This is a genomic window from Myxococcus sp. CA040A (assembly GCF_013336725.1).
Taxonomy (GTDB): Bacteria; Myxococcota; Myxococcia; order Myxococcales; family Myxococcaceae; genus Myxococcus; species Myxococcus llanfairpwllgwyngyllgogerychwyrndrobwllllantysiliogogogochensis.
In genome coordinates this window covers 56,619-171,961 of sequence record NZ_JABUMR010000002.1, presented here as the reverse complement: position 1 = coordinate 171,961, position 115,343 = coordinate 56,619, and the positions used below count along the sequence as shown (strand labels likewise).

Annotated in this window: 93 protein-coding genes and 1 tRNA gene (2 of these 94 cut by a window edge); 27 read left to right on the top strand and 67 right to left on the bottom strand. The window is 68.9% G+C overall.

Going from position 1 to position 115,343, the window contains the following annotated elements; translation table 11 throughout:
• Nucleotides 1-232 carry the final stretch of a hypothetical protein gene (locus HUA75_RS07835; protein ID WP_141644992.1) on the top strand. The gene continues 773 nt to the left of window position 1, outside the view, so 232 of the gene's 1,005 nt are visible here — the last part of the coding sequence; its start codon lies beyond the left edge, outside the window; the stop codon is at nt 230-232.
• A 17-nt stretch (nt 233-249) separates the two neighbouring features.
• Complete coding sequence (locus tag HUA75_RS07830; protein ID WP_174485989.1) at nt 250-1,788, top strand: gliding motility protein; 1,539 nt, start codon at nt 250-252, stop codon at nt 1,786-1,788.
• Nucleotides 1,789-1,812: 24 nt separating this feature from the next.
• Here the strand turns inward: HUA75_RS07830 and HUA75_RS07825 are convergent, their stop codons facing one another.
• Both HUA75_RS07825 and HUA75_RS07820 read right to left on the bottom strand, forming a co-directional pair.
• Nucleotides 1,813-2,694, bottom strand: a complete 882-nt coding sequence (locus HUA75_RS07825; RefSeq protein ID WP_174455791.1) for an NAD(P)-dependent oxidoreductase — start codon at nt 2,692-2,694, stop codon at nt 1,813-1,815.
• A gap of 129 nt (nt 2,695-2,823) precedes the next feature.
• The gene (locus HUA75_RS07820; protein WP_254627455.1) at nt 2,824-4,917 is read right to left on the bottom strand and encodes a methyl-accepting chemotaxis protein; all 2,094 of its coding nucleotides are present in this window, start codon (nt 4,915-4,917) and stop codon (nt 2,824-2,826) included.
• Nucleotides 4,918-5,491: 574 nt separating this feature from the next.
• Here HUA75_RS07820 and HUA75_RS07810 point away from each other — a divergent pair.
• Nucleotides 5,492-13,771, top strand: coding sequence for an Ig-like domain-containing protein (locus HUA75_RS07810; protein WP_254627454.1), 8,280 nt, complete (start codon nt 5,492-5,494; stop codon nt 13,769-13,771).
• A gap of 49 nt (nt 13,772-13,820) precedes the next feature.
• On the opposite strand, the gene HUA75_RS07805 is transcribed toward HUA75_RS07810, so the two are convergent.
• Nucleotides 13,821-14,243, bottom strand: a complete 423-nt coding sequence (locus HUA75_RS07805; RefSeq protein WP_174485988.1) for a helix-turn-helix domain-containing protein — start codon at nt 14,241-14,243, stop codon at nt 13,821-13,823.
• 122 nt (nt 14,244-14,365) lie between these two features.
• On the opposite strand from HUA75_RS07805, the gene HUA75_RS07800 reads away from it, so the two are divergent.
• From HUA75_RS07800 to HUA75_RS07785, 4 genes are all read left to right on the top strand, one after another.
• Nucleotides 14,366-15,142 carry an SDR family NAD(P)-dependent oxidoreductase gene (locus HUA75_RS07800; protein WP_174485987.1) on the top strand — a complete coding sequence of 259 codons (777 nt, stop codon included), beginning with the start codon at nt 14,366-14,368 and terminating at the stop codon, nt 15,140-15,142.
• A 165-nt stretch (nt 15,143-15,307) separates the two neighbouring features.
• The gene (locus tag HUA75_RS07795) at nt 15,308-16,600 is read left to right on the top strand and encodes a general secretion pathway protein GspE (protein WP_174485986.1); all 1,293 of its coding nucleotides are present in this window, start codon (nt 15,308-15,310) and stop codon (nt 16,598-16,600) included.
• A gap of 215 nt (nt 16,601-16,815) precedes the next feature.
• Nucleotides 16,816-17,571, top strand: a complete 756-nt coding sequence (locus HUA75_RS07790) for a hypothetical protein (protein ID WP_174455796.1) — start codon at nt 16,816-16,818, stop codon at nt 17,569-17,571.
• 257 nt (nt 17,572-17,828) lie between these two features.
• Nucleotides 17,829-18,452 (top strand): LysM domain-containing protein, encoded by a 624-nt coding sequence (locus HUA75_RS07785; protein ID WP_174455797.1) that lies wholly within the window; start codon nt 17,829-17,831, stop codon nt 18,450-18,452.
• A gap of 75 nt (nt 18,453-18,527) precedes the next feature.
• Here the strand turns inward: HUA75_RS07785 and HUA75_RS07780 are convergent, their stop codons facing one another.
• From HUA75_RS07780 to HUA75_RS07770, 4 genes are all read right to left on the bottom strand, one after another.
• Entirely contained in the window at nt 18,528-19,127 is a 600-nt protein-coding gene (locus HUA75_RS07780) for a class I SAM-dependent methyltransferase (protein WP_174485985.1), read from the bottom strand.
• Nucleotides 19,111-20,463: a cytochrome P450 gene (locus HUA75_RS07775; RefSeq protein WP_141643709.1), complete on the bottom strand. Its 1,353-nt coding sequence runs from the start codon at nt 20,461-20,463 to the stop codon at nt 19,111-19,113. Before HUA75_RS07775 ends, HUA75_RS07780 begins: the two co-directional genes overlap by 17 nt.
• Nucleotides 20,464-20,582: 119 nt before the next feature.
• Nucleotides 20,583-20,666 carry a cittilin family RiPP precursor gene (locus HUA75_RS47865; RefSeq protein WP_371745755.1) on the bottom strand — a complete coding sequence of 28 codons (84 nt, stop codon included), beginning with the start codon at nt 20,664-20,666 and terminating at the stop codon, nt 20,583-20,585.
• 198 nt (nt 20,667-20,864) lie between these two features.
• Nucleotides 20,865-21,461, bottom strand: coding sequence for a TetR/AcrR family transcriptional regulator (locus HUA75_RS07770; RefSeq protein WP_174485984.1), 597 nt, complete (start codon nt 21,459-21,461; stop codon nt 20,865-20,867).
• A 91-nt stretch (nt 21,462-21,552) separates the two neighbouring features.
• Here HUA75_RS07770 and HUA75_RS07765 point away from each other — a divergent pair, with 91 nt between their 5' ends.
• Nucleotides 21,553-21,942, top strand: a complete 390-nt coding sequence (locus HUA75_RS07765; protein WP_174478389.1) for a DUF1304 domain-containing protein — start codon at nt 21,553-21,555, stop codon at nt 21,940-21,942.
• 100 nt (nt 21,943-22,042) lie between these two features.
• Here the strand turns inward: HUA75_RS07765 and HUA75_RS07760 are convergent, their stop codons facing one another.
• Complete coding sequence (locus HUA75_RS07760) at nt 22,043-22,936, bottom strand: hypothetical protein (protein ID WP_174485983.1); 894 nt, start codon at nt 22,934-22,936, stop codon at nt 22,043-22,045.
• A gap of 41 nt (nt 22,937-22,977) precedes the next feature.
• Entirely contained in the window at nt 22,978-23,859 is an 882-nt protein-coding gene (locus tag HUA75_RS07755) for a hypothetical protein (RefSeq protein WP_141643713.1), read from the bottom strand.
• A 255-nt stretch (nt 23,860-24,114) separates the two neighbouring features.
• Here HUA75_RS07755 and HUA75_RS07750 point away from each other — a divergent pair, with 255 nt between their 5' ends.
• Complete coding sequence (locus tag HUA75_RS07750; RefSeq protein ID WP_174485982.1) at nt 24,115-24,852, top strand: class I SAM-dependent methyltransferase; 738 nt, start codon at nt 24,115-24,117, stop codon at nt 24,850-24,852.
• A 77-nt stretch (nt 24,853-24,929) separates the two neighbouring features.
• On the top strand, nt 24,930-25,454 hold the full coding sequence (locus HUA75_RS07745) for a hypothetical protein (protein ID WP_174485981.1): 525 nt from the start codon (nt 24,930-24,932) through the stop codon (nt 25,452-25,454).
• A 177-nt stretch (nt 25,455-25,631) separates the two neighbouring features.
• On the opposite strand, the gene HUA75_RS07740 is transcribed toward HUA75_RS07745, so the two are convergent.
• Complete coding sequence (locus HUA75_RS07740) at nt 25,632-26,174, bottom strand: hypothetical protein (RefSeq protein WP_141643716.1); 543 nt, start codon at nt 26,172-26,174, stop codon at nt 25,632-25,634.
• A 244-nt stretch (nt 26,175-26,418) separates the two neighbouring features.
• A complete protein-coding gene (locus tag HUA75_RS07735; RefSeq protein WP_174467105.1) occupies nt 26,419-26,679 on the bottom strand; it encodes a hypothetical protein in 261 nt (86 codons plus the stop codon).
• A gap of 226 nt (nt 26,680-26,905) precedes the next feature.
• On the opposite strand from HUA75_RS07735, the gene HUA75_RS07730 reads away from it, so the two are divergent.
• Nucleotides 26,906-27,649 (top strand): serine protease, encoded by a 744-nt coding sequence (locus tag HUA75_RS07730; protein ID WP_254627453.1) that lies wholly within the window; start codon nt 26,906-26,908, stop codon nt 27,647-27,649.
• Nucleotides 27,650-27,769: 120 nt separating this feature from the next.
• Nucleotides 27,770-29,374 (top strand): LVIVD repeat-containing protein, encoded by a 1,605-nt coding sequence (locus HUA75_RS07725; protein ID WP_174485977.1) that lies wholly within the window; start codon nt 27,770-27,772, stop codon nt 29,372-29,374.
• 58 nt (nt 29,375-29,432) lie between these two features.
• Here HUA75_RS07725 and HUA75_RS07720 read toward each other — a convergent pair whose 3' ends face one another.
• Entirely contained in the window at nt 29,433-30,338 is a 906-nt protein-coding gene (locus HUA75_RS07720) for an NADP-dependent oxidoreductase (protein WP_174463469.1), read from the bottom strand.
• Nucleotides 30,339-30,493: 155 nt separating this feature from the next.
• A complete protein-coding gene (gspC, locus tag HUA75_RS07715) occupies nt 30,494-31,363 on the bottom strand; it encodes a type II secretion system protein GspC (RefSeq protein WP_174485976.1) in 870 nt (289 codons plus the stop codon).
• Between the two features lie 214 nt (nt 31,364-31,577).
• Between gspC and HUA75_RS07710 the strand changes: the two genes are divergently transcribed.
• Complete coding sequence (locus HUA75_RS07710; RefSeq protein ID WP_174485975.1) at nt 31,578-32,429, top strand: hypothetical protein; 852 nt, start codon at nt 31,578-31,580, stop codon at nt 32,427-32,429.
• A 39-nt stretch (nt 32,430-32,468) separates the two neighbouring features.
• On the opposite strand, the gene HUA75_RS07705 is transcribed toward HUA75_RS07710, so the two are convergent.
• From HUA75_RS07705 to tgt, 6 genes are all read right to left on the bottom strand, one after another.
• Nucleotides 32,469-33,332, bottom strand: coding sequence for an alpha/beta fold hydrolase (locus tag HUA75_RS07705; RefSeq protein ID WP_141643723.1), 864 nt, complete (start codon nt 33,330-33,332; stop codon nt 32,469-32,471).
• A 132-nt stretch (nt 33,333-33,464) separates the two neighbouring features.
• Complete coding sequence (locus HUA75_RS07700) at nt 33,465-33,992, bottom strand: hypothetical protein (protein ID WP_141643724.1); 528 nt, start codon at nt 33,990-33,992, stop codon at nt 33,465-33,467.
• Between the two features lie 218 nt (nt 33,993-34,210).
• Complete coding sequence (locus HUA75_RS07695) at nt 34,211-34,738, bottom strand: hypothetical protein (RefSeq protein ID WP_174485974.1); 528 nt, start codon at nt 34,736-34,738, stop codon at nt 34,211-34,213.
• Between the two features lie 163 nt (nt 34,739-34,901).
• A complete protein-coding gene (locus HUA75_RS07690) occupies nt 34,902-35,429 on the bottom strand; it encodes a hypothetical protein (protein ID WP_141643726.1) in 528 nt (175 codons plus the stop codon).
• Nucleotides 35,430-35,597: 168 nt separating this feature from the next.
• Nucleotides 35,598-36,443, bottom strand: a complete 846-nt coding sequence (locus HUA75_RS07685) for an MnmC family methyltransferase (protein ID WP_174485973.1) — start codon at nt 36,441-36,443, stop codon at nt 35,598-35,600.
• Nucleotides 36,440-37,609 (bottom strand): tRNA guanosine(34) transglycosylase Tgt, encoded by a 1,170-nt coding sequence (tgt, locus tag HUA75_RS07680; protein WP_141643728.1) that lies wholly within the window; start codon nt 37,607-37,609, stop codon nt 36,440-36,442. The genes HUA75_RS07685 and tgt overlap by 4 nt, the downstream gene beginning before the upstream one ends.
• A 212-nt stretch (nt 37,610-37,821) precedes the next feature.
• On the opposite strand from tgt, the gene HUA75_RS07675 reads away from it, so the two are divergent.
• The gene (locus HUA75_RS07675; protein ID WP_141643735.1) at nt 37,822-39,420 is read left to right on the top strand and encodes an ABC-F family ATP-binding cassette domain-containing protein; all 1,599 of its coding nucleotides are present in this window, start codon (nt 37,822-37,824) and stop codon (nt 39,418-39,420) included.
• A 21-nt stretch (nt 39,421-39,441) separates the two neighbouring features.
• Here the strand turns inward: HUA75_RS07675 and HUA75_RS07670 are convergent, their stop codons facing one another.
• From HUA75_RS07670 to HUA75_RS07655, 4 genes are all read right to left on the bottom strand, one after another.
• Entirely contained in the window at nt 39,442-39,900 is a 459-nt protein-coding gene (locus tag HUA75_RS07670; RefSeq protein ID WP_217440687.1) for an Rrf2 family transcriptional regulator, read from the bottom strand.
• Between the two features lie 113 nt (nt 39,901-40,013).
• Entirely contained in the window at nt 40,014-43,292 is a 3,279-nt protein-coding gene (locus HUA75_RS07665; RefSeq protein ID WP_254627452.1) for a chitobiase/beta-hexosaminidase C-terminal domain-containing protein, read from the bottom strand.
• Nucleotides 43,293-43,474: 182 nt separating this feature from the next.
• On the bottom strand, nt 43,475-47,428 hold the full coding sequence (locus HUA75_RS07660) for a chitobiase/beta-hexosaminidase C-terminal domain-containing protein (RefSeq protein ID WP_174485971.1): 3,954 nt from the start codon (nt 47,426-47,428) through the stop codon (nt 43,475-43,477).
• Nucleotides 47,429-47,877: 449 nt separating this feature from the next.
• Complete coding sequence (locus HUA75_RS07655) at nt 47,878-48,951, bottom strand: YihY/virulence factor BrkB family protein (protein WP_174467253.1); 1,074 nt, start codon at nt 48,949-48,951, stop codon at nt 47,878-47,880.
• Nucleotides 48,952-49,162: 211 nt separating this feature from the next.
• Between HUA75_RS07655 and HUA75_RS07650 the strand changes: the two genes are divergently transcribed.
• Genes HUA75_RS07650 through HUA75_RS07640 form a run of 3 tightly spaced genes read left to right on the top strand, consistent with a single transcriptional unit; the run spans nt 49,163 to nt 53,598 of the window.
• Nucleotides 49,163-50,722 carry a PEGA domain-containing protein gene (locus HUA75_RS07650; RefSeq protein ID WP_141643732.1) on the top strand — a complete coding sequence of 520 codons (1,560 nt, stop codon included), beginning with the start codon at nt 49,163-49,165 and terminating at the stop codon, nt 50,720-50,722.
• Nucleotides 50,712-51,710, top strand: coding sequence for a tetratricopeptide repeat protein (locus HUA75_RS07645; protein ID WP_174485970.1), 999 nt, complete (start codon nt 50,712-50,714; stop codon nt 51,708-51,710). The genes HUA75_RS07650 and HUA75_RS07645 overlap by 11 nt, the downstream gene beginning before the upstream one ends.
• A gap of 34 nt (nt 51,711-51,744) precedes the next feature.
• A complete protein-coding gene (locus HUA75_RS07640; RefSeq protein ID WP_174485969.1) occupies nt 51,745-53,598 on the top strand; it encodes a serine/threonine-protein kinase in 1,854 nt (617 codons plus the stop codon).
• 104 nt (nt 53,599-53,702) lie between these two features.
• Here the strand turns inward: HUA75_RS07640 and HUA75_RS07635 are convergent, their stop codons facing one another.
• Both HUA75_RS07635 and HUA75_RS07630 read right to left on the bottom strand, forming a co-directional pair.
• Complete coding sequence (locus HUA75_RS07635) at nt 53,703-54,032, bottom strand: hypothetical protein (RefSeq protein WP_141646881.1); 330 nt, start codon at nt 54,030-54,032, stop codon at nt 53,703-53,705.
• A gap of 134 nt (nt 54,033-54,166) precedes the next feature.
• A complete protein-coding gene (locus HUA75_RS07630; protein WP_141646891.1) occupies nt 54,167-55,192 on the bottom strand; it encodes an LLM class flavin-dependent oxidoreductase in 1,026 nt (341 codons plus the stop codon).
• 189 nt (nt 55,193-55,381) lie between these two features.
• Between HUA75_RS07630 and HUA75_RS07625 the strand changes: the two genes are divergently transcribed.
• Together HUA75_RS07625 and HUA75_RS07620 are read left to right on the top strand one after the other, a co-directional pair.
• Nucleotides 55,382-56,164, top strand: coding sequence for an AAC(3) family N-acetyltransferase (locus tag HUA75_RS07625; protein WP_174485968.1), 783 nt, complete (start codon nt 55,382-55,384; stop codon nt 56,162-56,164).
• A 187-nt stretch (nt 56,165-56,351) separates the two neighbouring features.
• Nucleotides 56,352-58,034, top strand: coding sequence for a hypothetical protein (locus tag HUA75_RS07620; protein ID WP_217445988.1), 1,683 nt, complete (start codon nt 56,352-56,354; stop codon nt 58,032-58,034).
• A 47-nt stretch (nt 58,035-58,081) separates the two neighbouring features.
• On the opposite strand, the gene HUA75_RS07615 is transcribed toward HUA75_RS07620, so the two are convergent.
• Nucleotides 58,082-58,411 carry a helix-turn-helix transcriptional regulator gene (locus tag HUA75_RS07615; protein WP_141646883.1) on the bottom strand — a complete coding sequence of 110 codons (330 nt, stop codon included), beginning with the start codon at nt 58,409-58,411 and terminating at the stop codon, nt 58,082-58,084.
• Between the two features lie 51 nt (nt 58,412-58,462).
• Here HUA75_RS07615 and HUA75_RS07610 point away from each other — a divergent pair, with 51 nt between their 5' ends.
• On the top strand, nt 58,463-58,903 hold the full coding sequence (locus HUA75_RS07610) for an SRPBCC domain-containing protein (RefSeq protein WP_174485967.1): 441 nt from the start codon (nt 58,463-58,465) through the stop codon (nt 58,901-58,903).
• Nucleotides 58,904-58,933: 30 nt separating this feature from the next.
• On the opposite strand, the gene rfbC is transcribed toward HUA75_RS07610, so the two are convergent.
• From rfbC to rfbB, 4 genes are read right to left on the bottom strand one after another with little or no spacing between them, the layout of a single operon-like run.
• Complete coding sequence (rfbC, locus tag HUA75_RS07605) at nt 58,934-59,479, bottom strand: dTDP-4-dehydrorhamnose 3,5-epimerase (RefSeq protein WP_174485966.1); 546 nt, start codon at nt 59,477-59,479, stop codon at nt 58,934-58,936.
• Nucleotides 59,476-60,357: a glucose-1-phosphate thymidylyltransferase RfbA gene (gene rfbA, locus HUA75_RS07600; RefSeq protein WP_141646886.1), complete on the bottom strand. Its 882-nt coding sequence runs from the start codon at nt 60,355-60,357 to the stop codon at nt 59,476-59,478. Before rfbA ends, rfbC begins: the two co-directional genes overlap by 4 nt.
• Before the next feature lie 15 nt (nt 60,358-60,372).
• Nucleotides 60,373-61,275 (bottom strand): SDR family oxidoreductase, encoded by a 903-nt coding sequence (locus HUA75_RS07595; RefSeq protein WP_141646887.1) that lies wholly within the window; start codon nt 61,273-61,275, stop codon nt 60,373-60,375.
• A gap of 1 nt (nt 61,276) precedes the next feature.
• Nucleotides 61,277-62,302 carry a dTDP-glucose 4,6-dehydratase gene (rfbB, locus tag HUA75_RS07590; RefSeq protein WP_174485965.1) on the bottom strand — a complete coding sequence of 342 codons (1,026 nt, stop codon included), beginning with the start codon at nt 62,300-62,302 and terminating at the stop codon, nt 61,277-61,279.
• A 119-nt stretch (nt 62,303-62,421) separates the two neighbouring features.
• On the opposite strand from rfbB, the gene HUA75_RS07585 reads away from it, so the two are divergent.
• From HUA75_RS07585 to HUA75_RS07575, 3 genes are read left to right on the top strand one after another with little or no spacing between them, the layout of a single operon-like run.
• Nucleotides 62,422-64,065, top strand: coding sequence for a glycosyltransferase (locus HUA75_RS07585; RefSeq protein WP_246137604.1), 1,644 nt, complete (start codon nt 62,422-62,424; stop codon nt 64,063-64,065).
• Nucleotides 64,055-64,822: a hypothetical protein gene (locus HUA75_RS46515; protein WP_246137605.1), complete on the top strand. Its 768-nt coding sequence runs from the start codon at nt 64,055-64,057 to the stop codon at nt 64,820-64,822. The genes HUA75_RS07585 and HUA75_RS46515 overlap by 11 nt, the downstream gene beginning before the upstream one ends.
• 20 nt (nt 64,823-64,842) lie before the next feature.
• Nucleotides 64,843-67,035, top strand: coding sequence for a glycosyltransferase (locus tag HUA75_RS07575; protein WP_246137606.1), 2,193 nt, complete (start codon nt 64,843-64,845; stop codon nt 67,033-67,035).
• Nucleotides 67,036-67,114: 79 nt separating this feature from the next.
• Here HUA75_RS07575 and HUA75_RS07570 read toward each other — a convergent pair whose 3' ends face one another.
• The 9 genes from HUA75_RS07570 to HUA75_RS07530 all read right to left on the bottom strand — a co-directional run bounded on the left by HUA75_RS07570 (nt 67,115) and on the right by HUA75_RS07530 (nt 80,980).
• Complete coding sequence (locus HUA75_RS07570; protein WP_174485964.1) at nt 67,115-69,406, bottom strand: glycosyltransferase; 2,292 nt, start codon at nt 69,404-69,406, stop codon at nt 67,115-67,117.
• The gene (locus HUA75_RS07565) at nt 69,403-71,424 is read right to left on the bottom strand and encodes a methyltransferase domain-containing protein (RefSeq protein ID WP_174485963.1); all 2,022 of its coding nucleotides are present in this window, start codon (nt 71,422-71,424) and stop codon (nt 69,403-69,405) included. The genes HUA75_RS07570 and HUA75_RS07565 overlap by 4 nt, the downstream gene beginning before the upstream one ends.
• A 224-nt stretch (nt 71,425-71,648) precedes the next feature.
• Complete coding sequence (locus HUA75_RS07560; protein WP_371746073.1) at nt 71,649-75,464, bottom strand: glycosyltransferase; 3,816 nt, start codon at nt 75,462-75,464, stop codon at nt 71,649-71,651.
• 75 nt (nt 75,465-75,539) lie between these two features.
• Nucleotides 75,540-76,832 carry an ABC transporter ATP-binding protein gene (locus tag HUA75_RS07555; RefSeq protein WP_141648700.1) on the bottom strand — a complete coding sequence of 431 codons (1,293 nt, stop codon included), beginning with the start codon at nt 76,830-76,832 and terminating at the stop codon, nt 75,540-75,542.
• Between the two features lie 9 nt (nt 76,833-76,841).
• The gene (locus HUA75_RS07550) at nt 76,842-77,624 is read right to left on the bottom strand and encodes an ABC transporter permease (RefSeq protein ID WP_141648699.1); all 783 of its coding nucleotides are present in this window, start codon (nt 77,622-77,624) and stop codon (nt 76,842-76,844) included.
• A gap of 258 nt (nt 77,625-77,882) precedes the next feature.
• A tRNA-Gly gene (locus HUA75_RS07545) sits at nt 77,883-77,957 on the bottom strand.
• Between the two features lie 89 nt (nt 77,958-78,046).
• A complete protein-coding gene (gene pgsA / locus HUA75_RS07540; protein WP_141648698.1) occupies nt 78,047-78,736 on the bottom strand; it encodes a CDP-diacylglycerol--glycerol-3-phosphate 3-phosphatidyltransferase in 690 nt (229 codons plus the stop codon).
• An 11-nt stretch (nt 78,737-78,747) separates the two neighbouring features.
• A complete protein-coding gene (locus HUA75_RS07535) occupies nt 78,748-80,334 on the bottom strand; it encodes a tetratricopeptide repeat protein (protein ID WP_174485962.1) in 1,587 nt (528 codons plus the stop codon).
• On the bottom strand, nt 80,291-80,980 hold the full coding sequence (locus HUA75_RS07530; protein WP_174485961.1) for a lytic transglycosylase domain-containing protein: 690 nt from the start codon (nt 80,978-80,980) through the stop codon (nt 80,291-80,293). Before HUA75_RS07530 ends, HUA75_RS07535 begins: the two co-directional genes overlap by 44 nt.
• Before the next feature lie 87 nt (nt 80,981-81,067).
• On the opposite strand from HUA75_RS07530, the gene nadB reads away from it, so the two are divergent.
• Genes nadB through HUA75_RS07515 form a run of 3 tightly spaced genes read left to right on the top strand, consistent with a single transcriptional unit; the run spans nt 81,068 to nt 83,983 of the window.
• Nucleotides 81,068-82,657 carry an L-aspartate oxidase gene (nadB, locus tag HUA75_RS07525; RefSeq protein WP_174455831.1) on the top strand — a complete coding sequence of 530 codons (1,590 nt, stop codon included), beginning with the start codon at nt 81,068-81,070 and terminating at the stop codon, nt 82,655-82,657.
• Between the two features lie 5 nt (nt 82,658-82,662).
• A complete protein-coding gene (locus HUA75_RS07520) occupies nt 82,663-83,388 on the top strand; it encodes a rhomboid family intramembrane serine protease (RefSeq protein WP_174478364.1) in 726 nt (241 codons plus the stop codon).
• 1 nt (nt 83,389) lies between these two features.
• Entirely contained in the window at nt 83,390-83,983 is a 594-nt protein-coding gene (locus HUA75_RS07515) for a TIGR00730 family Rossman fold protein (RefSeq protein WP_174485960.1), read from the top strand.
• Between the two features lie 18 nt (nt 83,984-84,001).
• Here HUA75_RS07515 and HUA75_RS07510 read toward each other — a convergent pair whose 3' ends face one another.
• From HUA75_RS07510 to HUA75_RS07470, 9 genes are all read right to left on the bottom strand, one after another.
• Nucleotides 84,002-84,631, bottom strand: a complete 630-nt coding sequence (locus tag HUA75_RS07510) for a hypothetical protein (protein WP_141648693.1) — start codon at nt 84,629-84,631, stop codon at nt 84,002-84,004.
• Nucleotides 84,628-85,194: an orotate phosphoribosyltransferase gene (gene pyrE, locus HUA75_RS07505; protein ID WP_141648692.1), complete on the bottom strand. Its 567-nt coding sequence runs from the start codon at nt 85,192-85,194 to the stop codon at nt 84,628-84,630. Before pyrE ends, HUA75_RS07510 begins: the two co-directional genes overlap by 4 nt.
• Nucleotides 85,194-86,378 (bottom strand): ParB N-terminal domain-containing protein, encoded by a 1,185-nt coding sequence (locus HUA75_RS07500; protein ID WP_246137808.1) that lies wholly within the window; start codon nt 86,376-86,378, stop codon nt 85,194-85,196. The genes pyrE and HUA75_RS07500 overlap by 1 nt, the downstream gene beginning before the upstream one ends.
• Nucleotides 86,379-86,439: 61 nt before the next feature.
• On the bottom strand, nt 86,440-87,132 hold the full coding sequence (bacP, locus tag HUA75_RS07495; RefSeq protein ID WP_174485959.1) for a bactofilin BacP: 693 nt from the start codon (nt 87,130-87,132) through the stop codon (nt 86,440-86,442).
• A gap of 3 nt (nt 87,133-87,135) precedes the next feature.
• The gene (locus HUA75_RS07490) at nt 87,136-87,459 is read right to left on the bottom strand and encodes a polymer-forming cytoskeletal protein (RefSeq protein ID WP_002636698.1); all 324 of its coding nucleotides are present in this window, start codon (nt 87,457-87,459) and stop codon (nt 87,136-87,138) included.
• 59 nt (nt 87,460-87,518) lie between these two features.
• On the bottom strand, nt 87,519-87,860 hold the full coding sequence (bacN, locus tag HUA75_RS07485) for a bactofilin BacN (RefSeq protein ID WP_141648417.1): 342 nt from the start codon (nt 87,858-87,860) through the stop codon (nt 87,519-87,521).
• A gap of 55 nt (nt 87,861-87,915) precedes the next feature.
• The gene (locus tag HUA75_RS07480; RefSeq protein WP_174485958.1) at nt 87,916-88,755 is read right to left on the bottom strand and encodes an alpha/beta hydrolase; all 840 of its coding nucleotides are present in this window, start codon (nt 88,753-88,755) and stop codon (nt 87,916-87,918) included.
• A 12-nt stretch (nt 88,756-88,767) separates the two neighbouring features.
• The gene (locus HUA75_RS07475) at nt 88,768-90,645 is read right to left on the bottom strand and encodes a tetratricopeptide repeat protein (RefSeq protein WP_174485957.1); all 1,878 of its coding nucleotides are present in this window, start codon (nt 90,643-90,645) and stop codon (nt 88,768-88,770) included.
• Between the two features lie 43 nt (nt 90,646-90,688).
• On the bottom strand, nt 90,689-93,190 hold the full coding sequence (locus HUA75_RS07470; protein WP_141648420.1) for an ATP-binding protein: 2,502 nt from the start codon (nt 93,188-93,190) through the stop codon (nt 90,689-90,691).
• Nucleotides 93,191-93,759: 569 nt separating this feature from the next.
• Here HUA75_RS07470 and HUA75_RS07465 point away from each other — a divergent pair.
• Nucleotides 93,760-95,367, top strand: a complete 1,608-nt coding sequence (locus tag HUA75_RS07465; protein ID WP_174485956.1) for a hypothetical protein — start codon at nt 93,760-93,762, stop codon at nt 95,365-95,367.
• A gap of 60 nt (nt 95,368-95,427) precedes the next feature.
• On the opposite strand, the gene HUA75_RS07460 is transcribed toward HUA75_RS07465, so the two are convergent.
• The 19 genes from HUA75_RS07460 to HUA75_RS07370 form a co-directional block, all read right to left on the bottom strand.
• The gene (locus HUA75_RS07460; RefSeq protein WP_141648422.1) at nt 95,428-96,168 is read right to left on the bottom strand and encodes a TlyA family RNA methyltransferase; all 741 of its coding nucleotides are present in this window, start codon (nt 96,166-96,168) and stop codon (nt 95,428-95,430) included.
• On the bottom strand, nt 96,165-97,919 hold the full coding sequence (locus tag HUA75_RS07455; RefSeq protein WP_174485955.1) for a 1-deoxy-D-xylulose-5-phosphate synthase: 1,755 nt from the start codon (nt 97,917-97,919) through the stop codon (nt 96,165-96,167). Before HUA75_RS07455 ends, HUA75_RS07460 begins: the two co-directional genes overlap by 4 nt.
• Nucleotides 97,919-98,812: a polyprenyl synthetase family protein gene (locus HUA75_RS07450; RefSeq protein ID WP_174485954.1), complete on the bottom strand. Its 894-nt coding sequence runs from the start codon at nt 98,810-98,812 to the stop codon at nt 97,919-97,921. The genes HUA75_RS07455 and HUA75_RS07450 overlap by 1 nt, the downstream gene beginning before the upstream one ends.
• Nucleotides 98,813-98,841: 29 nt before the next feature.
• Complete coding sequence (locus tag HUA75_RS07445) at nt 98,842-99,222, bottom strand: PleD family two-component system response regulator (protein ID WP_141648425.1); 381 nt, start codon at nt 99,220-99,222, stop codon at nt 98,842-98,844.
• Nucleotides 99,223-99,246: 24 nt separating this feature from the next.
• Nucleotides 99,247-99,591, bottom strand: a complete 345-nt coding sequence (gene xseB / locus HUA75_RS07440; protein ID WP_174455842.1) for an exodeoxyribonuclease VII small subunit — start codon at nt 99,589-99,591, stop codon at nt 99,247-99,249.
• A 48-nt stretch (nt 99,592-99,639) separates the two neighbouring features.
• The gene (gene xseA / locus HUA75_RS07435; protein ID WP_174485953.1) at nt 99,640-101,376 is read right to left on the bottom strand and encodes an exodeoxyribonuclease VII large subunit; all 1,737 of its coding nucleotides are present in this window, start codon (nt 101,374-101,376) and stop codon (nt 99,640-99,642) included.
• Nucleotides 101,373-103,121: an FHA domain-containing protein gene (locus HUA75_RS07430; protein WP_141647163.1), complete on the bottom strand. Its 1,749-nt coding sequence runs from the start codon at nt 103,119-103,121 to the stop codon at nt 101,373-101,375. The genes xseA and HUA75_RS07430 overlap by 4 nt, the downstream gene beginning before the upstream one ends.
• 36 nt (nt 103,122-103,157) lie before the next feature.
• Entirely contained in the window at nt 103,158-105,137 is a 1,980-nt protein-coding gene (locus HUA75_RS46510) for an FHA domain-containing protein (protein WP_371746072.1), read from the bottom strand.
• Nucleotides 105,118-106,008 carry a type II secretion system F family protein gene (locus tag HUA75_RS07420; protein WP_141647164.1) on the bottom strand — a complete coding sequence of 297 codons (891 nt, stop codon included), beginning with the start codon at nt 106,006-106,008 and terminating at the stop codon, nt 105,118-105,120. Before HUA75_RS07420 ends, HUA75_RS46510 begins: the two co-directional genes overlap by 20 nt.
• 10 nt (nt 106,009-106,018) lie before the next feature.
• Nucleotides 106,019-106,864, bottom strand: coding sequence for a type II secretion system F family protein (locus HUA75_RS07415; RefSeq protein ID WP_141647165.1), 846 nt, complete (start codon nt 106,862-106,864; stop codon nt 106,019-106,021).
• A 39-nt stretch (nt 106,865-106,903) separates the two neighbouring features.
• A complete protein-coding gene (cpaB, locus tag HUA75_RS07410) occupies nt 106,904-107,719 on the bottom strand; it encodes a Flp pilus assembly protein CpaB (RefSeq protein WP_141647166.1) in 816 nt (271 codons plus the stop codon).
• Nucleotides 107,720-107,907: 188 nt separating this feature from the next.
• Nucleotides 107,908-108,642 carry a hypothetical protein gene (locus HUA75_RS07405; protein WP_174485952.1) on the bottom strand — a complete coding sequence of 245 codons (735 nt, stop codon included), beginning with the start codon at nt 108,640-108,642 and terminating at the stop codon, nt 107,908-107,910.
• 126 nt (nt 108,643-108,768) lie between these two features.
• The gene (locus HUA75_RS07400; RefSeq protein ID WP_174485951.1) at nt 108,769-109,539 is read right to left on the bottom strand and encodes a hypothetical protein; all 771 of its coding nucleotides are present in this window, start codon (nt 109,537-109,539) and stop codon (nt 108,769-108,771) included.
• On the bottom strand, nt 109,536-109,760 hold the full coding sequence (locus HUA75_RS07395) for a hypothetical protein (protein ID WP_141647169.1): 225 nt from the start codon (nt 109,758-109,760) through the stop codon (nt 109,536-109,538). Before HUA75_RS07395 ends, HUA75_RS07400 begins: the two co-directional genes overlap by 4 nt.
• On the bottom strand, nt 109,757-110,578 hold the full coding sequence (locus HUA75_RS07390; RefSeq protein WP_174455846.1) for a hypothetical protein: 822 nt from the start codon (nt 110,576-110,578) through the stop codon (nt 109,757-109,759). Before HUA75_RS07390 ends, HUA75_RS07395 begins: the two co-directional genes overlap by 4 nt.
• Complete coding sequence (locus tag HUA75_RS07385; RefSeq protein ID WP_246137630.1) at nt 110,575-111,363, bottom strand: hypothetical protein; 789 nt, start codon at nt 111,361-111,363, stop codon at nt 110,575-110,577. The genes HUA75_RS07390 and HUA75_RS07385 overlap by 4 nt, the downstream gene beginning before the upstream one ends.
• On the bottom strand, nt 111,353-112,519 hold the full coding sequence (locus tag HUA75_RS07380; RefSeq protein ID WP_254614710.1) for a TadE/TadG family type IV pilus assembly protein: 1,167 nt from the start codon (nt 112,517-112,519) through the stop codon (nt 111,353-111,355). Before HUA75_RS07380 ends, HUA75_RS07385 begins: the two co-directional genes overlap by 11 nt.
• A gap of 20 nt (nt 112,520-112,539) precedes the next feature.
• Entirely contained in the window at nt 112,540-114,597 is a 2,058-nt protein-coding gene (locus HUA75_RS07375; protein ID WP_174485950.1) for a TadE/TadG family type IV pilus assembly protein, read from the bottom strand.
• Nucleotides 114,598-114,612: 15 nt separating this feature from the next.
• Nucleotides 114,613-115,343, bottom strand: partial view of a TadE/TadG family type IV pilus assembly protein gene (locus HUA75_RS07370; protein WP_141647173.1) — the 3' portion only. Its footprint extends 256 nt past the window's final position; 731 of the gene's 987 nt are visible here — the last part of the coding sequence; its start codon lies off the right edge, out of view; the stop codon is at nt 114,613-114,615.

Sequence of the window (115,343 nt, the reverse complement as noted above, 5' to 3'; positions counted from 1 at the left end):
ACCTCAAGCCATCACTCCCCCCGGGCAGAACAACGCCGAGCGGCTCTGCGGAAACTTCCTCGTGGTCGTCCCGGAGCAGGAAAAGGACGCGAGCCAGCTGGTGGAGGACGGCTTTGCCTGGCTGCTCACCGAGGCCTCCTGGAAGGCCGTGAAGCGGGCCCTGACCGAAGGCGGGGCGCTCGCGCTTCTGGACTCGGCGGGCAGCAAGCGCTTGCGCATCGAGTGGGCGTAGAGCACCTTCGCCCGAACATGAAGCCCACGCCCGGAGACATTCTCGCCGTCTACAACCCTCGGCTGGACGCCTACACCGCCGTCCAGGTGACCGCCCTGAAGGCGGAGGGGAAGAGCGAGCTGGCCGCCGTGCTGGCCTTGGACTGGGTGGGCCCCGCCCTCCCCGACGCCGCGGCCGTGGCGACCATGGCGCCCGCCAACTTCAACTTCTTCTTCTGGAAGGACCACCGCGTCCACGTCTGGGTGTCCGCCGAGGTTCCTCGTGGCTACACGCTCGTGGGTCACCGGCCGCCCCTCGTCGTCGAGGACGTCAAGAGCTACAGCGGCTGGCCCTCCGGCAGCGCCACCTACAGTCAGCGGCGCTGGGAAGCCATCCCCCAGGCCGAGCGCGACCTCTTCAAGCAGATGGACGCCAACCGCGACAAGAGCGTGGTGCTCAAGCTGGGCGACCGCGAGGTGCTCCGCTCGACGCAGCGGCTCGACACGGACAGGCTCGCCGCCGCCCCCAATCTCGCGGTGTTCGAGGTGCTGCCCATCCTGACGTCCGTCAACGCCGACGCCCCCATCCCCGGGCTGTTCGACTTCATCCGCCGCCGCCCGTTCGTCTATGAGTCGGACGTGCGGGCCCACGGGGAGCGCGTCGTCGACCTGCGTGGCGCCAATCTGACGCGACTCACCCTGGAGGTGACGGGCGTCCACGAGCTCCACCTCAACGAAGGACTGGAGCACCTGTCCCTGATGGGACAGGCCAGCCCGGAGTTGAAGATTCACGCGGAAGCCGATGGCCGCTGGCTGACGCTGTCCGTGAACAACCCGGCCATGGCCTGGTCCGGACTGGACGCACTGGACAGCCTGCATGTGCACGCCGCACAGGAGGTGGATGTCTCCGGCGTCGTGAGGCGCTTTCCGAAGCTGACGGAGCTGAGAATCTGGGGGGCCCCTGGCTACCTGAGGAACACCTCCGCGCTGGCGGCGCTGCCTGAGCTGCGCATGCTGACGTTGAGCGACATGTTTGGAATCACGCCCGACGAGTTCCCCGGTCCGGAGCGCTTCCCGCATCTGGGGATGCTCTGGCTGACGAGCATTCCCGCCGAACTCGCCGCCGAGGTGAAGAAGGCATACAAGGCCGCGGCTCGGGAGGGCCTGGACCTGTCCGTGCGTCAGCCGCGCAAGGCCGAATGGCTGGCGGATAACCTGGACAACCCGTTCCGCATCTGGGACGGGGCCGACACCATCAGCCCGACCCAGGCCAAGAAGGCCGCGACGCTGTATCGACAGGCCCGGTCGGCCGCGCTCAAGGCCGCGTCCGAGGAGACCCGCGCCGCCGCCCTGGTCTCCGCGCTGACGCCCATCGTCACGACCTATACCGAGGGCTTCAACAAGATGGATGCTCGCAAGACCTTCATCTACACCGAGGAGCGTGAGCACATCTACGTCGCGCTGATGGGCATCTTCGACGCGGTGGACGAGAAGCTCCGGTCCAAGGGCGGGGCATCCGCCGAGCCCCTGAATCGAGAGGCGCTGGTCTCGGTGCTGGATTCGATTCGCGACTTCTAGCGTGTCGCCGCGCTCAAGCCGCGTTCAGTCCTTTCCCAGGGTACGGAACACGGCGGGCAGCTCCTGGGCGCCCAGCCCCGCGCCGACGGCCCGCCGGTAGTTCTCGAGCAACTCCCTGGGGAAGCGCGTGCTGATGCGCGCGTCCTGGCTCAGCCGGACGATGTGCTCGATGGCCGCGACATGGGTGTTGAGGCTGCACTGCTCACCCGTGAAGTCGTCGCGCGCGACCATGTCTTGCGCGGCATCGGCGGTGACGGAGATCAACCCCAGGAAGGAGTTCTTCTGCGCGAAGAATGCCTTCGGGTCGAGTCCCTCGGCCTTGCACATCGCCGCCGCGTGGAGGACCGCCAGGGAGCCTCCGTAGTAGGCCTCGAGAATCGCGCAGTCGAGCGTCGCCGCGGAGCCAATCTTCTCGTCGACGTAGACGGAGTTCTTCGCCACCGCCTGGAGCGTCCCGAGGTGCCGGTCGAAGACCGCGCGCGACCCGGCGTAGAAGACCGTGGCGTAGTCGGTGGCCACGAAGGCGGGATAGGCGAGGATGGCCGCATCCAGGTAGTCCACGCCGTGGGCCGTCGCCCACTCCAGCGCGTTCCGTGCGTCCGCGGGCGAGCCACTGGTGAGCTGGACGAGCGTCGTCCCGGCGAGCGCCGCCACCACGTCCTTCGAGGAGAACACCTCCGAGAAGGCGGCGTAGTTCGACAGCGAGACGACCACGAGGTCGCGCCCCGTGATGGCCTCGCGCAGCTCCTCGAACGCGAGGGTGCCACCGCCCACGGCCTGGGCCTTGCTCGGCGTCCTGTTCCAGACCGCGACCTCGTGCCCCACCGCCGCGAAAGCCCGCGCGAGTGCACTTCCCATGAGCCCGCTGCCAATCACCGCGATCTTCGACGAACGGCCGGATGTCATCTTCAGTCTCCTGATGCTGCGCTCGAATGCCGCGCCCGGAATCGGGGCCTGAAGATGAGACCACAGCTTCGGGAGGAATCGACCCTGGATGTTTTTGTCCGCCTCCGGGGAGCGCCGTCCGTGCGGGCCTCAGTCCGCCAGCGAGCCTGACTGGAGGGTGCTCGCCGCCGAGTTCGTCATCCGCTCCGCCAGCGTTTGCACCGAGCGCGCCACGTTGCGCGTCTCCTCCACGACGCGAAGCGTCTGCTGCATCTCCTGGGAGAGGTCCTGGATGGCCACGGCAATCTGGGACGTGCCCGCCTCCTGCTGCGACACCGCCGCGGAGATCTGCCGCACGCTGCCGCTGGTGTCGCCGATGATGCCCGCGAGCTTCTGAAGCTGCGTGCCCGACACGCGCACCGCATCCAGGCCCACCCTTACGCGCTGCTCGCCCTGCTCGCTGAGCTTCGCGGCCTCGCGCATGCTGGTGCTCACGCCCTCGAGCACCTCGCGAATGCGCTGGGTGGCGACAACGGACTGGTCCGCCAGGCTGCGCACCTCCCGCGACACGACGGCGAATCCCTTGCCATGCTCCCCGCTGCGCGCCGCTTCAATCGCCGCGTTGACGGCCAGCATGTTGGACTGGTCCGCCAGTCCCTTGACGGTGTCGACGATGCCGGAAATCTCCCGGGTCCGCGAATCCAGCGCGAGCATGCGCGCGGCCATTCCCGACACCTCCAGACGAATGGCTTCCAGGTTCGTCAGCGTCTTCTCGATGGCCGCACCGCCCTCGCGGCCCGCCTCCTCCGCGACCACGATGGAGTGGGTCAGCGCTCGCGTCTTCTCCGACGTGACGAGCGAGCCCTGACGGATTTCCTGCACCGTCTGGTCCAGCTCCTTGAGCGCCGTGGCCTGCCGGTCGATTCCCACCGTCTGCGCCTCGCTCGACGTGCGCAGCTGCTGCACCACCGACGCCAGCTCTCCGGCGCCGCGCCCCATGTCCCTGGCGAGCATCTGTACGTCCAGGCGCCGGGCCTCCAACTGGCGCGTATGCGATTCCAGCGAGCGCACCACCCGCAGGGAGCGCCGCGCGACGATTCCCACCAGCGACGCGGTGAGCGCCAGGAAGCCCCAGTGGACGAACGAGCCCTCCAGCTTCACCCAGCCCAGCAGCGGCAGCATGCCGAGCACGAGAATGGCGGCGAGCACGCCCAGGCCGACGCCGAAGATGCGTGCATCGACATTGCCGCGATACGCGGCGACGACCGCGACAATGACATACGCCAGCAGGCAGGGGATGGAGTAGAGCATCACCAACTGGAACAGCCAGCTCGCGACGCCCAGGTCCACCAGCACCACCGCGGTATTGAGGGCCGCGAGCACGGTCAGGCACCACACCAGCCCCCGGAACCAGCGCAGCCGGCCCTCCAGGATGCCATCCAGGATGAACCAGCCCAGTCCCGGCAGCACACAGTAGGCCGCCGTGAGGGTGATCTGCCCCATCACCCGGTCCACGTCCCAGGCCAGGGGCAGCACGCCGCTCATGCCCGCCAGCAACACGCCCGAGCTTCCGGCGAAGACGGCCAGCGACAGCAGCACGCGCCGCTGCCCGCCCATCAACGCCATGCCCAGGGCGACCAGCGCGACGGCCACCAGCAACACCCCCGTCACGAGGGACGCCTGGCCCTGCCGCAGCACCTGCGCCAGCAGCGCCGGGTGGGAGCCCACTTGCGCCCGCAAAGTCACGCCGATGGCCGGAGTGCTGCTCTGGATGCGGAGCAGCATTCGCGAGCCCTGGACCGAGGACGGCAGGGGAATCAGCTTCCCCAGAATGCCCTGCCTCACCTCGGTGCCCGACGGGTTCACCGTCCCGCTCGAGTAGACGCGCCGGCCCCCGACGTAGACCTCGAAGGCGTTGGACACGGAGCCCAGCAGCAGCGCGGGCTCACCCCACCCACCCTCCGGGATGGGAATGCTCACCCACAGGAGCGTGTGTCTCCCCCGCCCCGGCGGCGTCCCCAGCGCCTGCATGGGCCGCCACGCGCTCGAATCGGCTTCACGCGCCCAGACGGGCACACCCTCCGGCCCCAGCGGTGAGTCTCCCCAGCGGTAGAGCCATCCCTCCCGCAGGTCGTCCACCCCGCCCTCGCGCACCTGCGCCTGGACGTCGGAGCCCCACACAGCCAACACGAGCAGCACACGCGCCAGGCGCGACAGCCACCTCCCATCAAAACGCCCCTTCATGAAAGGAAGCCCTCGCGGCGAGACATGAAACATCGATGACGAGCGCTGCGAGACATGAGACCGGGCCATGAAGGCACCGATGCTCATGTGTCGACGACACCTCCGCAAACGGGTCTCTCTCACCCCGCCCGCCTGCTCCACACGCGTGCATCACCAGCGCTGCCTCCGAGCACGCATCCACTCCGCGTGACGACGCGATGCAGTGCCGACAGCGCCATGAATCAGCAATCCCAGACTTCCGCTCTCCGAGCCCGCGCACCGGCTCACAACGCCCGCTGTCCGGATTCCAGAAACTGGATCCAGCCCTCGGACAACCGTGACAGCGGACCGTTTCAGATAGCTTCAAATCCAGACAACCGCGCGGTGAATCCGTTGTTTCGCACTGGCACCCTCGTTGCTCTTCCGCGAGGCCGTGACAGAGCGAGCGACATCCCCCCACGAGCATTCTCCCCGGCGTGAAACATCTGGCTGGGATTCCAAGCCACCCGGCGAATTCTCGGTTTTTGCCGCACCGCTCCTGACGGATTCGACCTCCCTTCGCGCGCCGCTCCTCCCCGCCCGCCCTGGTGCTCCCATGTCCTCAACGTCTCCTCGCCGGGCCAGCAGTCGCGCCATCTTGCGTCTGCAGTGGCTGCTCCCCCTGTTGTGGATGGTGTCCTCGAGTCAGGGCGCGGCGGCCCCCATCCTGCGCCACACGGCGAACCAGCGCGGCGACCTCCTGATGGTGGGCAACACGCTCGCCCACGACTGCGCCTCCGGTGTGCCGGCGCCGCTGGTGGGGACGGTGGGGAGCTGCGGGTCGAACACCTCGGATGACGCGGTGGACGTCTACTGGACCCTCCAATCAGGCGTGGCAACCGCGAACACCTCCGTGAGCCCCACCAATGCCCGGAGCCGCGCCGCGCTCAGCATCCCCACCGGCGCCATCGTGACGTATGCGCGGCTGTACTGGGCCGCGCACCTGTCCACCACCACGTCGCAGCGAACCCCGGACACCACCGCGGAGTTCAGCCGCCCCGGGGTCTTCACGCAGCAGCTGACGGCGGACGTCGCGCACAGCTACGCCCCGAGCAATCGCTACATCTACGAGTCCTCCGCGGACGTCACCAGCCTGGTCGCCGCCCACGGCACGGGCGTCTACGAGGTGAGCGGCGTGGACGCCGTGCCGCTCGCCAACCTCAACAGCATGGACCCGTTCAGCGCGTGGGCGCTGGTGGTCTTCTACCGGCACCCCGACTCGCCCATTCGCAACCTGGCGCTCTTCGATGGCATCGATTACGTCAGCAGCGGCAACCCCCAGACGGTGACGCTGTCGGGCTTCACCGTCCCGACGTCCGGCTTCGATGCCAAGCTGGGCGTGCTGGCCTTCGAGGGTGACGCCACGCGCACGGGCGACCAGTTCCTCGTCAATGGCGTGAGCATCTCCGACGCCGCCAACCCCGCGAACAACTTCTTCAACGGCACGCGCTCCGTGCTCGGCACGCCCTCCACGCATGCCAATGACCTGCCCCGCCCGACGGGCGCGCAGGCGAGCATGTCGGGGGTGGACATGGACGTGGTGGACATCACCCACCGCGTGACAGGGGGCGCCACGTCCATGTCGCTCACCGCCACGTCCACAGGTGACTCGTACATCCTCGGCGCGTTCGCGACGTCCATCGCCACGCTCCGGCCGGACTTCACCAACACCTACAAGACCGCGACGGCGGTGAACCCGCGCGCGGATGGCTCGCTGCGCGGAGGCGACGTCATCGAATACAACATCGTCACCACCAACACGGGCGACGACGTCAGCATCGAGACCGTCTTCACGGACCCGCTGCCCGCCCAGCTCACCTTCCAGCCGGGCTCGCTGCGGATTGTCTCCGGCCCCAACGCGGGCGTGCTGACGGACGCCCCGGGCGACGACGTGGGTGAGGTCAGCGCGGCGGGCGTCATCACGGTCCGGCTCGGCACCGGCGCGACGGCCACGCTGGGGGGCACCCTGCAGCTTCAACAGAGCACCACCGTCCGCTTCCGCGCCGTGGTGAAGGCCTCTGCCTCCGGAGTCATCGCCAACCAGGCCACCCTCACCGCCGCGGGCGAGCGAGGCGCTCCCGCCAGCTCCGCCACCAGCTCCCCCTCGTCGAACACCACCGGTCCGACGACCATCACCGTGTCCGTCCCGGATGCGCCCGTGGTGACGGCCCCGGCGAATGGAAGCACCGTGGCGACGAGCACGCCCGTCTTCTCCGGTACGGCCGAGCCGGGCAGCACCGTCAGCGTGGAGGTCGACGGCGTCGTCGTCTGCACCGCCCCCGCCCATGCGAGCACGGGCGCCTGGTCCTGCACCAGCATCGCGCTCCCCGAGGGCGCCCACACCGCCACGGTGACGGCCAGCGACCCGGCAGGCAACGTCAGTCCGCCCACCCAGGTGGACTTCACCATCGACACCCTCGCCCCTGACACGAGCATCGTCACCGGGCCCACGGGCGCGGTGGCCTCCAACAGCGCGACCTTCACCTTCGCCTCCAACGAGAGCCCCATCACCTACGCGTGCAGCCTGGATGGCGCGGCCTTCGCGCCTTGTGCCTCGCCGGCGACCTTCGGTTCCCTGTCCCAGGGCAATCACACCCTGGCGGTGCGCGCCGTGGACGCGGTGGGCAACATGGACCCGACGCCGGCCACCCGCGCGTGGAGCGTGGACACCGTCGCGCCGGACACCACCATCGTCAGCGGCCCGTCCGGACTGACGAACTCCGCCAGCGCCACGTTCACCTTCGGCTCCAACGAGGCGTCGGTGACGTACCAGTGCGCGCTCGACGGCGCGACCTTCGCGTCCTGCCCGAGCCCCGCGACGTTCGCCGGCCTGTCACAAGGCAGCCACACCTTGCTGGTGCGTGCGGTGGACGGTGCGAGCAACGCGGACTCCTCACCCGCCAGCCGGACGTGGACCGTGGACACGGTGGCGCCGGACACCACCATCGTCAGCGGACCGTCCGGTGCAACGAACTCCGCCAGCGCCACCTTTGCATTCAGCTCCACCGAAGGCTCCGTTGCCTACGAGTGCAGCCTCGACGGGGCGACCTTCACCTCCTGCTCGACGCCCGCGACGTACAACACCCTCTCCCAGGGCAATCACACGCTGGCGGTTCGCGCTCGCGACACAGCGGGCAACGTGGACCCGACGCCGGCCACGCGCTCGTGGAGCGTGGACACGGTGGCGCCGGACACCCTCATCGTCACCGGTCCGTCGGGGACGACGAACTCCATCAGCGCGACGTTCACCTTCACGTCCAGCGAGACGCCGGTGACGTTCGAGTGCGCCCTCGATGGCGCGAGCTTCACCGACTGCTCGACGCCCGCGACCTACGACACCCTCTCCCAGGGCAGCCACACCCTGGCGGTGCGCGCCCGTGACGCCACGGGCAACCTCGACTCCACTCCCGCGACCCGGACCTGGACGGTGGACACGGTAGCTCCGGAGACGTCCTTCACCAGCACCCCGCCGTCCTCTTCCAATTCGGCGATGGCTTCCTTCGACTTCACCTCCAACGAGAGCAGCGTGGCGTTCGAGTGTCGGCTGGATGGTGAGGTGCTGTTCACTCCCTGCACCAACCCGCAGGCCTTCCCGGCACTGGCGCAAGGCAGTCACACGCTGCAGGTCCGCGCGGTGGACTCCGCGGGCAACGTGGACCCGACGCCCGCGACGTACACGTGGACCATCGACACGTCCGCGCCGGACACCACCCTCTCTGGCGGCCCCACGGGGACGACGGCGGCGACCAGTGCGACGTTCTCCCTCGCCTCCACCGAAAGCCCGGCGAGGTTCGAGTGCTCGCTCGATGGTGCGACCTTCGTCTCCTGCACGAGCCCCGTGACACACACGGACCTCGTGGATGGCGCTCACACCTTCGCGGTGCGCGCGGTGGATGCCGCCGGCAACATGGACCCGACGCCGGCCACCCGCACGTGGACGGTGGACACCACGCCCCCCGAGACATCCTTCACCAGCACCCCGGCGCCCGTGGCCAGCTCCGCGACGGCCACCTTCGGCTTCAGCTCCAATGAGGCGCAGGTGACCTATGAGTGCTCGCTCGACGGCGCGACCTTCGCCACCTGCGCCACCCCACAGCCCTTCCCCGGGCTCCAGGACGGCCCTCACACCCTGGCGGTCCGCGCCCGCGACGCCGTGGGCAACGTGGATGCGTCGCCCGCGACGTATGCGTGGAGCATCGACACGTCCGCTCCGGACACCACCATCGTCACCGGCCCGTCCGCGCTGACGAACAGCGCCGAAGCGACGTTCTCGTTCGATGCCTCGGAGTCAGGCGTGACGTACGAGTGCTCGCTCGACAGTGCGACCTTCGCCACCTGCGCGAACCCCGCGAGCTTCGGGTCCCTGACAGACGGAAGCCACACCCTGGCGGTCCGCGCTCGCGACGGCGCGGGCAACACGGACGCGACGCCCGCCACCCGGACCTGGACGGTGGACACCACGCCGCCCGACACCACCCTGACGAGCCAGCCAGCCTCCATCACCAACACCACCTCCGCCACGTTCGGCTTCGGAAGTGACACGGACCCGGTGACCTACGAATGCGCGCTGGACGGGCCGGCGTTCACCGCCTGCGCTCATCCCGAGACGTTCCAGGGACTGGCCCAGGGCAGCCACACGCTGGCCGTGCGCGCTCGTGATGCGGCCGGCAATGTGGACCCGACGCCCGCGACCTATGCGTGGACGGTGGACACCACCGCGCCGGATGCGCCCGCAATCGATGTGCCCGCCAATGGTGTCGTGGTGCCCACGCGGCAGCCCGCCATCTCCGGCACCGCACAGCCGGGAACCCTGGTGACGGTGACGGTGGATGGCTCCGTGCTGGGCACGGCTCCCGTGAACGCGCAGGGCGAATGGACCTTCACCCCGGCCACCCCGCTGGGCCAGGGACCGCACACCGCGACGGCCACGGCCACGGACGCCGCGGGCAACGAGAGCGATGCCAGCGCGCCCACGAGCTTCACCGTGGACACCGAGGCGCCGGAGGCCCCCGTCATCAACGCACCCGCCAGCGGCGCCACCATCGCCACCGCGACGCCCGTATTCGAAGGCACCGCCGAGCCCTTCGCCCAGGTCACGGTGGTGGTGGACGGCGACGTGGTGGGCACCGTGACGGCGGACATCGACGGCCACTGGAGCCTCCCCAGCCCGGACCCCCTGGCGGAAGGCCCTCACACCGTGGAGGCCACCGCGACAGACTCCGCGGGCAACACCAGCGAGGACACGTCACACGACTTCGCCATCGACCTGTCCGCGCCGGAGACCTTCATCGACTCCGGTCCGCTGGCCTTCACTCGCGAGACGTCCGCCGCTTTCGTGCTGCGCATGGAGAACGGCGGCATCCGCTTCGAGTGCGGCCTGGACGGCGCGGCCTTCACGGACTGCACCAGCCCGGTGGCGTTCAGCGGACTGGCGGAAGGAAGCCACACCCTGGCGGTGCGCGCGGTCAACGGCCTGGGGACCGCCGACGCTACGCCCGCGACCTACGCATGGACGGTGGACCAGACGGCGCCCGTGTCGCCCACCGTCGTCTCGCCCGCGAGCGGCACCGTGGTGGGCACCGCGACGCCGACCCTCGTGGGCACGGGTGAGCCCAACAGCCACGTCTACCTGGAGGTGGGGACCGCCACGTATGGCCCCATCCCCGTGAATGGAGCCGGCGACTGGACCTTCGCCCTTCCGGTGGAGCAGCCCGAAGGCCCCGTCACCGTCTCCGCCACCGGCGTGGACGCCGCGGGCAACAGCTCCGGTGCGACGTCCCATGGGTTCTTCATCGACCTGACGGGGCCCGAGACGTTCATCGACTCCGGTCCAGCGCGGCTCACGCGCGAGACGTCGGCCTCATTCGAGCTGCGCTCCGAGGGTGGCGCGGTGGGCTATCAGTGCAGCCTGGACGGTGCCGCCTTCGCGACGTGTGACTCTCCGCTGGAGCAGACCGGCCTCGTGGATGGCGACCACTTGGTGCTCGTGCGCGCCGTGGACGCCGTGGGCAACGTGGACCCGACGCCGGCCGAGTACGCCTGGCGAGTGGACACGACGGAGCCGGACACCCTCGTCACCTCGGGCCCCGCGCTCCTCACCGACGAGTCCTCGGCGACGTTCGAGTTCGCCTCCAGCGAGCCCGACTCCACTTTCGATTGCAGCGTGGACGGCGCGACCTATGCGGCGTGCACCAGCCCGGTCACCTTCGAGGGCTTCACGGAAGGCGAGCACACGCTGGCGGTCCGCGCAGTGGACGCGGCGGGAAATGTCGACGGCTCGCCCGCCTCGCACACGTGGACGGTGGACCTGACGCCTCCGAATGCCCCGGTCATCACCGCGCCTGCCCCGAGCGCCGTTCTCGCGGATGGCACCGTGACGCTCACCGGCTCAGCCGTCGGCGCGGAGACGGTGCTCGTGACGGTGGGAAGCACGACCCACGGCCCCATCCCCGTGGACGCAAGTGGCCACTGGACCTTCACGCTCCCCTTCACGCTGGCGGATGACACGTACACCGCCGTCGTCACGGCGACGGATGCCGCGGGCAACACCAGCGCCGCGACGAGCGTCACCTTCACGGTGGACACCACGGCGCCGGACACCGCCATCGACAGCGGCCCGGAGGCCCTGACGAACGAAGTGCTCGCTGCCTTCGTCTTCTCGTCGAACGAGGCCTCGGTGACCTATGAGTGCAGCCTGGACAGCGCGGCCTTCGCGCCGTGCACTGTCCAGAATGAGGCCGGCCCCCTCGCGGACGGCGCGCACACGCTGGCGGTCCGCGCGGTGGATGCGGCGGGCAATCGGGACGCTTCGCCGGCCACACACACGTGGACGGTGGACACCGAGGCTCCTGCGGTCGCCATCACCTTCCCTGCCCAGGGCGCGGTGCTGGACACCGCGGCGGTGACGTACTCCGGCACGGCGGAGGCAGGCAGCACGGTGACGGTAGTGGCGGACGGCATCACCCTCGACTCCTTCGTCGTGGGCAGCTCGGGAGTGTGGACGCTCCCGGGTGGCTCGCCGCTCGCCGACGGCACGCACACGGTCTCCGTCACGGCGACGGACGCCGCGGGCAACACCAGCACCGTGGTGACGCACACGTTCAACGTGGACGCGCAGCCGCCAGAGACAAGCTTCACCCAGACGCCTCCCGCGCTGACACGCCAGGAAGCGGCCACGTTCGGATTCGGCTCGGATGAGCCCGCGGTGACGTACGAGTGCAGCCTGGACGGCGCGACCTTCGCGGCCTGCACGAACCCGGTGGAACTGCTCGGCCTGACCGACGGCGAGCACACGCTGAAGGTCCGGGCCCGGGACGATGATGACAACGTGGACCCGACGCCGGCGTCCTTCACGTGGACGGTGGACACCCTGGCGCCAGACACCTTCATCGCGAGCGGCCCTCCACTCACGGAGGCCCCTGCCCTGGCGGTGTTCGACCTCGACTCCAACGAGGCGGCCGTCACCTACGAGTGTGGCCTGGACGGAGCGGCCTACTTGCCATGCACGGACCCGGTCCGCTTCACCGACCTGGCGCTGGGGGCGCACACGCTGAACGTGCGCGCCGTGGACGCGGCGGGCAACGTGGACGACACGCCGGCCACCTACGCATGGGTGGTCACCGCCGACTCGGATGGCGACGGACTGACGGACGCGGAGGAGCTCGTGCTGGGCACCGACCCGAACGACGCGGACACGGACAGCGACGGCCTGCCAGACGGCATCGAGGTGAAGGTCGCTGGGACGGACCCGCTCGACGACGACACGGATGATGACGGCCTGCTGGATGGCAACGAGGACGCCAACCGCGACGGCGTCGTCGACGCGGGCGAGACGGACCCGAAGAAGACGGACACCGACGGCGACCTGCTCGCGGACGGCCTGGAGCTGGGCCTCACCGAGCCCCAGGGCACTGGCACCGACCTGACGCGCTTCACGCCGGACGCGGACCCGACGACGGTGACGGACCCGCTCAACCCCGACACGGATGGCGGCAGCGTGCGCGATGGCTTCGAGGACGCCAACCACAACGGCCGGGTCGACTCGCGCGAGACGAATCCCCTGCGGCCCGAGGACGACCTCGACTCCGACCTTGACGGCATCGACGACGCGACGGAAATCGCGCGGAGCCTGGACCCTCGCAACGCGGACACCGACTCCGACGGCGTGCCGGATGGCCTGGATGGACTCGCCGACACGGATGGTGATGGCGTCATCGACGCGCTGGACCCGGACAGCGACAACGACGGGCTCATGGACGGCACGGAGATGGGCGTGACGCTGGAGAGCGCGCCGGCGGACACGGACCGTGACTCACCCCACTTCCGTCCCGACACGGACCCGAGCACCATCACCGACCCGAAGACCCCGGACACGGACGGTGACGGGTTGAGTGACGGCGAAGAGGATGCCGACCACAACGGCCGCGTCGATGCCACGGAGACGGACCCGAACATCCCCGACACGGATGGGGACGGCCTGAGCGACGGCGTGGAGGTGAAGGGCAGCAACCCCACCGACCCGCTCAACGCCGACACGGATGGCGACGGATTGGTGGACGGCGTGGAGGATGCCAACCACGACGGCGTCTTCGGCAACGGCGAGACGGACCCGAACAACGCGGACACCGACCTTGGTGGGGCCAGCGACGGCGAGGAAGTCTCCGGCGGCTCGAACCCACTGGACGGCAACGATGACTTCCTCATCGCGGGCCGTGGCTGCAGCACGGGCGGCACGGGCACCTTCGCTCCGCTGGCGCTGCTGCTCCTCGCGCTGCCGTTGCTGAGCCGGCTTCACCGCGCCGGCGGGCGGCGCACCCAGGACGCCCAGGCCCGCTGAGCATCACCCTGGCGCTGACGGATGACCTGCTCGACACGTATCGAGCAGGTCATCCGCGGAGGCGCGGCCGCTCATCCCCACTCGGGCGAGCGGGTGTGCCCGCCTTGCGCGCGCGGCTGGTCGTGGGTGGCACCGGCTCGTCGAGGGCGCGGAGTTCGTCAGCATGGAGACGGCCCCAGTCACAGAGCGCCCCCACTATCGGCCGCAGGCTGAGCCCGAGCGCGGTGGCCGAATAGACGACACGCGGTGGCACCTCGGCGAACACCTCGCGGCGAACGACCCCGTGCGCCTCCATCTCCCGGAGCTGCTGCACCAGGACCTTCTGACTCACGCCAGGAATCACGCGCCGGAGCTCGGAGAGCCGCTGGGGTCCCTCGAAGAGGAAGTACAGGACGAAGACCTTCCAGCGGCCCCCAATCACCTTCAGCGCGCGCTCCGCGGGCACGAGCGGGAGCTCCTTCATGATGGGCATGGTTACCTCTGGGTTCCTATGGAACGAAGACGTCCGTAGAGGGTGAAAAGGTCTGTAGTCGCCAGGAGGGAGCGTATGGACAATCCGTGCCAGAAATCACGCGACTCCTGAAAGGAATCTCCATGTCCGTTGGCACGAAGCGCTCCACCGCTCCCATTGCCCTCATCACCGGAGGAAGCCGAGGCCTCGGCCGAAGCACGGCGCTGGCCCTCGCGGACCGGGGAATGGATGTCATCGTCACCTACCGGACAGGCCACGACGAGGCGAACGACGTCGTCACCGCCATCCGCGCCAAGGGACGCAACGCCGTCGCGCTTCATCTCGACGTCGGCAAGACGGGGACCTTCGAGGCGTTCACCGCCGAAGTCCGCGAGGCGCTGAAGCAGACATGGTCTCGCGAGCGCTTCGACGCCCTCGTCAACAACGCCGGCATCGGCGGCTACTCGCCGTTCATCGAGACGTCCGAGGCCACCTTCGACGAGCTCGTCGCGGTGCACTTCAAGGGGCCGTTCTTCCTGACGCAGAAGCTGCTGCCGCTGATCTCCGACGGCGGGCGCATCGTCAACATGTCGACGGGACTCGCGCGCTACGTGTACCCCGGCTTCTCGACCTACGCCGCGGTCAAGGGGGCCATCGAGGTGCTCACCCGAGCGCTCGCGGTGGAGCTGGGCGCGCGCCGCATCACGGTGAACGTCGTGGCGCCTGGCGGAATCGCCACGGACTTCGGAGGTGGCGTCATGCGCGACCCCGAACTCCAGAAGACGGTCGCGGCCGAGACTCCACTCGGGCGCGTCGGCGAACCCGAAGACATCGCGGGCGTCATCGCGATGCTGCTCGCACCCGAAACCGGGTGGATGACCGGCCAGCGCGTCGAGGTCACCGGCGGATATCGGCTCTAGTCCGCGAACCGGCCTCCGCCTCCATAAGCACACGGAAACACGGAGGGGCGCGCGTGAAGCTGAAGGGTGAGTCACGATTCACTTGCCCCTCACCTTTCCGTCCGTCTATCGCGTCCAGGAACGCGGCAGTGGACGGGGAGGCGGGACACGGCCTTGAATCAGCGCATGACGCGGAGATTCGGGGAGCGGCTGGTGCTGGAAGGCGTGCTGACGCCGGAGCTGCTGTCCCGGGCGCTCGCCCATCAGCAGGAGACGGGTCAGAAGCTGGGTGAGTGCCTGGTCCGGCTGGGCGTGGACGAAACGCCGGTGCTGCGACTGCTGGCACGGGAGCTCCAGACACGCTTCGTCTCCACGGAGAAGCTGGCCCAGGCGAAGCTCGGCCCCGCGCTGCTGGAGCGGGTTCCAGTGCGACTGGCGGAGGGCTTCGACTTCATGCCGCTGCGGCTGGACCCGGGGGTGCTCTGCGTGGCGATCGCGGAGCCCCAGCGGCAGCGCGCGCTGGACGAGATTGCTCGCACGGTGGGCGTCACCCAGGTGCTGCCCTTCGTCGCGATTCGCAGGTCCATCCGCGCGGCCATCCGCAAGCACTACTACGCGGTCGCGGACGCCTTCGAGCACCCGCCGGAAGATGACGCCTGTCCCCATTGCGGCGCGCCGACGCTCCCCAAGGACTTCCAGTGTCCGCGCTGCGAGCTGCTGCTGGTGCGCCACGTCGAGGACCTGCCTCCTCGCGACAACGTGTCGCTGGTGCGAGCCCTGCTGACACAGCCCGAGCGGAGCGGAACCGCCGGGACGCCCCAGGCCCCCCAGGCGGAGGCCACGCGCACCTCGTCGTTCGATGCACCCACGGGAGGAGCCAATGCACGGCCGTTCATCGTGGGAGGGCTGAAGGTCGCGAACCTGAGGCTCAGTCCCTTCGAGGCGTACGTGCTGTCGCTGGTGGACGGCCACACCTCCCTGGCGGACCTGTCGCTCATCACCCAGCTCGCGGAGGTGGAGCTGCGCGCGCTCTTCGCGTCACTGGAGGAACGCGGAGTCACCCGGCTCTACGAGATACCGCCCCCGACGTCGCGAGCAACCTCCGCCCGGGAGACCCCGTCGGAGGCAGTGGCCGCACCACCTCCGCCGCCAGTGACTCGAGAGCCAGCGCCTCGCGCGGAGGACGCGAACGAGGATGTGCTCCAGCGCGTCATCCGGATGGAACAGGAAGGCCGGTGGGCCGAGGCCGTCGAGCTGCTGGAGCGGGGCATCGGACTGCTGCCATCACCCGCGCCGCTCTACAACCGGCTGGGGATGATCGTCCTGAACCACCACCGCGACTACGAGCGCGCCACAGCCCTGTTCCAGAAGGCATCGGACCTGGCGCCGGAGAACAATCTCTACACGATGAACCTGTACTCGGTGATGTGCCTTCTGGCCGATGCCACCAACGCCGGCCAGAAGAAGGCGCGACGCTGAGGGACCTGGAGCGAACGAGTTCAGCGGGTCGGGAGTACTGCCGGGCCACCAGCGCTGTGTGGGTGGGGTGGCAACCTGGTACCCGCCGAGCCTGATAGTGGGAATCGGATAGGGATTGAACACACCATTCGAGGATGGCTCGGGTAGGGCGCAACCCGACATGTCACAGAAATGTTCGGATAACATTCAAATCGGGCGTGTTATCTTCCACGGCCATGCACATCCCACTCCGACTGTCATCCCTCCTCCTCGCCGCATCTCTCGCTGCTGGCTGTCTGGGCCCCGAGACGGACACTGAGAACCTCGAGAGCCTCGAGCAACAGGCCACGGATCCCACGTTCCGCGTCTACAACGTCGTCGAGGCCATGCGTCCGGCCGGCAACTACGACGGCGTCGCCGGCAACGAGTGCATCGCGCTCCTGAACCCCGAGCACCGCCTCCGCAAGATCATCCTCGTCGTACCCGCCGGCGCCGGCGGCTCCTGCGCGCTCAGCGCATACACCGCGGGTACGGCCCTCAGCTTCACCTGGGGTGATACGTCCGTCTACCAGGGCTCGGCCGGCATCGCCGCCATCCGCGCCGCGCTCTCCGACACGAATGGCGCCGTGCACCGTCTCACGGGCACGCTCACCTCCGAGGCCGCGACCCTCGCCAACCTGCAGACCTTCCTCACGCTGAGCGACACCCAGCAGGCCACCCAGCTCGGCACCGCCACCTCCGTGGACGTCCACTCCCTCTATGACTTCGAGGGCCAGGAAGAGGTCTACGCCGAGGCCGCCTACCAGTCCGTCCGCGTCACCCAGCCCTGCGAGAACCCCGGCTCACCCCAGCTCGTGGCCCTCGTCAAGAACGGCTTCGTCTACGGCTACTCCGCCAGCAACACGGGGAGCTGCCACAGCGGCTGGTTCACCCGGTGGCGCAAGTACAACCGCGCCTGGCACCTCGTGGCCCAGTACGACTACTCCGAGTAGCTCGCCGCACCCCTGTTCAGGGCGCTGAAAAGAAGGCCCTGCCCACCGGCAGGGCCTTTTTTGTTCCCCCAAGGCCCTGTTCCCCTCCAACCCCCTGAATTCAAAGAGACTTTCTTCGCCGCGCCGAAGAGGTGCGCCGCATCGGCCGAGCCGGCCGGCAGGGGTGGAATCTTACAATTTGGTAAACAACCCAAGAATCTGGGAAGTGCGCCGCAACTCAGGCCGGGAACTCCCGAGAATTGTCGCAAGGAGCCACCATGTCCAACTACCGCATCCGTCCTGGCGACACCCTCTCTGGCCTGGCGGCCCGCTTCGGCACCACTGTCGAGAAGCTGGCCCGTGACAACAACATCTCGAACCCCGACCTCATCTACTCGGGCAACAACCTGAGCATCGGGCACTCCACGCGCGACACGTTCGACGCGGGCGGCAACAACCAGGGCGTCCGCGGTGGGAATGACGTGGGCGGTCCCACGGGAGTGGGCCCCAGCAACGCGTCGAACAAGATGCAGCGTCTGGCGGAGGCGGCCCGCGCGGCGGCGATGGGCATGGGCGGCTACAACAGCCAGGGCCTCTGCGCCACGGGCGTGAGCCGGGCCATCAGCAACGCCCTGGGCATTGGCGTGTCGGGCAACGGCAACCAGATTGATAACAACCTGCCGCGCGACAAGTTCAAGCAGGTCGACATGACGTTGGAGGAGGCGCTGAAGATTCCCGGCCTCGTCCTCACCTGGGAGAGCACCTCCTCGAACCTGGGCCGCATCTACGGCCACACTGCGGTCACCCTCGGCGACGGCCACTCCTCCGCGAGCGACTTCATCGAGCGCAACACGACCAACGGCGGTCGCACGGGCTTCAAGGTCTTCATGCCCATCGAGTAGCACCCGTCGCATCGTGGCGTTCCCCGAAGCCCCAGGCCCCGAGATGGGCCGGGGGCTTCGTCGTTTCTGGGGGCCCTACTCGTCCGCCACGCGCGCGACGGTGGCGAGCCACGCCCGCGCCCCCTCGGGGTCCGTCTGCTCGTAGTGCGCCTCCCGGAGGGCCTTCACGCGCCAGCCTTCGCCGAAGGCCGCACGCAGGGCATCCGGGGGCACCGCGCGCGGACCGTCGCGGAAATAGAGCGCGTGGTAGTGCCCGCCCGGACGCAGCACGCTCGCGAGGCTGGCGGCGAACGCCGGCCGGTCCCCGGGTTCAAAGACGTGGAGCAGCGCCGAGTCGATGAGCGTGTCGAAGCGCCGGCCCAGCGAGGCCAGCTCCATCGCGTTGCCCACATGAAACGCCACCTCGAGCCCTCGGGCCCGGGCCGCCTCGCGAGCCCGGAGGATGGCGGGCTCCATCAGGTCCACTCCGCACACCCGCAGGCCCTGGGCCGCCAGGAAGAGGGCGTTCTCCGCGAAGCCGCAGCCGACCTCGAGCACCTCACCGGAAATTCCTCCGGCCTCCCACAACTCGATGAAGGCCCGCTGGGGGCGGCCGATGTCCCAGGGCGCGCCCAGCGCGTAGGCCGCGCGGAAGAACTCACGCCGGACCGCGCCCCCCTCAGGCTCCCGCGACATGTCGCACCTCGCCCTCCTGCCCACCGCGAGCGCGGGGCCTGGGAATCAGCCGGACACCGAGCGGCTGGAGCGCGAGCGCGGGCCGGGGTCGCACCACGCAGCCCGGAGCCAGCTCCAGCCGGAAGCGCCGCGCCACACAGGCGGTGATGAGCACCGTCTCCATCATGGCCAGCGCCGAGCCGATGCAGAACCGGGGCCCGCCCCCGAAGGGGAAATAGACATACCGGTGCATGCGCTGGGCGTCCTCGGAGAGCCAGCGCTCCGGACGGAAGGACTCGGGTGCGTCGAAGTAGCGCGCGTCGCGATGGGTCACCCACTGGCTCACCGCGAGCATCGTCCCCGACGGGACGTGGAACCCACCCAGCTCGCAGTCGCGCACCGCCTCCCGGCTCGTAATCCATGCCGGGGAGTACAGGCGCATGGCCTCCTTCACCACGGCCTCCGTGTAGCGCAGCCTCGGAAGGTCCTCCGCGCCAGGAAGCCGGTCCCCGAGCACCGTGTCCAGCTCGCTCCCCAGCCGCGCCTCGGCGTCGGGGTGCTGGGCCAGCAGGTACCAGGCCCAGACGAGGGCGTCCGCCGTCGTCTCGTGCCCGGACATGATCATCGTCGCCAGTTCGTCCCGCAGCTGCCCCTCCGACAGGGGCACCGGGGACGACAGCAGCAGGGCGAGCAGGTCCGTGCGCTCCGCGGGCTGCTCCCGGTAGCGACGCACCAGCGTCTCCAGCAGCACGTTGAGCCGCCCCAGCGCGCGGCGCAGCCGGAGGTTCGTCGGCGTGGGCACCCAGATGGGCGGGCGCAGCGGGCTGTCGGTGTGCCGCATGACGGCGTCCACGGCGGCGGCCACGTGCCTCGCCTCATCGTCGATGGGCGTGTGGAAGAGGAAGCGGCTGACGATGTCGAGCGCCAGCGCGGACACGTCCGAGTGCACGTCGCGCGCTTCCCCGGGACGCCACGTCCGCAGTCGCTGCTCGGTGAGGGACACCACCGTGTCGCCACACGCGGCCACGTGCTTGCGATGGAACGCGGGCTGGACGAGTCGCCGCTTTCGCAGCCAGTCCTCCCCTTCGCTGTTCATCATCGCCTCGGGAAAGCCGCCCTTGTGTCGCCTTCCCTGGCCCACGCCCGCGAGCTTCACGAAGTTGCCGTCTCCATTCACCAGGACCCGCTCGATGAGGTCGGGATGGTTGAGGAGGTAGTTGCGCTTTCCCAGCCGCACCACGTCGCCGTACTCCCTGGCGCAGCGGGTGAGGAACCCCAGCGGGTCCTCGGAGAACTCCACCAGGTTGCCTGCGATGAAGTGACCCCTGGGCCCTGGGGGGAGGCGCACTTGCGGCATGGAATTCCTGGGAGCATTCAAAGACAGCCGTCGCGTGGGAGGAGCAGGACCTGCACTCCACCCACGACTGCGAGGTCATCCGACCCAACCGTCAGGGCGCATTGCCTGACGACTGTTGACTAGTAATAGATGTAGGGAGCGGAGAGCTTGTCCGCGCGAGCAATCCGCATCAGCACAGCCAAAGAGTAGAGGGCCTTCTTCATGGCGAACTCCCGGTTTGAGGTGGTTGCGTGTTGCTGTTGGCTGCCCAAAGGGTCAGCGCGGCAAAATGTGGCATGCCCAGGATGTCTGGGCAAGCCCGTCTGATTGGTTATAGAGGAGGCACTGTTTTTCATTGTCACCAGAGCGGAGGCTGTGCGGGCAAACCCTGCTCAGTCACACCCGGGTGACATCCGTGCGCCCTACCCCTCGGACCAACCCTCCACCTCGCTCGCCGTCGCGCGCGCGAGCTTCGCGGCGGCCACCGGATCCAGTCGCGCGGTGACGAGCACCCCAATGACAGACCCCACCAGCAGCTCCACGCGACGCGCCACCGTCTTCCGGGGAATGGCGCCTGCTCGCGCCGCGGCCTCCAGCGCCCGCGTCAGGTGTCCGTGCAAGAGGGCCCGGTAGTCCTCCACCGCGCGGTGGGCCTCGGCGTCATGCGGGGCCAGCTCGGTCGCCGTGTTGACGAGCAGGCACCCCCGGCGCGTCAGGGCCTGGGGCGCGGTGCCCATCGTCGTCGCGAGCGACTCGAAGTACGTCACCACCTGCGTCAGGCCCGGCGGGCTCGCGGCGAAGACAACCAGCCGGGGCGTGATGACCTCCTGGAGGTACAGCGTCACGGCCCGCGAGAACAGCGCCCGCTTGCTCTCGAACGCCTGGTACAGACTGGAGCGGTTCAGCCCCGTGGCGGTCTCCAGGTCCGAAAGCGACGTGGCCTCGTAGCCCCGAGACCAGAACACCCCCAGCGCCTTGCGCACCGCCTCCGTCTCGTCGAACGCACGCGTACGCGCCACGTCACCCTCCTTGACAATTCTGGACCGAACGTTTCAATATGGATTCGGAACTGATTGGTCCAGAATACCGGAATCCCGGAGGGGAGTCATCATGTCGTTACTGGCGCAGGTCTTCGCGGTCATCGCGGCGCTCATCCATGTGCTGTTCTTCGTCATGGAGAGCATCGTCTTCTCGCGGCCGGAGGTGTGGCAGCGCTTCGGGCTGAAGTCGCAGGCGGAGGCGGACGTGCTGAAGCCGATGGCGCTGAACCAGGGCTTCTACAACCTGTTCCTCGCGCTGGGCGTGCTCGTGGGCGTGGCGCTGGTGCGCACCGGCGCGGTCACCTCCGGTGTGGCGGCCGTCATGTTCGGTTGCGCGTGCATGGCGCTGGCGGCGCTGGTGCTCGTCTCGAGCAACCGCCACTTCCTCCTGGCCAGCGTCGTCCAGGGCGCGCTGCCGCTGCTGGCCATCGTGCTCGTGGCGGTGCACGCGCGCGGGTGAGGCCACGGCACCTGGGCATCGCTGGCGGCGTGAGCTGAACGGCGAAGGCCCAGGAGTCCTCGCGAGGACTCCCGGGCCCGTGGCGCCAATGGACGTGGGGCTACTGCACCGGGCTGACGTCCACGTCGACGACGCGTGACTCCTCGGTGTGGGTCGTCCCGGTGAGGGCCTCCATCGCGGCGCCCACCTGGAGCGTCAGCGCCCACTCGCCCGTGCTGAGCTGGGTGGGCACGTACTTCCAGAAGAGCCGCACGGGGCCCGCGGTCTCACCCTCGGCCAGCAGCGCCTCGCGGGCCCGCTGCTCGATGTCCGCGGTGCTCAGCCGCGTGCGCAGCAGGTGGCCCACCCGGGCCAGGGGCGGCCAGGAGATGAGCGCGCGCTGGAAGGTGCCATCCACGCCGTGGGACACCACCGCGCGGTGGCCCTCCACGCGGATGCCGTTGATGGCGCGCATCACGAAGGTCTTGTAGCGGTGGAGCTCCGGCACCGCGGCGACGCCGTCCTCCTCCGTCTCCAGGAAGGACTTCACCTGGTACACCGCCCCCATCTCCGACGCGGGGATTCCCCAGCGCTGCAGCCGGGCAACGGCGGTGCGCTGCATCACCGCGGGCTCCTGGGGCACCGCGGGGCCGCTGCCGAGCCTGTTCAGCACCAGGACCTGCCCCTCGGAGGGGTCGTTCTCCAGCGTCCAGGTGCGCGACTCGAGGTCCCGGCGCGACCCGAGCGTCCCCGTCGTGGTGAAGGCCTCGGTCGAGCCCACCAGGGCGCCCTGCAGCACCGCGTCGTTGAACGCGGTGCGAGGAAGCAGGTCGGTGGGAATGCCTCCGGTGGGCGGCGTGGCGATCCGGGTGGAGTCGAAGACGAAGCCGACGGTCGTCGCGGACGCGACCTGCGTCTGGGGGTCCACGGGCTCGACGACGGTGGCGGCGCTGTCACAACCCAGCGCGGCGGCGAGCGGAAGGGCGGTCAAGAAGCGGATGAATGGGGTCTTCATGGCGTTTCGTTCTTTCTGAACAGGGTCGAAGGAGGCGGCGTTCATTCCGGAAGCTTCTGGCCGCTGGAGGGGTCACAACCGCCCACGTAGAAGATGGAGGAGGCGACCTTGCCGCCGGTGTTGTGACGGTCCTTCCATCCACCGGACTCGAACATCGCGACCCGCTTCGCCTTCGTGTCGCCGAAGACGATGGACACCGGGCAGTCGTCGTTGTTCTTGCCCCAGTCCCTGTCGTACGCCTCGTCAATCCAGTTCTCGCCCACGCCAGACGTCTTCGAGTCGGCCACGTAGCGCTTCACGTAGCGCTTCACGTGGTTGCCGCACGACGAGTCGCCGTGAAACGCGTTCCACATGGTGAACCCGCTGGTGTTCGTCACGAGCGCGGTGCGGTATCCCCCCTGCTTCCAGACCTGGTAGTCACCGGACTGGCAGGCCTTGACGACGGCGATGTTCAGCTTCCCGTTGCCCAGGCTCATGTGGGTATCCGTGACGGCCGAGCACGCGTCCAGGTTGCTCCCCATCACCAGCCAACTGCGGAGGTTCGCCTCGCTGTGGCCGCCGTGCGTGTGGACGAAGAGGATATCCGCGTCGTCCACGCCCGCGTTGGCCTGGGTGTCCTTCGCGTTCGCCGCGCTCCCCTTCGACGCATCCGTCCAGAGGTCCGTGCGCGCGCTGGTGTTGTTGAGCGTGCGGACGTCCGTCCACTGCCCGGCGTTCACCAGGGAGTTGAAGTAGCCGGCGAACTCCCCCGCCGTCTTGGTGTGGACGGAGTGCGAGTCGGCGTCGCACTGCCCGCTCGCCGCGCCGTTGAAGTTCGCGATGCCGTAGACATGGGTCTCGTTCGCCAGCACCGCCGCGGGCAGGAGCAGCGCCCCCGCGAGGGTCGCGCCCGTCCACTGCCTGGTTTGCTTCCTGAGCTTCATGGTCCTGCTCCCCCCCGTGTGGGGTATCGATGGTTGGCCTGTCACGACGGGAGAAGCGCACGCGGTCCGCCGTGCGTTCTCCGGCCTTGGCTCCTCAACGAAGGTCGCGGAGATTTCCCCTCACCCATTCGTGCGCGATTTTTCCGCGTCGACGCCGTGCGGGGTGCGGTGACACGATGCCCGAACCGCCCCGGCTCACCTTCAGTACCTCGGGTGCCAGGGCCGCTCGGACGTCACCTGGAAAGGTCGTGGGCCATGTCGGCGCAATATGACGAGATTGGAGAGAAGGTCGCGGACTGGGATGTGCTGCCGGTGCGCTCGGAGTACATCGAGGGGTACTCCTTCTTCAAAGCGCTCGGCTCGGTGGCCGAACGGACCGTCCTGGACCTGGCCTGTGGCGACGGCCTGTACACGCGGCAGCTCAAGGCGCGAGGCGCCCGCCGGGCGGTCGGCGTCGACATCTCCGAGGAGATGATTCGCGTCGCGAGGCGACAGGAAGCCCAACACCCCGTGGGCATCGAGTACCACGTGTCGGACGTCGCCGACCTGGCGCCCCTGGGCACGTTCGATGTCGTGACGGCCATCTACCTGCTGCACTACGCGCACTCGCCCGAGCACATGCTGCGGATGTGCCGGAACATCCATGCCCACCTGAAACCCGGGGGCAGCTTCGTCACGTACTCGTTCAACCCCGAGTTCAGCGCCAAGGGTCCCAACAGCACGCGGTATGGCATCACGATGTTGGATTTCCCGGGGTCCCCTCGAGAGGGACAGATGCTCTCCGCGGAGCTGCACACGAAGACGCCCTTCACCATCCACTTCTCCTACTGGAGCCGGGCCACGTACGAGCAGGCGCTTCGAGATGCGGGCTTTCACACCCTCACCTGGATGCGTCCCGAGTGTTCCCCCGAGGGAATCGCCCGGTATGGCCGGGAATTCTGGCAGGACTACCTGGATAACCCGCACGCGGTGGCGCTGCGCTGCGAGCGGTGAGCCGCGTGAAGACACCTCGACTGAGTGGTGTCCACGGTGTGATGGTGGCGGCCCCCTCGTCCCGCTCCTGGAGCTTCATGAATCGCCTCTGCCTCACAGCCCTGCTCACCCTGTTCGTCGGCGCATGTACCTCTGGAGGGCGCGACAAGCTGAACGCCGAGGAGTACATGGATGCGAGCGTCTCCATGTGGAACACCATGACGTCGACGTCGGAGCCCTGGCTGAACGGCAAGCGCGCCGAGGGGTTCTCCAAGGACATCCAGGGCCGCAAGAACCTGGGCCGATACAAGACAGAGCTGGGCAAGCTCCACCAGTTGGTGTCGAGCCACCTGGCGGCCACGCAGAAGTATCCCATCCCCGAGGATGCCACCGAACTGCACGCCCGGTTGATTGCCTATCTGAATAGCCACATCGCGTTCTTCGCGACGATGCAGCAGATCGCCGCCCTGCCGGATGGCTTCACCGACGCGCAGCTTGAACCGCTGGGCGCGGAGCTGGACCGCCGGGCCCTGGAGATCTCCACGCTGATGGATGAGCTCGACCAGGCGCAGAAGGACTATGCGAAGAAGCACGGCATCCGGCTGAACGAAGTCAGCCACTGACGGGGGTGCGTCGAGGAGCCCCGCCCGGACAGGACGGGACTCCTCGCGCGGTCGTCAACTTGGAAGGCGGCCCCCTACATCCCTGCTCGTCGTCATGGGATACATCGACGAGGACGGCCGGGCGCGCTCGCCTCCAAGAAGAACCTCTATTGAGCGGAGCCCCTGCCCGTCATCCGCTCAGAAGCGGCCGGACAGCCCCAGGAACTTGTGGTCGCGCGTCAGCGTCAGGGACGGTGCCAGGCTGACGGCGGGCTCGGGCGGGGCAGGAGCGTTCGAGGCGTGTGACACCTCGTAGCTCACGACGGCGCCCACCAGACAGAAGGCGGTGATGACCCCGGCCCGGGCCTCGTCGTACTTGAGGAACAGCGAGGCCACCACGCCCGCTGCCGCCGCCACGCCCGTCCCCAGGTAGGTCTCCTCCAAGGTCCCCCTGCCGCCCGCGATGCGCGCTCCCCACCAGACGCCCAGCGGGGCCCCCAGCGAGGCGCCTACGAGGGCGCCGTAAATCACTTCCGTCGACCCCGTCGTTGGACCGCCTGTCGCCTCGCGAAACAAGGCCCCGACATACGCGCCCGTGAATGCCAGGGACGCGGAGGTCAGCGACATGGCCACGACCTCCAACGGGAGGCGCACCACGGGGTGCGCGGGCTCTCGTACCGGTGGCTCATCGAGCAAGCGGAGGGCCTTGCGTGGCTGCATTCCCGGAAGCGGTTCGTCCACGGCGCCCTCCCCTGTCTGCGCGAGGCAGACGCCGGGAAGAAGCACCCAGCAGGAGAGCCACAGGGAACACGTCCACGCGAGTCGAGCCGTCAGCACATTCATGGCCGCCGCGGGCTGCAAGGCGGGGACCTCTCCGGCTGTTTCACGGCGATCCCAGGAGAGCGCGGGCGCCCCCGCGCGCGCCGTGTGCGCAATCCACTGCACAACGGGCGCCCTGGTGTGCAGCCGACTGCTCAAGCCCCTGTCACTTCGACGGGCGGACGTCGCGACGGACACCTCGCCCACGCACCGGAGCACGCCGGTTCGCGCGGCGACGAAACGCTCGCCACAGGAGACAGAGCGCCACGACGGCGACCACCGCCGCCAACAACACCGGCCAGAAGACCTCCAGCATGAGGAGCAGGAGCACCGGATACGAATACATATCCAGGTCGCCATCATCCGCGTGAGCGGGCAAGGCCATCAGCACCGCGGTGAGACATCCGACGACAAGGGCTCCATTCAAGTTTCGCGACAGAGCCCTGGCGCAGGCCTCTCTCACATGGGTGACACGTCGCATTACCGCTCCCGGCTGGAGATTGCCCCTGGGTCCGTGGGGCCACGTCGTGCGGATGTTTCCATGGCTTTCCAAGAAGCCTAGAGTCCACCCGAATCAAGACGCGAGGGAAGAACGCAATGTTCCAGAGGGCGGCGGTTGCCGGGCGATGATGCGTGAGCCCTGGGGTCCATTCATGACGCGGTGGTGCGCACGCCTCTCGGGCAGCGTGGTCCTGGGCCTGTCCGCCTGCGGAGGAACTCCCGCGCCCGTGGTGCCCGCGGTCTGCGAGCGGCCCACGCCGGCGAAGGTGAGCAGCTTCGCGCAGTGCGGTCCGAGCCTCGACTTCACCCCCATCAACAGCTACCGGGGCGAGTTCGCCGACCTCCAGGACGCGGAGGACGCTGTCGTCATGATCAACGGAGGCTGTACCGGAACGTTGATTGAAGCGCTCGCGGGGCCCGTGGTCCTCACCGCGGGGCACTGCGTCGGACTCGGGGACCGTTCGTTTGTCGTCTTCAACTTCGAGGACGAGCCCGACGGCGACCCGCTGATGACCGATGGCACCGTCATCGAGCAGGCGCTCGAACCCGACTACGCGCTCATCCAACTCGATGTGCTTCCCCAGGTCGCCCCGCTGAAGCTGACGACGCGGGCCAGCGAGCGGCTGGCCATCATTCAGCACCCCCGGGGCCGCCGGAAGGTCATCGCCGAGGGCAGGTACGTGGACTCGTGCAACCAGCTTGTCTACTACTCGGACCTGGACACCCTGGTCGGCAGCTCGGGAGCGGGCGTGCTCAACCGTCAAGGCCACGTGCTGGGCATCCACACCGACGGCGACTGCGACGCGAAAGACAGCAGCACCAACAGGGGCTGGACGGCGGAAGTGATTGTCGAAGCGTCCCCGCATCTGCAAGCCGCCGACATCGCCGACCGCTGAGCGCGGCGGGTACCCCTCACGGCGCAAGTATTCCGGCGGGGGGTGAGGGATTCGCGGACCCGGAATGGTCTGAAGGGAGACCCCGCGAATTTCGCGGGGTGCTCACCTGGAAAGGTCCCCATGACAGTCCCCCTCCGCTTGCTCCGGGCGCCGTTGGCCATCCTGCTCCTCCAGTGCCTCTCCGGCTGCGAGGACTCCCCCTCCCCGTCTCCCCCTGACGCGGGCCCCTATGTCTGGGATGGCACCTACACCGAGCTCGAGGAGCGCGGAGACTGGGTGGACCGGGGACCCCTCTCGCCGTGCTCCTCCAGCGCCGTCTACGCGCAGGAAGGCGCCTGTGATGACCTGTCGCACTTCGACCTGTCGCAATGCGATGCACAGGCCCTCTCCGCCATTTCCAAGGAGGGCATCTACCTTTCCGACGGGCGTGGCGAACGGCACTACGAGGATGGCGGCGTGCGCATCAGCAGCGTCCCCATCGGCTTCCTGCTCCGGGAAGACGGCGGCACGATGTACGACGAGCCTCTCCGCATCAAGGACACGGGGGATGGACGCTTCTCCATCATCGGCGGCCTGACTCGCAATGACCTCACCGTCGCCATGGTGGGATGCAAGACGCCCGCGCCCAACATCATCACCGGCTGCTTCACCTACTGCCGCCGGGGACGACTCACCCTCAAGGGCACCTTCGAGGCGAACCGCGTCGCGCTGTCGACCGGAGAGCCGGAGTCCTCGGGCAACCTCGAGCTGGTCGCCGAGCGCCACGTCCCGGTGGGAATGCCCGCGGATATCTACGTCGCCAAGGGCCACGCCTACGTCGTCTCCATACCAAACCGCGGACAGGCCGGCGGCCTCACCGTCATCGACGTGAGGGACCCGACCCGGCCTGTCCTCACGACGTCCATCAGCCTGCCCGAGGACAACTCCTGGAACGGCGTCTGGGCCAGGGGCGACGCCCTCTACGTGGCCAGCAACGACGTGGGGCCGCTCATCTACGACATCTCCAACCCCGCCCTTCCCACCTTCGTGAAGAGCCTGCCGACGGGAGACTTCGGCGCGCACACGGTGCTCGTCGACAATGACCGGCTCTACGCCATGGTCCCCAATACCGGCACCCATGTCTACGACCTGACCGAGCCGCTCAATCCCATCCTGCGCACCATCATCTCCCTGCCGGAGGACGCCGAGCTGGGAGGGCCTCACGACGCCTTCGCCTATGAGAACCGCCTGTACATCAGCAATTCCTTCGGCGGCTACTCGGTGATGGATGTCACGAACCTGGACAACGTGAGCCGCCTGGGCCGCTACGAGCGCTTTGGCTACGACTACGCGCACCACAGCGCGGTGGGCACCTTCGCCGGAAAGACCATCGCCTTCGAAGGGGGCGAATTCAACGCCTCCCACGTGCGGGTGCTGGACGTCACCGAGCCCTCCCGCATCGTGAAGATTGGCGAGTTCCGCATGCGCGATGTCACGTCCATGCACAACCTCATCCTGCGCGGCAACCTGCTCTATGTGGCGTGGTACCACGAAGGGCTGCGCGTGCTGGACGTGTCCAATCCCACCAGGCCCCGACAGGTGGCGCACCACCACACCTTCCGCGAGAGCGACCCCCTCCGGGGCGACAGCATCTTCGAGGGCGCCTTCGGCGTTCGCATCCCCGGTGACGGCTACGTGTATGTCGTCGACTCGTCGCGAGGACTGCTCATCTTCAACGAGCTGTGAGGGCCGAGGGAGCGTCACGCCCGGACATGTGCGACGTCCGGGCTGACGCTCCTGGGGCTCAGTTGACGAGCAGCACCTTGCCCGCGCCACCCTTCTCCGCGTGCTTCTGGGCATCCTTCGCGGCGTCCATGGGGAATGTCTTGCCAATGGGGATGCGCAGCTCTCCCTTGGCCACGCTCTCGCCAAGCTGCGCGAGCCGGCGTCCGTCCGGGTGCGAGAAGAAGGTGACCACCTGGAGGCCCTTGTCCTTGGCCCCCTTCGGCTCACCCACCACACTGCCCACGAGTCCGCCACGCTTCACCTTGTCCAGCACCGCCGCCACGGCCTCGCCCCCTACCGTGTCCGCCACGGCGTCCAGCGTGGGCAGCTTCGCGACGTCCTTCGGATCATCCAGCGCGACGACTCCGTCCGCGCCGAGCTTCCGCGCCTCGTCGACCTGTCGGGCCCGCACGCCGGCCCAGACCTTCACCCCACGCGCCTTCGCCGCGAACAGGGCCGCGCGACCCACCGCGCCCAGCGCACCGGTGATGAGCACCGTGTCTCCCTGGACAGGCTTCATCTGCTCTTCAATCAACTGCACGCCCGTCAGCGTCACCAGCGGCAGCGCGGCCGCGTCCTTCAGCTCCAGCGAGTCAGGCACCTTGGCCCATACGTCGGACGGAGCGACCACCGTCTGCGCATAGCCCGCGGACACCAGGCCCATCACCCGGTCGCCGCGCTTGAAGCCCTCCACGCCTTGCCCCACCTCGATGACCTCACCGGACACATCCCGCCCCAGGATGGTGGGAAGCGTCAGCGGCATGTACTCCCTCATGTCGCCTCGGCGAATCTTCCAATCCACCGGGTTGATGCTCGCGGCGGTGACGCGGACCTTCACGTCTCCCGGCCCCACCTTCGGCTCGGGCATCTCCGACACGACGAGGTTGTCCACGTCTCCATAGGCCTTCAGCACGACGGCTTTCATGGGTGTCTCCCGGAATGAAGTGGCACGAAGCGCGCTCCAACGACGGACCAACGATAAGTACCGACGGAGGGAGCGCCATCGTTCGCGGGCGCCTGCTTCCCTGGCTCCCCTTCCTGTGACGGGCGCGTGGTGGCGAGTTCACCGGGCCCCAGGTGTCACGGTCGCACGTCGTAGACCTTGCGCAGCGGAAGGCCACCACGGTCGATGTCGAGTTCCAGGTGCCGGAACTTCTTGAGCAGCATGTACTGCTCCAGCGCCTTCTCCGTGGAATCGAGCGCGACGCCGTTGATGCGCTGGATGACATCGCCATTCTGGAGGCCCAGCTTCTCGTACACGGAGCCCTGCCGGACGGCGAGGAGCTTGAAGCCCTGGGGCTTCCCCTCCTTGAAAGACGGAACGATGCGCGCCTGCGTGAGCGCGGCGCCCTGGGTCCACTGGTCGAGGTCCAGGTACCTGTCAGGCACCTCGTAGGTGTGCTCGCCCACGCGTCGGATGTCGCTCCCACGCTCGCTGCCCGCGGCCACCGGAGCCCCGGTCGACGGTGGACCCACGGGCCCCTCGCCGTCGATGACCTCCTGCTGTCCTTCCCGGGTGACGATGATGCGCTCCCGTTCGATGACGACCACCTCCGCGTCCTGGAGCACGTCTCCCACGCGGAGGCTGCGCACGCGCCGGCTGTCGAGGTCCTCCACGGACGCGAGCGACCAGAAGGGCTCGCGCGACGTCAGCGTCCCCACGAGCTTCGCGCGCCGCGCGCTCCTCCGGGGCCCGCTGTGGGCAAGAGGCCCAGCCGAGGGATTCTCCTTGATGCCGAGCACACGAGCCAGCGACTCGGTGCGAAGCGAGAGCCGCGCCTCCGTGCTGGCGAACCGGATGGGTTTCGCGGGCATCGAGTCCAACCCCGGGACGGGAACCGCGAGCTGGAACTCCGTGACGAGGTGGACGGTGCGCGCGGCGATCAACGCGGCGACGAGGAGAAAGCAACAGATCACCAGCCAGAAGTACTTCTGGAGCAGAGGTCTCATGGCGCCAGGCCAGAGCAAGCACGGGGCCAGGGAATGGCATACACCGGGCCTCATTCGGGGACACCGCGCTCCGGGCGAAAGGCACACACGCAGAGGCCTCGCGGGGATGCCTGGATTGTCACGGGTCAGAGGTGTGTCCGAGACAGGCTGTCACGGTGGACGCTGCTGTCGGCACTGATGTAAGCAGCCGCCCCTCTTCTTCGCGGAGCCGAGCATGTTCATCATCTCTGGAAGTTCGCCGAAACAGCAGGACCTCGGCGAGCAGCGCGCGCCCTGCCCGGACTGTCAGCAGGAGACGTCCCAGCGGCTGCAGCGTCACTACCGGGTGATTCACGTCTTCTGGTTCCCCCTCTTCTCGCTGGGAACGAAGTACGTGCGAATCTGCGGGCGCTGCAACCTGCACACGGAGGTGCCGGAGCAACAGGTCGGCCCCGTGCCGGTGGCGCCGCTGCTGCACCGGATGGGCGGCCTGTTCCCGGTGGCCGCGCTGGCGTTCTGCTGTGTGGGCTTTCCCCTCGTCAACGCGGTGGTCTCTCTCGGCACCGGTGACTCGAGCGGTTCTTCCCAGCAACAGGAGCAGCGGGCGGGCAGGCAGGGCTTCGACCAGCGCTTCGAGGCCCAGGCCGAGGACCTGGCCGTGGAGACCACGATTCAGTCCGCGTTCGAGGAGCAGGGCCACCAGTCGGTGACGGTCTCCGCCAGCTCCGCCTCCGTGAAGGAGCACGTCATCCGCGTCGTCTCCGCGCAGACCCCTCGCCTGAAGAAGGTGAGCGATGGAGACCGCATCCGGATGCTCGAGATGATGGAGGCGGAAGCGGACAAGAGCTTCGCCAACGAGGAGGTCTTCCTGGGCCTGCGGGGCAAGCTCCTCTGGGGTGGGTATTCCCACCGCGCCCCGGGTGGGAAGTGGAAGCGCGTCGTGGACGGCACCACGTCCAGCCCCATGGTGGATGCCTTCGAGGCGCTCCTTCAGCGGGAGGCCGCGTTGCCTCCCTCGGCGCCGGATGCGGTGCCAACGCCGGAGCCCACGGCGGCTCCCTCGGTGGTCGACGACACGGCGAGGTGAGCACGCCCCTGGCCCCACCGGCCAGGGCACTCGCGGTGTTCAGCGCGCCTGCCGGGCTTGTGTGGCGGGCGCTTCCAGCGAGTCGAGGAACGCGAGGATGCGGAGGGCACACCCCTCCGGGTCCTCCAGCGGAAAGAGGTGCCCGCCGGGAAACTCCTCGAGCCGGGCCCCTGGCACCACTCGCCGGGCACGCGCGAAGGCCGACTCCGCGAGCGTGCGGGTGTCACGCCCCCGCACGATGAGGGTGGGCACCGCGATGGAGCGCAGCGCCCGCCACATGCCCACGGGCGTCGTCTCGAAGACGCGGGCCTCCCAGGCACGGGGGATGGTCAGCCGGAACCCGCCTTCGGGTGCCTCGGTGAGTCCGTACGTGAGGTAGTCCTGGAAGCACTCCGGGTCGAAGCTCTGGAACAGGGGCTTCTTGCGGTAGCTCGCGGCGGCCTCCTCGCGAGAGTTCCAGTGCTCCCGCCGACGCCACGCGAAGCTCGCGGGAGGCACACGACTGCGCTGGCCCAGCAGCGTCAGCACGTCGAGCGCCAGCTTGCGCATCCCCGAGAACAACACGGGGTCCAGCGTGACGATGGCGCGGAAGAGGCCGGGGTCCTTCACGGACGCGAGCAGCGTCGCCACGCCGCCCATGCTGTGCCCCACGCCGACGACGCCTTCCAGCCCGGCGGCGCGCAGGGCCTGCGCCAGCTCGTCCGCCATGTCGTTCCAGGTCCGCATGGACAGCGGGTCCGAGCCCGGCACGAGGCAACGGCTCCGCACCGAGACGACGTGGTAGCGCGTCTTCAGGCGCTCGATGAGCTTGCGGTAGGTGCCCGGCGGAAAGCCGTTGGCGTGCGCCAGGTGCAGCACGGGGCCGGTGCCGCCCCAGTCATCCAGTTGAAGGGCCTTGCTCATGGCCCTGTCCGGATACCGCGAACCGCGCCCGCTGTCTCGCGCCCCGGACACGTGGACCGGGTGCGAGGCACTCACAGCGGGGGCCGCCAGCCGCCCCGGAGTGGCCGGAGCCCCCCAAGATGCGTCCCCCGTTCAGGAGCCGGTGATGGTCAGGACCGTCGGTCCCACCGTGGCGGTGACGCCCTCCTCCGTGAAACATCCCAGCACCTGGGTCTGAGTGAGCACGAACGTGATGAGCACGCTGGCCCCCTGGAACCGTCCGCCCACCACCGTCCCCGAATAGGTCGCCACCACCTCGCCCAAGGGCCTGACGGTGATGACGACGCTCGTGTCCAGGTTGCTGACCGAGCCGTCACTCCAGTTGAGCTGCGAGTCAAGCCGGTTCGTGCCGCTCACGCAGCTCAACATGCCGGTGCCCTCCGCCACGAATGAGGCCGAGAGGAGTGACAACGGAACCCCGACACACGGACCGAACGTCCCGTCCCCTGTCGCGGTGATTACCCGGGGCGCGTTCGTCATGCCCGGTGAGTATTGGGCCTGGACGATGCCGGGGCAGGTCAGCAGCACCGGCTCCGCGCTCGCGGGCGCCGCGAAGAGGGCCAGGGTCGCGATGAAGGCGGAGAAAAGCGGGGCGCGGCGAGAACGCAAGACAAGCGGCATGGGAAGGCTCCTCGTCCGCCTTGGACTCTCCCGCGGACGCTCACCTCTTAGCGGTTCGCTTCACCCGCTCCCATTGCACCCTCGTCCCAAGGGACACGCTCTCACTCCCCCATGCATTCCCTTGCATGAACAGGGATTGAGTACACCCTCCATCGCCAGTGGATTGAATCAACACCACGGATGGGCCCGCACGCGGGCCCCAAAGACGCGTCCCCCGTTCAGGAGCCGGTGATGGTCAGGACCGTCGGTCCCACCGTGGCGGTGACTCCCTCCTCCGTGAAACATCCCAGCACTTGGGTCTGAGCGAGCACGAACGTGATGAGCACATTGGCCCCCTGGAACCGTCCGCTCACCACCGTCCCTGAAGAGGTCGCCACCACCTCGCCCAAGGGCCTGACGGTGATGAGAATGCTCACGCTCACGTTGCTGATCGAGCCGTCGCTCCAGTTGAGCTGCGCGTCAAGCTGGCTCGATCCCCCCACGCAGCTCAACGTGCCCATGCCCCCCGCCACGAATGAGGTCGAGAGGAGTGACAACGGAACCCCGACACACGGGCCGAACGTCCCGCTCGCTGTCGCGGTGATCATCCGGGGGGCGTTCGTCATGCCCGGTGAGTATTGGGACTGGACGATGCCAGGGCAGGTCAGCAGCACCGGCTCCGCGCTCGCGGGCGCCGCGAAGAGGGCCAGGGTCGCGACGAAGGAGGAGAGAAGCGGGGCGAGGCGAGAATGCGAGAAAGGCCGCATGGCGAGGCTCCTCGTCCGCGTTGGACTCTCCCGCGGACGCTCACCTCTTAGCGGTTCGCTTCACCCGCTCCCATTGCACCCTCGTCTCAAGGGACAAGCTCTCACTCCCCCATGTATTCAGACTTCCCGGAGCGGCTGGAGGCCCCCACGATGCGTCCCCCGCTCACGAGCCGGTGATGGTCAGGACCGTCGGTCCCACCGTGGCGGTGACGCCCTCCTCCGTGAAACATCCCAGCACCTGGGTCTGAGCGAGCACGAACGTGATGAGCACGCTGGCCCCCTGGAACCGTCCGCCCACCACCGTCCCCGAATAGGTCGCCACCACCTCGCCCAAGGGCCTGACGGTGATGAGGATGCTCGTGTCCAGGTGGCTGACCGAACCGTCGCTCCAGTTGAGCTGCGCGCCAAGCTGGTTCGAGCCCCCCACGCAGCTCAACGTGCCCATGCCCCCCGCCACGAATGAGGTCGAGAGGAGTGACAACGGAACCCCGACACACGGGCCGAACGTCCCGCTCGCCGTCGAGGTGATCATCCGGGGCGCGTTCGTCATGCCCGGTGAGTATTGGGCCTGGACGATGCCGGGGCAGGTCAGCAGCACCGGCTCCGCGCTCGCGGGCGCCGCGAACAGCGCCAGGGTCGCGACGAAGGACGAGAACAGCGGAGCGAGGCGAGACTGCGAGAAAGGCCGCATGGGAAGGCTCCTCGTCCGCCTTGGACTCTCCCGCGGACGCTCACCTCTTAGCGGTTCGCTTCACCCGCTCCCATTGCACCCTCGTCCCAAGGGACGCGCTCTCACTCGCACGTGCATCAACTTGCATGAGCAGGAATTGAGCGCCCATTCCCTCACACGGAGATTGAATCAACGCCACTGCGGATGGGCCAGCACGCGGGCCTCGACGTCGGGCGTCAACGTCGCGCCATGGGGCGCCCGGGACGACGAGCGCGTCCAGCGCTCCAGCCACCGCGTACCCAACGGCGATGCCAGCGCTTCGCGCCGCGTGGAGGCCACCGTCGTCTCACCCTTGGTCCCCGTGGACGCACCCGCCCCCACGAAGAAGCCGGCCAACAGCAGCGTCACCCGCGTGGGCGTCGCCGCGCTGTAGGTCAACAGCAGCGCGCCCTCGCCATCCTCACGGCAGTGCCGGCGCACCCGCGCGAGCACGCCCTCGGTCCACATGTCCGGGTTCGACGCGGGAGAGAACGGATCGAAATACACCAGGTCCGCCACGGGCAGCGCTCCGTCCAGGAACGGCACCGCGTCTCCCAGGTGCAGCCGCCAGCGCAGGCCGTCCTCCTCCCACACGCCGTCGCGCATCAGCGCCTCCGCCGCCTGACGAAACGGCTGGAGGAACGGGAAGCCCGCGGCGTCCGCCAGCGCCAGCCGCAGCGGCGCCAGGTCCACCTCGAAGCTGATGACCTCCAGCGTCCGCCGCCGAGCGGCCCCCAACTCCCGCGCGCACGTCAGCGCGGCCACCGCGTTGGTGGCGGCCCCCAGGCCCACGTCGTGGATGACGAGCGGCGGGCCCTCCTGGGAGAGCCGCTCCGCGAGCCGTGGCTGCTCCACGTAGAGGCCCAGGGCCTCCTTCCACGGGCCCACCGAGGGGTGCATCACCTCGCCATGGCCCAGGTGCCGCACCGCGCGCGAGCCGTTGCGCAGCGTGACGAGCTCGAAGTCCCCGTCGCGCGGGTTGGCCTCCTCGCTCATCCGACTTCCTTCAGCGTCACCTCGTTCGCGCTCGCCACTTCCTTCAGGTCCTTGGGCGTGGCGATGGCCACCTTCAGCTCGCGCGCCACCTGCTCGTAGGTGCCGGAGAGAATCCCCGCGCGGATGCGGGCCATCAGCTTCTGGTAGTGCCTCACGTTGTGCACCGACAGGAAGCGCGAGCCCAGGTGGTGCTTGCCGCGCATCAGGTGATGCAGATACCCGCGCGTGTAGCGCTTGCACACGTAGCAATCGCACTCGGCGTCGAGCGGCTCGTCCGCCAGCCGGAACACGTTGCGGGTGATGCGCACCAGCCCCTGGAAGGTGTACGCGTAGCCCTGCTGCGCCATCTTCGTGGGGATGATGCAGTCGAACATGTCCACGCCGCGCAACACCGCCTCGATGAGGTCCGTCGGCGTACCCACACCCATCAGGTAGCGAGGCTTGTCCGCCGGCAGCGACGCGGTGGTGCGCAACGTCATCGACTCGCGCTCCGCCTTCGTCTCCCCCACCGCCAGCCCGCCAATGGCGAAGCCGTCGAAGGGCAGCTTCGTCAGGAACTCCGCGCTCTCGTCGCGCAGGTTCGGGAAGACGCCGCCCTGGACGATGCCGAACATCGCCTGGCCCGTGTCCACCTTGGCCTTCGCCGCCAGGCTGCGCACCGCCCACCGGTGCGTGCGCTCCATCGCCTCGCGCGTGCCCGCCTCGTCCGTGCGCGAGTCGATGCACACGTCCAGCACCATCATGATTTCGGAGTTGATGGACTGCTGCATGGCGATGCTCGACTCGGGGCTGAGCAGTTGCCGGCTGTTGTCGTAGAAGCTGCGGAAGTGCGCGCCCTTCTCCGTGATGAGCCGGTCCTCCGGCAGGGAGAAGATTTGAAAGCCACCCGAGTCGGTGAGCACGCCCCCATCCCACTGCATGAAGGAATGGATGCCGCCAAAGCGCTGGAAGACCTCCGCGCCGGGCCGGAGCATCAGGTGGTACGTGTTCGCCAGCAGGATGCTGGCCCCCGTCTCCTTCACCTCCTCCATGCCCAGATGCCGGAAGGCGGCATGGGTCGCCACCGGCATGAACATGGGCGTGCTGAAGGAGCCGCGCCGGGTGTGAAGCACTCCGGCGCGGGCGCCGGTGGGGTCGGTGGTGAGGAGTTCGAAGCGGACGGCCATGGGCGGGGCCTTATACCCGTCATCCCCGCCCCATGGTCCACCCCTGTCGCCCGTCCCCCCGCCTGCCAGCCGGACGGGGACTCAAGACCCCGCCATTTCAGGGCATTTTTCGTCGCCTGCCGGGCGTTTCATGAGGTCACCGCGAGACGGATGGGTCGCGATTCCACGCAGCCTTGGCCGCTCCGCGTCAATTCCGCTACAACGCGCCCGCCATGTTCAACGTCATCAACGTCTCCAAGGCCTACGGGCCCAAGAAGCTTTTCGAGGAGGTCAACGTCACCTTCTCTCCGGGCCGCCGCTACGGCCTGACCGGCCCCAACGGTGCGGGCAAGTCCACGTTCATGAAGATCCTCGCCGGAGACGAGGAAGCCGACATGGGCAACATCGTCCGGCCGCGCAAGCTGGGCATCCTTCGCCAGGACCACTTCCGCTACGAGGAGGAACGCGTCCTCGACGTCGTGCTCATGGGCAACCTGCCCCTGTGGGCGGCCATGTCGGAGAAGAACAAGCTGTTGGCCAAGTCGGACATCACCGACGAGGACGGCAACCGGCTGGGCGAGCTGGAGGGCGTCATCGCCGAGGAGGATGGCTACTCGGCGGAGAGCGACGCGGCCACGCTGCTGGCGGGCCTGGGAATCGAAGAGGCCTTCCATGAGGGCCCCATGCGGCAGCTGACCGGCGGCCTCAAGCTGCGCGTGTTGCTCGCCCAGGCGCTGTTCGGCAAGCCCGAGGGGCTGCTGCTCGACGAGCCCACGAACAACCTCGATATCGACTCCATCCGCTGGCTGGAGAACTTCCTGCACGAGTACGAGGGCGTGCTCATCACCATCAGCCACGACCGGCACTTCCTCAACTCCATCTGCACGCACATCGCGGACATCGATTACGAGGCCATCATCCAGTACAACGGTGGCTACGACGACATGGTGCGGCAGAAGTCCCAGCTGCGCACCCGCGTGGAGTCCGAGACCGAGGAGAAGAAGAAGAAGATCGCCCAGCTCCAGGACTTCGTGGCGCGCTTCCACGCCGGCACCCGCGCCTCGCAGGTGCAGAGCCGCATCAAGCAGATCGACAAGCTGAAGTCGGACGACCTCAAGCGCTCCAACATCGCGCGGCCGTTCATCCGCTTCGACCAGAAGGTCGTCAGCGGCAAGCAGACGCTCATGGTGGAGGGCATCAGCAAGTCCTTCGACGGCGTGCCCGTCATCCGCCCCTTCAACGCGCTGGTGTGCAAGGGCGAGCGCGTCTGTGTCATCGGCCGCAACGGCGTGGGCAAGTCCACCCTGGTGAGGATGCTCGCCGGGCAGCTCGAGCCGGACACCGGCAAGATTGGCTGGGGCCACCAGGCCTCCGTCGGCTACCTGCCGCAGGACCACCACGGCGTCGTGCGCAAGGGCACCACCTGCTTCGGCTGGCTGCGCGACTTGCACGACAAGCTCACCAACGAAGAGATTTCCGGCGTGCTCGGCCGGATGCTCTTCTCCGGCGAGGAGCGGATGAAGAACACCGACACCCTCTCCGGTGGTGAGACGGTGCGCCTGCTGCTGTCCAAGCTGATGATCATGCAGGACAACGTCCTCGTGCTCGACGAGCCCACCAACCACCTGGACCTGGAGTCCATCTCCGCGCTCGCCGAGGGCCTCCAGAAGTACGAGGGCACCGTCATCGTCGTGACGCACGACCAGGAGCTCATCTCCGAGGTCGCCACGCGCATCTGGTCGCTCGAGGCGGGCCGCGAGGTGCTCGACTTCAACGGCCCTTACGCGGAGTTCCGCGAGAAGCACGCGGCCGTCGCGGCCCAGCGCCGCTGACGTGAAGGGCCCGCCTGTCGCTCAGCCCGTCTTCTCCGGCGGGTTGAGCGCGAGGAAGCGGGCGTTGAGGTCCGCGGACATCTGGGCCACGGTGGTGCCTTCCAGGCTCTGCTTCAGCGCGGCCTCCGCGCGGCCGAAGACACCTTCCAGGTAGTCGGCCACGCAGGGGCCAATGGCGCAGTCCGGAGCGGGCCCCACCGGGTGCCTGCCGAACAGCTCCGCGCCCTCCTCCACCGACTCGTAGATGTCCCGAAGGGTGATGTCCTCGGGGCGCCGGGCCAGCGTCACGCCTCCGCGAACGCCCCGCTTCGTCTCCACCAGCCCCGAGCGAGCCAGGTCTCCCAAGAGCCGCCGCACCACGACGGGGTTCGTCTGGATGCTGCGCGCCATCGCCTCGGACGTCAGCGGACCGGCCGCGTCACCGGAGCACTTCGCGAGCATCGCGACGATGTGCGCCGCCATGGTGAATCGGCTGTTCACTCACCCTCCGGGCTGGAATGGAGACTCCGATGGTTACCTATCGCCCGCCCTGACGGCGTGCAACCCGGCATTCCCCGACTGCCGGGCTGCTCGTCCGCTGGGAGCCCCGGGACTCAGGGATTCACGAGTCCAAAGCTACCCGTCCCCACGGCCCAGTCTCCGGCCGCGTGGGTGTCTCCAGCGGTGACACGGCGCAGGGTCGTCTGCTTTCCAGCCGACGCGAAGGCCGGCGCCCAGGCGACGGTGATGTCCCAGGCGGAAGGGGCGGAAGAGTACGTGCAGGGGGCACCGCCACACGTCGCGGGTATCCACTGGCCCAGGGACTGGAGCAGCGCGAGGTCCGTCAGGAAGCCAGCGAAGGTGTTGGTCCCAATGGAGACCGCGAGGCCGTCCTGCGTGGCGCCGAAGGGGTCCAGCACGCGCAGCACCCGGTTGCCCGGGAGGAGGCTGAAGGTGGCGCCGCTGTGAAAGTCCCACGCGGTGTCATGCGTCGCGGGATACAGCATCCGGCGATGCTCCATGGGCCCGCTCAGCTCCGAACGGGGCCCCGCCTCGCCCACGGGGTCCGGGTTGAGGTGCATGACGAGGACGTCGCCGGCCTGCACCTCCACGTCGGGGAACGTCGCGAGCGGCTCGGAGCCCCCGTCCTGCATCAGGGTCATGCCCGTCACCGGTCCGGACTGGAGCACGACCAACTCCACCAGGTCGCGGTTGAACGACATGTTGGGAGCAACCTCCGTGATTCGCAGCCGCGCGGGCGTCGCGAACCCCCGGAAGGAGGCGGTGTTGTTCGGCGCCTGCACGCCGTCCCCCTTGAGGTCCCGCAGCGTCGCGGCGACCTGGACGCTGTAGCTGCCTCGCGGAGTCTGCGGCGGCGTGGTGACGACCACCTCCTTGGGCGACTGCAGCGTCGCGCCGGTGACGGAGAGCCCGGGGATGGTGATTTGCGCACCGCTGCCCAGGAGGCTGCCCGCATCCAGCCGCCGGTCGAAGCGCACCAGGACGGTCGTCGAGGAGAGCGCGAACGCCCCGAGGACCTTCGGGGGCGGACACGTCTGCGCGGTGAGCTGCTCGGGAACCCAGAGGGAAGGCTGCGTCGACGCGGAGACCGTCCCGAAACGCCACAGCGGAGAGGTGAGCGAGACGTCGCAGCCCTGCACCAGCTCCAGCGAGTCGTTCACCGTCGCCACCATGCGCAGCCGGAGCTGGGCGGCGCTGGACGAGTTCGCGGGGACGCCCACCGTCGTCAGGGGCGCCTGGAGGTGGTCCGTGCCCGAGGCGGAGAAGGGGCCACTGATGACGCCGCGCAGGGAGATGAGCTCGGACTCGAAGTTTTCCAGAGCCATGGGCAGGTCGATGGCGCTCACATCCTGCGCCAGCGTCTGCACGGGGAAGTCCCTGGCGAACACGGTGTAGCTGCTGGGGTCGATGGTCGCGCGGCGCAGGCCGTTGCCGGTGCGCACATTGAGCACGCGGACGCCCACCCAGTCTCCCGCCACCGGAGGAGGCGAAACCGCGGAGGGGTTCAACTCCACGAACAGGGCCGGTCCCTCGCGCTTCGCCTGAAGGAAGATGCCCGGGCCGTCATTCGTCAGGTTGCCCACCCCGGGCTTGACGAAGGTGATGATGGCGCCGTCGATGGGCAGTCTCGGCACGTTGCCATCCGCCGCGGCACGCACGGTGGCGATCTGCTGCGACGCGACAGTGGCCACGTCGGGCAATGTGTAGATCTCCTGCCGCCCCAGCTCCTCGTTCCCGACGTTGTCCACCGACTTGAAGTTCACGGTGGTGTTGCGCGCGAGCACGAAGGGCGCGGTGTACAGCGGCGAGCTGCTCGAGACCGCCGTGCCGTCCAGCGTGTAGCGCGTCTCACCGCACCCCGCGGGTGCATCCGCGCAGGTGAGCCGCACGGTGACGGGGCCGTTGAACGTGCCTCCAGGCGGCTCGGCCTGCGTGAGCGGGGCCGACACGTCGAAGGTATAGACCTGGAGGCGGGATGCTTCCAGGTTGCCGGCGACATCCCTCGACACGAAGCGCAGGCGCGTGTTGGCGGAGAGCGTGAGGGGCGCGGTGTACGGAGTCCCCGTCGTCGGAGTCGGCTCGCTGTCGTCCCGCGTGTACCAGGTCCCCGCGCAGCCGCTGCCCGCGCCGTCGCCGCACGCCAGCGTCACCGTCCGCTGGGTCCGGAACACGCCCCCCTCGGGCTGTGCCACGGTGGTGGGCGCCGTCGGGTCCACCAGGATGGAATAGGTCTCCGTCACCGAGGGACTGACGTTTCCCACGCCATCCACCGCGAGGAAGCGCAGCGTCGTCGTCGCCGAGAGCGCCAGCGGCTCCGTGTAGCGCGGTGAGGTGGTGCCCGGCGCGGTGCCGTTCGTCGTGTAGTGCAGCGCGGAGCAGCCGGAGCCCCCCGTGTCCTCGCAGCGCAGCGTCACGGATTGCGCCGAGAAATAGGCGCCACCCCGAGGCGTCGCTGAGGCGGTGGGCGGCACGGTGTCGATGACGTACGTCTCGATGCCCAGCTCGCCAAGGTTTCCCACCACGTCCACGGCGACGAACACCACCGTGGTGGTGTTGGTGAGCTGAAGAGGGCCGCCGTACGCCGGGGAGTCCATCGTCGGCGTCCTGCCATCCAGCGTGTAGTGGATGCGAGCACAGCCGGAGCCCCCCGCGTCATTGCACGCGAGCGCGACCTGTGTCGGGCCGGCGAACAGTCCCCCCCGAGGCGTGGCGACGGAGTCCGGCCCGGTCATGTCGGCGGTATACAGCGCGGCTCCCGGCGCGGAGGCGTTGCCTGCCCGGTCCAGGGCGATGAAGCGCAGCCGTGCGCCGGCCAGCAACGTGAGCGGCGTCGTATAGAGTCGCGAGGTCTCCAGGGGGATGGCGCCGTCCAGCGTGTAGTGGATTCGGGCGCAGCCGGAGCCCGTGCCGTCGTCACACGTCAGCGTGACGACGAGCGGAACGCCATAAATCCCCGAGCCCGGCGACATGGTGACCTTCGGAGGGTCCGCGTCCACCACGAACTCCGCCGAGCGCGCGCTCTCGCTGTTGCCCGCCCGGTCCACGGAGAAGAAGCGCAGGGTGGCGCTGGCCTCCACCATGACGAAGTCCGAGTAGCGGATGGACCGCGTCGTCGGAGCACTGCCATCCAAAGTGTAGTACGTGGCCTCGCAGCCGGAGCCCGTCCCGTCATTACAGGTGAGCGTCACCGTGCGAGGGCTGTTGAAGAGGCCCCCCGCTGGAGAGGCCACGGTGGTGGGCGCGACGGTGTCCGTGGGCCCGGGGGGCGTGGGGACGGGATCCGAGCCTCCTCCGCCGCACGCGCTCGTCAGCACCAACGTGCAGAGCACTCCCCACAGGGAACGAGAGAAGAACGACACAAACCGAGGCATCGCGAATCCATGGCATGCGCGTCCACTCCCCGCGAACGGGGAGGAACGGATATCGGGGCTGTCGGGGGAGGGAACGGCGCCGTGTGCCATCCGTGGATGGCACGCACCACCGCCTGATAGCGGAGCCTCGCGGAAGTTTCAAATTCCGGCGGCCCTCCGCGAAGGAGTCCTTCGGTTGGGGCTCAGGGATTCACGAGTCCAAAGGTCCCCGTGCCCACGGCCCAGTCCGAGGCGCTATTGCTGTCTACGGAAGTGACACGGCCCAGGGTGATCTGCTTCCCCGTCGACACGAAGGCCGACGACCAGCTGACGGAGACGCTCCAGGCGGTGGGGAGCGTGGAGTACGTGCAGGGGACACCGCCACAGTTCGTGGGTGACCACTGGCCCTGACCCTGGAGCGTTTGGAGTTCGCCCAGGAAACCGGCGCTGGTGTTGCTTTGAACCGTGACGGCGAGGCCATCCTGGACGGCCCCCTGGGCGTCCCGCACACGCAGCACCCGGTTGCCCGTGGGGAGGCTGACGGTGGCGCCGCTGTGGAAGTCCCACGCGGAGTCATGGTTCGCGGGAAACGCCGCCTGCGGAAACTCCGTGCGCCCGAGCGTCTCTGATTGCGGCCCCGCATCCTCCTGCACGAGGTCTGGATTGAGGTGCATGACGATGACGTCGCCGGCCTGCACTTCCACCTCGGGGAACGTCGCCAGCGGCGCGGGGCCCCCGTCCAGCAACAGCGTCATGCCCCCCACCGAGCCGGACTGCAGCACGCGCAGCTCCACGAGGTCGCGGCCGCCCGTCATGTTGGGCGCGACTTCGGTGATGCGCAGGCGCGCGGAGATCGAGAAGCCTTGGAAGAAACCGCTGTTTGTCGGCGCCTGCACGCCGACGCCCCTCCTGTCCCTCAGCGTCGAGGCGACCTTGAGGTCATAGCCTTGGCGGGGAGTCTGCGGCGCCGTGGTGAGGACCACCTCCGTGGGCGACTGGAGCGTCGCGCCCGTGACGGCGAGCGCGGAGAGGGCTGTGATGGAGAACTGGGCACCGCTCCCCAGGAGACTGCTCGCATCCAGGCGCCGGTCGAACCGCACCAGGACACTCGTCGCGCTCAGGGCCTTCGTCTCGATGACAGCCGGGGACGGGCACGTCTGCGAGGTGAGTTGCTCGGGGACCCAGAGGGAGGGCTGCGTCGACGCCGAGGCGGACACGTAGTGCCACAGGGGTGAAGTGAGAGAGACCGTGCAACCAGGAGTCAGCTCCACCGTGTCGTTCACCGTCGCCACCATGCGCAGACGGAACTGGGCCGCGCTGGAGGAGCCCACGGGGATGGCCGACGTCGTCAAGGGCGCCTGGATATGGCCCGTGCCGGAGGGAGTGAAGGCGCCGTTGATGACGCCTTGCAGCGAGATGAGCTCGGAGTCGAACATGTCCCGCACGAGGGGCAGATCGACGGAACTCACCTCCTGGGCCAGCGTCGCCACGGGGAAGTTCTTGGCGAGCACGGCGTAGCTGCTGGTGTCGATGCTCGCGCGGCGCAGGCCGTTCACGGTGCGCAGGTGATTCACCCGGACACTCACCCAGTCACCCGCCACTGGAGGCGGGACGAGTCCGGCGGGGTTCACCGACACGAAGATGGCCGGCCCCTCCTGCTTCGCCTGGAGGAAGATGCCCGGGCCATCACTCGTGGGGTCGCCCACGCCCGGCTTGACGAAGGTGACGATGGCTCCATTGATGGGCAGCATGGGCTGGGCGCCGTCCGCCGCGCCACGCAGCCAATCAATCTGCGACGAGGCGTTGTTGGCCACATCGGGCAACGTGTAGATCTCCTGCCGCCCCGGTTCCTCGTTCCCGACGTTGTCCACCGACTTGAAGTTCACGGTGGTGTTCCGCCCGAGGACGATGGGCGCGGTGTACAGCGGCGAGCTGCTCGAGACCGCCGTGCCGTCCAGGGTGTAGCGCGTCTCACGGCAGCCCGCGGGCGCATCCGTGCACGTGAGCCGCACGGTGACGGGGCCGTTGAACGTGCCTCCGGGAGGCTCGGCCTGCGTGAGCGGGGCCGTCACGTCGAAGGTGTAGACCTGGAGGCGGGACGCTTCCAGGGTGCCCACCGAATCCCTCGACACGAAGCGAAGGCGCGTGGTGGAGGACAGCGAGATGGGGCCGGTATACGGAGTTCCCGTCGTCGGCGTCGGCTCGCTGTCGTCCAGCGTGTACCAGGTCCCCGCACAGGCGAGGCCCGCGCCGTCGGTGCACACGAGCGTCACCGTCTGCGTGGTCCGGAAGAGGCCGCCCTCGGGCTGAGCCACGGTGGTCGGGGCCAGCATGATGGAATAGGTCTCCGTCACCGTGGCACCGAGGTTTCCGGCACCGTCCACCGCGAGGAAGCGCAGCGTCGTCGACGACGAGAGCGCCTGGGGCTGCGCGTAGCGCGCGGAGGCGGTCGTGGGAGAGGTGCCATCCGTCGTGAAGTGCAGCGCGGAGCAGCCGGCGCCCCCGGTGTCCTCGCAGCTCAGCGTCACGGACTGCGCCGAGGAGTAGGTGCCACCCCGAGGCGTCGCGGACGCGGTGGGCGGCACGGTATCGATGACGTACGCCTCCGAGACCGTGGCTCCGAGGTTTCCAGCGCCGTCCACGGCGAGGAAGCGCAGCGTCGTCGACGACGAGAGCGCCAGGGGCTGCACGTAGCGCGCGGAGGCGGTCGTGGGAGAGGAACCATCCGTCGTGAAGTGCAGCGCGGAGCAGCCGGAGCCCCCGGTGTCCTCGCAGCTCAGCGTCACGGACTGCGCCGAGGAGTAGGTGCCACCCCGAGGCGTCGCGGACGCGGTGGGCGGCACGGTATCGATGACGTACGCCTCCGAGACCACGGGGCCAAGGTTCCCAGCACTGTCCACGGCGAGGAAGCGCAGCGTCGTCGACGACGAGAGCGCCAGGGGTTGCCCATAGCGCGCGGAGGCGGTCGTGGGAGAGGTTCCATCCGTCGTGAAGTGCAGCGCGGAGCAGCCGGAGCCCCCCGTGTCGTCACAGCTCAGTGTCACGGACCGCGCCGAGGAGTAGGAGCCACCCCGAGGCGTCGCGGACGCGGTGGGCGGCACGGTATCGATGACGTACGCCTCCGAGACCACGGGGCCAAGGTTCCCAGCACTGTCCACCGCGAGGAAGCGCAGCGTCGTCGACGACGAGAGCGCCAGGGGTTGCCCATAGCGCGCGGAGACGGTCGTGGGAGAGGTGCCATCCGTCGTGAAGTGCAGCGCAACGCAGCCGGCGCTCCCGGTGTCCTCGCAGCTCAGCGTCACGGACTGCGCCGAGGAGTAGGTGCCACCCCGAGGCGTCGCGGACGCGGTGGGCGGCGCGGTATCGATGACATACGTCTCGATGACCAGGTCCCCGCGGTTCCCCTCCGTGTCCATGGAGAAGAAGCGCACCGTGGTGGTGGTGGTGAGTTGGAGCGGGCCTGCGTACACGGGCGAATCCAGCGTCGGCGCCGTGCCATCCAACGTGTAGCGGGTGCTGGCACAGCCGGAACCGCCCGAGTCATCACACGTGAGCACCACCTGCATCGGACCGGCGAACGGCCCACCCCGAGGGGTGGCGGCGGAGGCAGGCCCGCCCTTGTCGAACGAGTAGAGCTCCGTGCCCTCCCGCGACGCGTTGCCTGCGCGGTCCATGGCGATGAAGCGCAGCCGCGCGCCGGCAATCAACGTGAGCGGGACCGAGTAGAGGGGAGACGTCTCCGAAGGGACAGCGCCGTCCAGCGTGTAGTGGATGCGAGAGCAGCCGGAGCCCGTGCCGTCATCACACGTCAGCGTCACGATGAGCGGAGCATCGTGGGTACCCGAACCCGGAGACGCGGAGACCACCGGAGGGTCCACGTCCACCACGAACTCCGCCGAGCGCGCGCTCTCGCTGTTGCCCGCCCGGTCCACGGAGAAGAAGCGCAGCGTGGCGCTGGCCTCCACCATGACGAAGTCCGAGTAGCGGATGGACCGCGTCGTCGGAGCACTGCCATCCAACGTGTAGTACGTGGCCTCGCAGCCGGAGCCCGTCCCGTCAGCACAGGTGAGCGTCACCGTGCGCGGGCTGTTGAAGAGTCCCCCCGCCGGAGAGGCCACGGTGGTGGGCGCGACGGTGTCCGTAGACCCGGGCGGCATCGGCCCGGGGCCCGACCCCGCGTCGCCACATGCACTCGTGAGAACCCCCAGGCAGAGCAATGCCGACAAGGGGCGGATGAGGAACAACACAGTCCGAGACATCAAATATCCATGGCATGCGCGTCCACGCCCCGCTGAGCGGGGGGAACGGATAACGGGGCTGTCGGAGGGGGCGACGGCGACGTGCGACGCCTGAGAGTGACACACCCAGCCGACACATGGCTGAGCCCCGGGAAATATTCAAACCGAGGACGGCCTCCGTGAGCGTCCGTTCCTGGGACTCAAGGACTCGCGACGCCGAGGATTCTGATGTCAGCCGCCTCGTCGTCGGCCGAGTCAATGTCCCCGGAGGAGACTCGCCCCGGGGAAGAGCAGCTCCTCCCCAGCACCCTCCAGGGGCGCGGGAGCCAGGGCCCGGGAGCAGACCTGCGAATTCAATGCGTCGAGGCTCAGCGACCGGTGTTTCGCCGCAGGAAGAAGACGCCCAGGCCCAGGCCCGCGGCCCACTTCGCGGCGGCGGCCAACGGCGTCTGCTGGAGCTTCGGGGGCGCGTCGCTGGCGAGGCCCTGGCCCGTCGCCGGGTCCACCGCCGGACGGAAGTCCCGAGCGCCAGGGATGTCCGCCCCGCCCTGCTCCAGCTCCGACTTGGTCGCCAGCACGGCCTTGCCCTGCCCCGGCACGTGCTGTCCCGGCGCCTTCCCCTCCGGCGAGCGCTGCTCGAGGATGGAGTTGATCTCCGCGCCCAGCAGCACCACCTGCGAGGACAGCCACATCCACAGCAGGAGCACGATGACGCCACCGATGGCGCCGTAGTTCACGTCGTACTTGCCGAAGTTGGCCACGTACTTGGAGAAGGCCCACGACGCCGCCACCCAGATGAGCACGCCCACCACGGAGCCCGGGGTGATGAAGCGGAACTTCTGTTTCGCGTTGGGCAGGACGTAATAGAGCACCGCCCACAGGAACATCATCAGCAGGCCCGCCACGGGCAGCCGCAGCCACAGCGCCACCGTGGACGCGGGGTCCGGCAGCTTGCTGGCCAGCGCGGGCGTCGCCACGGCCGCCAGCGCCGCGAAGATGGCCACCGCCGCCGCCACCAGCGTCGTCGTCACCGCGATGAGCCGAAGCTTCCAGACCGGCCGCGTTTCCTCGACGCCGTAGGCCGTGTTCAGTGCGTCCATCAACGCGACGATGCCCCCGGAGGCCGCCCAGATGGCGCCCACACCACCCACCGTCAAGAGCCCCACCGGGTTGCTGTCCGCCAGCGACTGGATGCGCTGCCCCAGGATGGTCGTCACCTCCTTGGGCGCCACCTTCCCCAATTCCTGGATGAGCACCTGGGCCTGGTTGGGGTCGATGATGACGCCCGCCAGCGACACGAGGAACAGGAGGAAGGGGAACAGCGCCAGGATGGCGCGGAACGTCAAGGCCCCCGCGACGTCGCTGACATCGTCGCGTTTCCACTCGTCCTTCAGGATCTTGAAGAACTCCCACCACCCCATGCCCTTGCCTGGCAAGACCATCTCGCCCCCTCATCCATGTAAGTCCTGGGGAAGATGGCCATACGGACCCTCGGTGGCGCCCCTGCCCCAATGGGCAGCCTCCCTGGCCGCTCCACCCTCGGGGGGCCGTCTTCCTGAAAAACATTTCATCCGGTAAAAAACACCCGGCGCCCGTTTTCCGCCCTACCCGGGCAGACGGGACCTCACCGCCTCAGCCCGCCCCGAGGACGCAATGTTCGTCGCCTCTCTCCTGAGTGTCAGCCTGGCGCTGGTCGCCAGCGCGACACCCGGCGCTTCACCGGAAGCCCGCGCCGAGGCCCCGGCCCACACCCTCTGGCTCATCCAGCCCATGTATCCAGGGCAGGACGCCCTGGTGAAGCGGACCGAGGAAGGCATCACCGGCCTGCTGCCGGGGGACGTGAAGCCTCGACAGGTCGTCGGCGTGGGGGCGCTGGCCTCGCACCTCCAGGGCCGGGAAGGAGACCTGGGCTGTCTGGCCGGCGGCGCCCGGTGTCGGGAGCCCCTGGGGACCTATCTGGCGTCGCTCGGCCTGGAGCGCGTGGTGCTGGTGCGGGTGGGCCAGGACGACGCCGGTTACCGCTTCCGCGCCGTCAGCGTGCGCTCGGAGAGCGGCGCGCGCGCGGAGGCGGAGACGAGCAACCCCGCCTTCGAGAAGGCCCTGGCCGGTGTGCTGGTGAAGTTCCTGTCCCTCAACGCGCTGGTGGAAGCGGTGTCGGTGCCCGCGGGCGCCACGGTGTTCATCGACGGCGTGAAGATGGGCGTCACGCCCTACGCCACGGAGGTGCTGCCCGGCGAGCACACGTTCCGCTTCGAGCTGGCCTCGCACCTGCCCAGGGAAGAGACGCGCGTGGTGGGCTCGCGCGAGCAGGTGAAGCTGCGGCCGGCCCTGGAGAAGGTGCCCGCGCGGCTGGTGGTGAAGGTCCTGCCGGAGGGCACGGAGATCTCCGTGGACGGCGCCGTGGTGGGCAAGGACGCGGTGGACCAGGGCATCCAACCCGGCTCACGCACCCTGCGACTGGCGCGCGAGGGCTACGAGCCGCAGGAAGTCCAGGCGGAGATTGCCCCGGGCGCGACGTACACGCTGGAGCGGGAGCTGAAGCCCACGTCGATGCAGGCCTTCAAGCTGGCCATGAAGCGGCGGCAGGAGGCCACCATGGCGCGGCAGAGCTACCTGGAGGCGGCCTACGAGTTCACCAGCCTCACGTCCGACACACTGACCGCGCAGCCGGTGAAGACGGAGGGCGGGCTGAGCGACGTGCGCGGCAACGGCGTGCGCGCGCCGGGCTCGCGGCGGCTGCGAGGGCTGGGCCTGGAGTACGGACGCTACGGCCAGTACTTCGGCGTCATGCTGGTGGGCGCCACCTGGTACTCCACCGGCGACGTCTGGACGATGGGCGTCAACGTCCCGCAGGACGTGCAGAACCCGAACGTGGCCGGGCTCACGCAGGTCGACACCAAGGTCCAGATGGTGTCGCTGCGAGCACTGCAACCGCAACTGAGATACGTTTTGGGCCCGGTGTCCTTCGCCATCCAGGCGGGTCTCGATTTGCGCGGCGCGCTCGCGAAGGAGGAGGACGACGGCTCCGGCAACTCGCCCCGCTTCGAGGACGGCCTCTACGCGCTGGACCTGCACGCGTCCGGACAGGCCTCCGCGCGAGTCTTCGTCTACGAGGGGCTGTACGCCTCCGTGGCGTACCAGCGGGGCTTCTCGCTGCTGGGGAAGATCGCCGGGACGAGCAACTTCCGTGGAGGGGTGGGCTATGCGTTCTGAGTCGCGTCGACTGCTGCTGACGTGCGCGCTTTTGGTGTGGGGCACGGCCAGCGCCGCGCCGCTCGTGGGCCCCTCGGTGGGCAACGCCGACGCGCTCGTCGCCGAGGGCACGAAGCTCTACAACAAGCGCAAGTACGCGGAGGCCTCGCGCGTGTTCCTCCAGGCCACGCGCGCCAATCCCTCGCTGCTGCCCGCCTACCTGGGCCTGGGCCGCGCGCGCATGGGGGCCAAGGAGACGGCGGGCGCGTGCGCCGCGTATCGCGCCTGGCTCAAGAGCGCCCCGGACATCCAGGAGCGTCCCAAGGCGAAGGGCGAGCTGGAGCTGTGCGAGCGCCAGCTCAAGGCCGCGCGCAAGAAGAAGAAGAAGGGCCCGGTGCCGGCGGACATGACCGCGCGGCACGTGGAGCTGAAGGCCGACTTCTTCGAGGCGCTGGAGGCCGGCACGCTCGCGGGCCCGGCGGGCGCGGGCGAGCAACTGCGCACCCTGGTGACCGCGGACTACCTGGGCGTGGACCTGGCGGAGATGGGCACGCGCCTGAGCACCGCGAGCCGAGCCTCCGCGGAGGACGTGCACCAGCGCGCGCTGAAGGGCGAGGCGCTGACGACGGAGCAACTGCGCACCGGCCGGGAGCTGCTGGACTGGGCGAAGGACTCGGGAGAAGCCGCGCCCCAGGCGCCCGCGCAGGGCCTGTTCCTGGAGGGACTGGTTGCGCTCCAGGGCAATGACTCCAAGAGCGCCGAGGGGCTGTTCGCGAAGGCGGCCTCGGCGGCGCCGGGCGTGACGGAGTACCGGGTGTGGCGCGCGGCGGCGCTCCAGCGCGCGGGGGACCTGAGAGGTGCCCTGGCGGTGATGGAGGCGGAGCTGCCGGAGGACCCCCGCACGGACCTGCTCCGCGCGGCGGTGGCGCAGCGCACGTCGAAGGAGGACGGCGCGCGCGAGCTGGAGCGCCTGCTCTTCCAGCGCTACGCCGCGCCCCCGTCACGCTGACGTCGCACCCACCTCGCGGTCAGGAAGGACTTGGATGGCCCTCTTCATCTGTCAGCGGTGCGAGACGGAGCACGACACCTGGGGCGGCGCCTGCCCGAGCTGTGGAAGCACCGAGCAGCTGAAGGTCGCGCCGCAGGTGGACCGGATGCTGGGCCGCACGGTGGCGGGCCGCTACCGCGTGCTCAAGCGGTTGGGCCAGGGCGGCATGGGCTCCGTGTACCTGGCGGAGCAGGTGGGCATTGGCCAGCAGGTCGCGATGAAGTTCCTCAACAGCGGCCTGTCGTTGGACCCGGACGTCGCGCGGCGCTTCCTCAACGAGGCGAAGAGCTACGCCCGCGTGGGGCACCCCAACGCGGTGACGTTGCACGACTTCGGCCAGGACGAGGAGGGCAGCCTCTACATCTCCATGGAGTACGTGGAGGGTGATGACCTCAAGCGCCTGCTCGCGAACGTGGGCCGGCTGAGCCTCCATGAAGCCGGGGACATCATCCTCCAGGTCGCGGACGTGCTGGCGTACGCGCACGCGCGCGGCGTGGTGCACCGGGACCTCAAGCCGGAGAACGTGATGGTCCGGCAGGGCATGCGCGGCTGGCACGTCAAGGTGCTGGACTTCGGCATCGCCCGCATCGCCGACGGGGCCACGCGTCTCACGGCGCAGGGCGCGGTGGCCGGCACACCCCGGTACATGTCCCCCGAGCAGGCCATGGGCCAGGACGTGGACGCGCGCGCGGACATCTACGCGGTGGGCGTGGTGCTCTTCGAGTTGCTCACCGGCGTGCAGCCGTTCGACGGCACGAGCGTCGCGGACATCATGCAGAAGCAGGTGCACCAGCCCATTCCCCGGCTGGTGGACGTGGTGCCGGACCTGGACATGCCCGCGCTCGACGCGGTCATCCAGAAGGCCACCGCGAAGAAGCGCGTGGAGCGCTACATGACGATGGAGGCGTTCGCCGCGGACCTGAGCAACGCGCTGCCCACCCTGTCCGGTCGGCCCGCCATCAGCGGCGTCAGCCCCGTGGTGAAGCCAGGCGCGGCCGAGGAGTCCTCGCCGGGCACCATGCTCTACGGCGACGGCACCGAGGACACGATGTTGCGCGGCGCCGCCGTGTCGACGCCGCCCCCCATCGACCCGGGCCTCTACAACACGGGCCGCGTGGCGCCCATCCAGCTCACGCAGCCCGCGCCAGGAATGCCCGAGCTTCCGCAACTCACGGCGCGCGACGGGTTCGACAAGACGGCGCACGCGGCCTCTCCCTACGCGCCGCCACCGAGCGGTCGCCCCGGCTGGGTGCTGGCCCTGAGCGTCGCGGGCGCGCTGCTCGCCGGTGGCTTCGGCGTGATTGCCCTGCGGGGCCCGCCTCCGGGTGACGGCCAGGGACCTCCGGGCCCCCACGGGATGGGAGACCTGGGGCACCCGCCTCCCCATCCTCCGCCTCCGCGTCCCCCGCCCCCTCGAGGCCCACCACCCGCCGAGGAAGGCCCCCCGCCCCACGAGCCCAGCGCGGAGCATGCCCCGCCCCCCACCGAGGGTGTCGCGGCGGGAGCGGGCGATTCGGCCCTGGAGCGTCAGAAGGAGCGCGCGCTGGATCGACTCATCGATATCGGCGACGACTTCACGAACGGGGAGCTGGCCAAGGCCTCGGAGAAGTTCGCGCTGGCCAAGAGCATGGGCCTGGACTCCGTCGAGCCGAAGCTCGCGGAGCTGGGAGGCAAGATTGAAGACGTGACGAAGCGGCTGTCACGGGCCCGCGCGCGCGAGGAACAGGGCAACTGCGAGGAGGCCATCAAGCTCTACGGGGCCGTGTCACGGGACTATCCGCGGCTCGCCGATGCACAGCGTGGCATGGCGCGGTGCCGCCAGATGCTGCCACCGGACGTCTCCGAGTAGCGGAAGGCGTCCCACCCAAGTCCGCTCACGCAAAGGCGTGGCCCGCGAGGGAGCCACGCATCGGAGCGGACCGGGGAGCGCCAGGTCAGCGCGCGGAGCAACGACTACTCAAGGCTACAGCCGGGGATGCAGTGACGCACGTTGATGAGCGTCCTCGTCCCCGAGATGTTCGACTGACAGGCCGCGTACTGCGTCGCCGGCTGACCGGGCAGACGCGTCGACCCGCACTTCAGGACGCAGGCCTGCACGTTCTCCACCCAGTAGATGAGCGTGTCGCCGCTCGCGCAGGACGGCGGGTAGCCGATGCCCTGCTCCACGCTGCTCACGGGGGCCTGCGTCTCGGGGGCGTCCGCCGTCGGCTCGCCTCCTCCGCAAGCCAGGAGGGACAGGGAGAAGCAGGCGGTCAGCGCGGCGAGGATTCGGGGGGCGTTCATGGGGGACTCCTGAGCCAGAGATGGAACTCCAGCATCATGCATAAGCCCTGACTTCCGATGAAGTCCCTCCCACGCCCGAAATCTGCTGTCACAAATCTCCGCTGCATCAAGGCGCCCCCGAACGCCAGGGCGCCTCACCCGCCCGTGGTGGGCGCGGGTCTCGCGTCGTCGGACAGCCGGGCGTGGACCTGGGAGAGCAGTTCGTAGGAGCGCAGTCGCGCGGTGTGGTCGAAGATCTGCGCGGTGACCATGAGTTCGTCGGGCTGGGTTTCGGCGATGAAGGAGCGCAGTCCCTCTCCCACCTGCTCGGGGTCGCCGACGATGGAGCACGCGAGCATGGACTCGACCTCCGCCAGCTCATACTCGGTGATGCGCCCGTCCATGGTTTCCACGGGGGCTGGAAGCAGTCCCGGCCGGCCGCGCCGCAGGTTGACGAAGGCTTGCAGCAGCGACGTGAAGAGGCGCTGGGCCTGGGCCTCGGTGTCGGCGGCGAAGACGTTGATGCCGAGCATGGCGTAGGGCTTCTGGAGGACCTCGGACGGGCGGAACTGGCTGCGATACAGGCGCAGGGCGGTCATCATCTGCTGCGGCGCGAAGTGCGAGGCGAACGCGAAGGGCAGGCCCATTGCGGCGGCGAGCTGCGCGCTGAAGAGGCTGGAGCCCAACAGCCACAGCGGCACCTTGAGGCCCATGCCCGGCACGGCGCGCACGGCCTGATGGGGCTCCGGCTCCTGGAAGTAGGCCTGCAGTTCGGCGACGTCCTGGGGAAACGCGTCGGAGGAGTCCACGCGGCTGCGCCGCAGGGCGGAGGCGGTGCGCTGGTCCGTTCCGGGAGCGCGGCCCAGGCCCAGGTCGATGCGACCGGGATACAGCGTCTCCAGCGTGCCGAACTGCTCGGCGATGACGAGCGGCGAGTGGTTGGGGAGCATGATGCCGCCCGCGCCCACGCGGATGGTGGAGGTGCCCTGCGCGACATGGCCGATGACGACGGCGGTGGCCGCGCTGGCGATGCCCGTCATGTTGTGGTGCTCGGCCAGCCAGAAGCGCTGATAGCCCCAGCGCTCCACATGGCGAGCCAGGTCCAGCGTGCAGCGCAGGGCGTCACCGGCGTCACTGCCCTGGCGGATGGGGGAGAGGTCGAGAACGGAGAAGGGAATCATCGAGGGACCCCAGGGCATGCACGCGGAACGGAGGACGGGCCCGTCCCGTCCCGGGCGGCACCACCCCCGGCGTCCCAGCGTTAACCGTGGGCCCCCGGGAGCGCACGGGAAACGCGGGAGGGCTCGGACGCTCCCTCGTCACCGGGCCGTGAAGCGGTGTGGCGCGAGGCCCGGTAGACTCCCGGCGCCATGCGCGAGGTCAGCCAGCGGGAAATGGTGGAGCAGCTCCGGTCCCTGGGCGTCCACACGGGAGGCGTGCTCCTGGTCCACACGTCCTTCAAGGCGGTGCGGCCCGTCGAGGGAGGCCCTCTTGGGTTGATTGGCGCCCTGCGCGCGGCGCTCGGGCGTGACGGCACCCTGGTCATGCCCACGATGACCGATGGCGAGACGGTGTTCGACCCCGCGTCCACGCCGACGACGGACATGGGCATCACCGCGGAGCTGTTCTGGCGACAGCCCGGAGTCTCACGAAGCACGCACCCGGGAGGCTCGTTCGCCGCCGAGGGCCCGGATGCGGCGGTCATCTGTCGGCCGCAACCGCTCTCCCCTCCGCACGGCCCCGACAGCCCCGTGGGCCGGGTTCACGACCTGGACGGACAGGTCCTCCTGCTCGGGGTGACGCAGGGGGAGAACACGACGCTGCATCTGGCGGAGTCCCTCGCGAAGGTGCCCTACTCCGTCTCCCATCCCTGTGTCGTCGAGGTCGATGGCGTGGCGCGCACGGTGATGATCGCCGAGACGGACCACTGCTGTCGGAACTTCCGGCTCGCCGACGACTGGCTTCGGGCCCGGGGCCTCCAGCGCGAGGGGAACGTCGGAAACGCCGACGCACGGCTGTTTGACGCGCGCTCGCTCGTGGACCTCGCGATGGCCCACCTCTCCTCGGCGCCGCTCACCTTCCTCTGTCCTCAGGACGCCGGCTGCGAGGAATGCGACGTCGCCCGCACGAGCGTCACCGGCGTCGCGACCTGACCGCGCCGAGGAAGCGTCATCCGGCGAAAGGGTGGGTCCGACTCCGGGGCCGAACTGAGCACCGGAGATCAGCGCGGGTGTTGCCGGCGCGACGGGCCCGAGGGCGTGCGCGAAATGCACGTGCCTCGCATGCGCGGGTTGCCTCAATAGCAGCGCGCCTTGAAGCGCGTCAGCATTGGGGGATGGGATGAACAAGACTCACGGGCATGTCGGCTGGGTATTCCTCGCCGCGGCCATGGCCACATCGCAGGTGGCCTGCTCGAAAAGCAACAAGGACAACGGCGACCCGGTCAATCAGAACCAGACGAAGGACGGCCCGGTGGACCAGGGGCCCGACCTCCCCCGGCTGACGGGAGGAGACAAGACGCGGGGCGAGCAGGTGTTCCGCTTCGAGACCTTCGGCAACGAGGGCTTCTGGACGGACGCGGCGCGGCTGCCCACGGGCATCGTGGCCGCGAAGCTCACCCCCGTGCAGGCGCTTCAAGCGGGCCTGAGCGTCAACGTGGATGCGCTCGACGCGGCCACGAAGACCGCCGTGGCGAATGAGCTGGCCAGCCAAGGCACCAGCGGCCCCTTGCTCAATGACCCGGCCACCACCCTGCTGCTCATCAACGCCAACGCGGTGATTGGTGTCGTGGTCAAGGACACCAATGGCGACGGCAAGCGGGATGTCGCCAGCGGCGACAAGGTCGGCGTGAGCTGCGCGCTGTGCCATGCCATCACCGACGGCTCGGTGGTGAAGTCTCCGAACAACCTCGGAGGTGGCTCCATCGGCAAACAGGTGGACGGGCCCACCCCGCACAACCTCAACGTCGGTGGCATCTTCGCGATCGCCGCCAACACGCGCGCGCTCTACCCGCTGCTCCAGGTGAAGCTCGCCGCCAATGGGAACAAGTCCATTGGCCGGGCGCCGTCGGACCAGGGGCTCACGGAGACGTCCACGGAGGCGCAGGTCGACGCGCTCGTCGGCAACCCGGCCTTCTATCCGCTGGGCACGTTCGACGATGCCCCGGACGGCACGGGAGCGCAGCAGCACATCGCGGCCTTCTTCCGGACGGACCTGGCGGCGCCGTGGGGGACTCCCGGCGACATCGCTCGGCTCGAGAACTTCAACAACCTCGTCTACACCGTGCTGCTGGACCCGACGAGCCTGGTGACGCCGGATGGCCGCGCGTTCCTCCGGGCCCTGGGCGGCGTGGCCGCGGGCAACGAGCTGGCGGACGACTACCTCACCATCCTCAAGGACACCCAGGTCAAGGGGAAGGGAGGCGTGGTGGGCGAGGGCTTCCCGTACATCACCGCGACGCAGGTCTCTGACAAGGCGGGAACGGAAGAGGCGCCCGTGGGCCTGCGCGTGAACGAGGACGCGCTGCGGGACTTGAATGCGTACACCGACAGCCTCGCCGCGCCCGCGCCGGGGACCTTTGACGCCACCCTGGCCGCGCGAGGCAAGGAGCAGTTCACCGCGCGCTGCACCAACTGCCACAACGTGGACCAGGGCAAGCGCGTCCCGTCTTTCATCGTGCCGATGAAGAGCATCTTCCCGGGCTACAACCCGACGGTGATTGCCCAGCGTCCGGAGGAAGCGGGCGTGCGCCCCATCGCCTTCGCGCCCATCCAGGACGACCCGGCCAGCATCTTCGACGACAAGACGGTGGTGGTGGAGGCCAGCCGGCGAGGAGAGCCGCGGGGCTCCGCCATGCCGCTCCTGCTCGACCTGGGGCGCAAGGACCGCTTCCTCCATGACAGCTCCGTGGTGGGGCTGTCGTCGCTGCTGGACCCGGCACGGGGAGACAAGGCGCCCCACGCCGTCTACGTCCCAGATGCGGCGCAGCGCGCGGAGTTGGTCGAGTTCCTGAAGAGCCTGTAGGCGCCAGGGAGCGGCCGGACGCCCCGCCACGTTTCTCCGACGGGGCCTCAGTCCTCTTCCATGTCCCGCTTCATCCTCGCCAGCAGGCTCACTGCCTCCATCGCATAGGGGGAGATCCACCGGTCGTGGATCTCCTTGAAGGGCGCGGCGTTGAGGTAGTTCCACCGCGTGCGGCCCTCCCGCACGGCGATGACCAGGCCCGCCCGCTCGAGCACTCCAAGGTGCTGCATCACCGTGCACCGGTCCAGGGACGCCGCGAAGTGCTCACACAGGTCGCCCGTGGTCCGGGGCGCGGCCTTCAACAGGTCCAACATCGCCCGCCGCCGCGCGTCCGCCAGCGCCTTGAAGATTTGGTCGTCCCTGGCTTCGCTCGACATGTTATAAATTTATAACATATCTTGAAGTGGAACCCCAACGGGAGAATCCTCATGGAGCCGAAGTTCCAGGTGCAGTTGAAGATCCAGAAGCCGGTGGCCGAGGTCTTCGACGGTGTCGTCAACCCCAAGAAGTTGAGCGGGTACTTCGTGCAGGCGGCCAGCGCGCCCCTGGTGGAAGGCACGACGGTGAAGTGGCGGTTCGCGGAGGCCCCCGGCGAGAACGACGTCATCGTCCGCACGGTGACCAGGGACGAGCGCATCGCCTTCGAGTGGGAAGCGGCAGGCGGTGGCTACAACACCCGCGTGGAGATGCTCTTCAAGCCCATCGATGAGCGGAGCACGTTGGTGCAGATCCGCGAGTCAGGCTGGAAGGAGGACGCCCGGGGAGTCGACGCGTCCTACGACAACTGTGGCGGCTGGATGCACATGATGACGTGTCTCAAGGCGTACCTCGAGTTCGGCATCAACCTGCGCGCGGGTGGCGCCTACTGAGGGAGCCCCCCGAGCTGCCCTCGCCCCGGGCTACAGCGAGGGCAGCACCGGCGCGTCCTTGAGTCGGGGCGCGCGCAAATCCTTGGGTGACAGCAACGGCTCGGGCACCGGCCAGGGGATGGCGAGGTCCGGGTCGTTCCAGGCGATGCAGCGCTCCGTCTCCGGCGCGTAGAGCGTGGTGCACTTGTAATGGAAGTCGGCGGCGGCGCTCGTCACGCAGAAGCCGTGGGCGAAGCCCGGCGGAATCCAGAGCTGGCGCCGGTTCTCCGCGGACAGCTCCACCGCCACCCACTGGCCGAACGTCGGCGAGCCGCGCCGGACGTCGACGGCGACGTCGTACACGCTGCCCGCGAACACCTGCACCAGCTTCCCCTGCCCTCGCGGCTCCTGGAAGTGCAGCCCACGCAGCGTGCCCCGCGCAGAGCGAGAGTAGTTGTCCTGGACGAAGGGCCCGGGGATGCCGACGTCCGCGTAGCGCTTCTCGTGGAACAGCTCCATGAAGAAGCCCCGGTCGTCACCGAAGACCTTCGGCTCCACCAGCAACAGCTCCGGAATCTCCAGCGGCGTCACCTTCATGACACCGCGCCCCGGTTCTCCGCGACGGACATCAGATATTGCCCGTACTCGTTCTTGAGCATCGGCTCCGCCAGCGTCACCAATTGCTTCGCGTCGATGTAGCCCATCCGGTACGCAATCTCCTCCGGGCACGACACCTTGAGGCCCTGGCGCCGCTCGATGATCTCGATGAAGTTGGACGCCTCCATCAGCGAGCTGTGCGTCCCCGTGTCCAGCCACGCGTACCCGCGCCCCATCAGCTCCACGTTCAGCTGACCGCGACGCAGGTACTCCGCGTTCACGTCGGTGATCTCCAGCTCGCCCCGCTTGCTCGGTTTGAGCGCGGCGGCGATGTCGAGCACCTGGTTGTCGTAGAAGTACAGCCCGGTGACGGCGTAGTTCGACTTCGGCTTGAGGGGCTTCTCTTCCAGGCTCACCGCGCGGTTGCTCGCGTCCAGCTCCACCACGCCGTAGCGCTCCGGGTCCTTCACGTAATAGCCGAACACGGTGGCGCCTGCCGCCCGCCGCGCCGCTCCGCGCACCAGGCTGCTCAGCCCGTGCCCGTAGAAGATGTTGTCGCCCAGGATGAGTGACACGGGGTCCTTGCCCACGAAGTCACGGCCGATGACGAACGCCTGCGCCAGGCCCTCCGGGCGGGGCTGCTCCGCGTACTCGAAGCGCATCCCCCACTGCGCGCCGTCCGACAGCAGCTCCCGGAAGCGCGGCAGGTCCTGCGGCGTGGAGATGATGAGCACGTCGCGGATGCCCGCCAGCATCAGCGTGCTGAGCGGGTAGTAGATCATCGGCTTGTCGTGCACCGGCAACAGCTGCTTGCTGACCACCCGGGTCAGTGGGTACAGCCGCGTGCCCGAGCCGCCGGCGAGGATGATGCCCTTCATGTCCACCTCTCGAAGTCAGTGCCCGCGCGCGGCCTTCCACGTCGCGTGGAAGCGCGCCAGCGATTCGGCCAGTTCCAGCGGTTTCGCCGCCAGCTCGCCACGGACCTTGTCCGTCTTGAGCCCGCCCTTCAGCGGACGGGGACTGGGCAGCTTCAGCTCCGCCATGCGCGTGGGGACGATGAGCTTCGCGTCGAACCCGAACACCTCGCACAGCGCCCGCCCGTAGGCCACGCGGTCCACGACGGTGCCGCCACAGGTATTCCACACGCCACCGAGCTTGCGCTCGCCCAGCTCCACCAGCATCGCCGCCACGTTGTCCGCCAGGCTGGGCGAGACGACCTGGTCCTCGAACAGCCGCGCGGGCTGTCCCTTCTCCAGGGTCATCACCAGCCACGCGCCAAAGTTGAGCCGCCCCTCCACCGGAGGCCAGCCATACACCACCGCCGTCCGGGCGATGGCGCAGCCGGGCGCGAGCACCCGAGCCGCCTGTTCGCCCATGTGCTTCGTCACCGCGTAGACGCCACGCGGGTTGGGGATGGAGGCTTCGTCGTAGGGGCCCGCGTCACCGTCGAAGACGTAGTCCGTGGACACGTGCACCAGGTGCGCCCCGGCCTTGCGTGCCCCACGAGCCACCGCCGCCGTCGCATTCACATTGCCCGCGTAGGCCGCCTCCGGGTCCTTCTCGCAGGCGTCCACTTCCGTCATGGAGGCGCAGTGGATGACCACTTCGGGCGCGGCGGCTTCCATCGCCGCGGCGACCTCCGCCTCGCGCGTCAGGTCCACCGACACGTAGCCGTACTCGCCGCCCGTGCGCCGGGGACCTCGGCCGAAGCCCACCACCGTGTGTCCCCGCTGCTCCAGCAGCACACAGGCGCGGCTTCCCACCAATCCGTTGGAGCCCGTGACGAGCACGCGCATGTCACGCCCTCCCTTGGAGACGACCGCGGTACTGCGTCTCGAAGTACTGCCGATACGCGCCGCTCATCACCCGCTCCCACCACGCGGGGTGGTCCACGTACCAGCGCACCGTCTCCGCCAGGCCCTGCTCGAAGGTGTGCGCGGGCGTCCAGCCCAGCTCCGCGCGAATCTTCGACGGGTCGATGGCATAGCGCCGGTCATGCCCCGGCCGGTCCTTCACGTACTGGATGAGCGACTCCGGCTTGCCCACCAGCCCGAGGATGGCCTTCACGATGTCGATGTTGCGCCGCTCCGCCCCGCCGCCGATGTTGTACACCTCGCCCGAGCGGCCCTGCTCCAGCGCGCGCAGCAACGCCTGGCAGTGGTCCTCCACGTGCAGCCAGTCGCGCACGTTCGCGCCGTCGCCATACACGGGCAGCGGCTTGTCGTGCAGCGCGTTGACCACCATGAGCGGAATCAACTTCTCCGGGAACTGGTAGCGCCCGTAGTTGTTCGAGCACCGCGTCACGACGACGTCCATCCCGAACGTGTGGTGGTACGCGAGCGCCACCAGGTCCGAGCTCGTCTTGCTGGCCGAGTACGGGCTGGAGGGCTGGAGCGGCGAGGACTCGGTGAAGGCGCCCGTGGGCCCCAGCGAACCGTAGACCTCGTCGGTGGAGACCATGAGGAAGCGCTTCACACCCCGCGCGCGGCAGGCCTCCAGCAACCGCTGGGTGCCCAGCACGTTGGTGGTGATGAACACCTCCGGCCCCAGGATGGAGCGGTCCACGTGGCTCTCCGCGGCCAGGTGCAGCACGGCGTCGATGGCGTGCGTGGAGAGCAGTTCCTCCATTTGCGCGCGGTCGCCGATGTCGCCTCGGACGAAGACATGGCGGGGGTCGCCCTCGAGGTCCGACAGATTCTCCAGGTTGCCCGCGTACGTGAGCAGGTCGAGGTTGACCACCGTCCACTCGGGTCGCTCGCGTCGCAGGTACCTCACGAGGTTGGAGCCGATGAAGCCACACCCTCCTGTCACCAATACGTTCATGTGCCGCGGGCCTCGAGTGCTCAGAGAGGGTGCCTGCGTATCGGAGGGGTCGTCGACGGTCAAGGCGCCAGGGGCCTCGGGCTTGTGTGCTCCCCCTCGCGGCGCTAAGGGAGCCGGGCGTGAACGCATCCAGACGCAGCTCCCCCACGTCGGGTCCCCGGGAAGTCCATCAACTCCTGCCACGGCTCGCGTGGGGAGACGCGGTGGGCAACCAGGTGCGTTACCTCCAGGGCCTCTTGCGCAGCTGGGGCTTCGCCTCGGAAATCTACGCCGAGGACTGGGATGACGCCTGCAAGGACCAGGTCCGGCACGTCCGCGAGTACGCGAAGCACGCCCGCCCGGACTCCGTGCTGCTGGTGCATCACAGCTTCCAGTCGCGGCTCGTGCCGCTCATCGTCCGAGCGCCTGGTCGCAAGGTGCTCGTGTACCACAACGTGACGCCTGCCCGGCTGTTCGAGGGGTTCGAGCGCAAGGTGGCCGCCGCGTGTGACGCGGCCCGGGACGAACTGCTCGAGCTGCGCCCCCATATCGAGCGGGCGTTCGCCTACTCGCGCTTCAGCGCCGAGGAGCTGATGGCGGCGGGTTACGCGTCGGTGTCGACGCTGCCATTCGCCATCGACTGGAGTGCGTTCGACGCGGAGCCGGACCCCGCGCTGCTCGCGGAGCTGAGCGACGGTTTCGCCAACGTCCTCTTCGTCGGGCGGGCAGTGCCCAGCAAGAAGGTGGACGACGTGCTGCGCGTCTTCACCGCGTACCAGCGGCTGTACCAGCCGCGCAGCCGGCTCGTCGTCGCCGGGTATCTGCATCGGGATGGCGCCTATGGCGCGTACCTGCACGGGCTCAAGGAAGTGCTCGGCGCGGAGCGTGTCCTCTTCCTGGGCCGGGTGAGCGCGGAGCAGCTCTCCGCGTGTTTCGCCACCGCGTCGGCGTATCTCTCCATGAGCCGGCACGAGGGCTTCGGAGTGCCCTTGCTGGAGGCGATGTACCGGAACGTGCCCGTCGTCGCCTATGGCGCGGCGGCTGTCCCGGAGACCCTGGGGGGAGCGGGGCTCGCGACGCTGTCGGATGACCCGGCGGAGGTGGCGGAGCTGCTCGCGGTGCTGGACCGGAGCCCCGGGCTGCGAGCGCAGGTGCTCGAAGCGCAGCGAGCACGGCTCCAGGTCCTCTCGCAAGCGCGCGTGGCCGAGCAGGTGCGTGAGGCCTTCGATGCGATGCTGACGTCGAGCGTGACGGAGGCGCCCTCCTCCGTGGCGGTTCACGCGTCGGCGACCGTGGAGCTGGTGTGCCCTGGGTACACCGTGCGACCCGACGACGCGGCGTCGCGCGTGGCGCGTCACCTGGCGGAGAGGCTGCCCGGGGCGAGAGTCCTCGCGCTCCGACCTCGTGGTGCCGAGGCCTCGCTGGAGGTCGCTCCCGAGCAGGTGGAGGGCGTGTCCGTGCGGTTCTTCACGCCGGACCAGCCCGTGGGACGAGGGCCTGGAGCGTTGCCCGGCTCGTCGTCGCTGGAGACCGCGGTGCGCGTGTCCTCGGAGGCGGTCATCTTGCTGGGGGTGGATTCTCTCTCGGCTCAGGCGCTCATGCCTCACGTGGGAGCGAGGGCCCTGGGGACGTATACGGCCGAGCATCCATCGACGGTGGTGGAGCTCGCGCGCCGCCACCTGGGTGACCGGCTGGTGATGATGGAGCCATCGCGCCTCGAGGAGACAGTCATGACGCTGTTGGAAGGATTCAACTCCGTTCGAGGTGATGCGCGTGCGCGCTGAGGACCTGTTGACCCGTATCCCCTCGCCCGAAGCCGTGGCGAAGGAGACCCAGAAGCTGCCGGAGCCCTCCGCCGAAGCGCGCGCGTCACTGCGCCAGACGCTGGAGGCATCCGCGCGTCCCGCCACTCCCACGCCCTGGCCCGCGCTGCTCCAGGAGGCACGCGGGAAGATGGACAGCCGCTATGCCGGTCCGGTGACGTCACACCGGGGTGGCCTGTCGGGCCCGGCGCTCGTGCTCGCGAAGAAAGCCTTCCGGCTCGTCTTCCAGCCATTCATCAACGAGGCGCTCCGCAAGCAGGTGGAGTTCAACGAGTCCATCCTCGATGCGCTAGCGACCATCCATGACGTCCAGCGTGAGCACGCGCGCACGCAGGCCACCTGGCGGCAAGACGTGGAGCGGCGACTCGCGCGCATCGAGGATGTGGCACGGAGCCGCGCCTCCCATGAGGCCGCTGGCGGGGTGACGCAAGCCTCGTCGACGACGGAGCGCTCGGAGCAGCAGCCGTCCGCACCGAAGGCGGACGGCAAGGCCGCATCTCCTCCTCACGCCTCGCGGGAGACTGAGAGCGCAGAGACAAAATCGTCTCCGCCTAAGACGGACAGCGAGGCCGCATCCCCTCCTCGCGCCTCACGGGAGACGGACAGCACGGACTCATCGTCACGGGCCCCGCGACGACCAGGCGCCAGCAACGAGTCTCCCGAGCGCCCCCCTCGGCCGTCGGGTGGCCCTTCTCGTCGCCGCTCTGGTCGGCGCTAGCCCTTCCCGTCGAGGTCTCCGTGCGCATCTGCCTGGTCTCTAGAGAGCTCTCTCCCTTCCTCGGGGGCGACATCGGCACGTATGCGTCGCTGATGAGCCGCGCGTTTGTCGAGGCGGGCCATGAGGTGCATGTCCTCACCGCGCCTCATGCGGGCCTCGAACGCGCCGACACGCTGTTGCCTGGCGTCCACGTGCACGCCGTTCGCTCGGAGATGGACTCGGCCTTCGCGGGCGCATTCCCCTTCGCTCCGATGCGCCACGCCATGGATGTCTATTCATCCCTGCGCGAGCTGCATGCACGCCACGCCTTCGACTTCATCGAGTTCCCCGAGCGTGACTTCGAGGGCTACTTCGCGCTGAGGGCACGGCGCACGCTGGGACACTTCGCCTCCGCCGTGCTCGCCGTGCGCCTGCACACGCCCACCCGCGAGCTTCGGGCACTCAACGGCATCTCCCCGTTGGACCTGGACCTGGCCCGGTGGGAGTACATGGAGGACACCTCCATCCGCGAGGCGGACCTGGTCCTGTCTCCCACGCACGCCCTGCTCGACAAGGTGCGTTCGCGACTGAAGCTGGAGACCCGAGGCGTCGTCGTTCCCCATCCCTTCCCTCACGACGCCTCGAAGCGCTCCGCACACGCGGAGAAAGGCCGACCACAGGTTCTGTACTTCGGCCCGCTGGAGCACCGGAAGGGCGTCCATCTCCTCGTCGACGCGATGCAGGCGCTCTTCGAGCGAGGCGTCAACGCGACGCTCCTCCTCATCGGTGAGGACACTCCGACGGGGCCGGCCGGGCGTTCCATGCGCGCCTCGATGGAGCGCCGGATTGCTCCCGCGTGGCACGAGCGCATCCAGTTCGAACTCGCGCGCTCCACTCCCGGGCTTGCCGTCGCCCTCGCTGACGCCTCCGTGTGTTGCTTCCCCTCGCTGTGGGAGAACTTTCCCCACCGCTGCCTGGAAGCCATGTCCGCCGGCGCGCTCGTCGTGGGCAGCAACGCGGGAGGCATGGCGGAGCTCATCGAGGACGAGCGTAGTGGGCTGCTCTTCCGCACGGGGGATGTGGCCCACCTGGCGGCCACGCTGGAGAAGGCGCTGACCCTCCCCGCCCTGCGCGAAACGGTGCGCCGCGAGGCCCCTGCCCGTGTCGCCAATTACTGCGCCCCCGCGAGCATCGTGAAGCAGGTGGAAGCCGCCGTGGAGTCCGTGGCGGACGTGCGCCACCGCGTGCTCCCCAAGCGTCGCACGCCGAGGTCGGACACCCCGCTCGTGTCGGTGCTGGTGCCCTACTTCAACATGGGGCACTACCTGCCGGAGACACTGCGCTCCATTCGCGCGCAGACCTTCACCGACTACGAGATTGTCCTCGTGGACGACGGGTCCACCGAAGCGGAGAGCATCGAGTTGCTCGAGCGGGTCCAGGCCCCGGACCTGCGCATCGTCCGCCAGCGCAATGGCGGGCTGAGCGCTGCACGCAACACCGGGCTGAAGCACGCCCGAGGGCACTACATCCTCCCGCTGGACCCAGACGACCTCATCGCCCCGACGTTCCTGGAGAAGACCGTCGCGGTGATGGAGGGCACGCCAGGGCTGGGCTACGCCACGTCCCTGGTGAACTACTTCGTCGACGACGCCACCCGCGTGACGGGCGGCTGGGTGCCGTGGGGCATGGAGCGCGACGCACTCTGGGTGGCCAACGTGGCCTCCACGTGTACCGCGCTGATGGAGCGCCGACGCATCGAGGAAGTCGGCGGCTACGACGAGTGGTTCACCGGGTTCGAGGACTGGGACGTCTTCTGCTCGCTCGCGGAGCGCGGGCTCGAAGGCTCCGTCATCCCCGAGAGCCTGTTCTCCTACCGCGTGCGGATGGACTCGATGACGCGGACCTCGCTCGTCTCCGAGCGAGACGGGCTGCTGGCCCACCTGAACCAGAAGCATCCCGGACTCGCGCTTCATCCCGAGCGCGCGCTTCGCATCCTCCGAGGCGAGGCTCGCAAGCAAGAGGCCCGGCTCCTCGCCCAGGCCGCGGCGGCCATTCCCCGGCCCTTGCTCACCCGGGTCGTCGACCGGCTCAACGGCACGCTCAAGCGCATGGATTTCGTCCACCACACGCTGCGCGGTGCCGTCTCATGGGTGGTGGGCGCGGAGGGCGACTCGCGGCCCCTGCGTCACCAGCTCGCGGACCGACTCAGCGGCAAGTCACGACCCGACCGCTGAGCCCGTGGCCCCGCCGTGGTGCCCGACTCACGAGGCAGGCACCAGGACGTCTTCCTTCACGCGAGCAACGCGCGGTGGCTCAGCGCCGCCCCATGCCCAGCTTGCTGGTGGTCTTCATCACCTGCTTCATCGTCGGGTGGACCACCGGCATCGCCTTGAGCGTCCGGTTGAGCAGGTCCACCAGCGCGTAGCGCGTGGGGCGTGCCTCCGCGCCTTCCGGCGTCAGCCCACTGGCCGCGAGCTTGAGGAGCCGGTGCATCATCGGAAGGCGCTTCAGCGTGGAGTTGAGGGTGTCCACCACGCCATAGCGCAGCGGCACCTCCCCACCCGCCGCCACGGACGTGGGCTCCGCGGGCGCCGTGCGGGCCCCGTTGGGAGGCGTGGCCAGGAGCAGGAAGGCCGCCAGCTGGACTCCCGAGGGAAGCGGGCGAGAGAGGTTCTGGTGAAGCTGGAAGAGCAGCTCCTGATGCCGGCGTGGATTGACGCCGGAGATCATCGACCCCTTGCGCCGCCGGTAGTGGAAGTGGAGCGCGTTGGTGACGAGGAAGCGGTGCCCCGCATGCGCCAGGCGCAGGTAGAGGTCCCAGTCCTCGTAGCTCGTCATCTCCTCGTTGTAGCGAAGGGTCTCGAACAGCGAGCGGCGCATGAGCGACGTGGCACAGGACAGCCGATTGGCCACCATGCCCAGCGATGGACAGTCGCCAATGAAGAGGGCGTAGTCGATGAAGCGCCGCTGCGCCCGCCCCTCGTCGGAGTCGAAGTAGCCCGTGGACGGCACCACCACGTCGAACTCCCGGTGGCGCTCCAGCGCCTCCACCGCCAGGCGGATGAAGGTGGGGCTGATGCAGTCGTCGGCGTCCAGCGGGAGGATGTAGTCCCCCGTCGCCGCGCGCAGGCCGATGTTGCGCGAGGCCGGCAGGCCCCTGTTGACGGGATTGCGGATGAGCTTCACGCCGCTGGAGCCAGATTGGGTGGCCTCCTCGATGCGGCCAAGCACTTCGTGGTCGAACGCGCCCGTCGAGGCGTCATCCACGATGATGACTTCAATCTCCGGGTAGTTGCTGTCCGCGATGCTCGCCAACGTCTCCGGGAGGAAGCGTCCCAGGTTGTGGTTGGTGATGAGCACGCTGACACGAGGAAGGTCGGCGTCCGGGTCTGGCCGGGCCAGGGCGGGCTCCGCCCTGGGGGTCTCCCAGTACGGAGGCACCGCCGTCCACTCCACCGGCAGCAGGGCCGGGGCACGCCATGCCCGCTCCAGGGCCTCCACGAGCCCATCCACCGAGCCGCCGTACGTGTAGCAATTCACCCCATCGATGAAGGGGCTTCCTGGCGCGAATGCGACACACGCACCATTGAGCACCAGCGTGGCGCCCGCGCTGGAGGCCTCGTAAGCGGTGAGGTTGAGCGACTCGTAGTCGGAAGAAATGACGACGATGCCGTGCCGCATCAGGGCGTCACGGTCCTTGCTCGGCCCGGTGAACAGGAAGCGCGAGCGCAGGTCCTCCGGAATCAGCGCCTGGACATAGGCGAGATACGCCGAGTTGGCGGTATGACAGGCCAGGACGGCCTTCCCCCGGTACTCCGGGAAGCGACGCATGAACCCGGCCGCGCCCCGGACGAACACATCGGTGCGCTTGATGTTCTGAATCTTGGTGACGAAGAGCAGGTCCGGCTCGCCCTCTCCGCGCGGCGGCACCGGGTCCGCCTTCGGAGCCACGGGCGGAAACTCCCGCACGACCTTGTCCAGCCACGAGTCAGGGAAGCCGTAGAACGAGCAGTTGAGCTCGGCGACGCCAGGGATGTGGGCGATGACAAGGTCCGCGTCGAGCAGCGCCTTGCGCTCCAGCTCGAACTGCCCCATGTGCTCCCAGCCCAGCAACTGGCGTTCGAAAGGCGCCAGCATCCCGCCCGTCGAGTGCAGTCGCACCACCACCTGCGCGCCCTCCAGGCCACAGCCGAGCAGCTTCTCCTGGATGGCACAGAAGGCCCAGCCTCGGTAGTCCGGGAACTCGATGACGTCGAAGCGAGTTCCTTCCTCCTCCAGCCTGCGCAGCTCGAGCAGCAGCTCCATCGACTGGGCGTGGCAAACCGTGTCGGTGAACGCCCCGGGCGGAGGATAGACACCCCCCTCGTCGAAGCTCGTGTCCCACTCGCTGCGGACCGAAGCGACGTGCGCCTTCACCTTGCCCAGGAAGTGGCGCTCCACCTCGCGCGGATTCACCGTCGTGCGCGCCGGGAACAGCAGGTGAAGCTCCAAGTCCAGCTCACGACGGAGCGAGTCCTCGACGAGGTTGTGAAGGACGCGGCCGATGCCTCCCGCGGTGAAGGGATACATCTCGTCCGTGACGAGGCAAACGCGGCGCTGACTCATGACTGAACGAACTCCTCCAGGACCTTGACCGCTTCGACCGTGAGGGCCCGCTCGTAGTCCACCATCATCTGCGTGAGTTCCTCGGGCGAGCGCTCGCGCAGCGCCAGCATCCGCTCGATGGCCGCGGCCACGACCTCCACGGAGTCCACGCCGGAAATCTGCGCGAGCCGCTGGTAGGGGTGAGCATCCAGCGCGCCCAGGCTGAGCGCCCCATACACACACGGAACGCGCAACGCGAGCGCCTCCAGTCCCGTCATGGGCTGGCACTCCGACAGGGAGGCATTGAGGACGATGTCACAGCGGCGAACCAGCTCGAACAGCTCGGTGCGGCTGGGGCGCGCGACGTGATGGATGCGCCGCGTGCTCTTCATGACGTCCGGCAGCCGGTAGTTCGCCGTGACGTAGATGTCGTCGATACGAGAGGACGACTGGCAGGCGAAGAGGTTGGTGAAGAAGTTCTTCCGCCAGTCGTTGGGCGTCGGGATGAGCGCGGCGCGCGTGAGGCGACGAGTCGCTGGGCTGCGTTCAGCCTCCGGCAACGTGGGCGGAAGGTTGAGCACCGTCTTCGGGAAGACCTCCGGGGCCAGCAGGTGCATCCCCGGCTTGACGGTCGCCAGCGCGTTGATGACGCCCCGGCGCCGCAGGTCGATGAGCTGCGCGAAGCAGTCGAGTTCGAACGAGTAGTGGAACTGCGCCGACGAGCCATGCCACAGCGCGAGGATTCGCACCGACGAGCCCAGCGCCCGACGCAGCAGCACCACGAGGTCGCGGGCGTTGGAGGAGTAGCCATGGAGGATGATCTGGCTGCACCCGCTGCGCTCGACAAGTTCGATGGCGGCACGCAGCTCGCGCTCGTCCAACACGCGGTCGGACGCGATGGCCAGCTTCTGTCCCGGCAGGTATCCGGCGGCGGCGCGGATGCCGTGCCAGTCCTGATGAAAGACATGCATCAACTTCCCGAACTGGGGCAGGTCGGCGGACCAGCGGGTGTCCAGCGCGGCGTTGAGGATGAAGCCGGGGACCGACGAGGTCGCCGGCACGTGCGGGGCCGGTGCATCCGGAAACGGCGCACGTGAGGCGCGCAGGCGGGCCAGGTCATCCGACAGCGCCTGAAGCCGCTGGCGGCGCTCGAAGCGCTCGGACTCCACCGCCAGGCGCTCGGTCAGCTCCGCTACCCGCGCCTCGCTGTTCGCGGCGGGCGTCGACAGGGACTTGCTGGCCCTGCCCGCCCACTCCAGCAACCGGGGCATGGCGCGCGCGTGCAGCGCTTCCAACGTCAGCGGCTGGGACTCATCGCGCGGGGCCTCGGGGCCCACGAGCTGGAAGTAGCGCCGGCCATGGCCCGGCTGGCGCTTGAGGACATAGACGTCCTGGTGGTCCACGAGACCCGGCCCGTGGTGCAAATCCCACCCTTCCGGGAGCAGGTCCGCGAAGGCGTGGTGCCAGGAGCCCGGATGACACGAGGGGTCCCACACGCTGGTGGGCATCAGCGGGTTCTCCACCAGCACCAGCAGGCCGCCGGGCAGCACCATCTGCCCCATGGTCTCCAGCAGCGCGGGGATGCGCTCGCTCGGGTTGTGCACGAGCGTGGAGACGGAGAAGACGAGGTCGAACCGCCGTCCCCCCACCGCGATGAGCGGGTCGTCCCCGCAGAAGATGCGCTCCTCGACGGGGCGCAGCGAGGCGGGCGGCTCCAGACGCAGCGGCTCCGTCATGGACTCCGAGATGTCGTACCCGTGGTAGCGCACCTGGGAGAGCTGGGAGAGGGAGGTCGCGTGCCGGCCGAAGCCACAGCCAAACTCCAACACGGACAGTGCGCGGTCCAGCCGGCGCTGTTCGGAGCGGATGAGCGCGGTCAGCACACGTTCCTGCTGACCGTACGCGAGGTGCCCCTGCCCTTCGCGGACCCTCACCAGTTCCCGATAGGAGTGGCCGTTGGTCGTCTTCCAGAAATGGAGACTGTCGCGCATCTGGGCCACGTCCCCATTCGGGCCCTCGCTCTTGATGTCTTTGTACATGTGCCGATGTGGAGTTACGCCGCCTGCATGAACCGAAGGAGGGTTGCCAGCGGAGTTCCCGCAGCAGCGCAACCATTCCCATGCCTGGCGGCAGTCAGGCAAGAGACGCGCTGAAAGTGAAGGGTAAAAGCGACCGGGGAGGACCCCGGACGCATTGGAGTTTTCTTCATTCTCGGCTATCCGCCCGGCCTCTCACCAGCCAGGCGGGCCCAGAGTGACCTCTTTCACTCGGCGGCCGAGCGGGCCGGGCCGACTTCCAGCCCCAGCAGATGCTCCATCATCCGGTCCACCTGCTGCTCCCACGTCGTGCGCCGTACGCGCTCGGCGGCGCGGCTCCCAAGCCGGACGCGCAGGTCCCCGTCCGTCACCGCCGTCCGCAGGCGCGCCAGCACCGAGCCCGGCGTCGGAGCGGCCAGCAGGCAATTGCTCCCGTCCTCCAGCAGCCAGTGGTTGGCGCGGTTGTCGTTCGTCACCACCGTCATCCCGCACGCCATCATCTCCAGCGGCAGGTAGGACGGGTGCCGGGTGAACATGAAGCACAGCCCCACGTCACACTCTCGGTAGAGCGCCGCCGTACGCTCCGCGGGGAGCACGCCCAGATTTGTCACCAGGCCACGAACGCCATACGACTCCGGGTGCCACTCAGCTCCAGCTGTAACAATCTCAACCGCCGGGCCCAGCTCGCGCTTGAGTCGTGTCAGCGCCGCGAGCCCCAGCTCGAAGCCGTTTCGCTCGTTGCCCGGACGCCCGTAGAAGAAGACACGCACGGGCCCCCGACGCGCGGGGCGCCGGTCATGGAAGAGCGCGCCATCCACCGCGGGCTCGAAGGCGAAGCCGTCCATGCCGTGCAGCGCCCGCACCGTGTCGCGCAGGCCCGGGGTGTTGAAGATGCCCTGGAAGCCCAGCTGGTACGTCTGCTCCGCCAGCGCGGACTGGGTGCCCGCCGCGAAGAACATGGGCTCGTAGTCCTGGACGAAGTACGTGCGCACACCCGCGCGTGGGTGACGCAGCACCTGGTAAACGGACGTCCAGTAGGTCGCGATGGCCATATCGCACGCGGGGAGCTGGTCCAGGTCCGCCGCGCCGGAGAGGACGCGGAAGGCGCCCGCCGCCTCCGGGAACACGGTGGCCGCGCGCGCCTCGAAGTCACCGGGGCTGGCCCCGGGCTTGTCGTACACGATGAAGTCGCTGCGCACACCGTGGCGGCGGTGCATCAGTTCCGCGAAGCGGAACAACGTGTGGATGCCCGCGTAGACGTGGCCGAAGGCGGGGATGAACCAGGACGCCGTGCGCACCTTGCCGCGTGAGCGCAGTGCGGCCAGCGCCGCCGGGGCCGTCGCGCGCGACTCCTCCGCCTGCTCCGGCGTGAAGTCCAGCTCCCCCAGGTGCTCCACGAGGTGGCGCTGCGCGAGGGCCCGCGCCTCCATCGCCGCGTCCTGGGCGCTGGGCACGTCATGGGTCAGCGTGCGCAGGGCCAGCGTTTCACCCGTCTCCGCGTGCTGGCGCAGCGTGCAGTCGGTGCCGAGCAGCGAGAGGTTGGGGTTGTAGAAGGGGTCGCCCTTCTCGCCCAGCCAGGGGCGATAGGAGACATAGGAGCGCCAGTAGTCGGACTCCGGGACGGCATCCGCGCGACGACTGGCGGACTCGTGGTGGATGAGCCGCGCGTGCGGCGTGTACACCACCCGGAGCCCGCGCTGGTTCAGCCGCAGGCCGATGTCCACGTCGCTGCCACACACCTGGAAGCGCTCGTCGAAGCCCTCCAGTCCCTCGAAGACGTCTCGCCGGAAGATGACGCAGGCGCTGGTGACGGACAGCCAGTTGCGCGTCCAGTCGGTGTGGCCAAAGGGCGTGGAGATGGGCCCGTCCGGCAGGCGCCAGAAGGGATGCCCCGCCATGCCGGTGATGCCCACCACCGCCCCCGCGTGCTGCACCGTCCCCTCGGGGAAGAGCAGCTTGCACCCCACCGCGCCCACCTCCGGCCGCTGGGCCTGCGACACCAGTTCCTCCAGCCAGCCGGGGTCCACCACCTCCATGTCGTTGTTGAGGAAGAGGAGCAGCTCGCCGGTGGCCTGTTTCGCCGCCCAGTTGTTGATGGCGGGGTAGTTGAAAGGGAAGTCCCACGTCAGCTTCACCAGCCGAGGGTCCGTGAGCCGCTCCAGCAACGCGAAGGTCTCCGGCTTCGTGCTGTTGTTGGAGACCAGCAGCACCTCGAAGTGGGGATACGTGGTGCGCGAGAGCAGCCCCGGCACCAGCAGCTCCAGCAGGTCCGGCCGGTCCTTGAACGGGACGATGATGGAGACCTTCGGCGTGCCCCTCACCGGGTAGCGCACCCGGTACTGGGCGGGCGCGGGGCTCGTCACCTCGGCCGACTCCGAGCGGCGCTCCAGGTGCTCCCGCAGCGCCCGCTCCCCCGCGTCCGTCACCTGGGCCAGCCCCACCGCTTCGCCGGAGGAGGACAGCGGCCGGGAGCGACCGTAGTAGAGCACCTTCGCCACGTGGCCGATACCGCTCGTGGCCTCGCTCAACCGCAGCATCAGGTCGAAGTCCCACGAGTCGTCGAACCCCTCGCGCACGCCCCCCACCGCCTCCAGCAGACTCTTGCGCGCGACGAGGAAGTGGCGGACGTAGTTCACCGAGCGCAGCAGGTCGGGAGACCAGTCCGGCTTGAAGAAGGGAGAAGTGCGCCGCCCTTCCGTGTCCAGTCCGTCCTCGTCGCTGTAGACGACGCCGAGCGAGGGCTCCGCCGAGGTGGCCAACACCACCTCCGCCAACGCGTGCGGCGCCAACATGGCGTCGGGGTCCAGGAAGCCCACCCACTCGCCCGTCGCCACGGCCAGTCCCGCGTTCGTCGCCCGGGCCGGGCCCCCGTCGCGCTCCAGCGAGACGACCTGGATGCGCGCGTCCTGGGCCGCCGCCTCGCGCAACATCGCCGCGACATGAGGGGCCGTGCTGGCGTCATCCACCAGCACCCATTCCCAGTCGGGATACACCTGCGCCCGCACGGAGTCCGCGCACTCGCGGAAGTAGGACTCGGGCGTGTTGGATACGGGCGTGATGAGCGACACCCGAGGCCGCGCCGTCAGTGACGAGAGGGCCTCGCGCGCCGCGCCGATATCCGCCGGCTCCCGGCGAGCACACCAGCCCTCGTAGTCTCCGAGTTCCGGTGGCCGGGGAGGAGGCGTGCGCGTCCCCAACACCCCCGCCAGCGCCAGCACCGCCTGCTCGTTGAAGCGCGTCTGGCGGCGAAACAGCTCGGTCCACAGGGGCGCTCCGGCGCGCAGCGTCCGGGACATCGCCTCCGGCCGCAGCGGGTCATTGCGCTCGCACAGGTCCGCCACCCACTTCGCGCCCATGGCCTCGTCCGGAGCCCGGGGCCCGGATGCGGCGACGACGGCCTCCACCATGGCCGCGTTCCATTCCGCCTGGCCTCGCAGCAACCCCTCCAACAGGGAGCCCGCCGCGGAGAGATAGGAGCGCTTGGCGGCCCGCACCAGAGAGCCTAGCGCGCCGGCACGGTGTGAGCGCTGCACCTTCCAGCGCGTCGGGTCCGCCTTGGGCTCGAGCTGCGCGCGCGCCCACGCCGACAGGTCCTCGCCGAGCCCCAGGGCGCGGTGCACCGTCAGGTACTCCAGCACCCGCACCACGGCCTTGTTGAAGTCCGCTTGAGGGCGGAGCGACTCGACGTGGAAGGGCTGCAGTCCCTCGATGAAGGCGCGCTTGGTGGCCGTCACCACCTTGCCCAGGCGGGCGGCGCGGTGCGACTCCGGCACCGCGAACTCGTGGGGCACCGCCCACCGCGCGGCCTCCTGGAGCGGCGACAGCGCATGCGCGCCCTCTGGACGCGCGCGGTGGAGGTGCTCGGTGAGCAGCCGCAGCGCGCCCTCCAGCGCCGTCACTTCCTCACAGGCCTCGGGCAGGCAGGGTCGGCGCGAGTCCAGCAGCGCGCGCACCACCGCGACCATCCGAGCCAGGTCCCCCGCACCCGGCGCCGCATCGGGCGCCCCCGTGTCACCGGCGAGCTTCTCCAGCACTGTCTTCACCGCCGTACCTTCTCTCTCGTTCGCGTGCCGGCCTTACGGATACGCCCCCTCGCGACGCGAGCCCACCCGCCCCACTCAGGGATGACCCACGCCCGCGAGCGCGGGTACCACTGACACCGGGACGGACTCCACCACCCAGTGATGCACGGGGCGGAACACCCCGCGCTCCGCCACGGAGGAGTTCACCACGAAGGTGCAGGTCTCCCGGGACACGCCCCCAGCCGTGCGCGCCGTCACCTCGCACACGTAGGTCCCCGCCAGGAGCCCCAGGCGCTCCAGCACGAAGCGCACCCGCCCCGAGGCTGGCAGTTCCTTGGGCAACGACACCGACTCCACCCGGGTGCTCGTCTCATAGAGCGGGCGGCCCTCCAGCGTCTGGAGCGCCACCTCGAACACCAGGTCCTCGTACGAACCCTGCGTCGTGAAGTCCACGCAGACCTCCACGGCGGCCTCGGGCGACAGCTGCGGGGCCACCTCCCCCGAGGGGCTCAACAACCGCAGGCCGGACAGGCGCACGGGCGCGTCCGCGCCGGGCACGTTCACCTGGGGCAGCGCGCCGCCACCCTCGGTCAGCGCCGGGGGCGTGAAGACCACCGACTGGGCCTCGGCCAGGGCGATGGCCTGCTTGTACTCGGCGACGACCTCCGAGGGACGACCCACGCGGCGGATGTAGCCGCCGTCAATCCACGCGGCCTCGTCACACCAGCGCTCCACGGTGCTCAAGTCGTGGGTGACCAGGACGATGGTCTTCCCGCGCTTCTTGAACTCCGTCATCTTCGCCATGCTCTTCTTGCTGAAGTGCTCATCGCCCACGGCGAGAATCTCGTCGACGATGAGGATGTCCGGGTCCACGTGCGTGGCCACCGCGAACGCCAGCCGCATGTACATGCCGCTGGAGTACGTCCGCACCGGCTCGTCGATGAACTCCCCCAGCTCGCTGAAGGCGATGATGTCATCCATCCGCTCGCGCACTTCCGCGCGCGACATGCCGAGGATGATGCCGTTGATGAGGATGTTCTCCCGGCCGGAGAAGTCCGGGTGGAACCCCGCGCCCAGGTCCAGCAGCGCGGAGATGCGGCCGTTGATCTCCATGACCCCGGAGGTCGGCGTGTAGATGCCGGTGATGAGCTTGAGCAGGGTGCTCTTGCCGGAGCCGTTACGGCCGATGATGGCGACCGTCTTGCCGCGAGGGATGCTCAGGTTGATGCCGCGCAGGGCGGTGATGAGACCACCCTCTCGGGGCTGGCGCTGGCCGCGCAACCAGCGCAGCAGCTCGGACTTGAAGGTCGTGTACTCGCCCCGGATGGTCCTCTTCCGGAAGCTCTTCACGACATCGCGCAAGACAATGGCGTCGAGGGGTTCCTGCATGGCGACGGCTCAGATGGACTCCGCGAACTCCTCGCGGCGGGATTCGAAGAGGATCGAGGCGCCCCAGAGCAGCGCCAGCGAGAAGAGGGCCAGTGCCGCCAGGGGCAGGGGGTCCGGCAACCGGTGCTCGTAGAAGATGGCCTGGTAGGAGAGCATCAGGCTGGACATCGGGTTCACCACCAGCACCGCCGTGCGGACCCTCTCGTCGAGGATGGTGGAGGCCTGGTAGAGCACCGGCGTGGTGAAGAACCACATCGTCAGGATGTTGCCGACGATGTGCTGCAAATCCCGGAACGTGACGTTGATGGCGGCCAGGATGTACGTCATCGCCAGCGTGAAGATGAGCTGGATGAGGACCACCACCGGGAAGGCGATGACGTGCCAGGTGGGAACCTGGCCGTGGAACAAGCCCAGCCCCACCATCAGTGGCAGCGACAGCAGGTAGTTGCTGAGGTTCGTCAGCACCACCGTCGTGGGCAGCACCTGCGCCGGGAAGCGCACCTTCGTCATCAGGTCGCGCCGGTCACTGATGGCGCTCGCCCCGGCGCCCAGCGACGAGGAGAACCAGATCCACGGCAGGAGCCCCACGAACATGAAGTACGAATAGTTCGGGGTGCTCGCCCGCATCACCACGGTGAACAGCAGCGCGTACACCAGCATGTGCAGCGTGGGATTCAGGAACGTCCAGAGGAAGCCCAGAAACGAGCCGCGATAACGCGCCTTGAGCTCCCGCTGGACGAGGCTGAGCAGCAGGCCCCGGTATTGGTACAGTTCTCGGACGAGGCGAATCATGAGGGGGCCCTTCTATAGCAGGGCCCGGGTGGGAGCGAGGCCGGCAGATGGCCCCGCACGCATCACCACCATGACGCAACAGGGCCGTCCGCCCACCGCTCGGGCAGGCCCGCCACGCGCGCCAGCACTCCCATCCCCCAGGGCAAGGAAGCGTTGTCCCAGACGCGCCGCCATGCGGGGTCGCCGAGGACAAGACAGTCATGCGTGTGATTGAGCCAAAACAAAAAGGCCCCCTGGTTTCCCAGGGGGCCTTCGTATTGGAGCGGGAAAAGGGATTTGAACCCTCGACCCTCGCCTTGGCAAGGCGATGCTCTACCGCTGAGCTATTCCCGCATCAGGTACTGCGACTTCCCTCTCGTCCGCGCCCCGCGTCGGCGCCGCGTCCGAAGTGAGGTGGGGTATACAGAGGCCCTCCGAACACGTCAAACACTTTTCGCAGCCGACGTTTCATCCCCTCGCTTCGCAAGCATGGCGAGGAACGCGCGGAAGTAGACGACGGCGCTCCAGACCGAGAACGCGCCAGACAAGTAGACGAGCACCTTGCCCACGAGGTTGTAGTCCACCGGCGTGCTGAACGAGCCGAGCGTCAGCGGGTGCACGTAGTGAACGCAGAGTGAAATGATGCCCACGAGCTGGAGGGACGTCTTCCACTTCCCCTCCTGGCCGGCGGCGATGACCATGCCCTCGCTCGCGGCGATGGTGCGCAGACCGCTGACGATGAGCTCGCGCGCGAGCAGGACGATGACGACCCACGCGGCGATGCGCCCCAGCCGCACCATCATCACCAGCGCGGCCATGGCGATGAGCTTGTCGGCCAGCGGGTCCATGAACTTGCCGACGACGGTGATGAGGTTCCACTTGCGCGCCAGGTAGCCGTCCACCACGTCGGTGATGGAGGCGACGGCGAAGACCAGGCCCGCGAAGAGGGAGTTGAGCGGGTCCGCGTCGTAGAGGAACCAGACGAACGGAGGGATGAGGAGGATGCGTCCCAACGTGAGCATGTTGGGGAGGTTCCAGAACTCCTGCACCAGCACGCTGGGCTTGCGCTCCGCGCGCCGGCGCGCCCGCTCCTCCCGCTTGCGCTGCTTCCGGGTCGCTCGGTCCGTGGCCATGGCGCGCTCTTCTAGCGAACCCCGAGGGCGATGAGGGCAAAACCTTCGCCCCCCAGTTCCACCGCGGTGCGCAGCGACTCGCCAGCGGGGGACTTGAGCAGGGGCACGACCCGGGGCGTCAGGTTGCCCTGCCAGCCCACCAGGTGCGTCAGGGGCACCGTCACCGGCGCATCCGGGCGCACCTGCACCGAGCGCAGCGGCCCCGGCAGGCTGAGCAGCACCTGTCCCTGCCCGCGCAGGTGGACCAGGTCCAGGTCCGGGGCGATGTCCGACGGCACCCGGCCATTCTCGAACATCACCGGCTCCTCGAAGGCGAAGACGTTCTCGTCCCGGAAGTAGGCCGAGTCCTCGCCCAGGTCCACCACGAGGAAGGTGCGGCGCTCGGCGGGCTCCAGGTGGAGCACCCCGTGCCCCTTTGCCCGGACCATCCGCGACGGCCCTTCGCCAAAGGGCTTGTCCGTTGCCCGTCCCCGGAAGCGCTTCATCTCCGGCTGGAACGCCAGCTGTCCCCGCAGCGCCACCACGCCATCCAACCGGGTCAGCAGCTCTCCATCGACCGCCACGCTGAAGCGCCCCTCGCCCAACACGAAGGGACGCCCTCCCCGCTCGTCATCCAGGGACAGCGAGGGCGCCAGCTCCGACAGCAGTGGCGCCGTGGACACCGGGGTCCCCGTCGCCTCCGGGGCGCTCGCGCCGGACACGCCCCGCCGAGGCGCGGCGGCGGCCTTCTCCGTCAGAGCGGCATCCGTGCCGCGCGCGGCGACCTTGGTGAGCTGCAGCTTCGTGAGCGGCACCGGCGTCGGCACGGTGGCCGCATCCCGGGGCGCCTCGTCGGTGCTTGAAGTCGGAGCGGTGGCGGCGGGAGTCTCCTCCTCCAGGTCCACCGTCTCCTCGGGCGCGGCCGTGAGCACCGGACCGCCCTCGCCGTCGCTGTCACTCAGCGCGCTGGGGCCCTCGTCCTCCGCGAAGCGGATCTCCTCATCCCTCGGCGCGGCGCCCACCGCGGGAGGCGGCGGAGCCACCTCGCGAGCGGGTGGAGGCACGGGGACCGGCGGAGGCATCTCCGGACGCGCGGGGGGCGACACGGGCGCGGGCGTGGGCCGGGAGTAGTTCTCCCCGGCGATGGCGCGCGACATCTTGTCCGCCATCTGGTCGCTGCCCGCGAGCAGGAAGTGCTCACGCGCGCGGCCGTACTCGCCCATCTGCGCCAGGGCGAGGCCCAGGTAGTTCTGGGCCTTCTGGTGCTCGGGCGAAAGATCCGTGGCCGTCTCGAACTCGCGCACGGCGCGCTGGAGCGCGTTCGTCTTGAGATACACCAGGCCCAGGTTGACCCGCAGCGTCGGGTCCACCGGGTTGTCGCGCACCAGCATCTCGTAGAGCTCGGCCGCCCTGTCGAACAGGCCGAGCTTGAAGTAGCAGAGCCCCAGGAGGTTCTGCGCCTTCTCGTTGCGGGGTTGGAGCTGGTGGGCTCGCTCCAGGAACTCCTTCGCCTCGATGACCTTGTTGGCGGCCAGCAGCTCGCCACCGCGCTGGAGCTGCTGGAGGAACTCGTCGTCAGCGGGGCTCGTCTCCGCCCGCCCCTTCACGCGCGTCGTCATTCTGGGATGTGGGCTCGCGGGGACCGCTCTCGGCGGGCCGCTCGCGCTCCTTGTAGTGGTAGTAGAGCTGGAGCACCTTGCGGACGTACCCCTGCGTCTCCTCGTAGGGGGGCACCTTGCCGCCGTAGCGCTTCACCGCGTCTGGCCCCGCGTTGTAGGCGGCAATCATCTTCACCATGTCGCCGTCGAACATGTTGGCGAGCACGCGAAGGTAGCGCACGCCACCCTCGATGTTGTCGCGCTCGTCGAAGATGTCCTTCACGTACATGTCCGACGCCGTCGCCGGCATCAGCTGCATCAGTCCGCTGGCGCCCTTGTGGCTGAGGGCATTCTTATTGAAGTTGCTCTCCGCGTGCATGATGGCGCGAACGAGCGCGGTGGGGATGCGGTAGCGCAGCGCCGCCGCGGCGATGTGCGGGTCCAGGTCCGGGGGCGTGTTCTTGCGCCCCACCGCCGGCGAGTTCTTCGCGGGCGCCTGGGCAAACGAGCCCTTCATCTTCTTCGCCACCTTGGAGCCGGAGGGCGGGACGTTCGTGTAGACGATGGTCCCGTCCTTCTCCACGTAACGGTAGATGGACTCGGACGCCCCCGCCCACGGCGGGAAGGCCAGCACGGCGAAGAGGCTGAGCGCGGGAATGGCACGCATATCGGCCCCCGAACCTTAGACACACGCAGGAAAGTCCTCAAGAAAACGCCTTGTTTCCGGCACTTACAGTCGTTAAGGCTGTCGGCCATGCCCCATCGGTTCGATTTTCTCGTCCTGGGAGGCGGCGTTGCGGGCCTCTCATTCGCCCTCCAGGCGGCCAGGCACGGCACGGTGGCCGTGCTGACCAAGCGCGAGCGAACGGAGAGCAACACCGCTTATGCCCAGGGGGGCATCGCCAGTGTGCTCGCCCCCACTGACAGCTTCGACGCCCACATCGAGGACACCCTCGTGGCCGGCGCGGGCCTGTGCCACCGGGACGCGGTGGAGGTGACGGTGCGCGAGGGGCCCGAGCGCGTGCAGGGGCTGGTGACGCTCGGCGCGGAGTTCAACCGGCAGACCTCTGGCGAGTTCGACCTGACGCGCGAGGGAGGTCACTCCGCGCGCCGCATCATCCACTCGGGCGACATCACCGGACGCGAGGTGCAGCGCGCCCTGCTGGCCGAGTGTGACGCGACACCCAACATCACCTTCTTCGCCAACACCGCCGCCATCGACCTCATCCTGGACCGGCGTCAGCCCAGGCCGGGGACAAGCCGGTGCGTGGGGGCGTATGCGCTGCAGGAGAACGGAAGCATCGAGCGCTTCCTGGCGAAGGTGACGGTGCTGGCGACGGGCGGCGCGGGCAAGGTGTACCTGTACACGTCCAACCCGGATGTGGCGACGGGTGACGGCGTGGCCATGGCGTACCGGGCGGGCGCGCAGGTGGCGAACATGGAGTTCTACCAGTTCCACCCCACCTGCCTCTATCACCCGGAGGCCAAGAGCTTCCTCATCAGCGAGGCGCTGCGCGGCGAGGGCGGCAAGCTCAAGCTCAAGGGCGGGCAGACCTTCATGGAGCGCTATCACCCGCTGGGCGCGCTCGCCCCGCGCGACGTGGTGGCGCGCGCCATCGACGCGGAGATGAAGCGCACCGGCGACGAGTGCGTGTACCTGGACATGACGCACATGGGCCGGGCCTTCCTCACCGAGCGCTTCCCCAACATCTACGCCACCTGCAAGGCGTTCAACATCGACATGGCGGTGCAGCCCATCCCCGTCGTCCCCGCGGCCCACTACCAGTGCGGCGGAGTGGTGACGGACCTGCACGGGCGCACCTCGGTGCCCGGCCTGTACGCCATCGGCGAGGTGTCCTGCACGGGCCTGCACGGCGCCAACCGGCTCGCCTCCAACTCACTGCTGGAGGGCCTGGTGTTCGGCCAGCGCGCCGTCAAGGTCGCCCAGGAGGAGCTGGCCTCCCTGTCCACGCCGGGCGAGGACCCACCAGCGTGGGACGCGGGCAGCGCGGTGGAGTCCGACGAGAGCGTCGTCGTCAGCCACAACTGGGACGAGATTCGCCGGCTCATGTGGAACTACGTGGGCATCGTCCGCACGGACAAGCGGCTGATGCGCGCGCGGCGCCGGCTGGAGCTGTTGCGCGAGGAGATTCGCGACTACTACTGGCGCTTCAAGGTGACTCGCGACGTCATCGAGCTGCGCAACATCGCCGACGTGGCGCTGCTCATCGTCGACTGCGCCAGCCGCCGCAAGGAGAGCCGCGGCCTGCACTTCACGCTCGACTACCCGCACCCCGACGACCACCACTGGCTGCGTGACACCACCCTTTCCCGGGAGCTGTGAGCGACATGTCCTCCGGACCGCGACACATCCTCGACGCACCGGGCTCCGGCCCTGAGCAGCGGGGAGGAGGCCATCCGTTCGGCACCCCGCCGCCGCCCCAGGCGCCTCAGCCCAGGCCGTGGGTCTGCTACGCCATCATCGGCATCTGCGTCGTGGTGTTCGGCCTGGAGGAAGCCGGTCAGCTCCCGTCGTTCAACTCGCGGGAGCTTCCGCTGGGCGCCCTGTATGGCCCCGCGGTGCAGGCCGGGCAGTACTGGCGACTGCTCGGAGCGGCACTTGAGCACGGCGGCATCCTCCACCTCGTGTTCAACATGTCCGTGGTGGTGACGCTGGGCTTCACGCTGGAGCGAGGCATCGGCAGCCTGCGCTTCCTCGGGCTGTCGCTCGTCACCGCGCTGGGTGCGTCCACCTTCTCGCTGCTCTTCAACTTCGACACGCCCATGGTGGGTGCGTCGGGGATGATTCTGGGGTGGGCGGGCGCCATGCTGCCCATCGCCACGCGACAGGGACGCCGGGAGCTGGGCATCTGGCTGGTGCAGGTGGCCGTGCTCAGCCTGCTGCCCTTCGTGAGCTGGTCCGGGCACCTGGGAGGGTTCCTCTTCGGCCTGCCCTGTGGCGTGGCCCTGCGGCAGGGCCGGCAGGTGTACGCGCTCGCGCTGCCCATCATCCTGTTCCTCACGGCGCTGGTGGCCCTCTACGCGGCCCACCCCGAGCGGCACGGAGCGTTCTGACATGGACGTGCGCAGCATCTGCGTCTTCTGCGGCTCGCGGCCGGGCGCACGGCCCGAGTACGCCGAGGCGGCGACGGCCCTGGGCACCGAGCTGGGACGGCGCGGCATGACGCTCGTCTACGGCGGGGCGAGCGTGGGCCTCATGGGCACCGTGGCCGCCGCCACCCTGGCCGCGGGAGGCAAGGTGGTGGGCGTGCTGCCGCACTTCATGGGCGCGCGGGAGATTGCCCACCTGGGCCTCACGGAGCTCATCCGCGTGGACTCCATGCACGAGCGCAAGGCGCTGATGGCCTCACGCTCGGACGCGTTCCTCGCGCTGCCCGGCGGCTTCGGCACGCTGGACGAGCTCTTCGAAATCATCACCTGGGCACAGCTGGGCCTGCACCAGAAGCCCATGGGCCTGCTCGACACGCTCGGCTTCTTCCAACCCCTGGTGACGCTCGCACGACACCTGGCCCACGAGGGCTTCGCGTCGCCGGAGCAGGCCCTGCCGTTCGCGGTGAGCGCGTCACCCCAGACGCTGGTGGACCGGATGCTCGACGGGCCCACGCTCACGGTGACGGAGAAGTGGCTGAAGCGCCCCGAGCAGACTTAAGCGACACGGGGCCGCGTGCTACTGCGCGGCCACCTTCATCTCCGCCTGACCCAGCGACGAGGCGAGGCGGAACGTCACCTGCTCCGTGCCGGGGGGGATGACGAGCTGCCCGGTGGACATCACCGTGGGGAACTGCACCTCGTAGCCGACCCAGAAGACGCTGGTGTACGGGTAGTAGGCGCGCATCTCCAAATCCGCGCGGCCCAGCCGGCGGATGCGCACCGGCGTCACCTCGCCCGCGGGCGTCACCAGCGCCATGCGCCAGATGGTCTTCTTGAAGTCGAAGTCGAGGTACCGGTAGTCGTTGACGTGCACGCCCAGGAAGAACTCGTGCACCTGCCCGGCCTCGGTGCGCTCCTCGGAGAGCAGCTGCTCCACCTTGGGAGGCGGCAGCACCTGGAAGGCCGCCTGCCGCTTCACCCGCGCCTCGCGGAACGCCATCGACTGGAGCGTCACCCCGGCGAAGAGGCGGGTGTCGAAGCCGTCGTAGATTTGCTGCTGGCCCGAGTACTTGTCGAGCAGGGCCCGGTAGGCCGCTTCCGCGTTCTCGTCGTGCAGCGTGGGGGCCTGCTCGCCGATGGTGGGAGGCGTGGTGGAGCAGCCGGACAACATGCCCAGCAGCGCTCCCGTCGCGAGAAGCTTCTTCACGGAATGAAGTCCTTGCGGGTGAACAGCGTGGTGAGCCGGTGGCCCGCGGCCTCCACCGCTTCGCGTCCCCCCTCCAGTCGGTCCACCAGGGCGAACGCCCCCAGCACCGTCAGTCCCTCGGATTTGGCCCGCTCAATCGCCTTGAGCGTGGAGCCACCCGTCGTCACCACGTCCTCGACGATGGCCACCTTCGCGCCCGCGCCCAGCCCGCTCAGGCCTTCAATCCACTGGCCGGTGCCGTGGCCCTTGGGCTCCTTGCGGACGATGAACGCGGCCAGCGGATAGCCGGACAGGTAGCCGGTGAGGCTCACCGCGGACGCGAGCGGATCCGCGCCCAGCGTCAGCCCGCCCGCGCCCACCGCCTCGGGCGCCTCGCGGCGGATGGCCTCCAGGAAGAGCCGGCCGATGAGGAAGTGCCCTTCGGCCAGGAGCGCGGTGCGCTTGCAGTCGATGTAGAAGTCCGACTCCTTGCCGGACGAGAGCACCACGCGACGGCGCTCGAAGGAGCGCTCGGTGAGCAGCTCCAGCAGCCGGGCCCTGTCACGGGCGAACAAGTCGGACATCACTTCAACCCCTCCAGGTACGCCACCAGCTCGGAGGAGTACCGCAGTTGCATCAGCAGCTCCGCTCGGCGCGACTCATCCAGCGAGGTGAACACGTCCGCCAGCAGCGAGAGCTCCTGGTTGATGGTCCCCAACCGCTGCGACACGTCCGCCGCCAGCTCGTCGGCGTCGACCTCTTCTTCCACGCCCTCGGGTGCCAGCTCATCATCGGTGGCAAGCGCCTTGGCGAGCATGTCGGCCACGGCGGCGCTCAGCCGGCCCTGGGCTTCGAGCTGGTCGCGCTTGGCCTCCAACACCTCGGGGCCCACCGGCGTGGCGTGGATGGCCTCCGCCAGCGACATGAGGAGCGCATCCTCGTCCGACAGGTCCGTGTGCACGCGCGCCTGCACCGCGTCCCGCTTGAGGAAGCGCAGCGCGGCCACGCGCCGGAAGCCGCACACCAGCTGGTAGCTCTCTCCGCCCCGTGGACGCACGTCCACCGGGAACAACTGCCCCAGCCGGGCGATGTCCGTGGCCAGCCCGGACACGTCACCCTCCGGACGCAGCCGGTACGCCGACTCGTCCTCGAGCCGCTCCAGCGGCATCAGCACCGTCACCACCCGGCCGGCGAGACGCTCCTCCGGCGCGGCCAACAGTTCGGGTCCCGACTCTTCCTCGTCGGCGGCTCCGGACTCCTGCCCCGCGGAAGCCGCTGTCTCGGCGACACCGGACTCCACCCCGGCGGAAGCTTCCGTCTCGGACCGAGCCTCGGAGGAGACAGTCCCCTCGGGGGCGGATGTCTCCTGCCTGGGCGCGTCATCGAGCCGCGACTCCGGCGGACGCTCCCCTTCGGACACTCCCGACTCCGACGTGGACTTCACCTGCGACTCTTCCAACACACCCACCGACGACTCCATGGCCCGCTCCGGTTCACCCGAGACGGGTGCTCCTTCCGCGGCGACACCCTGAGACTCCACCGAGCCTCCTTCCGGGGACACAGCCCCCGCATCCGTCGCGGTGACGGGGGCGGACTCCCCTTCCCCACCTTCGACGCGCGTCAGCTCCCGCGGCGCGGGCTCGCCCGGCGCGGAGTCCTGGGACCCACCGTCGCTCCGCGCCGAAACAGCCTCGGGCGTGGACGTCGAGCCACCTTCCGGAGAACCCGGCATCCCATCCTCTCCGTCAACCCTGTGCTCGGCGTCCATGGTGGCACCCCTGGTCTACCCACTCCCGCGCCACCGACTCCGGCGGCGCGGGAAGCGAGCTCTAGCGGGTCTTCTTCTTCACCACGACCTTCTTCTTGGCGCCAGCACCCAACGCGAAGGGCGTTGGCGGCTCGGCAGAAGCAGGCTGCTCCACGGGCGGGGCTACCGGACGCGTCTCGGCCCGGGGGGGCGGAGGCGGCGGCAGCGGCTTGCTCGCGGGACGGGCGGGCGCGGTGGGTGCCGGCGCGGGGCGCGCGGTCGCCGCGGGGGGCATGGGACGCGCGGGAGGCGCGCTCGGACGCGCGGGAGGGGTGCTCGGGCGGGCAGGCGTCGCGGTGGGCCGCGTCACCGGAGCGGCGGGACGCGCCACCACGGGGCGCTCCGACGGCAGACGGCCGGGCTCCACGTCACCCATGTCCACGCGGCCACGGAAGCTGGCACCGTCCACGATGATGACGCGCGGTGCGTGGATGTCACCCACCATGCGTCCTTCGCGGGTCAGCTCCACGCTCTCGGTGGCGTTGATGTTGCCCACCACCACGCCGCTGACGATGGCGTTGCGAACCGCCACGTTGGCCTTCACCACGCCCGACGGCTCCACGATGAGGGTGCGGCTGAGCGTCAGCTCGCCCTCGACGCGGCCCCGGACGGTGAGGTCCTCATCGCCCGTCAACCGACCGCTGATGAGGATGGAAGGCCCCACCACGGTGTTGTTGACGTCGTTGTTACCGCTCAACTCCTTCGGGGTGGCCACGAATCAGCGCTCCTTCATGTCCATGTCGACGTTGCCCTTGAAGGAGGCACCATCGGCGATGAGGATGCGGGGCGCCTTGATGTCGCCCACGACACGGCAGTCCGTCTTCAGCTCGACCTTGTCGCTGGCGACGATGTTGCCCGTCACCCGGCCGGCGATCTCCACGTTCTGCGTTTCGATGTCCGCCTCGACGACGCCACTGCCCTCGACGTAGAGGCTCTCCTTGAGGGAGATCTTCCCCTTCACGGTGCCCTGGATGACCAGGTCCTCGTCTCCGGAAATCTCTCCGTCGATGACGATGCTCGAACCAATGACCGTATTCGCCATGAGTGTTGTCCGCCCTCTAGAAAGGTGTGTGCCGCGCCGTCAGCGCCGCGGCGTGAGCTTCAGATGTCGTCTGGCAGCCGGACGTCCATCTCGATGGAGCCGTTGAACACGGCGCCATCCTCGATGACGATGCGAGGCGCCTTGATGTCGCCGGCCACCTTGGCCGAAGCGTTGATGGCCACGCGAGTCGAGGCGTCGATGTTGCCGCTCGCCTCGCCGTTGATGGTCAACTCCTCGGCGCGGATGTCCGCCTGCACCTTGCCGGTGCTCTCGATGGTGAGGTGGTTCTTCAGGGCAATCTGCCCCTCCACCCGTCCCTCGATGACAAGGTCCCCACCGCCCGTGAGGTTCCCCTTGATGACGATGCCCTTACCGATGATGCCCGTTTCACCCGTTGCCATGCGGTGACCTCACCCAGAGCCCGCTCCTTCCGAGGAGCCGAGCGCTTTGATTATGTCAGAGATGCGCGGAGATCCAGCCGGAGATATCCCGGAACACCTCGGCGCGCCCCACCTCGTTGAGCGGCTCGTGCCTCATGCCGAGGTACTCCTTGAACTTCTTGTCCGCCGAGCCCGCCGTCTCGAAGAACACCCGCGCCGCCGCCGGCGCCGCCACCCCGTCCTCGGCTCCGCAGAGCACGAACAGCGGGACTTGAATCTTCGGCGCCAACAGCATCGCCTCCGCCTGGGCCTTCGTGGACTCGATGAACCAGCGAGGCGTGGCGATGGACAGGTACAGCGGGTCCTCCCGGGTGGCGCGCTGCACCTCCGGGTCCTTGGTGAGGGCTTCGATCTTCAGTCCCGAGGCCAGGCCCAGCCACGGCACCAGCGACCCCACCGCGCGCGCCGCCATCACCTTCACGGCGGGCGGGGTCAACGCCAGCTTGAAGTACGGGCCCGACATCACCAGCCCGGACAGGCCCTCCACCTTGCGGCCACCGGCCCAGTGCGCCGCCATCAGCCCGCCATGACTGTGGCCGAGCGCGAACGTCTTCTTGCCTCCGGCCGCGCCGCGCACCCGCTCCCAGAAGACCTCCAGGTCGTCCACGAAGTACTGCCACTTCTCGCTGTAGGCGCGGCGGCCCTCCGCGCGGCCATGGCCCCGGTAGTCGAAGCCGTGCACCGCGAAGCCGTCCGCCAGCAGCGCGTCCGTCACGTACTGATAGCGGCCGAAGTGGTCGCCATAGCCGTGCACCACCGCGACATGCGCTCGCGGTTCGGCGTCGGGAAGATGCGTCTTCCAGAAGAGCCGCGTCCCATCCCGGCCAGTGAAATAGCCCTCGTCGTGGCGAGCCATAGGCCCAGCAACTTAGCGGCCCGCCGCACCCATGGATAGCGCCTTGAGCTTGCGCTCCAGCGCCTCCCGCTGCCCCGGGGGCTCGGCGGACTCGGGGTCCAACGACAGCACCTCCAGCGCCCGGCGCCACGCACCCGCCGCATCCGCGCTCCGAGCCGCGCGCTGGTAGGCATCCCCCAGATGCTCGAGGATGACCGGCTCGTCGGGCGACAGCGACGACGCGCGCTCCAGCGCCTCCACGGCGCGCGGGTAGTCCCCTCGCCGGAAGTACACCCAGCCCAGGGAATCCAGGAAGGCGCCGGTGTCTGGGCGCAGCTCCAGCGCGCGGAGCACCAGCCGCTCCGCCTCGTCCAGGTCCCGGCCCGTCTGCGCCAGCAGGTAGCCCAGGAAGTTGAGGGCCGCGGCATGGTCCGGCTCCACCTCCAGCACGGCCCGCATGCGCGCCTGAGCGCCGGCCACGTCCCCCTGGCGCTCGAAGGCGGCGCCCTGCACGTACAGCAGGGCCTGGTCCCTCGGTGCGCGCGCCACGGCCTCGCGCAGCAGGGACAGGGCCTCCGCGCCCCGGTTCTGGCGCTGCAGCGTTCCGGCGAGCGCGTCGTAGAGCGAGGCGGAGGCCCCCTGTGCCAGCCCTTCCTTCAGCACGGACTCGGCTCGCGCCGGCGCCCCTCCCCGCTCCAGCGCGCGGGCGTATTGCGCGCGAATCTCCAGGTCCGACGGGGCTTGCTGAAGCGCGGCGCGTAGCAGCGAGAGGGCCCGGGGATGCTGCCCCGCGAGCGACAGGCACCGGGCACGGCGCACGCGGGCATCCGCGAAGACGTCCGCGCTCTCGGGCACTCCCGCGAAGGCCTCCGCGGCGTCGGCGAAGCGCCGCATCCGCTCGTGCACCAGCCCCGCGTAATAGGCGAGCCGGGGCTCATCGACGCTGGCCGCGCGAGCGGACTCCAGCACCTCCACTGCGGCCGTGTGCTCACGCTCGGCCAGGTAGCTGAAGGCCACCCGCACCGCGGTCTCCGGCTCTCCGGAGAGGGACAGGAGCCGGTCGAAGTACGCCCGGGCCCGCACCACGGAGCCCGCCTTCAGCGCCGAGCGGCCCGCGGCCAGCAGCACTTCCTGGCTGTCCGGCTCGTGCTCCAGGGCCCGGGCCAGCGTCTCCTCGGAGCGCGCGGGCCGCCCCGTCTCCTCGTAGAGCTTCGCCAGCGTGCCCAGCACCTCCACGTCACCGGGGTCCCTGGAGGCGGCCTCCGTCAGCAGCCGCTCGGCCCGGTGGGTGTCTCCGCGCTCGGCCAGGGCCAGCCCCAGGCGCCGGTATCCAGAGGCCTCGCCCGGCAATGCTCGCGCGAGGGACTCCACCACCTTCACCGCCTCGGCGGGGGAGCCCGACTCCAGGTAGAGCTGCGCGAGGACGAGGTAGGCCTCGGGCTCGCGAGGCTTGAGCGACATGGCCCGGCGCAGGTGCAGGCGGGCGCGGGTGAAGCGGCCCGACTCCAGCAGCACGCGCCCGAGCAGGACGTGGGCCGGGTAGTACGCGGGAGCACGCTCCACGGCGCGGCGCAGCTCCCTCTCCGCCTTGTCCAGGTCTCCAAGCCGGGCGTACTCCTCCGCCAGGCGGGTGAGCAGCAGCGGGTGTCCGTCATCCGTGGCCAGGGCCAGGCGCAGCGCGTCCACCGAGCCGCGGTGGTCCCCCGCATGGTGCAACAGCCGCGAGCGCAGGTAGTGGGAGTAGCTGGCCGACGAGGAGAAGGCCCCCTCATCCGTGGCCGCCGCGTCCATGGCCTCTCGCATCGCCTCCCGGTCCACGCGCGGTCGGCGGGACGGGGGCGCCGCCGCGAGGGCACCTGGCCCCCACAGGGCGGCGAGCAGGACGACGGCGAGGAGGCGAGAGGGGCTCACGCGAGACCAAGTCTAGCGCGGCCCCGACCGCCGTGCAGGTGCCTCAGCCCTCCGCGGGAGGTGGGGCCCCCAGCTTCTCCAGCAGCTTCTCCACCGGGTCGCTGTCCTGGCTCACGTCCGCCACCGCCGAGCGGTACTCGGTGTCCGTCGCCTTCTCCACATCCGGCATCAGCCGGCCGATGACGGTGCGAGCAGCCTCCGCGTTGCACTCGGGAAGGACGACGACGAAGACGCCCCCGCCCAGGTGGGAGATGGCATCCGGGTGACGCACCCGCTTGCGCATGACGTCCGCGATGTTGCCGGGAACGGGTTCCACCGGACGTTCCGGCCGCAGCACCGCCAGGCTCAGGGCCCGATGGTAGCGACGGCTGCGCGCCAGCTCCTGCTCCAGTCGCAGCAGCAGGCCCCGCCGGTCATGCAGTCCCGTCGTCGGGTCGCTCCCGGTGCGACGCTGGAGCGGCGACCCCGAACGCTCCTGCTGCTCGCGCTCGCCCTGCCTCAGCTTGAGGGCGCGGTCCGTGCGGTTGAGCAACTCCACCGCGTTGAACGGCTTGCTCATGTAGTCCACCGCGCCCAGGTTGAGCGCGCGGACCTTCTCCGCGACCCCCTGGTGCGCGGACAGCAGGATGACGGGGATGTGCGCCGTGTCGGACGACGACTTCAGCGCCATGGCCGCATCCAGCCCGTCCAGCTTGGGCAGGAAGACGTCCATCACCACCAGGTCCGGCCGCTGTGCGCGCGCCCGGGCCAGGCCCTCCGCTCCATCTCTCGCCACCTCCACGCGGTACTTCGAGCGCAGCACCTCCGACAACACGGCGGCGATCTCCGGCTCGTCCTCCACCACGAGGACGCGCGGCTGCTCGTGCACGCTGGTCGCCGCGACGGGCGGACGCGGATTGCGCGGCGCCTCCTGCGCGAGCGGCAGGGTGAAGACGAACAGGCAGCCATGCTCCGGCGGGCTCTCCGCCCAGATTTCTCCGCCGTGCAGCTCCACGAACTCCTTGCAGATGGCGAGCCCCAGCCCCGTGCCCTTGCCACCGTGGCGATAGCGGTCGAACACCAGGTGCAGCTCGTCCTGCGGAATGCCGACGCCGTCGTCCTGCACGCACACCTTCGCCGCGTCACCGTCGGGACGTCCCAGGCGCCGGGTGGACACGACGACTTCGCCCGCGTCCCGCGCATGGTGGATGGCGTTGGTGATGAGGTTCTGCAGCACCTCGTGCAGCTTCACCTCGTCGCCGATGAGCATCAGGCTGTCGGGGCAGTCCGCCCGCAGCGACACGCCGCGCTCGGCGGCGAGAATCTCCAGCTCGTTGACGGCGTCGCGGCACAGCTGCGCCACGTCCAGCACGCGAGGCTCGATGGACAGCCGCGCCGCCTCGCCCTTGCCCTTCTCCAGCAGCGATTCGACGAGGCCGAGGATCTTCTTGCCCTGGCGAATCATCGCCTCGGCGGACTGCTTCTGCTGGGACTCCAGCGGACCTTCGAGCAGCAGCCGGCCGTGCCCCAGCAGCACCTGGAGCGGGGCGCGCAGGTCATGGCTCACCACCGCGATGATCTCATCCTTGAGGCGGTTGAGTTCCTTGAGCCGGCGGTTGGCCTCGAGCAGCTCGTGGTAGCGCTCCACGTAGGCCATCTCCAGGTCTTCGCGCTTCTTCTTCACCGCGGTGTGCAGCCTGGCGTTGCGGATGGAGTTGGCCAGCACACCGGCCACGGCCTGGGTGAACTCCTGCTCGTCGCGACCGAAGGACGCGTCCATGCGCGAGACGCGCAGGAACAGCGCGCCCAGCAGGTCGTCCTGACAGATGAGCGGCTGCACGAGGATGGACTTCACGCCCAGCGGGACGAGGGACGTGCGCACCTCCGCCATGAGCGGATCTCGCTGCGCCTCCTCGATGAGCACCGGCTCTCGCGTCTCCAGCGCGCGGCGCAGCTCCGGATAGCGCGCCACTTCGATATCCAACTGCACGAGGCTCGGGTCCTCCTGCGTGGCCACCACCCGGCCCGTGCGGGCATGGCTGCCCTCCACCAGCACCACCGAGCACCGGTCCGTCCCGGTGACACGCCCCACCTTGTCCACCGCGATGCGGAGGATCTCCTCCAGCTCCAGCGAGCTGGTGGCCGCCTGGGTGATTTCCAGCAGCATCCCCATGCGCAGGCGGACGCGCTCCTCGCGGTCCCTCAACCGGCCCGCCCGCAGCGCGGCCTCCAGGCGGGGCACCACCTCGTCCGCGCCGCGAATCCAGTCGTCCACGGCCAGGCGCTTGAAGGCCTCCGCGGACCGGCTGCGCCCCAGGTCCACCAGCACCGGCAACCGCTGAAGGCGCTCCACCCGACGCAGGGACTCCAGCAGCTCCGCCGCGCGCTTCGCCGTCACCGACAGCAGGACGACCTCCGGCTGCAGCGAATCCGCCACCTCCGCGAGCCCGCTCTCCCGTTCGGCCGACGCGCAGTGGTAGCCGCTCGCGGTCAGCCGCTCCATCAAGGCGTCGCCGGACTCCTTCCCGGCCACCACCAGCACGCGTCCCCGCTGATCCGCCTGCATCTCGACTCTCACAGTGAACCTCTCGCCAACCGGGCCCGGACCAGGACTCGATGGGGAGGCTGCAAAAACCCGTTGAGTGCGTAAGGGTTCATGGTTCGGATCCCGATCATGCCGCTGATCACGTCCGTGGGCCAGAGCGGCGCACATCCGGAGACGGCGGTAACTGTGAGTGGAGACGCGGAGGCGCCACGCCCATCGTGGCTTTCCCGCACGAACGTCGAAGGTGCTCCTCGCGGGCTCCCGCGCCGCGCCCACCGGGTGCTCCGAGTGGAATGGGCGCGCGGAACAGCGCCGGGCGAAGAACCTTCCCAGGTCCTTGACGCGCCAGCGCCGGTCGCCCGGTCGGGCGCCGTCCATTCAAGCATCCATCCGGCCCTCATCGCTTGCTCCCACCCGTTTCCGTATCACCCTGGCTTCGCGGATTTACCGGCCTCCACGTACGGAGTATCGGCGGCTATCACGTCACGGGCCTGTCAAGGGCCGCAATCGACGCATGCCCCGGCCTGCGGAAGCGTTTCGGGAGGGGGGATGATGCCGGGAATGGTGCGAGCAAGGTAGAGTGCGGTGCCATGCTCCACCCTCCCCTGACTCGGCGTGCATGGCGCACCGCCCTCGTTCTCGTCTCCAGCCTGGCCACTGCTTGCGGCGATGATCCGCCGCCGCCCACGCCGGATCCCCCCCAGGTCGCCTTGACGGTCCTCGAGGGGAACTCCGCGGGGACGTCCCTCAAGCTCAGCGTCACCGTGTCCGGCTGCGAGAAGGTCGCCACGCTGAACATGTACGACCGCACCACCTTCCTCAAGGCGTTCCCCTATGGGAGCGGCGCCACCCCGGTGGAGCTGCTGGCGTCGGACATCCCCTACGCCAACCCGCTGGTCGGCATCGCCGCCAGCCTGTCGCTCACCGCGGAGGTGGTGTGCGACGACGGGCGGAAGAACACGTCGCTTCCCCAGCCCGCCACGTTCTTCCCGGTGGCCCGGGTGGTGGAGGATCCCCAGGGCGCGCAGGTCTACTCCACCCCGCTCGCCATCGACGGCACGGGCGCCGGGATGACCTTCCTGAGCTGCGCCAAGACGACCACGGGCGGCCTGGAGACGATGTACCGCCACAACTCCGCGGGCGGCGGGGCCTCCATCCTCCAGGTCCCCACCCTCTGCAACGCGTCCACGGTCATCACCCCGCGCCACCCGATCACGCGCAAGCGCTGGGTCTGGACGCCGGGCTACGGCGCCTTTGCCGTCGGCGACGACTTCAAGATTTCGTCGCGCACGCCCATCGACCTCGAGGTCGAGGATTTGACCGTCATGCCCAACGGGGACGCCGTCATCCGCTCCGTGCCTGGGCCCATCTACCGCATCACCCACGACACCACGGACGGCCTGGGCATCGGCGTCACGCGGTGGAAGTACACGCGGGAGATTTCGGTCGGAGACCCCATTGGTGACCTCGTGGTGCGCAGTGACGGCCGGGTGCTCGCCGCCAGCCACATCGCCTACAGCGAGAACCGCTCGGACGTCATCGTCGAGGAGCTGGACGGCGGCACGGACTCCGCGGGCGGAACGCTGCAGGCCACGCGCATCATCCGGCAGCTCTTCACGTCCAACACCTCCACGCCGCTTCCGGTGGGCTCGTTCAGCCCGGATGGCAGCATCCTGTACCTGGGCTTCGCCCTGCCCGAGGACAAGTCGCAGGTCCTCGCGTGCGTCGCGACCCTGGATGGCTGCGAGGGCGCCGCGTCGAAGTGGGCCACGGGCGTGCTCAACGGTCAGGTGAAGCAGATCGCCACGTACGCCAACGGCAACCGCGTGGCCGCCGCGACGACGCAGTTCGTGTGGCTGCTGGATGCGACCACGGGCGTCATCCGCAATCGAGGGGGCCGCTCGGTGGACGCCAACGGCGCGCTCCACGTGAAGTTCCTGCTCCCGGCGAACCCCTCTTCGGACCTGTTCTTCCTCAACGGGCCGGCCGCGCAGGGACAGACGGTGACGTTGCCGGTGGAGCTGGTGGGCGTGGATCAATCTTCGGGCAGCGTGGCCGAAGGTCGCGAGCTCTTCCGCTACCAGGTGCCCGTCTCCATGGGCGCCGCCTTCGACGACACCGGCCGGCTCTGGATGCGCACCGGACTCAAGCTGCTCCAGCTCCAGCCCTCTTCGCAGTACCGCAGCGCCCGGCCGTAAGGACCTTCGGGAAGGGCGCGGCGCACACGCTCCGCCCTTCCCATCCGAGCACAGGCGGACTCAGGGCCGCTCGGCGACCAGGAGGGCTTCCACGTTGCCGGCGGGCCCCGGCACGGGGGAGTCCATCAGTCCCCGCACGGTGAGGCCCTGCTCGCGCACGAAGGCCGTCACGGTGTCGATGGCATCCTGGCGCGCTGCGGCGTCTCGCACCACGCCGCCCTTGCCCACCCGGTCCGGCCCCACCTCGAACTGGGGCTTCACCAGCGCGGCCAGCAGTCCGCCTGGCTCCAGGAAGCGCAGCACCGAGGGCAAGACCTGCGTGAGCGAGATGAAGCTGACGTCGATGACGATGACGCCCACCTTTTCCGGAAGGTCCTCATCCGTCAGGTAGCGCGCGTTGACGCGCTCACGCGAGCGCACCCGGTCATCCTTCCGGAGCTTCTCGTGGAGCTGGCCGTAGCCCACGTCGATGGCGTGGACCCGCACCGCGCCGTGCTGGAGCAGGCAGTCGGTGAAGCCTCCCGTGCTCGCGCCGATGTCGGCGGCCACCTTCCCGCGCACGTCGAGCCCGAAGCGGTCGATGGCCCCCTTCAGCTTCAACCCTCCGCGAGAGACATAGGGAAGCACCTCGCCCTTGAGGCGCAGCTCGGCCTCCACCGGGATGAGGGAGCCGGGCTTGTCCACGCGCTGGTCATCCACCACCACCAGCCCGGCGAGGATGAGCGCCTGGGCCTTGGTGCGCGACTCGGCCAGGCCGCGCTCCACCACCAGCACGTCCACCCGCTCCTTGCGAGGCTTCACGGTTCGCTCCTCTCCAGCAGCGACAGTCCTGCCCGCCGGAGTCCCGCCGCGTCCAGCCCAAGCTCCGCGCGCTGCACCCGCGCGTCCCCGTGGGGCATGAAGGTGTCCGGCATGCCCAGCACCCGCACCCGCGCGTGGACACCGCGCTCCGCGTAGAGCTCCAGCACGGCGCTCCCCAAGCCCCCGCGCACCGTCCCCTCCTCCGCCACGACGACAGGCCCGTGGGAGGCGGCTTCCAGCAGCGCGGCCTCGTCCAGCGGCGACAGGCCCCGAGCGTCGAGCACGCTCCACCCAGGCTCATTCCGAGCGGCTTCCAGCGCCGCCAGGCCCAGCGGGCCCAGGGTCACCAGCGTCAGCTCCGGACGCTCGGCGCGAACGAGCCAGCGCGCTCCCCGCACGGGCGCTTCTTCCACCCGCACTTCGGGAGGCAGCGCGGGCAGCGTGCCCCGAGGAAAGCGGAGGACGGAGGGCCGCGACGATTGGAGCGCGGTGGCGAGCATGGGCGCGAAGTCCTCGCCCACCACGGGCGCCCACAACGCGAGGCCCGGGAGCGGACGGAGCGAGGCCACGTCGTAGGTGCCCTGGTGCGTGGCGCCGTCCGCGCCCACCAGTCCCGCGCGGTCCACCGCGAAGACGACGGGCAGGCCCGGCAGGCACACGTCATGGATGAGCTGGTCATACGCGCGCTGCAGGAACGTGGAGTAGATGCAGCACACGGGGCGAGCCCCCGCGGCGGCGAGTCCCGCGCAGAAGGTGACGGCGTGCTGCTCGGCGATGCCCACGTCGTGTACGCGGTCCGGGAAGCGCGCCTTGAGGGCATTGAGCGCGGAGCCCTCCAACATCGCGGGCGTCACCGCCACGACGCGCGAGTCGCGCGCCATCGCCTCTTCCAGTGCCCACGCGAGCGCCTCGCTGTACGTGCGGTGGCCGCCGCGCGAGCGCACCAGCTTGCCGTCGCGCCACTCGTACGGGCCCATGGCGTGGCCCCGCGTCTGAGCGTCCGCCTCCGCGGGAGGGAACCCCTTGCCCTTGAGCGTCAGCGCATGCACGACCACGGGCCGGGACGAAGCACGGGCCTCGCGCAGCGCGTGCACCAGCGCGCCCAGGTCATGGCCATCCACGGGCCCCAGGTACGTGAAGCCCAGGCCCTGGAAGAAGTCGCGCGCGCCCCGGGTGCGCAGCAGCGAGGGAATCGCACCCACGTTGGCGCTGATGGACATCTGGTTGTCGTTGAGCAGGACGACGAGCGGCAGGTGACTGCCTCCCGCGTTGTTGAGGCCCTCGAAAGTCAGCCCTCCGGTCAGGCCCCCATCCCCGAGCACCGCCACCACGTGGCCCCGGTGGCCCAGCATCCTGCGGCCCTCCAGCAGCCCCAGCGCCGCCGACACCGCCGTGCAGGAGTGGCCCGCCAGCAGCGCGTCATGCGGACTCTCACGAGGGTCCAGGAAGGGCGCCACGCCACCGGCCTGCCGCAGCGTGTGCATGCGCTCGCGCCGCCCGGTGAGCAGCTTGTGCGCGTACGTCTGGTGACCCACGTCGAAGAGAATCGCGTCGGTGGGTGAGTGAAAGACGCGATGGAGCGCGACGATGAGCTCCACGGCGCCCAGGGAGGCGCCCAGGTGGCCGCCCACCTTCCCGCAGATGGAGATGATGTCTTCCCGGAGCTCCTCGCACAGCTGGGGCAGGTCCGCTTCGGGAAGCGCCCGCACGTCCGTCGGAGAGGCGATGCGTGCCAGCAACTGCTGCGCCATCAGGACTTCCGCTCCACCACGTAGCGCGCGAGCGCCGCCAGCGGTCCATCCTCGCCTTCGAGCGGACGCACTGCTTCCACCGCCAGGGCCACCTGCTCCTCGGCCATCCGCCGCGAGGCGTCCAGCCCCACCACGGCGGGGAACGTGTGGCGCCCCGCCTCCGCGTCAGCGCCCGCCGGCTTGCCGAGCTGCTCGCGCGTGGCCGTCACGTCCAGCACGTCGTCGGCGATCTGGAAGGCCAGGCCCACCGCGTCACCGTAGAGCTGCGCGCGGACCAGCGACTCCGCGTCTCCACCGCCCGCCAGCGCGCCCATGCGACACGCCGCGCGGATGAGGGCCCCCGTCTTCAGCCGGTGCATCCGCACCAGGTAGTCCAGGACGGCGGGACGGTCCTCCGCGGTGTCCAGCACCTGTCCACCCACCATGCCCGAAGCGCCCGAGGCCATCGCCAGCTCCCGGCACAGCGCGCCCCGCACGGGCTCCGGCCCGTCGCCGAGCAACACGAAGGCCTCCGTCAAGAGCGCGTCGCCCGCGAGGATGGCCATCGCCTCGCCGTAAACCTTGTGGTTGGTGGGCCGGCCGCGGCGAAAGTCGTCGTCATCCATCGCCGGCAGGTCGTCATGCACCAGCGAGTACGTGTGGACGTACTCCAGCGCGCAGGCCGCGTCACCGGACACGGGAGACACCAGGGAAGCGCGCGCCACCGTGTCCGCGAAGGTGAGGCACAGCACGGGCCGCAGCCGCTTGCCGCCCGCGAGCAGCGAGTAGCGCATGGCCTCCACCAGCCGGGGAGGCGCACCAGAGGAAGCGAGCCGGTCCGCGCGCTCGAGCAACAGCGATTCCACCCGCGCCTGCTGGGTGCGCAGGAAGGTGTCCAGGTCGAAGTGGGCCAAGCGTCGGTGCTCCTTGCGCTGCTGGAATACTAGGGAGCCGGTGGAGTCACCAGCTCCCGAATGCGCCGGACGAGCTTCTCCGTGTCCAGGGGCTTGACGAAGTAGTCCGCGGCGCCGACCTCGCGACCTCGCCGCTTGTCGTCGGAGTCTCCCCGCCCGCTGATGAAGATGATGGGGATGTCCCGGAAGTGCTCGTTCTTCTTCACCGCCTTGCACAGCTCGAAGCCGTCAATCCAGGACATGTTCACGTCCAGGAGGATGGCTTGCGGGCGGTGGAGCTGCAGCGAGGCGATGAGCCGCAGGCCGTTGGCCGCGAGCGTGACCTCGAAGCCCTCGTCCTCGAGGGCCGCCGCGAGCAATTCCCGCGTGTCGCGGTCATCGTCGACGATGGTGATCTTCGGCTTCGACATGCCGGTGTGCGCGTCCCGCACGAACTAGAACGGGACGTCATCCTCGGGGGGAGGTCGGGGGGCAGGCGCCCGGGGGGCCGCCTGGGCGGCGGGACGGGCAGCCACGGACAGCGGCGCCACCACGTCGTTGCCGTCCTCATCCTGGAGCAACTGTTCGATGCGCTGCTCCGCCTCGGTCAGCAGCTTCTCACCCCGGCGTACCAGCCGGATGCCTTCCTCGAACGCCTTGAGAGAGTCCTCCAACGACAGATTGCCGCTCTCCAGCCGGCCCACCGTCTCCTCGAGCCGGGACACGACGTCCCCGTACTGCCCGGGAACCTCGCCCTCCGCCGCCTTGTCCGCCTTGGACGCCTTGTCCGCCTTCGCCACAGCCTTCCACCTCCCCGTTCGGGGCGCGGGACTCTAGAGGGTGGCCCGTTAGCAGTCCACCGGCCCTTTTACCGACGTGACAATGGCTTCGACTTCTTCACATCCGCCCAGCGTCTTCGCCCCATTCGCCGCGAGTTTGATGCCCAGGCGCTCTCCCACCTCGACATCCGCGGCGGAGCGCACCACCCCGCCGTCTCGCTGGCGGAACACCACCGAGTAGCCACGCGACATCACCTTCAGCGGGCTCATCGCGTCCAGTCGCCCTTCCAGACGCTGGAAACGCCTCTGCGCTTCCGCCAGCGTCCCCTGCTGAAGCGCCCGCAGGCGTGCCTGGTGCGCCGCCAGCCGGGCATGCTCTCGCGAGATGAGCGCCGTCGGCGAGGCCCGCTCCAACCCGAGTCGCGCCGTCGCCAGCGTCGCCTGCCGCGTCGCCACGCCCGCGCGCGCCGCCTCCGACAGTCGCATGGCCAGCTTCAGCAGATGCGCCCGCTGCTCGCTCAGCCGGGCCTGGGGCCGCGAGCGCTGCAGGCGCTCCGTCAGCGCGCGCAGCGACTCACGGCGCTCGCGCACGGCGGGCCGCAGCACGCGCATCATCGCTTCCACCTGTTCGGACAGGTGCAGCCGCTGGTGGTTGAGCGCCCGCCGCGGATCATCCAGCCGGGAGGCGAGCTGACCCTGTCGCTCGCGCAGCTCCAGCACCCGGCGTTCCATGGCCCGGCGCAGCCGCCCCGCCTGGGTGGCCAGCGACAGCTCCAGGTCCGCCAGCACCGGCGCCAGTCGCTCCGCCGCCGCGCTGGGGGTCGCCGCCCGCCAGTCCGCCACGAAGTCGGAGATGGTGAAGTCAATCTCGTGGCCGATGGCCGACACCACCGGCACCGGCGAGGCGAAGATGGCGCGCGCCACCTCCTCCTCGTTGAAGGTCCAGAGGTCCTCCACCGAGCCACCGCCGCGCGTCACCACGATGACGTCCACGTCGGTGCGGCCCAATCGGGCAATCGCCCGGGCCACCTCCGGCGCGGAGCCCTCGCCCTGCACGCGCGCGTCCGCCAGCAGCACGCTCAGCCGGGGGTTGCGCGAGTGCAGCACGCGCAAGAAGTCCTGGAGCGCCGCACCCGTGCGGCTCGTCACCACGCCGATGCGCTGGGGCAGGAACGGCAACGGACGCGGGGGCCTCACGCGACGGTCGCCGATGAGCCCCTCGGCCGCCAGTCGCGCCTTGAGCTGTTCGAAGGCGAGCGCCAGCGCGCCCTCCCCCACCGGCTCCAGCCGCGAGACGATGAGGCTGTAGCGTCCCTGCGGCTCGTACAGGTCGACGCTGCCCTCGGCCAGCACCTCCATGCCGTCGCGCAGCGCGAAGCGCATCCGCCCCGCCATCGAGGCCCACACCTTGGCGTCGATGGAGGCGACGGAGTCCTTCAGCGAGAAGTACCAATGCCCTCGCGCGTTGGCGCCGCGAAAGCCCGTCACCTCACCGCGAACCAGCACACGCGCGAAGCGGGACTCCAACGTCTGTTTGAGCTGACGCGTGAGCTCGGCCACCGAAAGCACCGAGCGCTCGGGCTTGGGCGGCGAGGCGGGCACACCCTCCAACGGCCCCAACAGCCCCGTGCCGTCCGCGTCCACCGGAGGAGGCGGTGGAGGCGCCTTCCTCGGCAGGGCCACCACGCGCGGCTCCGACGGTGGCGCGGCGGTGGAGGACGCGGGAGTGGCTCCGAACAAGTCCCACTGAGAACCCGACGTGACGGGCGGCGGTGACTCGCCGCCCGCGCCCTTGCGCTTCTTCATCGCGAGAGCTTCTCGACCCAGGACTTCGCCTTGTCGTGGTACTCGTCATCCGGAGGCGTCATGGCCACCACGTCCTTGAACTTGGGCAGCGCGTCCTCGGGGCTGCCGTCCTTCAGGGAGTAGGCCAGGAGGTAGAGCTCCCGCCCCTTCGTCTTCAACTCGCTGATGATGTTCGCCGCGCCCGCGTGGCCCGGGTCGGCCTGCAACGTGCGCCGCGCGAACTCCATGGCGCGGGCCCACTGACCGGAGGCCTTCGCGGAGCTGGCGCTCTTGTAGAAGATGGTCGCCGCGCGAGTGCCCGCGTTGCGCGCCATCTTGCTGGTGCGCCCATCGGTGATGTCCTTGTCGAGCGACAGCAGCTTCTGCAGCCCCTTCGCCTCCAGGTCCTCCAGGCGCTTGTAGAGCGTGCTGAACTCCGACATCTGCGCGAGCAGCTTCTTGCACTGCGGGTTCTTCGACATGCACGCGTTGAGGATGGCCACGGCGCCGGACATATCGCCGTCGCGGAAGCGCTCGACGGCGGGCTCCCAGGGCTTGGGCGCGGGTCCGGTGGGAATCACCCGGGGCGTGTCGCGAACGGTGATGGCCTGCGCCGCCTGCTCGTTGATGATCTTGGCGTCGCGGTGCTCCGGGAAGGCCTTGAGGACGTCGTCGGTGATGGCCTTGGAGGAGTCCAGCTGGTTGCCATCCAGCGCGGCCCTCGCCTCGCGCGTGCGCTTGTCGGCCAACTCCGACAGCTCCCGCTTCGCCGCGCTGACCTGCTCGTAGAGGAACTGGCTCTCACCGGCCTTGCCCAGCGCAGCGGAGGCCTTGCCCAGCTCGTTCCTGGCGAGCGCGGTGCGCGCCTCCGTGAGGCGCTCCTGGACGGGAATCTCGCGCTCGGCGTGCTGGAGATAGTCCTTCACGCCAGGGTAGTCGGGCGCGGAGGCGGCCAGCTCCTCCAGCTTCGCCTTGGCCTCCACCCACTTGCCTTCGCGCACCAGGTTCTTCGCGTCCTGGAAGATGGTGCTCAGCTCCTTGCGGACGGCGTCCTGCTCGCCCTTGCGGACGAGAATCGCCTCCTGCTCCTTCACCACGCGCATGCGCGCGATGCCCAGGCCGGCGAAGAGCACCACCACCACGCCGCCAGCGAGCAGCTTCAGCCGCATCTTCTTGCGCTGGACCTCGGGGTCGGGCGGAGCCATCGCCGAAGAGCGCGCGCTGCGCACGCGGCCGCCCTCCACGCGCGGAGGCGGCCGGGCCGGCGATGAGCCCCGGCTCCCGGAAGCGGCGGAGGAGGCACTCGACGTCCGCCCCCGCGACGGGGTGGCGACCATCATCGTGGAGTTGACCACGTCCTCGAAGCGCAGCTCCGTGTCGCCCAGGGTGATGACATCGCCGTTGGCCAGGGGCGTCTCCTCACCAATGGCCTCGCCATTGACGAGCGTCCCGTTGCCGGAGCCCAGGTCGCTCACCATCCAGCCCGCACCCGCCTTGCGCACCATGACGTGCTTGCGCGACACGGAGGTGTCGGGGATGCAGATGGGGTTGTCCGCGGCGCGACCGATGACGTACTCGCCATCCTCCAGCGAGAACTCCTCACCTGACTTGGGCCCCGCGACGCAGATGAGTCGAGGGGTGGCCGCCCCGGGGGCGCGGGCAGCGGAAACAGGAGACGTCCTGCGAGCAGCGGGGCGAGCTCCTGTCCCGCCCGAGGGCGTCCCGGAAGGAGGCCTGCGACGAGCAGGAGGGGAACCGTTCGACATGGCGAATCACCGACTTCCTGAAAAAAGAGCACCAGCTCAGAGCTCGTGCTCGAACGCCTTTTCCTGGGCAAGATTGTGGCAGCGATGCTCGGTGGTAGGGAAGCGTCTGCTCACTTCTTGCAGCGCCGCCCGGGCCTTCCTCGCGCTCCGGAACTGCACACTCCGTTGGAATTCCAGCATGAGCTGAGCGCATTGGTGGTCCAGCTCGGCGGAGACCTGGGACAGCTGGTAGCGGACGTCCTGGTAGAGGTCCGGCTTGGTGTCCAGGGCCTCCAGGGTGAGCCAGGCGAAGCGGAACTGCTGCCAGGCCCGGAAGAGGTTCTCCGCGCCCACGCCCTTGGTGTCGAAGAACCGCCGGCCCGTGGAGGCATACTCCCGCGCCTGCGAGAGCAGCTGCTCGGGGGGAAGCTCCGGCACGGGGATGACCTCCAGCCGCAGGTTCCAGACCCGCCACGTCTCATTTCCGGGAGGGTTGCGAACGTTGTCGAAGACGAAGCTGTTGAGCGCCCCGCGCTTGAGCGTATTGGCGGGGAGGATGTGCTCCAGCTCGCGCTCGGCGGTGGTGGTGGTATCCGGAGGGACCCAGCCGAGGTTCACCCCGTTGAGCGCCAGGGACACCTCCTCCTTGGAGATTCCGCTGGCCTGGTAGTGCAGCAGGGCCACGGCGCGGGTGGGCGCGACGAACTGGAAGTCGAAGGACTTCTGGTCTGTGCGCTCCCAGCGCACGCCCTCGCCCAGGCCGAACGAGTCGGGGACGTTCTCGACGCCCAGGCTCAGGGGCTCCGAACCGGGTCCACCCGCCGCCAGGCCGCCCGGCAGGAAGACGAAGGCCAGCGCACTGCCCGCCAGCCCCAGCACGAAGAGCGTCACCGTGCTCGTCAGGAGCTTGCGGGCCAGCGGCAGCCCTCGCCACCAGAGCAGGAGCCGTCCGCCGCGAGAGCTCGCGAGTTCCCGCCGCTGACGGGCCCGGTCCGCGGCGCTCGGCCCCGTGGGAGCGGGGGCGGGCGAAACCTTCGTCGTGGACTCCGCGGCGAGCGGCGACGTCCCGGGGGCTGGCGCGACGGCCAGGGCCGAGGGGGCGAAGGCCGGGGCTCCTGGAGCGCGGGTCCGAATCGGCCGGGTGGCATCATCCAGGGTCGGCTCGTCCAGGAGGCCCAGGTCGGGGAGCGTGGGTAGCGCCAGCTCCGTGCGCTCTTCTCGCTCCTCGGTCGGAAGCTCGATGAGCCCCGGAGGCATGGCGGTGGCGATGGGTGGCACCCGGAGGGGCAGGGCCACCTCGGTGCGCTCCTCCGGCTGCGAGTCCATGAGCGGGAGGAGGGTCGGAACCACCACGGGCCGCTCGCCGGTGAAGGCCACCTCGGTGCGCTCCTCCGCCAGGGCCTCCATGAACGGAAGGCTGGGGGGCGCCACGGGTGCGACGAGCGGGCGCTTGCCGCTGGGCGGTGGCAGCGCTGGGAACTCATCCGCCAGCACCGGTGGCGGCGGGCGTGGCGCCACGGGCGCGACGAGGGGTCGCTTGCCGCTGGGCGGAGACACCGCGGGCGAGTCCTCGATCAGCACCGGGGCCTGGCGCGGGGCGACGGGCGCGATGAGGGGGACCTCGCCCGTGGGGAGGTAGTGCTGATCCAGGCCCCCGGGGGGCGGCGGCGCGGGCGCGTTGCGGCGGATGGGACGCGTGGCGTCCTCGTCCCCGTCCGGAGGCACCCAGAGGAAGGTGAACTCCACCGGGCCCACGCCGATGCGGTCTCCGTCACGCAGGAGCTGCTCGCCCAACAGCCGGCTGCCGTTGAGCGCCGTGCCGTTGGAGCTGCCCATGTCCTGCGTGAAGTACTGCCCGCCACGCATGACGATGCGGGCGTGCAGCCGGGAGACGCCATGGTCGTGCAGCACCAGGTCGTTCTCCGGCGTGCGACCGATGTTCACCTCGGCCTGCTCGAAGACGAGCTCCCTTCCCTGCTGGAGCCCCTTGGTGATGGAGAGGAGAATCGGCAGAGGACTATCCCCCCGCGAGCTCACCGAAGAAGAACTGGAACACGATGGGCCCGAAGAGCACCATGAACACCGTCGGGAAGATGCAGGCGATGAGCGGGAAGAGCATCTTCACCGGGGCCTCGCCAGCCAGCTTCTCCGCGCGCTGCGTGCGGTCGATGCGCATCTGCGTGGACTGGATGCGCAGCACCTTGCCCAGGCTCGTTCCCATCTTGTCCGCCTGGATGAGCGCCGTGACGAACGTCGTCAGCGACGGCAGGTCCACGCGCACAATCATGCTCTTGAGGCCTTCTTCGCGCGTCTTGCCCATCTTGAGCTGCTTGAGCACCAGCTGCAGCTCCTCGCGAAGCGGACCCGCCTTGCCCTTCTCCACCACCTTGGCCAGCGCGGCGGTGAAGTCCAGACCCGCCTCCACCGACAGCGTCAGGAGGTCCAGGTTGTACGGCAGCGCGCGGCTGATGAGCAGGTGGCGCTTCTTCACCTGGTCGTTCAGCCAGAGCATCGGGTAGTACATCCCGAAGAGCAGGAACAGGAGGGACCAGACCAGGTTCTGCCCGGTGCCGTTCAGGATGAACAGGCCCATCAGCAGGCCCACCACGGCGCTCACTTCCTGCAGCGCCATCATGTCCTCGGGCTTGTAGCCCTGGGGCTCACCGGCCTTGATGAGGTTGCGGCGCGACTTCGCCTCGTAGCTCGGCCAGATGAAGCGGCGGTTCATGGCACCCAGGCGGCGGATGGCCACCGAGCCGAAGCCCTTCATGCCGCCCTGGGACTCGTCGCGCACTTCCGACAGGAAGCGCTCGAAGAGCACCTGGTACAGGCCGATTCCGAGGAAGCCGATGGCTCCCGCGAAGAGCAGCGCGGAGCTGCCGACCAACACTTGCGTCAGGATGTCCACGGAGCACCCCTCAGATATCGATGTTGACGATGCGGCGGATGATGAGGATGCCGAGCACTTCCATGATCGCGATGATCACCACGAGGATCCACCCGAAGAAGTGGTTCATCATGGGCTCCATCAAGTCCGGCCGCATGTAGTTGAGCACCATGCCCAGCACGCCGGGCATGGCCGCCACGATCCACCCCTGCAGCTTGCCCTGCGAGGTGAGGGCGTCGATCTTGCCTTCCAGGCGGAAGCGCTCGCGAATCACGGTGGAGATGGTCTCGAACATCTCCGCCATGTTGCCGCCCAGCTGACGCGCGATGTTGGTGGAGACCACGACCAGCTCCAGGTCGTCGCTGCCCACGCGGCGGCCCATGTTGATGAGCGCCTCCTCCAACGGCACACCCAGCTTCACTTCCTTCACGAACAGGCCGAACTCCTGCGACAGCGGCGCCATCGCCTCGCGCGCCACGTGTTCGATGGCCTGCGGGAAGGTGAGACCGGCCTTGAACGCGTTGGCCATCGCCTGCAGCGCGTCCACCAACTGGACGTTGAACTTCTTGATGCGCCGCTTGCGGTAGTGCTTGACCATCAGCATCGGCAGGAAGAAGCCGAACACCGTGGCCACGACGGCCAGGATGGGGTTGAAGATGATGTAGGTCAGGATGCCCAGCAAGCACATGCACGCGATGTTGAGCACCAACATCTGGCGCGCATCGATGAAGAGGAACATGTCGCTCAAGTCGTTCATCGACTTGGCGACATAGCGCTCCTGGTACTGCTCGTACGCCTTCGAGAGGACGCTGAAGATCACCAGGCTGAAGAAGAAGACAGAGCCTGTGACGAGGAGGAGGACGATTCCGGCAAGCATGGGCGCGCTTCCCTGGGGGTGAGGGCGGCGTGGCGCCGACTACTGGGCGCCAGCGGCGGCGGCTTTCTCGCTGCCGCCCTTGATGATCTGGATGATCTCCCGGCGCTTGGCTTCCAGCACGCGGGTACGCTCACCGGACAGCAGGGTGCTGATGGTGGCGCGGCCGCGCTCCTCGATGAGGTCCACGTCGTCCTCGTTGCGCAAGCTGAGCGTCAGAGCGCCCAGTTCCGCGGCCAGCACGAGGATTTCCGCCTCTTCCGGCAGCACCATCAGCGACACGTTGTTGTAGTCGCGCTGGCCTTCCGGGATGAGGTTGACGTTGGTGGTACCGGTGATCTTTCCGGTCGCCACCACGATGATGTTCTGCAGCAGCGTCACGCCGACGTTCTCGTCGGTCTGCGGGTCGCGGAACGTGCCGATGATGTCCACGTGGTCGTTGGGGCGAATCCAGCCGCCGACGGCGGTGGTGTTCTTCGCCTCGATGGTCATCGCGCGCATCTTCTTCTGCACCTTCGAGGACAGGCGCTCGGCGGCCTTGGTCGTCTCGAACTGGCTCCACAGCAGCGGGTCACCCGCCTGCAGCGCCACGAGGACCTTCTGGTTCACGACGTAGGAGGCCGAGTCCGGACGAACCACCGACGAGGTGACGAACTGCTCCGGCACCGAACGTTGAGAGATCATCTCGAAGGAGATGACGGTGCCTTCGGGGACGTCCTGGGCCGCAACCACCACGGGTACCAGGTTCCAGCCGCGGCGCACGTCCGCTTCCTTCTTCTTGATGGCGGAATACGCGATGACGCCGGCCAGAAGGCCGAGTACGAGCGCGACGACGAGCGGGGTCTTGCCCTTCAGCATGGTTCAGGAACCTCCAAAACGGGGGGGCGCCGTTCGGCGGCGAAGGCGTTCGAGGGTGTAGAAATCTAGAAAGGCGCACCTTGGCGCCGATGGCGCGGGATGTTAGCCGTGCGATACAGCAGGTGTCAAAACCACCTCCCGCGACAGCACCGAATCCCGCGCCATCCCTGTCGAATTCAGCGGTTGCGTCAGAGGCCCGCGAGCGCCTTGCGGTCGTCGTCGGTCAACCCGTTGTATTCGGTGATGCTGTAAAGGGCGTCCTGGACGACGTTGGCTTCGTCCTCGTTGTCGATGGTCTTCCCTCTCAGCAGCCGCAGCAGCTCCTGGATGTCCGGGTCCGTGGAGACGGGGCCGAACGCGAAGGTGCCATCCTGCTCGGAGGGGGCCCGCTCCTGGTTGAGGCAGTAGAGGTGGAAGGGCACCACGTAGACCTCTTCCTCGGTGCCACCGTCCGTGCCCGCGTCGATGCCGCCCGGCCCGATGCCCGTGGGAGGGAGGTTGATGAGCACGCGGTCCATCAACATGCCGTTCTGGATTCGGCTGGGCGCCGTGTTCATCATGACGAGGCCCGGCTCGAAGGTCATCAGCACGGGGGCGCCGGTGTTGTTTCGCAGCGGCACGCAGACCAGCACCGCGGGACCCGTGCCCACCGGCGCCACGCCGTTGCCACAGTCCTTGGTGGAGTCATTCGCGCCGTACAGCTCTCCGGCGATCTCCACGCCCGGAGGGAATGCGAAGGTGGTGCCCACGGGAGACCCCGGGTCCTCACCGAAGCCGGGCCGCTGCTTGTTCACCCCCGCATCGAAGGTGATGGGGCCGCCGTCCGTCCCGCCTCCGCCGCCGTCATCGTCGTCACTGCAAGCCAGCACCCCTGCCCCTACCGCCGCCGCGACGACCACCCACTTCCAGGCCGCATGCGCCATTGCGCGCTCCTTGTCCTCGTCGTTGATGCGAAAGCGACCCCTCCGGCCCTGGGCCACCGCGTCATGAGGTGGACCGAGACTGGCTGAGTCCCGGGTCGTCGGCAACACCGGCGTGCACCCGACGTGTCAGGGAGTTGGCGAAGGAGACAGCTGCTCGATGGGCGACGCGGCGGGCTCCCGCATCGGAGGCAGGTCCGGGTTGTAGAGGCCGCGCAGCACCAATTCCCGCGCGCGGTCGTCTTGAAGCAGCGCGGGCTCACCCGCTCGGAGCCCCACCGGGCGGATGCTGAAGCCGATTCCGTCCGGCGTCACGTGCACCCACAGCGTGTTGGGAATGAGTGGCGAGGGACGCGACTCCTCCGACTCGAGCCACACAATCTGGACGGGCACGGCGCGGAACTCGCGCGTGCGCAGTTGCTCGTTGTTGGGGCCAGCCACCACGAGCGCCTTGCGCCAGGACTCCTCATCGGTGGGCGTCTCGCCGTGGGCCTGGAGTTCCTGCACCATCGACAGATGGACCCGCCGAGCCACCCGCAGGAGGGACAGGTTCGTCGCCTCTTCCGAGCGCGTCTCCTTGAGCGAGCGTCCATCCCCCGCCCCGACCGCGCCGACCACGGACAGCAACGCGACGGCCGAGGCCCAGAGCGGCGCGGACGCCCCCCGCACCAGTCCCCAGACGAGGCGCAGTCCGCTCACCACCGCCAACACGGAACCCGCGAGCAGCGTCCAGCGCGGCAGCGGGCCCGAATGGAACGACTGGCCCAGCACCTGGGCGAGGTGCCGCCACTCGGGGACCGCGACGTACACGACGCCCCCCGCCATGGCGAGGAACACGGCCGCGTGCAGCAGCCGCAACCCCAGGGGCGACGGCGCCCCCACTTCGCTCCGGGTCGTCACGGGAACGGCAGGTTCAGGACGAAATAAAAGGAGTCGTAGTAGATCTGGTACGAGCGCATGAACAGGTCGATGACGTTCGACTGGACGTCATCCGTCCAGCGGACCTTGACCGACGCGCCGATGACGAGCGCGACGACCAGCACCCAGTTCAAGATGGAGTATTCGACCATCGCCTGCCCACGTCGGGAGGCGCGCAGGCGCTGCGTCTTGGGGAAGCTCATGGGGCGTTCTCCGAATCGGCGGGTTCCTTGGGGGCGTCCATCCCTGGCAGGTCCGGGAAGATGCGGTCAGCGTACTCCAGGCGGACCTTGGGCGCGGAGGGGGGCGGTAGCACCATACGTGGCTTGGCGTCGATACCGTACTCCGCCACCTCCATCGAATGGGCGATGCCCGGAATCTCCATCTTCGCCAACTGCATCAACGGAATCTCGCGGCTGATCCACATCCGCTTGACGACGGTCTTCTTCATCACCAGCTCCACCGGAACAACTGTCACGGTCCCCGCGAGCGTCATCACCCGCGTCTCCTTGCCGGTGCGCAACACGGGCTTGACCCCCGCCGGCAGGACGACCTTTGCGTCCTCGGGGTCTGGCACCTTGTTGTCCTTCTCCTCCTGGTCCATTGTCTTCAGGACGTGGTCCAGCGCCTCTTGCGAGTACTCCTGGGGACGGTCCGTGGGCCCACCGACGAAGAGCCGGGAGATGGCGTCATAGCGAATCTGCTCGCCCTCGCGAGCGACCAGCATGCGCATCTGCATGAGCGGCGACTTCATGGACGGATGCATGCCCGCCTCCATCTCCACCCACACCGCGTCCCGGCCCTCCTTGTCCTTCTCCTCCCCCACCACCGCCATGCGCCAGTAGTAGATGCGCATCCCGCCCGCGCCGCCGTCGAAGCGGTACGTCACCCAGTCGCCCACGCGCGCGCTGCGAGCGCCCCGGGCCATATGGGACATGACCTCACGCGCCGCGGGGTTCTCCTCCGCGCGCGCGGGCGCGGCCATGAGCATCACCGCGATGACCGCCCACGACGCCCTCATTTCCCCGCTCCCTTCGCAGGCTTCGCCTTCTGCTCCCGCTCCCACGCTTCGCGGCTCTTGCGCACCGCCTCGTCGTTGGGCACCCCGTCTGGACGGTCCGTGCCCACCCACGTCTGCATGACGGACGACATCCCCTCGTCCACCTGGGAGATGGTCGTCATCACCTGCTCGCCCTTGCGCGCGTGCTCCATCGTCAGTTGCGTGCCGCCTCCCAGCTTCGTCACCGTGCTGCGCACCGGCTCGAAGCCCTGGCGCGTCAGCTCCGTGCCCACCCGCTGCTGCACGTCCGACAAGTCCCCCGCCACCAATGAAGTGCGGTTCTGCGAACCACCCGGGTCGTCCCGCGTCGCCAGGTCCTGGCTGTAGAGCGTGCCCTCCAACTTCAGCAGGCCGGACGGAGGAGACTTCGGCGGACGGGTCCACATGTCCCTCAGCGCCGTGAAGCCCACCGTCTTGCCCAGGTGCGTGCGCAACACCACGCCACGCTGCAGGCCCTCGCGGGTGAAGAGGGCGGAGACGACGGCCTCTTCCTCCAGGTCTCCCTCCACCACGGTGGGGTAGCCCTCGTCGCGCCACTTCTGCGCGAAGTACGCGACCACCTTCTTCATAGGGTCGGTCGTCGTGAAGTAGGCGAGCCGGTAGTACTCGCCTCCGATGATGAGGTCGTTGCCGATGCGCGTGTGGATGGTGCCCGGATACACGGGCACCTCCTGCTCGGCGAGCGCGGGCCACACGGCCAGGAGCGCGAAACCGAGCAGGAGCCGGCGGGCCACCTTATTGCTCACAGCGAATCTTGTTGTCCTGCTCATCCTTGTTCGTCGCCTCTTGGGTGGCGTCCGGATCCGACGGGTCGTCGGCCATGGCCTTCTTGCACCCCATGAAGTGCGGGCCACGCGCCAGGAACAGCTTGATGTAGTTGCTGTCGCCGTAGGTCATCTCGTCGCGGAACGGAGCCGTGTCGAAACAGTCCGGGCGGTCGTGGTCGAGCAGGCCCCGCATCGCATGCAGGCCGCTGCTGGCCGGGCCGTCATAGCCTGTCAGACCGTTGCAGTCCCCCTTCTGCTGGGGATCGATACCGTAGTTTCGCGCGACGACATAGGTGCCGAAGAAGTTCGGCAGGATGCTCCCCAGGAAGTCGAGCACGCCACCGACGGCTCCATCCAGGGCCTTCGTCAGGCCGAGGAACACCATCCGCTCCACCTGGGCATGCATGCCGTGAGGGTCGCTTCCCCCGCGGTGGTTGCCTGCCCGCCGGTCCCGGACGATGGCGTCGCCGCCGTCCGGCATGTGCCAGCCGTTGGCGTACATCGAGAACTTCGAGCGCATGGGAAGGCTCGACAGGTCATGGCCCCCGGTGGTGTCCGACTTGAAGAAGCCTCCAGGACCGGAGTTCTCGTCGAGGTAGCTGCGGGGGATGATGACGTTGTCGAAGTTCATCGTGACTTCGGACTCCACCCACCCCTTGTTGTTGAAGCCCCAGCCGTTCAGCACCGCGCCAGCGCCGCGGTTGAGCATGCTGATGACTCCGCTGCCCAGGCTGCCGCCCTCGCCCGTGCTGCCGGGATTGCCCAGCATCCCGGACTCGAGGAAGGGAATCTCCTTGTTGGTGATGGTTCCCTGCACCGAGCTGTAGCGCGCGATGAACGATCCCGCGGGCCCGTTGGGCTCCACCGAGTCCATGTCCTTGAAGCGCTCGATGAGCTCCTTGTGCGCCTCCTGCCGCGCATCCTCGAACGCGGCATCGTGGTCGGCCTTGGCGAAGTCGGAGAGCGTGTAGCTGGTCATCTCCCAGACGGCGTAGTGGGCCATCTCCTGGAGCTTCAGCTTCGCCCGGACCAACTCCGTCAGGTACATGCTGAACATCAGGATCATGACGAGGAGCGGCACGGAGAGAGCGAACTCCACCGTGGCGGCTCCGCGTCGGAAACTCTTTCGAGACATGAGAGTTTTCATCGCGGTCCTCAGTGCGTCATGACCTTCGGGGCAAAGCCCTGGAGCGCGCCAGGCAGCGCGTCCAGCATGGACCCGACCACCGGGAGCTGATTGCGGCCCTGGTACACGGACGCCAGGCGCGGGCGCCAGTACGGGTTGAAGAAGTTGGGCTGCTCGGTCCAGTTGCCCGGCCGGTGGTAGTAGCTCTGGCCACGGGAGATGACGTTGAGGCCCTCGGTGAGGCTGAGGAACTTCTTGCGGTTGTTCAGCATCTCCAGGCCCTCCGAGTCCGGCGTGAAGGTGAACTTCACCTTGCCCTCGTCGTTCAACAGCGCGGGAGCGTTCGTACCCGTGCCATCCGTGTTGGCCTTGTTCACGACGTCTTCCGGCGACTTGTTCAGCGCCACCCACGCGGAGGGCTGGTTGAAGTCCATCGTGCGCTTGGCCAGCTCACCCTTGTTTGCGTTCGCAGTCGGGTTGCAGGTGTTTCCAGCGTACTGACCGGGCTCGAAGTGCATGAACGGCGTGACGCCACCCCAGGGGTGGTTGCCGTCCTGGGCCGGACGCACGTTCGCGGTGTAGACGTCCACCTCGAACCAGCAGACCACCAGTTTGAGCACGCAGACCTTCTCGGTGTGGATGCCCACCTCCCGCTCGACGCCTCTGGGTGCCGAGTGGTTGCGCCACTGCTCGGTGTTCCGCGGGTAGTGCACGCGCCAGTGGACGCCGCCCTTGACGCTGCCGGTGTCCTTGTCGTTCAGCGCCCAGACACTGGGCTTCGTCATCTCTTTGTAGGGGAGCTTGGTGCGCGAGTTGTCGCCCTTCCCCTTCCGGTTATCGCCAAAGCAGCGCGTATACGGGTCCGAGTTGTTGCACGACAGGGGGTTGTCCGCCTTGCCCACGCCCACGTCGACCTCCGCGGGCCCCAGCTTCAGCCAGTACAGGTCGTCGGCGCCCATGTTGTCGCCCTGCGCCGTCATGCCCCAGGGGTTCAGGTTGTCGTTCCAATCCCGGATGTAGTTGCGCGAGTTGATGGTGTTCCGCGCGGTGGGGAACGTCGCGGACAACATGCGCGTCTGCCCCATCTTCTGGAACTCCATGATGCCCGGAGCATTCACACCGTTGTTCAACATGTCGCGCAGGAAGCCGAGCGCATTCGGCAGCGGCAGGACGTCGCCGATCCGGCGCGAAGTGATGAAGCGCTCGGGGCAGGAGCCGCCCTCGCGGTCACACGAGTAACGAGTCGCGTTGGTGATGCCGCCCATGGACCGCTTGGCGCGGGCGATTTCGTCATTGCGCGCGTACTTCGTCACGTCCAGCGCGCCGAAGGGGTTCTTCCACGTGCCCGGGTTCAGCGGCTTGCCGCCGGAGTGCTCGCTGTGCGCCTGACTGAAGAGGCACTCACTGTAGAAGCCCGTCGCCAGCTGGCTGGCCATCGAGTTGAGGTTCTTGTCGTTCGAGTCCAGCACGCCCTGCGCGGTCTGCACCACGTGCGTGGAGGCGGACATCATCACCGCCTGGGACATGAAATACATGGCCCCGTTGAGCACCCGATGCGCCGGAATCATGTACTTCCCCAACCATCTATCGGGGTTGGCCGCCTTCAGGACTTGCTGGAACGGCTTGAGGAAGATGTTCTTGTACGCCGTGATGATCTTGTTGATCGCCTTGATGACCTGCCCCACGTACGGGACCACCTCGAGGATGGGACAGAGGACGATCCAAAGTTTCTTCCGCTTGCCGGCACATGGGTTGAGCGTCTTCATGAACCCGAAGAGGTCCGTGAAGAACGCCTCGGCCGAGTAGATGAGCGAGATGAGCGAGTGCCACATCATCGCCGACACGTATTGTGAGACCTGCGTGCGGTTGGCGTACGCGTAGAAGTTGAACGCGCGCGCCTCCATGGCGGCCATGGAGTAGGCGGCGGCATCGGCGGTGTTCTGCAGGCGCACGCGCTCATGCACGGTGTGGCCGATGTTCACGGTGGTCAGCACCGCGATGGACATCACCAACACCATCAATGCGGCCAGGACGAGGGCCTGGCCCTCCTGGCGCTGGAAGCTCTTTCGGAGGATTCGAGTGAACATGGTGCGTGAGTCCTCTTACATGCCCCAGTCGGGGTTGAGGTGCATGATCCACTTGCGGTGGAAGTTGGACTGCATGCGCATGGTGTACGTCGCCGACAGGGGCATGAAGTAGCGCTTGCCCACGAGGCTGGAGACGAGCGGTATGCTGCCGGTGGCCAGCCCCCAGAGCACCCACATCTCGGCGGGGTACAGGGAGTTGTAGCCCTGCTCATGGTCAATCCCCTTGGCCATCGCGGCCAGCGGCGTGAGGTTGCCGCCATCCGACATCATGTTGGACTTGGGAACGAGGGTGGCCCGGTCAATGGCTCCTCGCAGCGCCACCTGCGCGTTGGACGCGTACCATGCGGTGAAGATGATCCAGTTCGCGAACGGGATCTTCATCTCGTAGAAGTAGCGCAGGCGGATGGTGAGCCTCGTCGCCTTGCGGTACACGAGCTCGGAGTCATCCGGCTCTGGCAGGTTGAAGAACTTGCGGATGTTGTTCTCCAGCGACGGCACCTCCGGGAAGCTGTCCGAGCCGTCGAAGTCGAGCTCCTGCCAGTTGAAGCCGGTGCGCAGCTTCCAGATGGTGTTGATGGGCGTGAAGTACGCCGGGTTGATGGTGTCCACCCGGATGAGGCCGAACAGGTTCGAGCCGTTCACCGTCCGAGGCACCACGCCGCCGCCGAAGTTCAGCGTGCGCATCGCGGAGTCGTAGATCTGATGGATGGCGAAGGTCTTCGCCAGGTTGCCGATGTCATCGGTCC

Coding starts and splice junctions, on each gene's coding strand:
- HUA75_RS07625 (WP_174485968.1), top strand. CDS start 55,382: ATGCGCGAGGTCAGCCAGCGGGAAATGGTGGAGCAGCTCCGGTCCCTG.
- HUA75_RS07380 (WP_254614710.1), bottom strand. CDS start 112,519: ATGTCTCGAAAGAGTTTCCGACGCGGAGCCGCCACGGTGGAGTTCGCT.
- HUA75_RS07455 (WP_174485955.1), bottom strand. CDS start 97,919: ATGGCGCAGCAGTTGCTGGCACGCATCGCCTCTCCGACGGACGTGCGG.
- HUA75_RS07430 (WP_141647163.1), bottom strand. CDS start 103,121: ATGTCGAACGGTTCCCCTCCTGCTCGTCGCAGGCCTCCTTCCGGGACG.
- rfbA (WP_141646886.1), bottom strand. CDS start 60,357: ATGAAGGGCATCATCCTCGCCGGCGGCTCGGGCACGCGGCTGTACCCA.
- HUA75_RS07490 (WP_002636698.1), bottom strand. CDS start 87,459: ATGGCGAATACGGTCATTGGTTCGAGCATCGTCATCGACGGAGAGATT.
- HUA75_RS07730 (WP_254627453.1), top strand. CDS start 26,906: ATGACGCGGTGGTGCGCACGCCTCTCGGGCAGCGTGGTCCTGGGCCTG.
- HUA75_RS07515 (WP_174485960.1), top strand. CDS start 83,390: ATGGACGTGCGCAGCATCTGCGTCTTCTGCGGCTCGCGGCCGGGCGCA.
- HUA75_RS07615 (WP_141646883.1), bottom strand. CDS start 58,411: ATGTCGAGCGAAGCCAGGGACGACCAAATCTTCAAGGCGCTGGCGGAC.
- HUA75_RS07650 (WP_141643732.1), top strand. CDS start 49,163: ATGTTCGTCGCCTCTCTCCTGAGTGTCAGCCTGGCGCTGGTCGCCAGC.
- HUA75_RS07725 (WP_174485977.1), top strand. CDS start 27,770: ATGACAGTCCCCCTCCGCTTGCTCCGGGCGCCGTTGGCCATCCTGCTC.
- pgsA (WP_141648698.1), bottom strand. CDS start 78,736: ATGGCCACGGACCGAGCGACCCGGAAGCAGCGCAAGCGGGAGGAGCGG.
- HUA75_RS07785 (WP_174455797.1), top strand. CDS start 17,829: ATGTCCAACTACCGCATCCGTCCTGGCGACACCCTCTCTGGCCTGGCG.
- HUA75_RS07550 (WP_141648699.1), bottom strand. CDS start 77,624: ATGATTCGCCTCGTCCGAGAACTGTACCAATACCGGGGCCTGCTGCTC.
- cpaB (WP_141647166.1), bottom strand. CDS start 107,719: ATGCTGAAGGGCAAGACCCCGCTCGTCGTCGCGCTCGTACTCGGCCTT.
- HUA75_RS07825 (WP_174455791.1), bottom strand. CDS start 2,694: ATGACATCCGGCCGTTCGTCGAAGATCGCGGTGATTGGCAGCGGGCTC.
- HUA75_RS07705 (WP_141643723.1), bottom strand. CDS start 33,332: ATGAGCAAGGCCCTTCAACTGGATGACTGGGGCGGCACCGGCCCCGTG.
- tgt (WP_141643728.1), bottom strand. CDS start 37,609: ATGGCCGTCCGCTTCGAACTCCTCACCACCGACCCCACCGGCGCCCGC.
- HUA75_RS07535 (WP_174485962.1), bottom strand. CDS start 80,334: ATGACGACGCGCGTGAAGGGGCGGGCGGAGACGAGCCCCGCTGACGAC.
- HUA75_RS07640 (WP_174485969.1), top strand. CDS start 51,745: ATGGCCCTCTTCATCTGTCAGCGGTGCGAGACGGAGCACGACACCTGG.
- HUA75_RS07755 (WP_141643713.1), bottom strand. CDS start 23,859: ATGAAGCTCAGGAAGCAAACCAGGCAGTGGACGGGCGCGACCCTCGCG.
- HUA75_RS07645 (WP_174485970.1), top strand. CDS start 50,712: ATGCGTTCTGAGTCGCGTCGACTGCTGCTGACGTGCGCGCTTTTGGTG.
- HUA75_RS07720 (WP_174463469.1), bottom strand. CDS start 30,338: ATGAAAGCCGTCGTGCTGAAGGCCTATGGAGACGTGGACAACCTCGTC.
- HUA75_RS07555 (WP_141648700.1), bottom strand. CDS start 76,832: ATGCAGGAACCCCTCGACGCCATTGTCTTGCGCGATGTCGTGAAGAGC.
- HUA75_RS07745 (WP_174485981.1), top strand. CDS start 24,930: ATGAATCGCCTCTGCCTCACAGCCCTGCTCACCCTGTTCGTCGGCGCA.
- HUA75_RS07470 (WP_141648420.1), bottom strand. CDS start 93,190: ATGCAGGCGGATCAGCGGGGACGCGTGCTGGTGGTGGCCGGGAAGGAG.
- nadB (WP_174455831.1), top strand. CDS start 81,068: ATGCCCCATCGGTTCGATTTTCTCGTCCTGGGAGGCGGCGTTGCGGGC.
- gspC (WP_174485976.1), bottom strand. CDS start 31,363: ATGAGACCTCTGCTCCAGAAGTACTTCTGGCTGGTGATCTGTTGCTTT.
- HUA75_RS07635 (WP_141646881.1), bottom strand. CDS start 54,032: ATGAACGCCCCCCGAATCCTCGCCGCGCTGACCGCCTGCTTCTCCCTG.
- HUA75_RS07480 (WP_174485958.1), bottom strand. CDS start 88,755: ATGGCTCGCCACGACGAGGGCTATTTCACTGGCCGGGATGGGACGCGG.
- HUA75_RS07530 (WP_174485961.1), bottom strand. CDS start 80,980: ATGCGTGCCATTCCCGCGCTCAGCCTCTTCGCCGTGCTGGCCTTCCCG.
- HUA75_RS07375 (WP_174485950.1), bottom strand. CDS start 114,597: ATGTTCACTCGAATCCTCCGAAAGAGCTTCCAGCGCCAGGAGGGCCAG.
- HUA75_RS07800 (WP_174485987.1), top strand. CDS start 14,366: ATGTCCGTTGGCACGAAGCGCTCCACCGCTCCCATTGCCCTCATCACC.
- HUA75_RS07820 (WP_254627455.1), bottom strand. CDS start 4,917: ATGAAGGGGCGTTTTGATGGGAGGTGGCTGTCGCGCCTGGCGCGTGTG.
- HUA75_RS07500 (WP_246137808.1), bottom strand. CDS start 86,378: ATGGACGCCGAGCACAGGGTTGACGGAGAGGATGGGATGCCGGGTTCT.
- bacN (WP_141648417.1), bottom strand. CDS start 87,860: ATGGCAACGGGTGAAACGGGCATCATCGGTAAGGGCATCGTCATCAAG.
- HUA75_RS07795 (WP_174485986.1), top strand. CDS start 15,308: ATGACGCGGAGATTCGGGGAGCGGCTGGTGCTGGAAGGCGTGCTGACG.
- HUA75_RS07465 (WP_174485956.1), top strand. CDS start 93,760: ATGCTCCACCCTCCCCTGACTCGGCGTGCATGGCGCACCGCCCTCGTT.
- HUA75_RS07405 (WP_174485952.1), bottom strand. CDS start 108,642: ATGGCGCATGCGGCCTGGAAGTGGGTGGTCGTCGCGGCGGCGGTAGGG.
- HUA75_RS07760 (WP_174485983.1), bottom strand. CDS start 22,936: ATGAAGACCCCATTCATCCGCTTCTTGACCGCCCTTCCGCTCGCCGCC.
- HUA75_RS07685 (WP_174485973.1), bottom strand. CDS start 36,443: ATGAGCGAGGAGGCCAACCCGCGCGACGGGGACTTCGAGCTCGTCACG.
- HUA75_RS07595 (WP_141646887.1), bottom strand. CDS start 61,275: ATGCGCGTGCTCGTCACGGGCTCCAACGGATTGGTGGGAAGCCGCGCC.
- HUA75_RS07565 (WP_174485963.1), bottom strand. CDS start 71,424: ATGTACAAAGACATCAAGAGCGAGGGCCCGAATGGGGACGTGGCCCAG.
- HUA75_RS07805 (WP_174485988.1), bottom strand. CDS start 14,243: ATGCCCATCATGAAGGAGCTCCCGCTCGTGCCCGCGGAGCGCGCGCTG.
- rfbC (WP_174485966.1), bottom strand. CDS start 59,479: ATGAAGGTGACGCCGCTGGAGATTCCGGAGCTGTTGCTGGTGGAGCCG.
- HUA75_RS07655 (WP_174467253.1), bottom strand. CDS start 48,951: ATGGTCTTGCCAGGCAAGGGCATGGGGTGGTGGGAGTTCTTCAAGATC.
- HUA75_RS07415 (WP_141647165.1), bottom strand. CDS start 106,864: ATGCTTGCCGGAATCGTCCTCCTCCTCGTCACAGGCTCTGTCTTCTTC.
- xseA (WP_174485953.1), bottom strand. CDS start 101,376: ATGAAGAAGCGCAAGGGCGCGGGCGGCGAGTCACCGCCGCCCGTCACG.
- HUA75_RS07830 (WP_174485989.1), top strand. CDS start 250: ATGAAGCCCACGCCCGGAGACATTCTCGCCGTCTACAACCCTCGGCTG.
- HUA75_RS07660 (WP_174485971.1), bottom strand. CDS start 47,428: ATGCCGCCCGGGTCTACGGACACCGTCGCGCCCACCACCGTGGCCTCT.
- rfbB (WP_174485965.1), bottom strand. CDS start 62,302: ATGAACGTATTGGTGACAGGAGGGTGTGGCTTCATCGGCTCCAACCTC.
- HUA75_RS07810 (WP_254627454.1), top strand. CDS start 5,492: ATGTCCTCAACGTCTCCTCGCCGGGCCAGCAGTCGCGCCATCTTGCGT.
- HUA75_RS07390 (WP_174455846.1), bottom strand. CDS start 110,578: ATGAGGGCGTCGTGGGCGGTCATCGCGGTGATGCTCATGGCCGCGCCC.
- HUA75_RS07690 (WP_141643726.1), bottom strand. CDS start 35,429: ATGCGGCCTTTCTCGCAGTCTCGCCTCGCTCCGCTGTTCTCGTCCTTC.
- HUA75_RS07700 (WP_141643724.1), bottom strand. CDS start 33,992: ATGCCGCTTGTCTTGCGTTCTCGCCGCGCCCCGCTTTTCTCCGCCTTC.
- HUA75_RS07610 (WP_174485967.1), top strand. CDS start 58,463: ATGGAGCCGAAGTTCCAGGTGCAGTTGAAGATCCAGAAGCCGGTGGCC.
- HUA75_RS07775 (WP_141643709.1), bottom strand. CDS start 20,463: ATGCCGCAAGTGCGCCTCCCCCCAGGGCCCAGGGGTCACTTCATCGCA.
- HUA75_RS07570 (WP_174485964.1), bottom strand. CDS start 69,406: ATGAGTCAGCGCCGCGTTTGCCTCGTCACGGACGAGATGTATCCCTTC.
- HUA75_RS47865 (WP_371745755.1), bottom strand. CDS start 20,666: ATGAAGAAGGCCCTCTACTCTTTGGCTGTGCTGATGCGGATTGCTCGC.
- HUA75_RS07750 (WP_174485982.1), top strand. CDS start 24,115: ATGTCGGCGCAATATGACGAGATTGGAGAGAAGGTCGCGGACTGGGAT.
- HUA75_RS07710 (WP_174485975.1), top strand. CDS start 31,578: ATGTTCATCATCTCTGGAAGTTCGCCGAAACAGCAGGACCTCGGCGAG.
- HUA75_RS07620 (WP_217445988.1), top strand. CDS start 56,352: ATGAACAAGACTCACGGGCATGTCGGCTGGGTATTCCTCGCCGCGGCC.
- HUA75_RS07780 (WP_174485985.1), bottom strand. CDS start 19,127: ATGTCGCGGGAGCCTGAGGGGGGCGCGGTCCGGCGTGAGTTCTTCCGC.
- HUA75_RS07395 (WP_141647169.1), bottom strand. CDS start 109,760: ATGAGCTTCCCCAAGACGCAGCGCCTGCGCGCCTCCCGACGTGGGCAG.
- HUA75_RS07695 (WP_174485974.1), bottom strand. CDS start 34,738: ATGCGGCCTTTCTCGCATTCTCGCCTCGCCCCGCTTCTCTCCTCCTTC.
- HUA75_RS07675 (WP_141643735.1), top strand. CDS start 37,822: ATGTTCAACGTCATCAACGTCTCCAAGGCCTACGGGCCCAAGAAGCTT.
- HUA75_RS07630 (WP_141646891.1), bottom strand. CDS start 55,192: ATGATTCCCTTCTCCGTTCTCGACCTCTCCCCCATCCGCCAGGGCAGT.
- HUA75_RS07765 (WP_174478389.1), top strand. CDS start 21,553: ATGTCGTTACTGGCGCAGGTCTTCGCGGTCATCGCGGCGCTCATCCAT.
- HUA75_RS07665 (WP_254627452.1), bottom strand. CDS start 43,292: ATGCCTCGGTTTGTGTCGTTCTTCTCTCGTTCCCTGTGGGGAGTGCTC.
- HUA75_RS07520 (WP_174478364.1), top strand. CDS start 82,663: ATGTCCTCCGGACCGCGACACATCCTCGACGCACCGGGCTCCGGCCCT.
- pyrE (WP_141648692.1), bottom strand. CDS start 85,194: ATGTCCGACTTGTTCGCCCGTGACAGGGCCCGGCTGCTGGAGCTGCTC.
- HUA75_RS07445 (WP_141648425.1), bottom strand. CDS start 99,222: ATGTCGAAGCCGAAGATCACCATCGTCGACGATGACCGCGACACGCGG.
- HUA75_RS07790 (WP_174455796.1), top strand. CDS start 16,816: ATGCACATCCCACTCCGACTGTCATCCCTCCTCCTCGCCGCATCTCTC.